At 71.5% G+C, this 111,613-nt stretch carries 107 protein-coding genes, 3 pseudogenes and 1 riboswitch (2 of these 111 cut by a window edge); of the genes and pseudogenes, 45 read left to right on the plus strand and 65 right to left on the minus strand.

Annotation, left to right across the window (positions count from 1 at the left end):
- A protein-coding gene (locus ABD355_RS07040) for a hypothetical protein (RefSeq protein ID WP_344399225.1) crosses the window boundary here: on the minus strand, positions 1–209 show its start. The gene continues 403 nt to the left of window position 1, outside the view; 209 of the gene's 612 nt are visible here — the first part of the coding sequence; it begins with the start codon at positions 207–209; its stop codon lies off the left edge, out of view.
- Between the two features lie 129 nt (positions 210–338).
- Here ABD355_RS07040 and ABD355_RS07045 point away from each other — a divergent pair, with 129 nt between their 5' ends.
- Positions 339–1,103 carry an acyltransferase gene (locus ABD355_RS07045; RefSeq protein ID WP_344399226.1) on the plus strand — a complete coding sequence of 255 codons (765 nt, stop codon included), beginning with the start codon at positions 339–341 and terminating at the stop codon, positions 1,101–1,103.
- A 157-nt stretch (positions 1,104–1,260) separates the two neighbouring features.
- On the opposite strand, the gene ABD355_RS07050 is transcribed toward ABD355_RS07045, so the two are convergent.
- On the minus strand, positions 1,261–2,118 hold the full coding sequence (locus tag ABD355_RS07050; protein WP_344399227.1) for an EamA family transporter: 858 nt from the start codon (positions 2,116–2,118) through the stop codon (positions 1,261–1,263).
- A 115-nt stretch (positions 2,119–2,233) separates the two neighbouring features.
- On the opposite strand from ABD355_RS07050, the gene ABD355_RS07055 reads away from it, so the two are divergent.
- Together ABD355_RS07055 and ABD355_RS07060 are read left to right on the plus strand one after the other, a co-directional pair.
- The gene (locus tag ABD355_RS07055) at positions 2,234–2,806 is read left to right on the plus strand and encodes a helix-turn-helix domain-containing protein (protein ID WP_344399228.1); all 573 of its coding nucleotides are present in this window, start codon (positions 2,234–2,236) and stop codon (positions 2,804–2,806) included.
- 32 nt (positions 2,807–2,838) lie between these two features.
- A complete protein-coding gene (locus ABD355_RS07060) occupies positions 2,839–3,393 on the plus strand; it encodes a YbaK/EbsC family protein (RefSeq protein WP_344399229.1) in 555 nt (184 codons plus the stop codon).
- 141 nt (positions 3,394–3,534) lie between these two features.
- Here the strand turns inward: ABD355_RS07060 and ABD355_RS07065 are convergent, their stop codons facing one another.
- A complete protein-coding gene (locus tag ABD355_RS07065) occupies positions 3,535–4,590 on the minus strand; it encodes a cation diffusion facilitator family transporter (RefSeq protein ID WP_344399230.1) in 1,056 nt (351 codons plus the stop codon).
- A gap of 61 nt (positions 4,591–4,651) precedes the next feature.
- Between ABD355_RS07065 and ABD355_RS07070 the strand changes: the two genes are divergently transcribed.
- Positions 4,652–5,011: a metalloregulator ArsR/SmtB family transcription factor gene (locus tag ABD355_RS07070; RefSeq protein WP_181922852.1), complete on the plus strand. Its 360-nt coding sequence runs from the start codon at positions 4,652–4,654 to the stop codon at positions 5,009–5,011.
- A 12-nt stretch (positions 5,012–5,023) separates the two neighbouring features.
- On the opposite strand, the gene ABD355_RS07075 is transcribed toward ABD355_RS07070, so the two are convergent.
- The 3 genes from ABD355_RS07075 to ABD355_RS07085 form a co-directional block, all read right to left on the minus strand.
- Entirely contained in the window at positions 5,024–6,241 is a 1,218-nt protein-coding gene (locus tag ABD355_RS07075) for a 4-hydroxybenzoate 3-monooxygenase (protein ID WP_344399231.1), read from the minus strand.
- A 79-nt stretch (positions 6,242–6,320) separates the two neighbouring features.
- Positions 6,321–7,958, minus strand: coding sequence for an APC family permease (locus tag ABD355_RS07080; RefSeq protein WP_344399232.1), 1,638 nt, complete (start codon positions 7,956–7,958; stop codon positions 6,321–6,323).
- A 271-nt stretch (positions 7,959–8,229) separates the two neighbouring features.
- Positions 8,230–8,637: a CoA-binding protein gene (locus ABD355_RS07085; protein WP_344399233.1), complete on the minus strand. Its 408-nt coding sequence runs from the start codon at positions 8,635–8,637 to the stop codon at positions 8,230–8,232.
- A gap of 412 nt (positions 8,638–9,049) precedes the next feature.
- Here ABD355_RS07085 and ABD355_RS07090 point away from each other — a divergent pair, with 412 nt between their 5' ends.
- The 5 genes from ABD355_RS07090 to ABD355_RS07110 all read left to right on the plus strand — a co-directional run bounded on the left by ABD355_RS07090 (position 9,050) and on the right by ABD355_RS07110 (position 15,665).
- A complete protein-coding gene (locus tag ABD355_RS07090; RefSeq protein ID WP_344399234.1) occupies positions 9,050–9,814 on the plus strand; it encodes a hypothetical protein in 765 nt (254 codons plus the stop codon).
- On the plus strand, positions 9,811–10,365 hold the full coding sequence (locus tag ABD355_RS07095) for a SixA phosphatase family protein (protein WP_344399235.1): 555 nt from the start codon (positions 9,811–9,813) through the stop codon (positions 10,363–10,365). Before ABD355_RS07090 ends, ABD355_RS07095 begins: the two co-directional genes overlap by 4 nt.
- Positions 10,366–10,447: 82 nt before the next feature.
- Positions 10,448–11,074, plus strand: coding sequence for a YigZ family protein (locus ABD355_RS07100; protein ID WP_344399236.1), 627 nt, complete (start codon positions 10,448–10,450; stop codon positions 11,072–11,074).
- A gap of 107 nt (positions 11,075–11,181) precedes the next feature.
- Positions 11,182–12,345 carry an exonuclease SbcCD subunit D gene (locus ABD355_RS07105; RefSeq protein WP_344399237.1) on the plus strand — a complete coding sequence of 388 codons (1,164 nt, stop codon included), beginning with the start codon at positions 11,182–11,184 and terminating at the stop codon, positions 12,343–12,345.
- Positions 12,342–15,665, plus strand: coding sequence for an AAA family ATPase (locus ABD355_RS07110; RefSeq protein WP_344399238.1), 3,324 nt, complete (start codon positions 12,342–12,344; stop codon positions 15,663–15,665). The genes ABD355_RS07105 and ABD355_RS07110 overlap by 4 nt, the downstream gene beginning before the upstream one ends.
- Here the strand turns inward: ABD355_RS07110 and ABD355_RS07115 are convergent.
- Positions 15,659–16,105: an Lrp/AsnC family transcriptional regulator gene (locus tag ABD355_RS07115; protein ID WP_344399239.1), complete on the minus strand. Its 447-nt coding sequence runs from the start codon at positions 16,103–16,105 to the stop codon at positions 15,659–15,661. The two genes, ABD355_RS07110 and ABD355_RS07115, sit on opposite strands and share 7 nt — an antisense overlap.
- A gap of 127 nt (positions 16,106–16,232) precedes the next feature.
- Between ABD355_RS07115 and ABD355_RS07120 the strand changes: the two genes are divergently transcribed.
- The 3 genes and pseudogenes from ABD355_RS07120 to ABD355_RS07130 all read left to right on the plus strand — a co-directional run bounded on the left by ABD355_RS07120 (position 16,233) and on the right by ABD355_RS07130 (position 18,061).
- Positions 16,233–16,715, plus strand: a complete 483-nt coding sequence (locus ABD355_RS07120; RefSeq protein ID WP_344399240.1) for a rhodanese-like domain-containing protein — start codon at positions 16,233–16,235, stop codon at positions 16,713–16,715.
- A 73-nt stretch (positions 16,716–16,788) separates the two neighbouring features.
- Positions 16,789–17,307 (plus strand): immunity 21 family protein, encoded by a 519-nt coding sequence (locus ABD355_RS07125; protein ID WP_344399241.1) that lies wholly within the window; start codon positions 16,789–16,791, stop codon positions 17,305–17,307.
- A gap of 50 nt (positions 17,308–17,357) precedes the next feature.
- A pseudogene (locus ABD355_RS07130) lies at positions 17,358–18,061 on the plus strand (SDR family oxidoreductase).
- A gap of 12 nt (positions 18,062–18,073) precedes the next feature.
- On the opposite strand, the gene ABD355_RS07135 reads toward ABD355_RS07130, so the two are convergent.
- From ABD355_RS07135 to pdxR, 4 genes are all read right to left on the minus strand, one after another.
- Complete coding sequence (locus tag ABD355_RS07135) at positions 18,074–19,765, minus strand: DUF885 domain-containing protein (RefSeq protein ID WP_344399243.1); 1,692 nt, start codon at positions 19,763–19,765, stop codon at positions 18,074–18,076.
- A gap of 139 nt (positions 19,766–19,904) precedes the next feature.
- A complete protein-coding gene (locus tag ABD355_RS07140; protein ID WP_344399244.1) occupies positions 19,905–21,341 on the minus strand; it encodes a GNAT family N-acetyltransferase in 1,437 nt (478 codons plus the stop codon).
- A gap of 173 nt (positions 21,342–21,514) precedes the next feature.
- The gene (locus ABD355_RS07145; protein WP_344399245.1) at positions 21,515–23,098 is read right to left on the minus strand and encodes an alkaline phosphatase D family protein; all 1,584 of its coding nucleotides are present in this window, start codon (positions 23,096–23,098) and stop codon (positions 21,515–21,517) included.
- Positions 23,099–23,283: 185 nt separating this feature from the next.
- Entirely contained in the window at positions 23,284–24,714 is a 1,431-nt protein-coding gene (gene pdxR, locus ABD355_RS07150; RefSeq protein ID WP_344399246.1) for a MocR-like pyridoxine biosynthesis transcription factor PdxR, read from the minus strand.
- A 47-nt stretch (positions 24,715–24,761) separates the two neighbouring features.
- On the opposite strand from pdxR, the pseudogene ABD355_RS07155 reads away from it, so the two are divergent.
- Positions 24,762–25,550, plus strand: a pseudogene (locus tag ABD355_RS07155) (DMT family transporter); the annotation flags it as partial.
- Positions 25,551–25,613: 63 nt separating this feature from the next.
- Here the strand turns inward: ABD355_RS07155 and ABD355_RS07160 are convergent.
- On the minus strand, positions 25,614–26,474 hold the full coding sequence (locus ABD355_RS07160) for an alpha/beta fold hydrolase (RefSeq protein WP_344399247.1): 861 nt from the start codon (positions 26,472–26,474) through the stop codon (positions 25,614–25,616).
- Positions 26,475–26,583: 109 nt separating this feature from the next.
- The gene (locus tag ABD355_RS07165; RefSeq protein WP_344399248.1) at positions 26,584–27,237 is read right to left on the minus strand and encodes an NADPH-dependent F420 reductase; all 654 of its coding nucleotides are present in this window, start codon (positions 27,235–27,237) and stop codon (positions 26,584–26,586) included.
- A gap of 112 nt (positions 27,238–27,349) precedes the next feature.
- Between ABD355_RS07165 and ABD355_RS07170 the strand changes: the two genes are divergently transcribed.
- Positions 27,350–28,234 (plus strand): RNA polymerase sigma-70 factor, encoded by an 885-nt coding sequence (locus tag ABD355_RS07170; protein WP_344399249.1) that lies wholly within the window; start codon positions 27,350–27,352, stop codon positions 28,232–28,234.
- 190 nt (positions 28,235–28,424) lie between these two features.
- Complete coding sequence (locus ABD355_RS07175; protein WP_344399250.1) at positions 28,425–29,186, plus strand: GntR family transcriptional regulator; 762 nt, start codon at positions 28,425–28,427, stop codon at positions 29,184–29,186.
- A gap of 69 nt (positions 29,187–29,255) precedes the next feature.
- Here ABD355_RS07175 and ABD355_RS07180 read toward each other — a convergent pair whose 3' ends face one another.
- Complete coding sequence (locus ABD355_RS07180; RefSeq protein WP_344399251.1) at positions 29,256–30,413, minus strand: ROK family transcriptional regulator; 1,158 nt, start codon at positions 30,411–30,413, stop codon at positions 29,256–29,258.
- A gap of 260 nt (positions 30,414–30,673) precedes the next feature.
- Between ABD355_RS07180 and ABD355_RS07185 the strand changes: the two genes are divergently transcribed.
- A complete protein-coding gene (locus ABD355_RS07185) occupies positions 30,674–31,087 on the plus strand; it encodes a hypothetical protein (RefSeq protein ID WP_344399252.1) in 414 nt (137 codons plus the stop codon).
- On the opposite strand, the gene mug is transcribed toward ABD355_RS07185, so the two are convergent.
- From mug to ABD355_RS07230, 9 genes are all read right to left on the minus strand, one after another.
- Entirely contained in the window at positions 31,065–31,616 is a 552-nt protein-coding gene (gene mug, locus ABD355_RS07190) for a G/U mismatch-specific DNA glycosylase (RefSeq protein ID WP_344399435.1), read from the minus strand. The genes ABD355_RS07185 and mug overlap by 23 nt on opposite strands.
- Complete coding sequence (purB, locus tag ABD355_RS07195; protein ID WP_344399253.1) at positions 31,613–33,055, minus strand: adenylosuccinate lyase; 1,443 nt, start codon at positions 33,053–33,055, stop codon at positions 31,613–31,615. The genes mug and purB overlap by 4 nt, the downstream gene beginning before the upstream one ends.
- A gap of 205 nt (positions 33,056–33,260) precedes the next feature.
- Complete coding sequence (locus ABD355_RS07200) at positions 33,261–34,043, minus strand: SGNH/GDSL hydrolase family protein (protein ID WP_344399254.1); 783 nt, start codon at positions 34,041–34,043, stop codon at positions 33,261–33,263.
- Between the two features lie 68 nt (positions 34,044–34,111).
- Positions 34,112–35,134, minus strand: coding sequence for a hemolysin family protein (locus ABD355_RS07205; RefSeq protein WP_344399255.1), 1,023 nt, complete (start codon positions 35,132–35,134; stop codon positions 34,112–34,114).
- Positions 35,131–36,477, minus strand: a complete 1,347-nt coding sequence (locus ABD355_RS07210) for a hemolysin family protein (protein ID WP_344399256.1) — start codon at positions 36,475–36,477, stop codon at positions 35,131–35,133. Before ABD355_RS07210 ends, ABD355_RS07205 begins: the two co-directional genes overlap by 4 nt.
- Positions 36,478–36,645: 168 nt before the next feature.
- On the minus strand, positions 36,646–37,071 hold the full coding sequence (locus tag ABD355_RS07215) for a GNAT family N-acetyltransferase (protein ID WP_344399257.1): 426 nt from the start codon (positions 37,069–37,071) through the stop codon (positions 36,646–36,648).
- Between the two features lie 65 nt (positions 37,072–37,136).
- A complete protein-coding gene (locus tag ABD355_RS07220) occupies positions 37,137–38,015 on the minus strand; it encodes an LLM class F420-dependent oxidoreductase (protein ID WP_344399258.1) in 879 nt (292 codons plus the stop codon).
- 46 nt (positions 38,016–38,061) lie between these two features.
- Positions 38,062–40,629, minus strand: a complete 2,568-nt coding sequence (locus ABD355_RS07225; protein WP_344399259.1) for an ABC transporter permease — start codon at positions 40,627–40,629, stop codon at positions 38,062–38,064.
- A gap of 4 nt (positions 40,630–40,633) precedes the next feature.
- Entirely contained in the window at positions 40,634–41,479 is an 846-nt protein-coding gene (locus ABD355_RS07230; RefSeq protein ID WP_344399260.1) for an ABC transporter ATP-binding protein, read from the minus strand.
- 199 nt (positions 41,480–41,678) lie between these two features.
- On the opposite strand from ABD355_RS07230, the gene ABD355_RS07235 reads away from it, so the two are divergent.
- Both ABD355_RS07235 and ABD355_RS07240 read left to right on the plus strand, forming a co-directional pair.
- Complete coding sequence (locus ABD355_RS07235) at positions 41,679–41,918, plus strand: toxin-antitoxin system HicB family antitoxin (protein WP_344399261.1); 240 nt, start codon at positions 41,679–41,681, stop codon at positions 41,916–41,918.
- Between the two features lie 4 nt (positions 41,919–41,922).
- A complete protein-coding gene (locus ABD355_RS07240; protein WP_344399262.1) occupies positions 41,923–42,297 on the plus strand; it encodes a fic family toxin-antitoxin system, toxin component in 375 nt (124 codons plus the stop codon).
- 10 nt (positions 42,298–42,307) lie between these two features.
- Here ABD355_RS07240 and ABD355_RS07245 read toward each other — a convergent pair whose 3' ends face one another.
- Positions 42,308–43,003 carry a class I SAM-dependent methyltransferase gene (locus tag ABD355_RS07245; RefSeq protein ID WP_344399263.1) on the minus strand — a complete coding sequence of 232 codons (696 nt, stop codon included), beginning with the start codon at positions 43,001–43,003 and terminating at the stop codon, positions 42,308–42,310.
- Positions 43,004–43,083: 80 nt separating this feature from the next.
- Entirely contained in the window at positions 43,084–43,770 is a 687-nt protein-coding gene (locus ABD355_RS07250) for an esterase/lipase family protein (protein ID WP_344399264.1), read from the minus strand.
- A 118-nt stretch (positions 43,771–43,888) separates the two neighbouring features.
- Here ABD355_RS07250 and ABD355_RS07255 point away from each other — a divergent pair, with 118 nt between their 5' ends.
- Entirely contained in the window at positions 43,889–46,336 is a 2,448-nt protein-coding gene (locus ABD355_RS07255) for a LuxR C-terminal-related transcriptional regulator (RefSeq protein ID WP_344399436.1), read from the plus strand.
- A gap of 40 nt (positions 46,337–46,376) precedes the next feature.
- On the opposite strand, the gene ABD355_RS07260 is transcribed toward ABD355_RS07255, so the two are convergent.
- Positions 46,377–47,558, minus strand: coding sequence for an alpha/beta hydrolase family protein (locus ABD355_RS07260; protein ID WP_344399265.1), 1,182 nt, complete (start codon positions 47,556–47,558; stop codon positions 46,377–46,379).
- 284 nt (positions 47,559–47,842) lie between these two features.
- On the opposite strand from ABD355_RS07260, the gene ABD355_RS07265 reads away from it, so the two are divergent.
- The 7 genes from ABD355_RS07265 to ABD355_RS07295 are packed head-to-tail and all read left to right on the plus strand — an operon-like array spanning position 47,843 to position 52,743.
- Positions 47,843–48,979, plus strand: coding sequence for a PQQ-dependent sugar dehydrogenase (locus ABD355_RS07265; protein WP_344399266.1), 1,137 nt, complete (start codon positions 47,843–47,845; stop codon positions 48,977–48,979).
- A gap of 46 nt (positions 48,980–49,025) precedes the next feature.
- A complete protein-coding gene (gene pqqA / locus ABD355_RS07270; protein WP_344399267.1) occupies positions 49,026–49,166 on the plus strand; it encodes a pyrroloquinoline quinone precursor peptide PqqA in 141 nt (46 codons plus the stop codon).
- An 8-nt stretch (positions 49,167–49,174) separates the two neighbouring features.
- Positions 49,175–50,074, plus strand: coding sequence for a pyrroloquinoline quinone biosynthesis protein PqqB (gene pqqB, locus ABD355_RS07275; RefSeq protein ID WP_344399268.1), 900 nt, complete (start codon positions 49,175–49,177; stop codon positions 50,072–50,074).
- The gene (gene pqqC, locus ABD355_RS07280; protein WP_344399269.1) at positions 50,071–50,823 is read left to right on the plus strand and encodes a pyrroloquinoline-quinone synthase PqqC; all 753 of its coding nucleotides are present in this window, start codon (positions 50,071–50,073) and stop codon (positions 50,821–50,823) included. The genes pqqB and pqqC overlap by 4 nt, the downstream gene beginning before the upstream one ends.
- Positions 50,820–51,092: a pyrroloquinoline quinone biosynthesis peptide chaperone PqqD gene (pqqD, locus tag ABD355_RS07285; protein ID WP_344399270.1), complete on the plus strand. Its 273-nt coding sequence runs from the start codon at positions 50,820–50,822 to the stop codon at positions 51,090–51,092. The genes pqqC and pqqD overlap by 4 nt, the downstream gene beginning before the upstream one ends.
- Positions 51,089–52,234, plus strand: coding sequence for a pyrroloquinoline quinone biosynthesis protein PqqE (gene pqqE / locus ABD355_RS07290; RefSeq protein ID WP_344399271.1), 1,146 nt, complete (start codon positions 51,089–51,091; stop codon positions 52,232–52,234). The genes pqqD and pqqE overlap by 4 nt, the downstream gene beginning before the upstream one ends.
- 38 nt (positions 52,235–52,272) lie before the next feature.
- A complete protein-coding gene (locus ABD355_RS07295) occupies positions 52,273–52,743 on the plus strand; it encodes an SRPBCC domain-containing protein (RefSeq protein ID WP_344399272.1) in 471 nt (156 codons plus the stop codon).
- A 162-nt stretch (positions 52,744–52,905) separates the two neighbouring features.
- On the opposite strand, the gene bioD is transcribed toward ABD355_RS07295, so the two are convergent.
- The 3 genes from bioD to bioB are packed head-to-tail and all read right to left on the minus strand — an operon-like array spanning position 52,906 to position 56,096.
- On the minus strand, positions 52,906–53,622 hold the full coding sequence (bioD, locus tag ABD355_RS07300; protein ID WP_344399273.1) for a dethiobiotin synthase: 717 nt from the start codon (positions 53,620–53,622) through the stop codon (positions 52,906–52,908).
- 7 nt (positions 53,623–53,629) lie between these two features.
- Positions 53,630–54,910, minus strand: a complete 1,281-nt coding sequence (locus tag ABD355_RS07305) for an adenosylmethionine--8-amino-7-oxononanoate transaminase (protein WP_344399274.1) — start codon at positions 54,908–54,910, stop codon at positions 53,630–53,632.
- Positions 54,903–56,096 (minus strand): biotin synthase BioB, encoded by a 1,194-nt coding sequence (bioB, locus tag ABD355_RS07310; protein WP_344399275.1) that lies wholly within the window; start codon positions 56,094–56,096, stop codon positions 54,903–54,905. Before bioB ends, ABD355_RS07305 begins: the two co-directional genes overlap by 8 nt.
- 147 nt (positions 56,097–56,243) lie before the next feature.
- Between bioB and ABD355_RS07315 the strand changes: the two genes are divergently transcribed.
- Positions 56,244–57,380, plus strand: a complete 1,137-nt coding sequence (locus ABD355_RS07315) for an 8-amino-7-oxononanoate synthase (RefSeq protein ID WP_344399276.1) — start codon at positions 56,244–56,246, stop codon at positions 57,378–57,380.
- A 71-nt stretch (positions 57,381–57,451) separates the two neighbouring features.
- On the opposite strand, the gene ABD355_RS07320 is transcribed toward ABD355_RS07315, so the two are convergent.
- Both ABD355_RS07320 and ABD355_RS07325 read right to left on the minus strand, forming a co-directional pair.
- Positions 57,452–57,679, minus strand: a complete 228-nt coding sequence (locus ABD355_RS07320; RefSeq protein ID WP_344399277.1) for a DUF397 domain-containing protein — start codon at positions 57,677–57,679, stop codon at positions 57,452–57,454.
- A 9-nt stretch (positions 57,680–57,688) separates the two neighbouring features.
- The gene (locus tag ABD355_RS07325; RefSeq protein ID WP_344399278.1) at positions 57,689–58,549 is read right to left on the minus strand and encodes a helix-turn-helix domain-containing protein; all 861 of its coding nucleotides are present in this window, start codon (positions 58,547–58,549) and stop codon (positions 57,689–57,691) included.
- A gap of 213 nt (positions 58,550–58,762) precedes the next feature.
- Between ABD355_RS07325 and ABD355_RS07330 the strand changes: the two genes are divergently transcribed.
- The gene (locus ABD355_RS07330) at positions 58,763–59,221 is read left to right on the plus strand and encodes an ATP-binding protein (RefSeq protein ID WP_344399279.1); all 459 of its coding nucleotides are present in this window, start codon (positions 58,763–58,765) and stop codon (positions 59,219–59,221) included.
- 102 nt (positions 59,222–59,323) lie between these two features.
- Here ABD355_RS07330 and ABD355_RS07335 read toward each other — a convergent pair whose 3' ends face one another.
- The 3 genes from ABD355_RS07335 to ABD355_RS07345 all read right to left on the minus strand — a co-directional run bounded on the left by ABD355_RS07335 (position 59,324) and on the right by ABD355_RS07345 (position 61,302).
- Positions 59,324–59,797 carry a C40 family peptidase gene (locus ABD355_RS07335; RefSeq protein ID WP_344399280.1) on the minus strand — a complete coding sequence of 158 codons (474 nt, stop codon included), beginning with the start codon at positions 59,795–59,797 and terminating at the stop codon, positions 59,324–59,326.
- 3 nt (positions 59,798–59,800) lie between these two features.
- Positions 59,801–59,934: riboswitch (cyclic di-AMP (ydaO/yuaA leader) on the minus strand.
- 416 nt (positions 59,935–60,350) lie between these two features.
- Positions 60,351–60,659 carry a hypothetical protein gene (locus tag ABD355_RS07340; RefSeq protein WP_099927190.1) on the minus strand — a complete coding sequence of 103 codons (309 nt, stop codon included), beginning with the start codon at positions 60,657–60,659 and terminating at the stop codon, positions 60,351–60,353.
- A gap of 7 nt (positions 60,660–60,666) precedes the next feature.
- Positions 60,667–61,302, minus strand: a complete 636-nt coding sequence (locus ABD355_RS07345) for an ATP-dependent Clp protease proteolytic subunit (RefSeq protein WP_344399281.1) — start codon at positions 61,300–61,302, stop codon at positions 60,667–60,669.
- Between the two features lie 63 nt (positions 61,303–61,365).
- Between ABD355_RS07345 and ABD355_RS07350 the strand changes: the two genes are divergently transcribed.
- The 8 genes from ABD355_RS07350 to ABD355_RS07385 all read left to right on the plus strand — a co-directional run bounded on the left by ABD355_RS07350 (position 61,366) and on the right by ABD355_RS07385 (position 68,348).
- Positions 61,366–61,653: a type II toxin-antitoxin system Phd/YefM family antitoxin gene (locus tag ABD355_RS07350; protein ID WP_344399282.1), complete on the plus strand. Its 288-nt coding sequence runs from the start codon at positions 61,366–61,368 to the stop codon at positions 61,651–61,653.
- Positions 61,654–61,972: 319 nt separating this feature from the next.
- Positions 61,973–62,275 (plus strand): urease subunit gamma, encoded by a 303-nt coding sequence (locus ABD355_RS07355; protein WP_010355509.1) that lies wholly within the window; start codon positions 61,973–61,975, stop codon positions 62,273–62,275.
- Between the two features lie 10 nt (positions 62,276–62,285).
- Positions 62,286–62,597, plus strand: coding sequence for an urease subunit beta (locus tag ABD355_RS07360; RefSeq protein WP_344399283.1), 312 nt, complete (start codon positions 62,286–62,288; stop codon positions 62,595–62,597).
- On the plus strand, positions 62,590–64,311 hold the full coding sequence (locus ABD355_RS07365) for an urease subunit alpha (protein WP_344399284.1): 1,722 nt from the start codon (positions 62,590–62,592) through the stop codon (positions 64,309–64,311). The genes ABD355_RS07360 and ABD355_RS07365 overlap by 8 nt, the downstream gene beginning before the upstream one ends.
- Entirely contained in the window at positions 64,311–64,985 is a 675-nt protein-coding gene (locus tag ABD355_RS07370) for an urease accessory protein UreF (protein ID WP_344399285.1), read from the plus strand. Before ABD355_RS07365 ends, ABD355_RS07370 begins: the two co-directional genes overlap by 1 nt.
- Before the next feature lie 194 nt (positions 64,986–65,179).
- The gene (gene ureG, locus ABD355_RS07375) at positions 65,180–65,857 is read left to right on the plus strand and encodes an urease accessory protein UreG (RefSeq protein WP_344399286.1); all 678 of its coding nucleotides are present in this window, start codon (positions 65,180–65,182) and stop codon (positions 65,855–65,857) included.
- Positions 65,845–66,612, plus strand: coding sequence for an urease accessory protein UreD (locus ABD355_RS07380; RefSeq protein WP_344399287.1), 768 nt, complete (start codon positions 65,845–65,847; stop codon positions 66,610–66,612). The genes ureG and ABD355_RS07380 overlap by 13 nt, the downstream gene beginning before the upstream one ends.
- A gap of 140 nt (positions 66,613–66,752) precedes the next feature.
- The gene (locus tag ABD355_RS07385) at positions 66,753–68,348 is read left to right on the plus strand and encodes an alpha/beta hydrolase (protein ID WP_425585707.1); all 1,596 of its coding nucleotides are present in this window, start codon (positions 66,753–66,755) and stop codon (positions 68,346–68,348) included.
- Positions 68,349–68,426: 78 nt separating this feature from the next.
- Here the strand turns inward: ABD355_RS07385 and ABD355_RS07390 are convergent, their stop codons facing one another.
- The 6 genes from ABD355_RS07390 to ABD355_RS07415 all read right to left on the minus strand — a co-directional run bounded on the left by ABD355_RS07390 (position 68,427) and on the right by ABD355_RS07415 (position 75,971).
- Positions 68,427–69,158: a lysophospholipid acyltransferase family protein gene (locus ABD355_RS07390; protein WP_344399289.1), complete on the minus strand. Its 732-nt coding sequence runs from the start codon at positions 69,156–69,158 to the stop codon at positions 68,427–68,429.
- Positions 69,159–69,418: 260 nt separating this feature from the next.
- Positions 69,419–70,648, minus strand: coding sequence for a PP2C family protein-serine/threonine phosphatase (locus ABD355_RS07395; RefSeq protein WP_344399290.1), 1,230 nt, complete (start codon positions 70,646–70,648; stop codon positions 69,419–69,421).
- Positions 70,649–70,717: 69 nt separating this feature from the next.
- Entirely contained in the window at positions 70,718–73,180 is a 2,463-nt protein-coding gene (locus ABD355_RS07400; protein ID WP_344399291.1) for a SpoIIE family protein phosphatase, read from the minus strand.
- 121 nt (positions 73,181–73,301) lie between these two features.
- Complete coding sequence (gene rocD, locus ABD355_RS07405; RefSeq protein WP_344399292.1) at positions 73,302–74,522, minus strand: ornithine--oxo-acid transaminase; 1,221 nt, start codon at positions 74,520–74,522, stop codon at positions 73,302–73,304.
- Positions 74,519–75,331 (minus strand): dimethylargininase, encoded by an 813-nt coding sequence (gene ddaH, locus ABD355_RS07410; protein WP_344399293.1) that lies wholly within the window; start codon positions 75,329–75,331, stop codon positions 74,519–74,521. The genes rocD and ddaH overlap by 4 nt, the downstream gene beginning before the upstream one ends.
- 154 nt (positions 75,332–75,485) lie before the next feature.
- Positions 75,486–75,971 carry an Lrp/AsnC family transcriptional regulator gene (locus tag ABD355_RS07415; RefSeq protein WP_344399294.1) on the minus strand — a complete coding sequence of 162 codons (486 nt, stop codon included), beginning with the start codon at positions 75,969–75,971 and terminating at the stop codon, positions 75,486–75,488.
- 78 nt (positions 75,972–76,049) lie between these two features.
- On the opposite strand from ABD355_RS07415, the gene ABD355_RS07420 reads away from it, so the two are divergent.
- From ABD355_RS07420 to ABD355_RS07435, 4 genes are read left to right on the plus strand one after another with little or no spacing between them, the layout of a single operon-like run.
- A complete protein-coding gene (locus tag ABD355_RS07420) occupies positions 76,050–76,799 on the plus strand; it encodes a LytTR family transcriptional regulator DNA-binding domain-containing protein (RefSeq protein WP_115914108.1) in 750 nt (249 codons plus the stop codon).
- Between the two features lie 2 nt (positions 76,800–76,801).
- Entirely contained in the window at positions 76,802–77,164 is a 363-nt protein-coding gene (locus ABD355_RS07425; RefSeq protein WP_344399295.1) for a hypothetical protein, read from the plus strand.
- 52 nt (positions 77,165–77,216) lie between these two features.
- The gene (locus tag ABD355_RS07430; RefSeq protein WP_344399296.1) at positions 77,217–78,929 is read left to right on the plus strand and encodes a sodium/solute symporter; all 1,713 of its coding nucleotides are present in this window, start codon (positions 77,217–77,219) and stop codon (positions 78,927–78,929) included.
- The gene (locus tag ABD355_RS07435; protein WP_344399297.1) at positions 78,926–80,131 is read left to right on the plus strand and encodes a sensor histidine kinase; all 1,206 of its coding nucleotides are present in this window, start codon (positions 78,926–78,928) and stop codon (positions 80,129–80,131) included. Before ABD355_RS07430 ends, ABD355_RS07435 begins: the two co-directional genes overlap by 4 nt.
- 21 nt (positions 80,132–80,152) lie before the next feature.
- Here ABD355_RS07435 and ABD355_RS07440 read toward each other — a convergent pair whose 3' ends face one another.
- The 7 genes from ABD355_RS07440 to ABD355_RS07470 all read right to left on the minus strand — a co-directional run bounded on the left by ABD355_RS07440 (position 80,153) and on the right by ABD355_RS07470 (position 88,007).
- Positions 80,153–80,290, minus strand: coding sequence for a hypothetical protein (locus tag ABD355_RS07440; protein WP_344399446.1), 138 nt, complete (start codon positions 80,288–80,290; stop codon positions 80,153–80,155).
- Between the two features lie 46 nt (positions 80,291–80,336).
- On the minus strand, positions 80,337–82,175 hold the full coding sequence (locus ABD355_RS07445) for a serine/threonine-protein kinase (protein WP_344399298.1): 1,839 nt from the start codon (positions 82,173–82,175) through the stop codon (positions 80,337–80,339).
- Between the two features lie 28 nt (positions 82,176–82,203).
- The gene (locus tag ABD355_RS07450; protein ID WP_344399299.1) at positions 82,204–83,622 is read right to left on the minus strand and encodes a DUF6777 domain-containing protein; all 1,419 of its coding nucleotides are present in this window, start codon (positions 83,620–83,622) and stop codon (positions 82,204–82,206) included.
- A gap of 67 nt (positions 83,623–83,689) precedes the next feature.
- A complete protein-coding gene (locus tag ABD355_RS07455; RefSeq protein WP_344399300.1) occupies positions 83,690–84,640 on the minus strand; it encodes a cytochrome c oxidase assembly protein in 951 nt (316 codons plus the stop codon).
- A 179-nt stretch (positions 84,641–84,819) separates the two neighbouring features.
- Positions 84,820–85,845 (minus strand): 6-phosphofructokinase, encoded by a 1,026-nt coding sequence (locus ABD355_RS07460; RefSeq protein ID WP_344399301.1) that lies wholly within the window; start codon positions 85,843–85,845, stop codon positions 84,820–84,822.
- Between the two features lie 180 nt (positions 85,846–86,025).
- Positions 86,026–86,754 (minus strand): type 1 glutamine amidotransferase, encoded by a 729-nt coding sequence (locus ABD355_RS07465; protein ID WP_344399302.1) that lies wholly within the window; start codon positions 86,752–86,754, stop codon positions 86,026–86,028.
- A 14-nt stretch (positions 86,755–86,768) separates the two neighbouring features.
- Entirely contained in the window at positions 86,769–88,007 is a 1,239-nt protein-coding gene (locus tag ABD355_RS07470; protein ID WP_344399303.1) for a MurT ligase domain-containing protein, read from the minus strand.
- A 113-nt stretch (positions 88,008–88,120) separates the two neighbouring features.
- Between ABD355_RS07470 and def the strand changes: the two genes are divergently transcribed.
- Positions 88,121–88,720: a peptide deformylase gene (gene def / locus ABD355_RS07475; RefSeq protein ID WP_344399304.1), complete on the plus strand. Its 600-nt coding sequence runs from the start codon at positions 88,121–88,123 to the stop codon at positions 88,718–88,720.
- 10 nt (positions 88,721–88,730) lie between these two features.
- On the opposite strand, the gene ABD355_RS07480 is transcribed toward def, so the two are convergent.
- Entirely contained in the window at positions 88,731–89,375 is a 645-nt protein-coding gene (locus ABD355_RS07480) for a TetR/AcrR family transcriptional regulator (protein WP_344399305.1), read from the minus strand.
- Positions 89,376–89,559: 184 nt separating this feature from the next.
- On the opposite strand from ABD355_RS07480, the gene ABD355_RS07485 reads away from it, so the two are divergent.
- The gene (locus tag ABD355_RS07485) at positions 89,560–90,786 is read left to right on the plus strand and encodes an acyl-CoA dehydrogenase family protein (protein ID WP_344399306.1); all 1,227 of its coding nucleotides are present in this window, start codon (positions 89,560–89,562) and stop codon (positions 90,784–90,786) included.
- Between the two features lie 66 nt (positions 90,787–90,852).
- Here the strand turns inward: ABD355_RS07485 and ABD355_RS07490 are convergent, their stop codons facing one another.
- The 3 genes and pseudogenes from ABD355_RS07490 to ABD355_RS07500 all read right to left on the minus strand — a co-directional run.
- Entirely contained in the window at positions 90,853–91,374 is a 522-nt protein-coding gene (locus ABD355_RS07490) for a cupin domain-containing protein (protein WP_344399307.1), read from the minus strand.
- A gap of 7 nt (positions 91,375–91,381) precedes the next feature.
- A complete protein-coding gene (locus ABD355_RS07495; protein WP_344399308.1) occupies positions 91,382–92,596 on the minus strand; it encodes a cytochrome P450 in 1,215 nt (404 codons plus the stop codon).
- 7 nt (positions 92,597–92,603) lie between these two features.
- Positions 92,604–93,680 (minus strand): annotated as a pseudogene (locus tag ABD355_RS07500) (type III polyketide synthase); the annotation flags it as partial.
- Between the two features lie 171 nt (positions 93,681–93,851).
- Here ABD355_RS07500 and ABD355_RS07505 point away from each other — a divergent pair.
- Positions 93,852–94,517, plus strand: a complete 666-nt coding sequence (locus tag ABD355_RS07505; RefSeq protein ID WP_344399309.1) for a thiaminase II/PqqC family protein — start codon at positions 93,852–93,854, stop codon at positions 94,515–94,517.
- Positions 94,518–94,520: 3 nt separating this feature from the next.
- Here the strand turns inward: ABD355_RS07505 and ABD355_RS07510 are convergent, their stop codons facing one another.
- The 5 genes from ABD355_RS07510 to ABD355_RS07530 all read right to left on the minus strand — a co-directional run bounded on the left by ABD355_RS07510 (position 94,521) and on the right by ABD355_RS07530 (position 99,260).
- Positions 94,521–94,757, minus strand: a complete 237-nt coding sequence (locus tag ABD355_RS07510; RefSeq protein WP_099933991.1) for a DUF6213 family protein — start codon at positions 94,755–94,757, stop codon at positions 94,521–94,523.
- Positions 94,758–94,782: 25 nt separating this feature from the next.
- Positions 94,783–96,177: an NADP-dependent succinic semialdehyde dehydrogenase gene (locus ABD355_RS07515; protein WP_344399310.1), complete on the minus strand. Its 1,395-nt coding sequence runs from the start codon at positions 96,175–96,177 to the stop codon at positions 94,783–94,785.
- A gap of 78 nt (positions 96,178–96,255) precedes the next feature.
- Positions 96,256–96,732: an NUDIX hydrolase gene (locus ABD355_RS07520; RefSeq protein WP_344399311.1), complete on the minus strand. Its 477-nt coding sequence runs from the start codon at positions 96,730–96,732 to the stop codon at positions 96,256–96,258.
- A complete protein-coding gene (locus ABD355_RS07525; protein ID WP_344399312.1) occupies positions 96,729–98,267 on the minus strand; it encodes an ATP-dependent DNA ligase in 1,539 nt (512 codons plus the stop codon). Before ABD355_RS07525 ends, ABD355_RS07520 begins: the two co-directional genes overlap by 4 nt.
- Positions 98,268–98,318: 51 nt before the next feature.
- A complete protein-coding gene (locus ABD355_RS07530; RefSeq protein ID WP_344399313.1) occupies positions 98,319–99,260 on the minus strand; it encodes an NAD(P)/FAD-dependent oxidoreductase in 942 nt (313 codons plus the stop codon).
- Positions 99,261–99,340: 80 nt separating this feature from the next.
- Between ABD355_RS07530 and ABD355_RS07535 the strand changes: the two genes are divergently transcribed.
- Together ABD355_RS07535 and ABD355_RS07540 are read left to right on the plus strand one after the other, a co-directional pair.
- A complete protein-coding gene (locus tag ABD355_RS07535) occupies positions 99,341–99,922 on the plus strand; it encodes a helix-turn-helix domain-containing protein (RefSeq protein WP_344399315.1) in 582 nt (193 codons plus the stop codon).
- A 25-nt stretch (positions 99,923–99,947) separates the two neighbouring features.
- Positions 99,948–100,094 (plus strand): hypothetical protein, encoded by a 147-nt coding sequence (locus ABD355_RS07540; protein ID WP_344399316.1) that lies wholly within the window; start codon positions 99,948–99,950, stop codon positions 100,092–100,094.
- Here ABD355_RS07540 and ABD355_RS07545 read toward each other — a convergent pair.
- The 9 genes from ABD355_RS07545 to ABD355_RS07585 all read right to left on the minus strand — a co-directional run.
- On the minus strand, positions 100,078–101,052 hold the full coding sequence (locus ABD355_RS07545) for a hypothetical protein (protein WP_344399317.1): 975 nt from the start codon (positions 101,050–101,052) through the stop codon (positions 100,078–100,080). The genes ABD355_RS07540 and ABD355_RS07545 overlap by 17 nt on opposite strands.
- 112 nt (positions 101,053–101,164) lie before the next feature.
- Positions 101,165–102,970, minus strand: a complete 1,806-nt coding sequence (locus ABD355_RS07550) for an RICIN domain-containing protein (protein ID WP_344399318.1) — start codon at positions 102,968–102,970, stop codon at positions 101,165–101,167.
- A gap of 19 nt (positions 102,971–102,989) precedes the next feature.
- Positions 102,990–105,140, minus strand: coding sequence for a beta-galactosidase (locus ABD355_RS07555; protein WP_344399319.1), 2,151 nt, complete (start codon positions 105,138–105,140; stop codon positions 102,990–102,992).
- Positions 105,141–105,178: 38 nt separating this feature from the next.
- Positions 105,179–106,111: a carbohydrate ABC transporter permease gene (locus ABD355_RS07560; RefSeq protein WP_425585712.1), complete on the minus strand. Its 933-nt coding sequence runs from the start codon at positions 106,109–106,111 to the stop codon at positions 105,179–105,181.
- On the minus strand, positions 106,111–107,025 hold the full coding sequence (locus ABD355_RS07565; protein WP_425585708.1) for a carbohydrate ABC transporter permease: 915 nt from the start codon (positions 107,023–107,025) through the stop codon (positions 106,111–106,113). The genes ABD355_RS07560 and ABD355_RS07565 overlap by 1 nt, the downstream gene beginning before the upstream one ends.
- A gap of 1 nt (position 107,026) precedes the next feature.
- On the minus strand, positions 107,027–108,418 hold the full coding sequence (locus tag ABD355_RS07570; protein WP_344399320.1) for an ABC transporter substrate-binding protein: 1,392 nt from the start codon (positions 108,416–108,418) through the stop codon (positions 107,027–107,029).
- 371 nt (positions 108,419–108,789) lie between these two features.
- A complete protein-coding gene (locus ABD355_RS07575; RefSeq protein WP_344399321.1) occupies positions 108,790–109,932 on the minus strand; it encodes a LacI family DNA-binding transcriptional regulator in 1,143 nt (380 codons plus the stop codon).
- 147 nt (positions 109,933–110,079) lie between these two features.
- Entirely contained in the window at positions 110,080–110,223 is a 144-nt protein-coding gene (locus ABD355_RS07580) for a hypothetical protein (protein ID WP_344399322.1), read from the minus strand.
- 122 nt (positions 110,224–110,345) lie between these two features.
- Positions 110,346–111,613, minus strand: partial view of a serine/threonine-protein kinase gene (locus ABD355_RS07585; protein ID WP_344399323.1) — the 3' portion only. The gene runs 370 nt beyond the window's last position; the window shows 1,268 of its 1,638 coding nt (coding positions 371–1,638); its start codon lies off the right edge, out of view — the gene reads right to left on this strand; it ends in the stop codon at positions 110,346–110,348.

The following is a 111,613-nucleotide window of genomic DNA, read 5'->3' on the forward strand; positions in this document are numbered from 1 at the left end:
ACCCGCCGCACGACCCGCATCACATCCACCCGGTCGGCGATCCGGTCGACGTCGATACGGCCCGCCAGGCCGTCGAGGTCGAGCCGGTCCACAACGGCAGTTGCACCCACGCGGACCAGTCGGTCGACGACCGGGCCGGCGGTCTCCAGCGCATATCGCGTCAGCCGTCCGGCGACGTCGAAGGGATCCACCAAGCTGCGCCAGCTCATCCCACCATCGCACCACAGCCCAGGCGCCTTCGCCTCGCCCGTCACGGGTGATCCGGGCCCGCCCGGGTGGGGTGAAGATCACAGCTTCCGCAGCGCATCGGCGCCCCGCACGCTGAGTACGGTGACTCCGTGCCGAAGAGCAAGAACACGTTCTCATCCTGGCGGCGAAGCCTCGCGCAGCGCGCCGTCCACACCGGCTGGGCCTGGGTGCAGCGCACGGGCTCGGTGACGGCCGAGCGCCCCGGCCGCTTCCGCTTCGGCTCGATCGGCGAAGCCACCCGGCTGGCCTTCCCGCTCGGCACCGTCTTCGGCGAGGCCTGGATCCACATCGGCTCCCACTGCATCGTCGGCGAGCAGGTCACCCTCACCGCGGGCCTGATGCCCGACCTGGACCTGGGCCCCGACCCGATCCTGCGCATCGGCGACGGTGTGGTGCTGGGCCGCGGCAGCCATGTCATCGCCGACACGACGGTGACCATCGGCAGCGACTGTTACTTCGGGCCGTATGTGTACGTGACGTCCACGAACCACTCGTACGACGATCCGCACGAGCCCATCGGCAAGCAGTGGCCGCGCATGGAGCCCGTGGAGATCGGGCCGGGCTGCTGGATCGGCACCGGTGCGGTGATCCTGCCGGGTGCGCGGATCGGGCGGAACGTGGTGGTGGCCGCCGGTGCCGTGGTCCGCGGTGCCGTGCCCGACCACGCGGTGGTGGCGGGGGCGCCCGCCCGGGTCGTGCGCCGCTGGACGGCCGTCGATGGCTGGCAGCCGCCGCTCAGGACGCCCGCTCCAATCCCGATCCCCGACGGGGTCACGCCCGACCAGCTGCGGGCCCTCGCGGAGCTGGACGAGGAGACGGTGGCGCGGCTGGCCGAACTGGAACCGGAGTCCTAGGCCCGGTGTCCTGAGGCCTGTCGTTTGGATCAGCCCGGCGTCGCGGGGTCTGACACGCGCTCCGGGTCGACGGTGGCCGGCCGCCCCAGGCGCTGCGGCTCCGCTCGAGCGGGGGAAGCGCCGTCAGCTACAGCCGACCTGATCCACACGGCAGGCCCTAGCCCGTCGCCAGGAGCAGGGTGCCCACCAGGGCGAGGCCCGCGCCCGCCGCCTGGATGCCGCGGAGGCGCTCCCTGAGGAAGCCGCGCGCGGCGAGTGCGGTCACCACCGGGTAGAGCGAGGCGAGGACGGCGGCCACGGTGATCGGGCCGTGCTGCGCGGCGACCGAGTACGTGCCGTTCGCCGCCACGTCCGCGAGGCCGACGAAGGCGAGCGCCGGGAGGGACGTCCAGGGGAAGCCGCCGGTCGGGAGGGCCTCGCCGCCCCGCTTCACGGAGGCGTAGAGCGCGATGCCGCCCGCGGCCACGTTCGTCAGGCGCTGGACGAAGAGCGCGAGGAAGAGGCCGGTGACGGTCCTGGACGCCTCGGTGATCAGCGCGAACACCGTGCCGAAGCCGAGGGCCGCGACGAGGGTGAGCAGGATGGCCTGGCGCTGCACCGGGGCGCCCTTGAGCTGGGGTCCGCCTGCGAGGACGACGCCGGTGACGGCGACTGCGATGCCCGCGACCTGCATCAGGCCCGGGCGTTCGCCGAGGAGGAGGCCCACGCCCACTGGGACCGCCACGCTGAGCGTCGCGAGCGGGGAGACGACGCCCATCGGGCCCAGCGCGAGGGCCTTGTAGAAGGAGAACAGGGCGACCGGGCCTATCAGCCCCGCGGCGAAGGCGAACCACAGCCGGGGACCGGCCTCGCCGAAGCCGCCCGTGGCCAGCACGATCGACCCGAGTACGGCCGCGGCTATCCCCTGCGAGACGACGACCACCGTGAGCGCCGGAGTGCGCCGGGTCAGCAGTCCGCCGCCGAAGTCGGCAAGGCCCCACAGCAGGCTGGTGGCCAGGGCGAAGAATGCTGTCACGGGGTCGCCTCGCAGTACAGTTCGGTGAACGATCGGGTGCACACCACCGTAGTTCAGCGCAGTGAACCCTGTCATCCAGAATATTGACCTCGCAGTGCATGGATATGGACGGAACGTGTCGGACCTCGATCTGCTGACCCAGTCCCTGGCCCGCAACGTCAAACGCTGGCGAGCCGAGCGGGGCTTCACCCTGGACGCGCTCGCCGCCCGCGCCGGAGTCAGCCGCGGCATGCTCATCCAGATCGAGCAGGCCCGCACCAACCCGAGCATCGGCACGGTGGTCAAGATCGGCGACGCGCTCGGCGTCAGCGTCACCACCCTGCTCGACTACGAGCAGGGGCCGAAGGCGCGGATCGTCCCGGCCGAACAGGTGGTACGGCTGTGGCACACCGACGCGGGAAGCTACAGCCGCCTGCTCGCCGGCACCGAGGCGCCGGGGCCGCTGGAGATGTGGGACTGGCGGCTGATGCCGGGTGACAGCAGCGCCTCGGACCCGCACCCCGCCGGCACCGTGGAGATCGCCCATGTGACGGCCGGTGAGCTGACCCTCACGGTGGAGGGCGCGGAGTACCGCGTCCCGGCGGGCGCGAGCGTCACCTTCGAGGCGAACGCCCCGCACAGCTACGGCAATCAGGGAGATGTGCCGGTGGAGCTCGTGCTCGCGGTCTCCGTGCCGCCCGTGCACTGAGGCGGCCCGGGACGCCCTGTTACCGTGCGCCCATGCGCCCGCCCATCGGACACTTCGACCTCGCGATCCCCGCCCCCGACGCCCTCGACGAACTGACCCGCCCGGTCGCCGACGCCGTACGTCACTGGAGCGGCAGCGTCCCTGCCGACCAGATCGTCTACGTCGACACCGACCCGCAGTGGGCCGACACCGCGGTCTTCGTGGAGCACTACGGGCAGGAACTGCTCGAGCAGTCGGCGAACTGTGTGGTGGTGGCCGGCAAGCGGGGCGGGGAGACGACACTCGCCGCGTGCCTCGTGCTGTCCACCTCCCGGGTCGACGTCAACGGCGTCGTCCGCCGCCAACTCGGCGCCCGCAAGGCCTCGTTCGCGTCCATGGACATCGCGACGGGGGAGACCGGGATGGAGTACGGCGGCATCACCCCGATCGGCCTCCCGGAGGGCTGGCCGGTGCTGGTGGACTCAGCGGTGGTCGATCTCCCGTACGTCCTGGTCGGCAGCGGCCGTCGCCGGGGCAAGCTGCTGGTGCCGGGGAAGGCCTTTGCGGAACTGCCGGGTGCGGTGGTGCTGGAGGGGCTCGGCGTCTGACCGCGCCGCGCCCCCCGGGATGTGCGGCGACGTGTCGTCTTTCATCTGCGGCGTCGTCGTGCCTGGACGCGCCCACGCGGCGGAGCCGCATGTCGATACGGCCTCGCGCCCCTTTGGGGCGCTGCCGGACCCCGGGACCGACTAGCGCGTCGCGTGGTGCGCCAAAGCCAAGTGGGGGTCCTCCTCGCCCGGTGTCGGTGCCGGATCGGCGTGTACCAGGGCCGCCGTCAGCCTTGGTACGGCGTGCAGCAGGGCATGTTCGGCCTCGACCGCTATTCCGTGCGCCGTGCGCACCGTCGCCTCGCCGTCGACCACCACCGCCACCTCGGCGCGCAGCCGGTGCCCGATCCAACGCAGCCGCAGCTCACCGACCTCCCGCACGCCCGGCACCTCGCGCAGGGCCCGCTCGGCCCGGTCCACCAGCTCCGGGTCGACGGCGTCCATCACCCGCCGGAACACCTCCCGTGCGGCGTCCCGCAGCACCAGCGCGATCGCCGCGGTGATCGCCAGCCCCACGAGCGGGTCGGCGAGTTGCCAGCCCAGGGCCGAACCGCCGGCACCCAGCAGCACGGCCAGTGATGTGAACCCGTCCGTGCGGGCGTGCAGTCCGTCGGCGACCAGCGCGGCCGAGCCGATCTCCCGGCCCACCCGGATCCGGTGGCGGGCCACCCACTCGTTCCCGGCGAAGCCGACCAGCGCGGCCACCGCCACCGCCGGTATGTGCGCCACGGGACGCGGATCGAGCAGTCGCTCCACCGCCGCCCAGGCCGCGAACGCGGCCGACGCGGTGATCGTCAGCACGATCGCGATTCCCGCCAGGTCCTCGGCCCGGCCGTAGCCGTAGGTGAAGCGGCGCGTGGCCGCCCGTCGGCCCAGCACGAACGCGATCCCGAGCGGTACGGCGGTCAGCGCGTCTGCGGCGTTGTGCACCGTGTCGCCGAGCAGGGCCACCGAACCGGACAGGACCACGACCACTGCCTGCGCCGCGGCTGTCACCCCGAGGACGGCCAGCGAGACCCAGAGTGCGCGCATGCCGCGGGCCGAGGACTCCAGTGCGGAGTCGAGCTTGTCCGCGGTCTCGTGGGAGTGCGGGGTGAAGAGATGGCCGAGGCGGTGCCGAAGACCCGTCGGGTGGTGGTGATGCGGGTGCCCGTGGTGGTCATGGTGCTGGCCGTGGTGGTGGTGCCGGTCGCTCACGTGGGGCCCCTTCCGGTGCGCGGTGGTGGACGCGGTACGCCCACGGGACCATTATGTGCGTATGAGCGCACGCATGCACCTATCAACTGCGAAGGATGCGCACCCGCGCACCCCGGGCGAGGAGCAGTTCGCACTCGCCGCCGAACTCCTCGCCCTGCTGGGCGACCGCACGCGCCTCGCGCTGCTGCATGCCCTGACCGGCGGCGAGGCCGACGTCACGACCCTCACGGAGGCGAGCGGGGCGGCCCGGCCCGCGGTCAGCCAGCATCTGGCACGGCTGCGGCTGGCCGGCCTGGTGAACACGCGCAAGGAGGGTCGCAGGGTCGTCTACTCACTGCGGGACGGCCATCTGCGGCGGCTCGTGGACGAGGCGCTGAAGGTGGCGGACCATCGCCTCAGCGACCGGCCGCTGCACGACTGAGGGGCGCGGGGTTCAGGAAGCGGAGCTCTTGCCGAGGTACTGCTCCGCGAACGCCGCCGCGGCAGCGGGGGATTCGAAGAGGCGGCGCAGCCGGGCCTGCGTCGTGCCCGCGCGGTAGGCGTCGCCCGACGACGCGCCGTGGTACACCTCCGACAGCCACTGCGAGAACTCCTGGTAGTCCCACACCCGTCCGAGGCAGGCCGCCGAGTAGCCGTCGAGGCCTCCGGTGTCGCCCTTGGTGAGGTACGCGATGAGCCCGTCGCCGAGCAGGAAGGCGTCGTGCAGGGCGAGGTTCATGCCCTTGGCCGCGATGGGCGCGGTGAGATGGGCCGCGTCCCCGGCCAGGAAGAGGCGGCCGTACACCATGGGTTCGACCACGTAGTTGTGCATGTCGAGGACGCGCTTCTCGATCAGCCGTCCCTCCGTGAGCGGCGGCCGGTCGGCGGCGCCGAGCCGCTCCTGCAGTTCCGCCCAGATTCGGTCCTCCGGCCAGTTCTCGGGATCGTCGCCGGGCGGGCACTCCAGGTAGTAGCGGGTGACCTCGGGACTGCGGGCCATGTGCCCGGCGAAGCCGTTCGGATGGATGCCGAACACCACGCAGTCGCTGGACGGCGGCGCCTGAGCGAGCAGCGCCAGCCAGCCGATGCCGTAGTCGTGCCGGGCGATACGGGCCTGCTGCGGAAGCACGGTCCGGGTCACCCCGCGGGCTCCGTCGCAGCCCGCCACGAAGTCGCAGTGCACGAGCGTGCGTCGGCCGGTCTCGGGGTCGAGGTACGACACCGCCGGCCGGTCCGTGTCCAGGCCGTGCAGTTGCACGTCCCGCACGCCGAAGCGGATGGCGCCGCCGCGCACATCGGCGTACTCGCGCACCAGGTCCGTCACCAGCAACGGCTGCGGGTAGACGAAGTGGTGATGCCCCGTCAGGTCGGTGTACGAGAACCGGTGCCGTTGCCCCTCGACGCGGAACTCGCACTGGGTGTGCAGCTGTGCCCGCGCCAGCAGATGGTCCGCGAGGCCCCGTTCCTGGAGCCCGCGCACGGCCCACTCCTCGAGCACACCGGCCCGTGGCCGCTGCTCGATGAACTCCCGCGTCTCGGCCTCCAGGACCAGGCAGTCGACCGACGCGGCCCGCAGGATGTTCCCGATGGTGAGACCGGCGGGCCCGGCGCCCACGGTCACCACCGGAAAACGGTGCGGGGACGGGGAGTCGGGGTGGGGGGTGGAAGTCACCGGAGCATTATGACGGTGGCCCGTCAGCCACGGCAGGGGAGCCGCGGCCGACGGGCCGGGTCGAGCGAGGGGCGGTCGGTCAGTGCGCGGGGGCGTCGGTGACGACGACTTCGTCGATGCTGCGCTCGATGTCCTCGCGCTTCGAGGAGGTCGCCCGGGCCCAGTAGTAGATCACCAGGGAGAAGGCGGCGATGACCAGGATGTCCCACCACAGTGCGATGTTGCCCGCGCCACCGAAGCCGCCCTCGGCGGAGATCACGCCCATGCCGAGGAGATAGACCGGCAGCCACTGGGCGGCCTTGAAGTCCATCCGGGGCGCGTCGGGCTGGTTGGTGGAGTTGGCCCACCAGGCGTAGCCGCCGAGGAGCAGGTAGCCGAGGACGATCGCCAGTCCGAGCCGCCACAGGGTGTCCCAGCCGGACCAGTAGATGATCAGGTTGGCCACCACGAAGGCCACCGGTGAGATCACCTTGCCACCGGGCAGCCGGTACGGGCGCTCGAGGTGCGGCAGCTTGTCGGCGAACACGCCGTAGGCCAGCGGTGCGCCCGCGTACATCAGGACGCTCGCCGAGGTGATGAAGCCGACCAGCTTGTGCCAGCTGGGGAAGGGCAGGAAGCAGATCACGCCGGTGATGAAGGACATGATGAGGCCGAACCACGGCACACCGCGCGAGTCGGTCTTGGTGAAGATCTTCGGCGCGTAGCCGTTCTTCGCCAGGCCGTAGGAGACGCGTGAGGTGGCGGTGGTGTAGATGAGGCCGGTACCACCGGGGGAGATGATCGCGTCGAGGTAGAGGACGAAGGCGAGCCAGCCGAGACCCGCCAGGGTCGCGACACCGGCCCACGGCCCGGTGTCGCCCTTGAACGCGAGCTGGGCCCAGCCGTGCGCGAAGCTGCTGTGCGGCAGCGCGCCGATGAACACGACCTGGAGGAGGACGTAGATGACGGCGCCGATCGCCACCGAGCCGAGCGTGGCGCGCGGCAGGTCTCGCTTCGGGTTGCGGCTCTCGCCCGCCAGCTGAATGGCCTGCTCGAAGCCGAGCAGCGCGAAGATGATGCCGCTGGTGCTGATCGCCGCGAGCACGCCCTTCGCGCCGAACGGCGCGAAGCCCTCGGAGTGGAAGTTGCCCGGGTGGAAGTGGGTCGCCGCCATGATGAAGATCGCGCCCAGCGGGACGGCGATCTTCCACCAGGTCGCCGCGCTGTTGGTGTGCGCCAGCGCCCGTACGCCGAAGAAGTTCACCCCGACGAAGACGGCCATGAGTACGACCGCCACGGCCAGACCGCTGGCGGTCAGGGTCTTGTCGGCGTGCTGGAGGCCCTGTGCCCAGGACCAGTGACCGGCGTACCCGATCATGGCCTCGACCTCGATCGGGGCGACGGTCGCGGCCTGGAGCCAGGAGAACCAGCCGAACGACATGCCGGCCAGGCCGCCGAACGCGTAGTGCGGATAACGGGCCGTACCGCCCGCCACCGGGAACATGCCGCCCAGCTCGGCGTGGACCAGCGCCAGCAGCACGATCGCGACCGCGCCGATCACCCACGAGATGATCGCCGCCGGGCCGGCCTGGATGACTGCGTCATGGGCTCCGTAGAGCCATCCCGAGCCGATGATGGAACCGACGGAGGCCCACATCAGACCGATCAGTCCGACGTCACGCCTGAGGCCACCGGGACCCCTGGCCTCCTCCACGGAGGTCTGCTCGACGCTCACCATATTTTCAGCGACCTCTCACCAATTGAATACTTGTTTTCAGTGCGTGCGACGTCGCAGATTAGGAAACATCAGGGGGCGAGCAGAAGACCCATGGCGAAGTTTTGACCAACGGCCGGGTGCTTCCTGGACAGCCCTTCAGGGGATCTGTACGCGGTGGAAACCGCTGTCACCCCTGGAACCGCCCACAAAATCCGCAGTGGAGTGGCGGTAGCCCGGGAGCGCTTGCTGTGTGACCGGTGCCATATGTGGAGGCGCGCGGGCCCCGGCTGCCTCAGCCGAGCAGCGGTATCTCGATGGCGGGGCAGCGGTCCATCACCATGTCGAGGCCCGCCGCACGCGTGCGGTCGTACGCCGCCTCGTCGATCACGCCGAGCTGGAACCAGACGGCCCGGGCGCCCTTGGCGACCGCCTCGTCGGCGACCGTTCCGGCGAGGTCGCTGTTGACGAAGACGTCGACGACGTCCACGTCGAAGGGGATGTCGGCGAGGGAGGCGTACCCCTGCTCGCCGTGCACCGTCTCCGCCTTGGGGTGGACGGGCACGATGCGCTTGCCGAAGCGCTGCAGCACCTGGGCGACGCCATAGGCGGCGCGGCCCCGGTTCGACGAGAGGCCCACCACGGCCCAGGTGTCGCCGGACTCGGTGAGGATCCTGCGGATCGTTGCCTCGTCGCCGTACACCGCAGCCTCCCGCACCTCTTGGACATGCCCTTCTGTCCCACAACGGCCGGGAGTTCACGATGATTCCCCGCCTTCCGCCGCACCATGAAGGGTGGTTCGTCCGGCTGTCGGCGCATGACCGGCTGCTGGGCCCGGAGCTCACCCGCGACCTCGGATCGCCGGCGTGATCCAAGGAGCCCCCCGCTTCGGCGCGGTCGACCACTTCCTGCCGCAGGTGGCAGACGTCGTGGGGGAGACGTCGGCGGTGGCGGTACTCGACGGGCACGGAGTTATAGGTCGGCGCCTCGTGGGGGCGGTGAGGGAGGTGCGAGCGAAGGGGATGGCTCTGCACGCGCGCGTACGTCATATCCGCGCGGGGCAGTGGCACGCGCGCGTGGTGGAAATCCGCCGCCGTGGGCGGAATTCGCGCCGGATGCCTGCGCGCGGCCGTCCGCCCGCCTACGCTCAGCCCGTGCTGCGCATCACCGACGCCCGAACCGGCGAGTCCGTCGACGCCGCCCCGGTCCGCCGGGGGCTGACCCGGGTCGAAGCCCATGTGCCGGATTTCCACACCGGCGCCCTGCGGGTGCTGCTGGTCGCCGACCTCCTCGTGCGGGCCCTGGAACTCGGCGGCACCCCGGTGTGGGGCGTGCTGACCGCCGAACGGGGCCAGGCGGAGCTGCGGTCCGGGGCGGCCGCCCTCGGCATCCGGCCCTTCGAGGACCGGCGGGACGTCGGTCCGGGGCTGGGCGAGGCCCAGGTCCTGCACGTCGTGGGGGAGGGCGGCGCGACACCCGACGGCGTCCGGGTCGCCGTCGCCCCCGTCGACTCGGAGGCACCCGGCACCACCGACGGCGCAGACCCGGCCGCCCTGCGCCTGGCCCTGCTCTGCCGGAGCCGGAGCACACCCCTGCGGCTCGACGCGGCCGCCCTGGACGAAGCCCGTGAAACCCTCGCCCGCTGGCGCCGGGCGGTCGCCGCCTGGGCGCGGCAGCCGTCGCGGCCGATTCCCGACGAGGCGCGCGCCCGCCTGCGTACCGCCTGGGAGGACGACCTGGACGTCCCCTCCGTGCTCGACGTGCTGGCCTGGGTGGAGACCGAGTCGGAGCTGCCGGACGGCGCCCGGTTCGAGACGTACGCCTACGCGGACCGGCTGCTCGGCCTGGAGCTCACCCGCGACCTCGGATCGCCGGCATGATCGCGCGCGCGGGAGCCGGCCCGCTGCGCCGCCTGGTGGTGCTGCGGCACGCCAAATCGGCCTGGCCCGAGGGCGTCCCCGACCACGAACGCCCGCTCGCGCCGCGCGGCCGCCGGGACGCACCGGCCGCGGGACGCGCCCTGGCCGAGGCCGACTGCCTGCCGGACCTCGCCCTGTGCTCCACCGCCCTGCGCGCCCGGCAGACCTGGGAACTGGCCTCGGCCCAGTGGGGCACCCCGCCGCCGGTACGCCGTGACCCCCGGCTGTACGCCGCCGATGTGTCCGACCTGCTGACCGCGGTGCACGAGGTGCCCGCCGAGGTCGAGACACTGCTCCTGGTCGGGCACAACCCCGGCCTGGAAGAACTCGTCCTGGAACTGGCGGGCGACAGCCTCGACGACGCCCTGGACGAGGTACGGCTGAAGTTCCCGACCTCGGCGATCGCGGTACTGGCCTGGCACGGACCCGCCTGGGAGGCGCTCGCCCCGGGCACGGCACTGCTGACGAGCATGCTCGTGCCGCGGGGCAGGAAGAAGAACGACGGCAAGTAGGACTGAGCCGACTGCTCCCGGGCAGCCATCGGCCCGCCCTTCCGGCGGGGGCGGGCGCACGCGCGCCGCATAGGCTGGCCGGATGCAGGACGAATACCGCACGGTCGCCCACGCGGGCGTGCACGAGACCGAGGTCAACCGCTCGCGCTTCCTGTGCGCCCTGGCGCCGGCGGCCACCGAGCAGGAGGCCCAGGACTTCATCGCCGCCGTGCGCAAGGAGCACGCGGACGCCACCCACAACTGCTGGGCCTACGTCATCGGCGCCGACGCCTCCGTCCAGAAGGCGAGCGACGACGGTGAACCGGGCGGCACCGCGGGCGTCCCTATGCTGCAGATGCTGCTGCGCCGGGACATGCGGTACGTCGTCGCCGTCGTCACCCGCTACTACGGCGGCGTCAAGCTCGGCGCGGGCGGACTCATCAGGGCGTACGGCGGCGCGGTGGGCGAGGCCCTGGACGTCCTCGGCACCCTCACCCGCCGCAGGTTCCGGCTGGCCACGGTGACCGTCGACCACCAGCGCGCCGGCAAGGTCCAGAACGACCTGCACGCGACGGGCCGCGAGGTGCGCGACGTGCGCTACGGCGAGGAGGTCACCATCGAGATCGGCCTCCCGGACTCCGACGTGGACGCCTTCCGGGCCTGGCTCGCGGACGCGACCGCCGGGACGGCCGGGTTCGAACTGGGCGGGGAGGCCTACGGGGACGCCTGAAGACCGGAACGAAAAGGGCGTAACGGACCGGGACGGGGCGGGTTATGACGGGCTGATACGGGAGTAACCGACCGTGATGTCAGACCCGGCCGTTAGGGTCGGGGATCATGAGGCTGCTGCACACTTCCGACTGGCATCTGGGCCGGGCGTTCCATCGGGTGAACATGCTCGGGGCCCAGGCCGAGTTCATCGGCCACCTCGTCACGACCGTGCGTGAGCGCGGTGTGGACGCGGTGGTCGTGTCGGGGGACGTGTACGACAGGGCGGTGCCGCCGCTGGCCGCGGTCGAGTTGTACGACGACGCGCTGCACCGCCTCGCCGACCTCGGCGTGCCCACGGTGATGATCTCCGGGAACCACGACTCGGCCCGCCGGCTCGGTGTCGGCGCCGGTCTCATCGGGCGGGCCGGCATCCATCTGCGGACCGAGCCGTCGGCGTGCGGAACACCGGTGGTACTGTCCGACGCCCACGGGGACGTGGCCTTCTACGGGCTGCCGTATCTCGAACCGGCCCTGGTCAAGGACGAGTTCGGTGTGGAGAAAGCGGCACACGAGGCGGTGCTCGCCGCCGCCATGGAACGGGTCCGCGCCGACCTCGCCACGCGCGCGCGGGGCACGCGCTCCGTCGTCCTCGCACACGTCTTCGTCACCGGCGGCGAGGTCAGCGACAGCGAGCGGGACATCACAGTCGGTGGGGTCGCCGCCGTGCCCGCCGGGGTCTTCGACGGTGTGGACTACGCAGCCCTCGGCCATCTGCACGGCTGCCAGACGATCACCGAGCGGGTGCGCTACTCCGGCTCCCCGCTGCCGTACTCCTTCTCCGAGGCCGACCACCGCAAGACCATGTGGCTCGTCGACCTCGACGCCGACGGCTCCGTCACCGCCGAGCGCGTCGACTGCCCCGTGCCGCGCGGGCTGGCGAGGATCCGGGGCACCCTGGAGGAACTGCTCGCCGATCCCGGGCTCGCCCCGGTTGAAGAGGCATGGGTCGAGGCCACCCTCACCGACCCGGTCCGCCCGGCCGATCCCATGGCCCGGCTCACCGAGCGCTTCCCGCACACCCTGAGCCTCGTCTTCGACCCCGAGCGGGCACCGGACGACCCGGACGTGTCGTACGCCAGTCGGCTCGCGGGCCGCAGCGACCAGGAGATCGCCGAGGACTTCGTCGCCCATGTGCGCGGCGCCGGACCCGACGAGCGCGAACAGGCCGTACTGAGGGACGCGTTCGACGCGGTGCGTGCCGACGAGGCCGTGCGGGAGGTGGCGCGATGAGGCTGCACCGGCTGGACATCACGGCGTTCGGGCCGTTCGGCGGCTCCCAGACCGTCGACTTCGACGAGTTGTCGGCCGCCGGGCTCTTCCTGCTGCACGGGCCGACGGGAGCGGGCAAGACGTCCGTACTCGACGCGGTCTGCTACGCGCTCTACGGCTCCGTTCCCGGCGCCCGTCAGAGCAGTCAGGGCCTGGCCCTGCGCAGCGATCACGCGGCATCCGGTACGCGCACCGGGGTGACCCTCGAACTGACCGTGGCCGGACGCCGCTTGGAGGTCACCCGGCAGCCGCCCTGGGAGCGCCCCAAGAGGCGCGGCTCGGGCACGACACTGGAGAAGGCCCAGAGCCGGCTGCGCGAGTACGACGCGGCGGCCGGCGCCTGGAAGGACCTCAGCCGCTCGCACCAGGAGATCGGCGAGGAGATCACCCAACTGCTCGGCATGAGCCGCGAGCAGTTCTGCCAGGTCGTGCTGTTGCCCCAGGGCGACTTCGCGCGCTTCCTGCGCGCCGACGCCGAGGCGCGCGGCAAGCTGCTGGGCCGCCTCTTCGACACCCACCGCTTCGCCGAGGTCGAGAAGCGGCTCGCGGAGCGCCGCCGGGCGGCCGAGGCGCAGGTGCGCGAGGGGGACGCGGCACTGCTCGCCGACGCACACCGCATGCAGCAGGCGGCGGACGGTGCGATGGAACTGCCTCAACTGGCGCCGGGGGAGCCGGGCTTGGCGGAGGGCGTCCTCAGCGCCGCGGCCGTCGCCCGCAGCACCGCACGGGAGCAGCTGACCATCGCCCACTGCCGCCTCACGGCCGTGGAATCGGCGCAGGCGGCCGCCGAGCGCGCGCTGGGCGACGTACGCGAAGTGGCCCGGCTGCAGCAGCGTTTCGCCGAGGCGCGCGAGCGCGCCGCACGACTTGAGGAGCGTGCCACCGCCCACCGGGAGGCGCAGGCGCGCATGGAGCGGGCCCGCAAGGCCGAGGCGGTGGCGCCCGCACTGGAGCTCCGGGAGGCCGCGGAGGCGGAACACCGACGCGCCACACAGGCGGAGGCACGCGCGCGGGCACTGCTGCGGGAAGCCCTCGGCGAGGGCGATGCGTCGGGGCTCGCGGGGTGGCGGGACACCGGCGGCGACAGGGGCGCGGGGAACCGCGCGACCAGCCACGACAAGCCCGCACCCAGCACACATCGCGTGCCCCCCTTGGCTCCCGGCGATGCGGCCGAGTGCGCGGGGCCGCGCGATGTGTTCGCGGCCGGCGACGGGTTCGGTTCTGCACTGCCGCGGGATGCTGATGCCGAGGCCGGTGCGACCGGACCCGCAGGGGCGCGGGACGCGGTCGCCGACCGCGGCGCCCGCGACGAGCTGCCGGATGCCCGGGGCGCCACCGCCCCACGCGCGGAGCCGCCCGGTGCTCTCGCCGACGCCGGTGCCGCCGGGCTGGCCGCTGCCGCGCGTCGGAGTGCCGAGGAGCTCGGTGGACTGGAGTCCGCGCGGCGCGCCGAGCAGCGACTGGCCGAACTCGTCGCGGAGCGTGCCGGTCTGGACCGGCAGGAGCGTGCCGACGAGGACGTCCTGCAGGAGGCCGAGGCCTGGCTCGCGGACTGGGAGGCCACCCGCGCAGGCCTTCAGGCCCGTATCGAATCCGCACAGGAGGCCGCGACCAGGGCCGAGCAGCTCGGTGTGCAGCGCGAGCCCGCTCAGCGCAGGCTCGGCGCGGCCCGACAGCGCGATCAGCTCGCCCGCGACACCGACGAGGCCCACGCGCGCGTGCTCGCCGCCCGCGAACGGGCGGGCGAGGCCCGCACCCACTGGCTGGACCTCAAGGAACAGCGCCTGAACGGCATCGCGGCCGAGCTGGCCGCAGGCCTCACCGAGGGCGAGCCGTGCGCCGTCTGCGGAGCCACCGAGCACCCCGCCCCCGCGCGCAAGGTCGCCGGGCACGTCGACCGCGAGGCCGAGGAGCGCGCCCTCGCCGCCTACCAGCGCGCCGACGAACAGCGCGCCGAGGACGAGCGGCGCCTCGGCGTCGTACGAGAGGCGCTCGCCGCCGCGACGGCCGAGGCGGGTGACACGCCCACGGCCCGACTCGCCGAAGAGGTCGAGGAGTTGGAGCGGCTGTACGCGCAGGTGCGCGGTGCCGCCTCCGACCTGCACCCGGCGAGCGAGCAGCTGCGGCGGGCGGAGCAGGAGCACGAGCGGCGGACCGCGGTGCGGCAGGAGGCCGCGGTCAGGGCCGCCTCGCGGGTGGGCCACCGTGAGCGGCTCGACCGCGAACGGAGCGACCTGGAAGGGGAGTTGGCGCAGGCGCGCGGCACGGCTCAGAGCGTGGCCGCACGGGCGGCGCAACTGGAGCGCCAGGTCGCGCTGCTCACCGAGGGCGCCGAGGCCGCGCGGGTGGCCGAGGACACCGCCCAGCGGCTCAAGGAAGCCGACGCCCGGCTCGCCGACGCCGCTTTCCGCGCCGGCTTCGACACCCCGCAGGCCGCGGCCGCCGCACTCCTGGACGACGCCGCCCACCGCGAACTCCAACGCCGTCTGGACGCCTGGCAGTCCGAGGAGGCCGCCGTGCGCGCCGTCCTCGCCGAGGCGGAGACCGCGGCCGCGGCCCAGCAGCCGCCCGCCGACCTCGCCTCGGCGGAACGGGCCGCCGCCGTCGCGGCCCAGCGGCTGCGCGATGCCGCCTCCGCACGGGACGCGGCCGCCCGCCGCTGCACCGAACTCGACCGGCTCTCCGCCCGGTCCGCCGCGGGAGTACGACGGCTTGCCCCGCTGCGCGAGGAGTACGACCGGGTGGCCCGCCTGGCCTCCCTCGCCGCCGGCACCTCCGCGGACAACGAGCGGAAGATGCGCCTGGAGTCGTATGTGCTCGCGGCCCGCCTTGAACAGGTGGCCGCCGCCGCGACGGTGCGGCTGCAGCGCATGTCGTCCGGCCGCTACACGCTCGTCCACTCCGACGACCGGACCGGGCGCGGCCGCAGCGGTCTCGGACTGCACGTCGTCGACGCATGGACCGGACGCGAGCGGGACACGGCGACGCTGTCGGGCGGCGAGACGTTCTTCGCCTCCCTGGCGCTCGCCCTCGGCCTCGCGGACGTCGTCACCGACGAGGCCGGCGGAGTGCGCCTGGACACGCTCTTCATCGACGAGGGCTTCGGCAGCCTCGACGACCAGACCCTCGACGAGGTCCTCGACGTGCTCGACTCGCTGCGCGAGCGCGACCGCAGCGTCGGCATCGTCAGCCATGTCGCCGACCTGAGGCGCCGTATCCACGCACAACTGGAGGTCGTCAAGGGGAGATCGGGCTCGGTGGTCCGGCAGCGAGGTCAGTGACCGAGAGGGCGCCGGGGCAGCGGGGACGAGTAGACGACGCTCGTGGTCACCGAGCCGAGCGTGCCGATCTTGCCCGACACCTCCTCCAGGTGACGCATCGAGCGGGCGGCGACCTTGATGACGAAGCAGTCGTCGCCGGTCACATGGTGGGCCTCGAGGATCTCGGGCGTCACGGCGACCAGGTCGTGGAAGGGCTTGTAGTTGCCGTTCGGATAGCGCAGCCGTACGAACGCGAGGATCGGCAGTCCCAGCCGCTCGGGGTCCACCACGGCCGCGTACCCCTGGATGACGCCCGCCTCCTCCAGGCGGCGCACCCGCTCGGTGACCGCGCTCGGCGACATGGAGACGGCGCGTGCCAGCTCGGCGAAGCTGGCCCGGCCCTCGCGCTGGAGGACGTCGAGGATGCGCCAGTCGGTGGCGTCCGGGGAAAACGCGGTCATGACGCAGAAATAGCAGGGGAATCCACGGCCGGGCAAGGCGCAGGCCGGTGAATGCCCCTTCTGGGAGATCATCGCCGCCCGTAGATTTCTGGCCGTAGCGACAACCACGGAGAAAGCAGGCCAGATCATGAGCAGCACCGCGACCGCCGTCAACCCTGTCCTGCGCGTGGCCCCGGCGGCCCCGGCCGAGGCCGCCGCCTACTTCCGCGCGAGCCTGGTCTTCCACGCCGACGTGTCGGACGTCGCCGCCGCTCTCGCCTCCGGCGGCCACCCCGGGTTCGTCGTCCTGGACTCCCGCTCCACCGAGTCCTGGGACCAGGGCCACATCCCCGGCGCGGTCCACCTGCCGACCGCGCTCATCCCCGAGCAGGCCGAGCAGCTCCTGGACAAGTCGGTGCCGGTGGTCACGTACTGCTGGGGCCCCGGCTGCAACGGCGCCACCCGGGCCGCGCTCGCCCTCGCCGAACTCGGCTACCAGGTCAAGGAGATGCTCGGCGGCTTCGAGTACTGGGCGCGCGAGGGCTTCGAGTACGAGACCTGGGAGGGCCGCGAGCGCCGCCCCGCCGACCCGCTGACGGCTCCCGTGGACGCGGAGGACTGCGGCTGCTGAACCGGATCGTGTACGGGGGCGGGACGGGGGACGGCGGATTCATCGGTTCCGCGGCCGTGTACGGTTCTGCGCCATGGTGCGATACGCGGAACCCGGTGCGCTGGAATGGGTCGAGTCGGGCGGCGGGCCGCTCATTGCGGTGCCCGAGACGGTGCTGCCGTTCTGGTCGGGCGCCGACGGCGAGGAGACCGCCTCCGACTACGACCGGGCCTGCGAGGTCGACGGATTCGTGGGGCTGCTCCCGGTCGGCGACTCGGCCGCCCTGGTCCTGGGCGACGAACCCGCCTCCACCGCCTTCCTGCCCGAGCACGCAGCCTTCATACGGTGGTGGGCGGCGAACTCGGAGGCCGAACTCCTGGCCGGGGTCCCCGCGGCACTCGCCACGGCGGACTGGGGACACGAGGTGCGCTGGGAAGTGCCCGGCACGGTCGTGCTGTTCGACTCGGCCTGGCCAGGATCGGAAACGGAGCGGACCGACTGCCTGCGGGTCGTGCTGGAACCGGGGCGGTACGCCGTGCGCGCGGCCAATGTCCAGCCGGGACCGGAGACCTGGCTCGGCCTCGTCCAGTTGCGGCGCATCGAGCACGGATAATCGCGGGCGTCGGCTCGAAGCGTTGCCCCTCATGGTCGTCCATGCCCTGACTGCCGCATCCCGCTCCCGAAGACCTGCGCCGTGAGCTGCTGCCTCTGCGCGGCCGTACCGCCCTGCCCCATCACGTCCCGCACGACACCGCCATCCCGCGGCCCGGATCGTCGCCGGTCCTGGCCGCCTCGCCGACCCGGCCGCACCCGACGAACTCGTCGCCACGGCCGCCTCGGCGCTGGGCGGACGGCTCGACATCCTCGTCGCCCACCACGCCCTCAGCGGCAGCGACGGCACCCTCGACACCATCGACGCCGATGGGGGAGCTGGACGCGCACTGGGCGGTCGACACCCGCTCGGTGCTGCTCCTCGTCCAGGCCACGCCCGGCACCGCGCCGCACTGCCGCAGCACACCCCGGGCGGACGCGTCGTGATGATGACCTCCGGCCAGGACATCGCGGGCGGCATGCCCGGCGAGATCGCCTACGCCCTCCAGAAGGGCGCCCTCGACTCGATCACCCGCTCGCTGTCGACCACGTTCGCCGAGCAGGCGATCACCGTGAACACCGTCAACCCCGGCCCGGTGGACACGGACTACGCGACCGGGGAGACGTACGAGCCGTCCGCAGCCGCCTCCTGTTTCCCGGCCGGGCGTTGGGGCATGCCCGACGATCCCGCCCGCCTCATCGCGTGGCTCGCCACGGACGAGGCGGACTGGATCACCGGCCAGGTGATCGACTCGGAGGGCGGCTTCCGCCGCTGAGCTGCCCGGCCGTCAGAGCTGGGCGAGCTCGTCCACCAGGTCGTCCAGGCCGAGCGAGCCCTGCGAGAGCGCCGCCATGTGCCAGGCCTTGAGGTCGAACGCGTCGCCGTGCCGCTCGCGCGCCTTCGCCCGGCCCTGCAGCCAGGCCCGCTCGCCGAGCTTGTAGCCGATGGCCTGGCCGGGGATGGTCAGATAGCGGGTCAGCTCGCTCTCCACGAAGTCCGCCGGCCGGCTGCTGTGGGCGCCGAAGAACTCCTGGGCCAGCTCGGGGGTCCAGCGCTCGCCGGGGTGGAAGGGGGAGTCCGCGGGGATCTCCAGCTCCAGGTGCATGCCGATGTCGACGATGACCCGGGCCGCCCGCATCATCTGTGCGTCGAGGTAGCCGAGCCGCTGCTCCGCGTCCGTGAGGTAGCCGAGCTCGTCCATCAGCCGCTCCGCGTACAGCGCCCAGCCCTCGACGTTGGCGCTGACCCCGCCGATGGTGGCCTGGTAGCGGGAGAGGTCGGCGGCGACGTGCGCCCACTGCGCGAGCTGCAGGTGATGGCCGGGGACGCCCTCGTGGTACCAGGTCGAGACGAGGTCGTAGACCGGGAAGCGGGTCTGCCCCATCGTCGGGAGCCAGGTGCGGCCGGGGCGGGAGAAGTCCTCCGTCGGGGGTGTGTAGTACGGGGCTGCCGCGCCGCCGGGCGGGGCGATGCAGGACTCCACCTTCCGTACCCGCTCGGCGAGTTCGAAGTGGGTGCCGTCCAGTTCGTCGATCGCCTGGTCCATCAGGCCCTGCAGCCAGTCGCGGACCTCGTCGACGCCGTCGATGTGCTTGCCGTGCTCGTCGAGGTGCGCGAGCGCCACCCACGGCGTCTCGGCGCCCGGCAGGATCTTCTCGGCCTCCTGCTTCATCTCGCCGAGCAGCCGGTGGAACTCGGCCCAGCCGTACGCGTACGCCTCGTCCAGGTCGAGGTCCGTGCCGTTGAAGTAGCGCGTCCAGCGCCCGTAGCGCTCACGGCCCACGGTGTTCGGCGCGCCCTCGATCGCCGGCGCGTACACGTCGCGCATCCAGTCGCGCAGCTCCACGACGGCCGCGGTCGCCGCGCGGGCCGCCTCGTCCAGCTCCGTGCGCAACGATTCGGGGCCCGCCGAGACGAAGTCCTCGAACCAGCCGCGGCCCTTTCCGTCCGTGTCCGACCATTCGGTGAGCTGCTCGACGAACGTGGCCGTCGGGCGCGGAGCCGCGTACAGCTTGCGCTCCAGACCGAGGGAGAGGGACTCCCGGTAACCGGCGTACGCGGTCGGCACGGCCCGCAGCCGCTCGGCGATCGCCGCCCAGTCCTCCTCGGACTGGTTCGGCGTCACGGTGAACACCTCGCGCACCGAATGCGCGGGCGTGGCCATGTTCCCGACGCGACGCAGCCCCTCCTCGGCCTCGTGCACGGCCAGTTCGGCATTGAGCCGCTCACGCAGCAGCCGTCCGCACCGGCGCTCGATGTCACTGTCCGCGCCGGGTTGCCGCTCGGCCGCGTCGAGCCGCGCCAGGGTCCGCCGTGCCAGTTCCGCGAGGGCCTCCTGGCCCGCGGGCGAGAGGTCGGGCAGCCTGCTCGAACTCTCCTTCACACCGAGGTACGTTCCGGTCACCGGGTCGAGGGCGATGAGCTCGTCGACGTATGCGTCGGCGACCTCGCGGGGCAGCGGGTCAGTGGTCTGTGACATGCCGTCCATCCTCATACGAGTTGCCGCCGCACGTCATCCGGATTGAGCCGAGGGCGTAGGACGTGCTCCGAGGGAACCTCCGTATGCGAAACGGCCCGGCGTTCCCGCCGGGCCGTCTCCGGATGTCCTGTGCCGGGAGCTAGTCCCGTGCGATCGGCTCGCCGACCTGCTCCTGCGCCACCTCGTACGGCAGCCGGGAGCCGGCCCGGCCCTTGGGCAGGCGGGCCGTGATCACCAGGGTGCCCTCCTCGATCTGGTAGTCGAGGGGAAGCCCGAGGCCCCGCATCGCCGCGACCATGCCGGTGTTGGAGGCCTGTGTCACGGCGTAGACGCTCTCGCAGCCCGCCTCGGCCGCCATCGCCACCAGCCGCTCCAGCAGTTCACCGCCGACGCCGCGGCGCTGCCACTTGTCCTCGATGAGCAGCGCGACCTCGGTCTCGTCCCCGTCCCACAGCAGATGGCCGAGGCCGACGAGGCGTCCCGACGCGGTCTGCACCGCGAGGGTGCGGCCGAAGCGCGGGCTGAGCAGATGGCTCAGATAGCGGTCCGCGTCGCCGACCGGCCCGTGGTACCGCATGCCGAGCGTCCGCGCCGAGCACCGCTCGTGCATCGCCTTCGCGGCCTCCAGGTCACGCGTGTCGGCCCGCCGTACGGTGATCTCGTTGCCCTCGGGCAGCGTCAGCACGTGCTGGCTGTGCGGCACCCGTGGCCCGAGCCGGGCGTCCAGCTCCACCAGCGCCCGCGCCCGGGCGAACTCGGTCGGGGTGAACGGCAGATACGGCCGCTCCACGGTGATCACTCCGCCTTCCGGCGCCCTCAGCCGCATCACGGTGTCCTCCAGCGCACCCTCCACGGGCACCTTGGCAGGGCCGCGGCCGCCGCCGACCGGCGTGGCGGGCAGCTGGCGGATGGTGCACCGGCCCAGCAACTGCCTCAGGGCAAGCGGTAGTTCCGCCGCGTCCAGGGCGGTGCGGGCGGCCAGACCCAGGACCCGGGTGGGGGCGTCCACCAGATCGTGGGCGTCGGCCCGCTCGATCCAGGTGTCGGTACCCCCGGCCAGCGAGACCACCTTGGTGAGTTCGGAGGCCATGAGTCCGCCGGGAGCCCGCAGCAGGAACTCGTCCACCGTGCCCTCGGCCAGCGGATGCGTCTGCAGACTCAGGATGTCGACCTGCCGTCCGGCCAGCGCCGTGCACAGCGCGGCCAGCGACCCCGGTTCGTCCTTCACCGTCGTCCGCATCCGCCACAGCGCGCTCTGACCGGGCTCGGTCTCCGGCGTCGCCGACCGCTCGTCGGACGGCCCGGCCTGCTGCCCCTGGGGCAGCGACCGGGCGTCGGTATCGCCGGCCGGAGGTGCATGACCGTGGCGGCGTGTCCACCAGGTGTGGAACCCCGCCGTGGCGGCCAGGGCGACCGCCGAGATCACCAGCAGCGCCGGACCGTCGGGCCCGTGCCCGACCAGGTTCGCCACGCCGTCCGCCACGGCGACGGACGTGAACAGGGCGGCGAGTTCTACGACGTCGCGCCGCCAGTGGTGCACGGGACGGCCGTGCTTCGCACGGGTCACATCAGACATTTCTCGACTCATGCAACCACTGTGAAGGAAAGGTGTTGCGTGATCACGAACGCTTTGTGACTGATCGGTAAAGTGTCGTTATGCTCCATTTGTAGCTACGAACACGCGTACGGAGCGGCACCGCGCACCGGGGGATGACGCCGGTGCGCGGCCCACGGGAAAGCGTACGGGAGTTACTGGCCGACCCGGCCCGGCTGCAGCACCTGCGTGAACAGTACGGTGCCGTCGTATTCACGCAGCCGCACCGTCAACTCGCCGCTGGCCCCGTCGATGTCGACCTCGCCGAAGAACTGGTAGCCCTGGGCCGGCGAGACGTTCGCGGTCGTCGGCGCCTTCACGAACACCCGGTCGGGCCCGAAGGTGCCGTCGAGTGCGTTGGCCGGGAAGGCACCGGCGTTGAGCGGGCCGGACACGAACTCCCAGAACGGCTCGAAGTCCTTGAAGGCGGCCCGCGACGGGTCGTAGTGCTGCGCGGAGGTGTGGTGCACGTCCGCCGTCAGCCACACGGTGCCGGTGATCCGCCGGTGCTTGATGAACCGCAGCAGTTCGGCGATCTGCAGCTCGCGGCCCAGCGGGGCGCCCGGGTCGCCCTGTGCGACGGCCTCGAAGTTGGGCTTGCCCTCGACCGGGTCGGGCACGACCAGTCCGAGCGGCATGTCGTTGGCGATCACCTTCCACACCGCGCGGGACCTGGACAGTTCCCGCTTGAGCCACTCCAGCTGCTCGCGGCCGAGGATGCCCACCGGGTCGGTGGCCTGGTCGTCCGGCGAGTTGGCGTTGCGGTAGGTGCGCATGTCGAGCACGAACACGTCAAGGAGCGGGCCGTGGCTGACCTTGCGGTAGATCCGGCCGTCCGGGCGGCCGCTGATGGTCGAGATCGGGAAGTACTCGGAGAAGGCCTGCCGGGAGCGCAGCGCCAGGTCGTCGAGCCTGGTGCCGGCCGGGTAGGGCGTGCCGGAGCCGATGACCTCGCCCGGGTACCAGTTGTTGCGGACCTCGTGGTCGTCCCACTGGATGATGTTCGGCACCTGGGCGTTGAACCGGCGCAGCGCCCGGTCGAGCAGGTTGTAGCGGAAGTTGCCCCGGTAGTCGTCCAGGGTGGTCGCGACGTGCGACTTCTCCTCGGTGGTGACGTTCCGGTAGATGCTGCCGTCCGGCAGCGTGGCGGTGGCGGAGATCGGGCCGTCGGCGTAGATGTTGTCGCCGCTGCACAGGAAGAAGTCCGGGTCCACCTTCGCCATCGCGTCGAAGATGCGGTAGCCGCCGATCGACTCGTTGATGCCCCAGCCCTGTCCGGCCAGGTCGCCGGACCACACGAACTTCACGCCCTGGCGGCGCTTCGCCGGGGCCGTACGGAAGGTGCCGGTCACCGGCTCGCCGGTGCGGCGCGGGTCGTCCGGATCGGCCAGCAGCACGCGGTAGTGGATCTGCTCGCCGGACGGCAGCCCGCGCAGCCGGGTGGTGCCGGTGAAGTCCGAGTCCGCGCCGAGCAGCGGACCGTGCCATCTGTGCGGGTTGCGGAAGGACTCCGTCGCGGACGTCTCGACGATCATCCGGGCCGGACGGTCGGAGCGCACCCACACCAGCCCCGAGTCGCAGGTCACGTCTCCTGCCTGGACGCCCCAGCCCGCCGTGGGGCGCCCCGAGAGGGCGAACGCCGGTGCCGCGCCGAGCGTGCCGGGCAGGGTCAGGGCCGCCGACGCGGCGAGGGAGCCGCGCAGGACGCTGCGGCGGCCGGGGAACGGACGGTGTGACATGGATGCGCCTCCAGGGACGGGATCCGGCCAGTGTGCGATGCCACAACTACTGGTGCACCGCAGCGCACACGGAAACCCCGGGTGAACAACTGGCCGCAGGGACACGGGAACCGGTCCGCGAAGGAACCGACTGCCGTGACGAAAGGGACGGGCCACCCGTCGCTCCCCGCACAGTCATCCTCCGGTCATACGCCGGCTGCCTGCGCCATCAGCCGTACACCTGCCCTGATCCTGGCGGGCGACAGATGCGCGTACCCCAGCACCAGCCGTATGCCGCCGCCGGCCTCGTGCTCTGCACGCGCGTGCGTGTAGTCCGTCAGCGGGCGTACGGCGACACCGGCCGCGGCCACGCGCGCGAGGAAGCCCTCCTGGGGACCGTAGCGGTGCGGGAGTGCGGCGATGACGTGCAGTCCCGCCGCGATCCCGGCGACCTGTGCGCCCGGGAAGTGCTCCTGCAGCGCGGCCACGAGTGCGTCACGGCGCTCGCGGTACGCGCGCTGGCAGCGGCGGAGCTGCCGGTCGTAGTCGCCGCGCTCCACGAATCGGGCGAACAGCGCCTGGTCGAGGGTGGGATGGCCGAGGTCCATGGTGCGCTTGCGCTCGACGACCTCCTCGGCCAGCGCCTCGGGCACCAGCAGCCAGCCCAGCCGCAGTCGCGGGGCGAGTGACTTGCTGACGGAGCCCGTGTAGGCCACGTGCTCCGGGTCCAGCCCCTGCAGCGCGCCCACGGGGGCACGGTCGTAGCGGAAGTCGCCGTCGTAGTCGTCCTCCACGACGAGCCCGTCCACGGACCGCGCCCAGTCGAGCAGTTCGGTGCGGCGGCGCGCGGAGTAGGCGATCCCGGTGGGGAACTGGTGGGAGGGCGTCGTCACGACGGCCCGCACGCCCGAGTCCCGCAGCGCTCCGACGACGATCCCCTCCGCGTCCAGGGGCACCGGCACGGTCGTGACACCGGCCGAGGCGTACAGCGCGTCGTGCTGGGGGCTGCCGGGATCCTCGACGCCGACCGTGCGCAACCCGCGTGCGTGCAGCGCGAATCCCAGCAGCGTCGTCGCCTGCGCCACCCCGGAGACGACCACGATCCGCTCCGGATCCGCGACCACACCACGCCGGCGCGCCAGCAGTTCCGCCAGGGCCATACGGAGCTGGGGCAGTCCGCGCGGGTCGGGGTAGCCGAGGTCCTGGTGGGGCAGTTCGGCCAGGACCGCGCGCTGCGCCGCGGCCCAGGCGGCGCGCGGGAACAGCGACAGATCCGGCGTGCCGGGCACGAAGTCGGCGCGTGTCCCGGGGGAGCGCGGGGCGAGGTCACGCGCGCGTGGCGGCGCGGCCCGCACCGCGCCTCCCACCCAGGTGCCCGCACCCCGCCCGCTGCGCAGATAGCCCTCCGCCGTCAACTGCTCGTACGCCTCGGTGATCAGCCCCCGCGACACCCCGAGATCGGCGGCGAGATCCCGGCTCGACGGCAGCCGGGTGCCGGGTGACAGCCTCCCCGTGCGCACGGCCTCACGCAGCGCCGCCTGCAGCGAACGTCCACGCGTGCGTGCAGGCGCGGAGGCGGCCGGCAGGAGCAACTCCCAGGCGGGAGTGCCGGCCCGATTGGTCTCCGATGACGTCATGGAAATGGACCTTAAACCGGACCGCGGCGCTGCCTAGCGTCACTGCCATGAACGCCACCACCACCCGAGGAGCCCTCCTCGCCGCCCTCGCCTGTGTGCTCGTGGGCGGGTCCTTCACCGCGAACAGCGTCCTCGGCCACTACCCGTACGCGGGCGGCCAGTTCCTCCGCTACGGCCTCGCCTGTCTGCTGCTTCTGCCCCTGGCCGGCCCGGGAGCGTCGGCGCGGCTGCGGCGGCTCGCGCCCCGCCAGTGGGCCCGCCTCGCCCTGCTCGCCGCCGTCGGCATGGTCGGCTTCAACCTGGCCGTCATCGCGGCCGAGCGCTCCGCGGAACCGGCGGTGCCCGGCGTCTTCGTGGGCTGCGCGCCCGTGGCCGTAGCCGTTGTCGTCCCGCTCCTGGACGGCCGCCGCCCCCACCCCCGTGTCCTGTACGGCGCGTTGCTGGTCGCCGGTGGCGCCTTCACGGTCCAGGGGTGGGGGCGCACGGACGGCACGGGGATCGCCTTCTCGGCCTGCGCGCTGGCCGGGGAGGTCGGCTTCGCCGTGCTCGCCGTGCCCGTTCTGCGGCCCCTGGGCCCCCGGCTGCTGTCCGCCACGGTGTGCGGCCTGGCGGCGGTCGAGTCCGCGGCGGCCGGACTGCTCGCGGACGGCACGGCCTGGCTGCGGCGCCCGGATGCCACCGAGACCGCCGCGCTGCTGTGGCAGGCGGCGGTCGTCACCGTCGTCGGCTTCGTCTGCTGGTACATGGGCATGCAGCGGCTCGGCGCCGAGCGCGCCACGCTGTTCTCCGGCCTCATCCCGGTCGCCGCCGCCTGCACGGCCCCGCTCGTCGGGGCGGGCTCCTACGGGGCCGCGCAGGCCGTCGGCAGTGCGCTGGTCGGCGCAGGAGTCGCCCTCGGATCAGGCGCCTTGAGTCTGAGGCGTGCCGGGTCGGCGACTGCCGTCGAGGATGACGCGGGCGACCAGCGCCGGATCGTCGCTCATCGGGCAGTGCCCGCAGCCGGGCAGCCGCACCAGCCGGGCCCGGGGGACGATCTGCTTGGCGCGCACCCCCTGGCGGCGTACGAGCAGCATGTCCCTGGTGCCCCAGGCCACGGTGACCGGGACGGTGGGGATGTCGTCGGTGAACCGCACGGTGCTGCCGGCTCGCAGGGTCGCGTCGAAGCCCGTCGCCTGCGCCAGGGCCAATGTCTCGGCGACCACGGCCTCGGGTGAGCGGCGGCCCGGACGGGCGTAGATGGTGCTGGTCAGCATGGTGCGGCCGGCCGCCGAGCGGGACAGCCGCTCCACCAGGGGCAGCGGCAGCCGCCGCGAGATGTGCCGCATGGCGAGCAGCACGCCGAAGGCGTAGCGCCGCTCGGCCTCGGACCAGAAGCCGGCCGGGGACAGAGCGGTCACCGACCGCGCGAGCTGCCCGCGGCCGAGTTCCAGGGCGAGCAGACCGCCGAGCGAGTTGCCCGCCACATGCGGACGGTCGAGTCCCAGCGCCTCGCAGAACGCGCCGAAGACGGCCGTCGTCGTGGGCAGGTCGTAGGCGAGCCCGTCCGGCAGGGCGGGGGAGACGCCGAAACCGGGCAGATCCACGGCGATCACATCGCGCTCGGTCGCCAGGATGTCCACCACCGGGTCCCAGGCCTGCCGGTGGTGACCGATGCCGTGCAGCAGGAGCAGCGGTTCGCCGCTGCCCACGCGCGCGTAGGAGACGGTCACGGGCTGCGGGCCCCCTGGAGAGGGGACCTTGAAGGAGACGGTGGCGGACATGGGGTGCTCCTCGTCTGGGCTCGCCGGCGGACGCCGTGTAGACAGCTTGTCAGCAATTGCTACCGACGGGTAGCCCCCGGCGGTGGCCGACCTCCCGGCCCTACCGCCTTCAATGGCCCCTGCGCACCTCCAGGTTGAACTCCGCATGGCCGAGATGCCGGAAGAGATCGAGCCACAGCGGCAGCAGCATCTCCACGCTGCGGGCCGACCGGATGCCGCCCAGGTCGAGCACCCGGTGCGGCGGCCACCCGAACTCCCCGAGCATGCCCTTGACCTGCTCCTTGGCGTCCGTGTCCGCGCCGCACACGAAGACCTGGTGCTCGCCCGGCACCAGGGCGGGCTCCACCATCACCCTGCAGTTGACCGTGTTCAGCGTCTTCACCACGCGCGCGTGCGGGAAGGCCCGCTGGATCTGCTCGCCCACGCTGTCCGACTCCACGGGAGACAGCCGCACCTCCCCGTCCTCGAAGGCCATCGGGTTCGAGACGTCGACGACGACCTTCCCCTCCAGATTCGCCGCCCCGGCCGCCTCCAGTGCGGCGAGCGCCACCCGCCCGCCGACGGCGACCACCACCACCTCGGCGGACGAGGCCGCCTCCGCGAACGTGCCGGCCCGCGCCCCGGCGCCCGCGCTTCGCGCCCACTCCAGGGCCGCGGGATTGTCCTTCGTGCGCGAGCCCAGCGTCACCTCGTGGCCCAGCTCCGCCAGCCTGCCGCCGAGCGTGCGGCCGACGTCGCCCGTGCCCAGAACCGCGTACCGCATCGCCACCTCCGCAACTCCGGCCGTCGACCGCCGGCGGCCCGCGGGTCATTCTGCTCCGGGACACCGCGGATTTCTCCTGGACATGTCCGGATGCGTCGCATGGGATGGGACCGTGACCACCGACACCGAGACCGACGTCTTCGAAGAGCACCGCCCCGTCCTGCTGGGAGTCGCCTACCGCATGCTCGGGCGGGTGGCGGACGCGGAGGACGTGGTCCAGGAGGCCTGGCTGCGCTGGTCCGGCGCCGACCGCACCGAGGTCCGCGAACCGCGTGCCTATCTGGTGCGCATCACCACCCGCCTCGCCATCGACCGGCTGCGCCAGATCAAGGCGCGCAACGAGGCATACGTCGGCCCGTGGCTGCCCGAGCCCTGTGTGACCGACTTCGGGGACACCGTCCCGGACACCGCCGAGCGGGCCGTGCTCGCCGACTCCGTCTCGCTGGCCGTCCTCGTCGTCCTGGAGTCGCTTTCGCCGCTGGAGCGGGCGGTGTTCGTGCTCCGCGAGGCCTTCGGCTACCCGTACGCCGACATCGCCGTGATGCTCGACCGGGGCGAGGCGGCGGTCCGCCAGCTCGCCGGGCGGGCCCGCAAGCACGTCGAGGAGCGGCGGCCGCGCTACGAGGTCGACCCCGCCCGCCGCCGTGAGCTGACCGAACGGTTCCTCGCCGCCGCGGCGGAGGGGGACCTGGAAGGTCTCATGGCGCTGCTGGCGCCCGACGTACGACTGGTGGGTGACAGCGGCGGCAAGTCCAAGGCACCGCTGCGGGTCCTGGAGAGCGCCGACAAGGTGGGCCGCTTCCTCGTCGGGGCCGCCCAGAAGGGCGTGCCGGACCAGTCCTTCCGGTTCATGGAGCTCAACGGCGGCCTCGCGGTCGTCGTGCTGTCCGCGGGCAAGCCGGACAGCGTCTTCCAGGTGGACGTCTTCGAGGGGCGCATCCAGTCGCTGTACATCATCCGCAACCCGGACAAGCTGCTCTCGCTGCCCTCCGCGTAGGCGACGAGGACGGCCCGGTACGAACACCGTGTGAACCCTGCGCGACGAGCGCCCTGTGTCCCGCCCATGGGATCGAGGATTGGTCTTGACCAAGGGTTTGGGCCGCCCTATGGTCGCAGATAAGTGCAACAACCTTTAATAAACAAGGGCGCTAAAACGCCGCCGGACCACGGCGATTGCGGAGGACAGGGTGGGGACCACGCAGTTGGAATCGGTGCCGGAACCGAAGTACTGGCATCTCAAGACCGTGCTCAGCGAGGCATTGGACTCCGAGTTCTCCGTGGGCGAGATCCTGCCCAACGAACGCGACCTGGCGGCCCGCTTCGGCGTCGCGCGCGCCACGCTTCGGCAGGCCCTGGAGCAGCTCGAACTGGAAGGCAGGCTGCAGCGCCGCCGCGGTGTCGGGACGACCGTCGCCCCGCCGCGCGTGGGCGTCGCGGTCGGCACCGAGCAGCAGGCCTGGCCGGGGGCCTCCGGGGACGTCTGGCAGGCCGTCGACTGCACGTCCGCGGCCCCGCCCGCGGCCGTCGCCGCCGCACTGGAGACGGGCCCGGAGGAGACCGTGTACACGGTGCGCCGCTCCCGCGTCTCCCACGGCCAGCCCGTGGCCGCCGAGCTGCTCTACGTCCCGGCGTCCTCGGTGCCGGACCTCTCCGCCATAGATGCGCCGTCCGGACCGGCACGCGCGCGTGCCGTGCTGCGCGAACTGCAGCGCCTTGAGCTGGAGGGCCGCGAGAGCGCCGTCGAGCTCGGCTCCGCACGCGCGGACGACGCCAGGGAACTGGACCGGCTCCCTGGGGCGCCCGTCCTCGTGGTCACCACCCGCTTCCTCGCCGGGGGCCGCACCGCGGCACTCTCCGTCGCCACCTACCGTGCGGACACCTGCCGCCTGACCTTCGGTGACTCGGGCGGCGTGGAGATCCACCAGGGGCCCGAGCGCCAGGCCTCCTGAGCCCCGGCCCCGCCGGACCTGCTGTGCCCCGGAACTGCTCCGGGGCACAGCGCGTTGCGCGCCGCCGGCTCAGCGCCGCGCCGTCACCGTGCCCTCGACCGCGAACAGCTGCTCCTCCACATGGTCCAGGGCGAGCCGCAGTGCGCCCGTCGCCACCGCCGCCTCGCCCAGCAGCGAAAGGGCCACCTTCGGCGGGCGCAGGCAGTAGCGGGCCAATTCTCGGCGCAGGGGCGCAAGGACGCCGTCCAGGCCGGCCGCCCAGCCGCCGATGACGACGAGTTCCGGGTCGAGTGCGAGGACCAGGGCGGCCACGTCGTGCACGAGCCGCTGGATGAAGCGGTCGACGGCCGCGCGGGCCCGCTGGTCGCCCTCGCGGGCCTGCGCGAAGACCTCGGCGACGGCCTGTTCGTCGAGCGGGTGCAGCGGCTCGTCCGTGGTGGACAGCAGCGTCTCGGGAGTCACCTCGCGGCCCAGCAGATGCAGCGCGCCGATCTCGCCGGCCGCCCCGCCGTATCCCCGGTGCAGCTGTCCGCCGATCAGCGAACCGGCGCCAGGGCTCAGCCCGGCGAGCACGAACACCACGTCGTCGGACTCGGTGGCCGCGCCCTTCCAGTGCTCGGCGACGGCCGCGGCGTTGGCGTCGTTCTCGACCAGCACCGGGCACTTGAAGGACCTGCTCAGCCGTTCGCCGAGGCGCAGCCCCGTCCACTCGGGCAGGGCCGCGCACAGCCGCACCGTGCCGTCGGCCTCGACGATGCCGGGGGAGGCGACCCCCACGGCCCGGAGCGAGCCGCGTGCGACCCCGGCGCGGCGCAGCAGTTCGGCCACCGCGGTGCGCAGCCGCTCCAGGCGCTCGTCCGCCGGGGCCGTCTCGTCGACGTCCTTGGCGACCGAGCCGAGCACCCGGCCGTCCAGATCGGCGAGGAGTGCGGCGACCCGGTGGGAGCCGATGTCCAGGCCCAGCAGGTGGCCCGCCTCGGCCCGGAACCGGAAGCGCCGGGCGGGCCGCCCCTGGCGTCGCACCACGCTCTCGTCGGCCGCCTTCTCGACGACGTAACCCGCCTCGATGAGGCCCTCGACGACGCCCTCGACGGTCGGCCGGGACAGCCCGGTCACCCGGGTGATCTCCGTCAGTGTCGCCGCGTCCGTGGCACGCAGCGCGTGCAGGACCACCGCGGAGTTGATCCTTCGCAGCAGCGAGGGATCCCCGCCGGTCAGCCGCCCCAACGTCCCGTCCTCCCAGCTCGTGCGCGTGTTGGCCGGATCGTACCGGGTCGTTCCACTGGGTTGGGCCGCGATGGGTCGTGTTTTGTCTGCCGCGCCGTCGTGGCTGGTCGCGCAGTTCCTCGCGCCCCTGAGGGGGCTGCCGAACCGCCGCCTTGCCGGCCCGGGACTGACGGCCGTGTTGGTGGCGGGGCGTGGAGCGTAGGACGCCGGAACGTCTGACACCTCACCAATTGTCAGTGGTGGCCGCTTTACTGGATCACATGGACATCGCGAAGGACCTGGCCCTGACCGACCTGCTGTGCACCGAGGACTTTCCGACGGCGGACAGCGGGCCGCGCATCGCCGCGGGCGGACCCGGCTACTTCATCACCCCGTTAGGGACGGCCCCCTGGCCGAGTGCGGACGATCTGTACGCCTACGAGGTCGCGCTGACGCAGCGGTACGACGAGAGATGGGGCAAGGCCCTCCGCTGGGGCGGCGTGACGCTCCAGGAGCGGCGCCGCCGGGGCGAGCACATACCGGAACCCTGGGACGTGCTCAGCACCCGGGCGGACGATCTGCGTACCTGGGAGGCGACCGGCACGGGACGCTGGGTCAACCTGGCCGTCGCCGACCGCGACACCGAGCAGGAGCCCGAACTCCTCCTCATGGTCACTGAGATAGACCCGCCCTGACCCGCAGCCTCGCGAACTCCTCGGCCATCGTCTCCACCGTCCAGTGCGCATTCAGCCCGCTCGGATTGGGCAGCACCCACACCCGTGTCTCCCCGAACGTCCGCTCCTGCGGCCCCACTTGGGCCCTGCGGTCGTCGAAGGCCGCCCGGTACGCGGTGACTCCCACCACCGCCAGCCAGCGCGGCCGCAGCCGTGCCACCTTCGCCGCCAGCAGCCGCCCGCCCTCGCGGTACTCCTCCGGACCGAGTTCGTCGGCCCGCGCCGTCGCCCTGGCCACGACGTTCGTGATGCCCAGCCCGTACGAGAGCAACTCGCTCTGCTCCGACGGTTTCAAGAGCCGGGGCGTGAAGCCCGACCGGTGCAGAACCGGCCAGAAGCGGTTGCCGGGGCGGGCGAAGTGATGGCCCGTCGCCGCCGTCATCAAGCCAGGATTAATTCCGCAAAAGAGTACAGAAAGGCCGTCCGCGACCACGTCCGGGACGAGACGGTCGCGGGCGGCCTCCAGTTCCGCCGGGGTGAAGCGGGTCAGAGGATCGCCCCCGGCGTGTAGCCCGCGGCCTCCGGGTGCTGCTTGACGATCTCCTCGATACGGCCGACGACCACGGCGACCTGGTCGGCGGCGGCGCCCGTGAAGGACAGCTTGTCGGCCATCAGCGTCTCCAGCTGGGCTCGGTCGAGCGGGATGCGCTCGTCGGCGGCCAGCTTGTCCAGGAGCTCGTTGCGCTCGGCGCCCTGCTCGCGCATCGCGAGGGCGGAGGCGACGGCGTTCTCCTTGATGGCCTCGTGCGCCAGCTCGCGGCCCACTCCCGCGCGCACCGCACCCATCAGCACCTTGGTCGTGGCCAGGAACGGAAGGTAGCGGTCCAGCTCACGGGCCACGACCGCCGGGAACGCACCGAACTCGTCCAGCACCGTCAGGAACGTCTCCAGCAGACCGTCCAGCGCGAAGAACGCGTCCGGCAGGGCCACCCGGCGCACCACCGAGCAGGACACGTCGCCCTCGTTCCACTGGTCGCCGGCCAGCTCGCCGGTCATCGACGCGTAGCCGCGCAGGATGACCATCAGGCCGTTGACGCGCTCGCAGGAGCGGGTGTTCATCTTGTGCGGCATCGCCGAGGAGCCGACCTGGCCCGGCTTGAAGCCCTCGGTCACCAGCTCGTGCCCGGCCATCAGACGGATCGTCTTCGCGAGCGAGGAGGGGGCCGCCGCCAGCTGTACCAGGGCGGTCACGACCTCGTAGTCCAGCGACCGCGGGTAGACCTGGCCGACCGAGGTGAATGCCTGCGAGAAGCCCAGGTGCCGGGCGATCCGGTTCTCCAGGTCGGCCAGCTTGCCCGCGTCGCCGCCCAGCAGGTCCAGCATGTCCTGCGCCGTACCGACCGGGCCCTTGATGCCGCGCAGCGGGTAGCGGCCCAGGAGCTCCTCGACCCGGCCGTACGCGACGAGCAGCTCGTCGGCGGCGGTCGCGAAGCGCTTGCCGAGGGTGGTGGCCTGCGCCGCCACATTGTGGGAGCGGCCGGCCATGACCAGCTCGCCGTACTCGCCCGCCAGCTTGCCGAGCCGCGCCAGGACCGCCACCGTGCGGTCGCGCATCAGCTCCAGCGAGAGCCGGATCTGCAGCTGCTCCACGTTCTCGGTGAGGTCGCGGGAGGTCATGCCCTTGTGCACCTGCTCGTGCCCCGCGAGGTCGTTGAACTCCTCGATCCGCGCCTTCACGTCGTGCCGGGTGACCTTCTCGCGCTCGGCGATCGAGGCCAGGTCGACGGTGTCGAGGACACGCTCGTAGTCGGCGATCGCCGCGTCCGGCACCTCGATGCCGAGGTCCTTCTGGGCCTTGAGCACGGCGAGCCAGAGCTGCCGCTCCAGCTTCACCTTCTGCTCGGGCGACCAGAGCGTGGCGAGCTCGGCGGAGGCGTAGCGTCCGGCGAGGACGTTCGGGATGCGGGGCTTGGCGGGCGCAGAAGTCACGTGTCCAGATTCTACTGGCGGTTCGTGCAGGCCAGCGCCACGGGTGCCTTCGGCGGAACCTACGAGACCTGCGTCACGCTGGGTGAACCTGGGGGCTCTGCCCCCAGACCCCCTTCGGGCCTGAACGGCCTCGTCCTCAAACGCCGGACGGGCTGAATAGATCAAGCCCCGGCAGGCGGAAAGTCAGCCCCTCCGGCGCTTCTTCCTACGCCGCCGGGCCCTCGTACGGCAGGAGTTCCGGGCGCTTGGCCGGGCGGCCGTCGCCCGAGGAGCGGCCCGTGAGGCGGCGGCCGATCCACGGCAGCAGGTGCTGCCGGGCGAAGCGGACGTCCGCCACCCGTCGCGCGGCCCAGCCCGGTGGCGGGGTCGCCGCCATGGGGGTGTGCCACTCGGCGTCCTCGGGGGCATAGCCGAGCGTCTGCCAGACGGCCTCGGCGACCCGGCGGTGCCCCTCCGCCGTCAGATGCAGCCGGTCGAAGTCCCACATGCGCGGGTCGGAGAGCGAGGAGGCACCGTACAGGTCGACGACCACCGCCCCGTGCTGCGCCGCGAGCTCGTCGACCGTGGCGAACAGTTCCTCCATGCGCGGCCGGAAACGGTCCAGGACCGGCCCCTGGCGGCCCGGGCTGCGCATCAGCACCAGCTGCTCACAGGCCGGGGCCAGCCGCTCCACGGCCTCGGTGAGCAGCCCCCGTACCCGCCCCATGTCGCACTTGGGCCGCAGCGTGTCGTTGAGGCCGCCCACCAGCGTGATCACATCGGGCCGCATGGCGGCCGCCACATCGACCTGCTCGTCGACGATCTGCCCGATCAGCTTGCCGCGCACCGCGAGGTTGGCGTACCGGAAGCCAGGGGTGACGGCCGCCATCCGCCCGGCGAGGAGATCGGCCCAGCCCCGGTAGGAGCCGTCCGGCAGCAGGTCCGACATGCCCTCGGTGAAGGAGTCGCCGACCGCGACCAGGCTGGTGTGTATGGGGTTCTTCTGCATGGCGGAAGAGATGGTATCCCGGTTCCATACCCGTCGGTCGGTCGGCCCTGCTCACTTGGTCGGACGGCTCAGGTCCGCTGGCCGAACAGCTCCTGCAGCACGTCCTCCATGGTCACGAGACCGGCCAGCCGGCCGTCGCCGCCGAGCACGGCCGCCAGGTGTGTGCGGCTGCCGCGCATCGCGGTCAGCACGTCGTCCAGCGGTGTGCCCTCCCGTACGCGCGCGATGGGCCGCATGTCCCGCACCCGGAAGGGCACATCCCGCGGAGAGGCGTCCAGCGCGTCCTTGACGTGCAGATAGCCGACGATACGACGGCCCTCGTCCACCACCGGGAAGCGGGAGAAGCCCGACTGGGCCGACAGCCGCTCCAGCTCCTCCGGGGTGACGCCCACGCGCGCGTAGACGACGCCTTCCAGCGGAAGCACCACGTCGCGCACCGGACGGCGGCCCAGCTCCAGCGCGTCGTGCAGCCGCTCCAGCGCACGGTCGTCGATCAACCCCGCCTCGCCCGAGTCCCGCACGATCCGGGCCAGCTCGGCGTCCGAGAAGGTGGCCGCGACCTCGTCCTTGGTCTCCACCCGCAACAGCTTCAGCAGGGCGTTGGCGAAGGCGTTGATCGCGAAGATCACCGGACGCAGTGCCCGCGCCAGGGCGACCAGCGGCGGCCCGAGCAGCAGCGCGCTGCGCACCGGCTCCGCGAGCGCGATGTTCTTCGGCACCATCTCGCCGAGCAGCATGTGCAGATACGTCGCCAGGGTCAGCGCGATCACGAAGGACACCGCGTGTCCCGCGGACTCGGGCACGCCCACGGCGTGGAACACCGGCTCCAGCAGATGCGCGATGGCCGGTTCCGCGACCACACCCAGGACCAGCGTGCACAGCGTGATGCCGAGCTGCGCGGCCGCCATCAGCGCGGACACGTGCTCCAGGCCCCACAGCACGCTCTTGGCCCGCCGGTCGCCCTCCGTGTCCCCTTCCACGTACTGCTCGATCTGCGAACGCCGTACGGAGATCAGCGCGAACTCGGCGCCGACGAAGAAGGCGTTGACGACGAGGGTCGCAAGGCCGATCAGCAGCTGTACGGCGGTCACTTCGTGGCCTCCCGGTTCGTCGTACCGTCCGCCTCGTCCTCGAAAGGCGCGTGCATCAGCACCCGCGCGGCCCTGCGCCCCGAGGCGTCCACCACGTCGAGCCGCCATCCGGTGACCTCGACGAAGTCACCCACGGCCGGGATGTGGCCGAGCTCCGTCGCCACGAGGCCGGCCAGTGTCTCGTACGGCCCCTCCGGCGCCCTGAGGCCGACGCGCACGAGCTGGTCCACCCGGGCCGAGCCGTCAGCCGAGTAGAGGGCGCGGCCCGCGTCGTCGCTGCCCGCGGGGGCCAGGTCGGGCGTCTCGTGCGGGTCGTGCTCGTCCCGCACCTCGCCGACGACCTCCTCGACGATGTCCTCCAGGGTGGCCACGCCCGCGGTGCCGCCGTACTCGTCGATGACGACGGCCATGGTGCGCTTGCCGGACAGCCGGTCCAGCAGCCGGTCGACGGTGAGGGTCTCGGGGACGAGGAGCGGCTCACGCATCAGCTCGGAGACCCGGGTGTGGGTGCGGCGGTGGGCAGGTATCGCCAGGACGTCCTTGATGTGCGCGGTGCCCACGACCGAGTCGAGGCTGCCGCGGTAGACCGGGAAGCGGGACAGGCCGGTCGCCCGGGTCGCGTTCGCCACGTCCTCGCAGGTCGCCTGGACGTCGAGGGCGATGACCTGGACGCGGGGCGTCATCACGTTCTCCGCGGTCAGGTCGGCCAGGTTCAGGGTCCGTACGAACAGCTCCGCGGTGTCCGCCTCCAGGGCGCCCTCCTTGGCGGAGTGCCGGGCCAGCGCGGCCAGCTCCTTGGGACCGCGCGCCGAGGCCAGCTCCTCGGTGGGCTCCAGGCCCAAGCGGCGCACCGCGTGGTTCGCCGTGTTGTTGAGGTGGCTGATGAAGGGGCGGAAGACCGCACTGAACAGGCGCTGCGCATTGCCCACGCGCTTGGCCACGGCCAGCGGCGAGGAGATCGCCCAGTTCTTGGGCACCAGTTCGCCGACGACCATCAGGAAGACGGTCGACAAAGCCGTACCCAGCACCAGCGCGAGCGAAGTCGACGCCGAGCGTGAGATGCCGAGGGCCTCCAGCGGGCCCGCGATCAGCTTGGCGATGGACGGTTCGGCGAGCATGCCGACGACCAGGTTGGTGACGGTGATGCCGAGCTGCGCGCCGGAGAGCTGGAAGGTCAGGCTGCGGACGGCCTTGAGGGCGCCCGCAGCGCCGCGCTCGCCGCGCTCCACGGCCCGTTCCAGCTCGGCCCGCTCGACCGTGGTCAGCGAGAACTCGGCCGCGACGAAGGCGCCGCAGGCGAGCGAGAGCAGGATCGCCACCAGCAGGAGGAGCACTTCGGTCATCGGGTCACCTCCGTCCCATCGTCGGACAGGGGCGGGAGGAACGCGCGATGTCTTGTACTGCGCGCACTACTGGGAGGCTCGCCCATGGGCGGACGCTCACACCTTTCATCGGAGGGCCGGAAGGGATCCGGATATGGTCCTCCAATAGTAAAGGATCGGCAAAGGTGATCAGGGTGTGAGGTGCTTCACCCACCGCCGCCAGTGCTCCTCGGGCGTGTACCCGGCCGCCCGCCAGGCATGCTGCCCGGTCTCGTTGCGCACCAGCACCATCGCGTCCCCGCGCCGCCCCCCGAGGCGTACGAACCGCTCCTCGGCCGCGGCCAGCAGCGCCGAGCCGACGCCCTGGCGGCGGCGGTCCGGGTGCACCGCGAGGCGGTACAGATGGCAGCGCCAGCCGTCGAAGCCCGCGATCACCGTGCCGACGAGTTCGCCGCCCCGTTCGGCCAGGATCAGTGCCTCGGGATCACGGGTGACCAGCCGCTCCACGCCGTCCCGGTCGTCGCTGATGCTCGTCCCCTCGGCGGCCACTTTCCAGAAGACGAGAACGGTGTCGAGGTCCGCGGCCGTCGCGGGCCGTATACGCAGATCAGTCATACGAAGATCCCAGCACGTACGCCCGCCTCGGTCCCGGATTTCCAGCATCCGGACGGACCGGGCCGTCAGCGCCCGCCCAGCTCCGCGACGACCGGCGCCAACGCCTCCATGTACGGCTCCAGGACCGTCAGATACGTGAAGCCGTACCGCTCCCGCTGGGCCAGCACCTGGGCGACGATCTGGTCCACGGTGCCGACCAGCAGGATCGGCAGCTCCAGCGCCCCCTGCACGGTCGCTCCGGGCACCCGCTCCACGAACGGCCGGACCGCGGCGGCGCGATCGTCGGTCACGATCACATGCTGGATGAGCAGGTTCAGTTCGGCCGGTTCCTTGCGGCCCTCGGCCGGCCGCCGGTAGCGCGCCACGCTCTCCTCGAGTTCCCCGGCAGCGACCGGCAGCAGCTGTCCCGTGGTGCTGCCCGGCACCAGACGCGCACCCGTGAAGGCCGCGATGTCCGCGTGCTCGGCGGTGAGCCTCAGCATCCGGTCGCCGTTGCCGCCGATCATCAGCGGCACCCGTCGCGAGTGGGGCAGTTCCGCCGAGCCGAGCAGCCGGTCCAACTCCTCGATCGTGCGCCGCAGATGGTCCACGCGTTCCCGCGGAGAGCCGAACGGCAGCCCCGCCCGGTCGTGCTCGGCCTGTACGTAGCCGGTGCCGAGCCCCAGTTCCAGGCGGCCGCCGGTCAGGGCGTCCGTCGTGGCGACCTCGCGGGCGAGCAGGGTCGGGTTCCAGAAGGCCGCGTTGAGCACGGCCGTGCCCAGCCGCGGCCGTTCGGTGACCGCGGCCGCGGCGACCAGCGCCGGGAACGGCGCGACCATGCCGAGGTGGTCGGGGACCTGGATCACGTCGTAGCCGAGGTCCTCGGCCCGGCGGCACTTGGCCTGCCACTCCCCGGCGGGCGCGGGGTCGAGCAGGTTGACACCGAAACGGAACGGACGCGGCATGAACTCTCCTCACCGACAGGGGACTTGAGTCTCTGCCGTGACTCCATCACTCGTGCGCGATGGCCGCCAGCACATTCATGCGGGATGCACGCAACGCGGGCAGCAGGGCCGCCACGATGCCCACCACCGCGGAGCCGATCACGACCGCGACGATCGTGGTCCACGGGATCGCGAGCGCCTTCATGCCCTGCAGCGCCAGCACCTGCTGGGTGCACACACCCCACACCAGACCGAGCGCGAGCCCGAGGACCGCGCCGAACACCGCGATCACCACCGACTCCAGCCGGATCATCCGGCGCAGCTGCCGCCGCGCGAGCCCGATGGCCCGCAGCAGCCCGATCTCCCGGGTCCGCTCCACCACCGACAGGGCGAGGGTGTTGACCACGCCGAGCACCGCGATGATGATCGCCAGCCCCAGCAGCGCGTACACGAGGTAGAGCAGCACGGCGATCTGGTCGTGCACCAGCTTCTTGTAGTCGGCCTGGTTGCGGACCTGGACCTGCGGATACGGCTTGAGCGTGTGCTCCAGGTTCTTGCGCAGCTGCTCGGCGCTCGTTCCGGAGGCCTTGTTGACGTACAGCGCGGAGTCCTGCCCGCCGGGCACGTACTTCTCGACCGTCGCGATCCCGAAGAACAGCCCGCCCTGCATGCCGAAGCCCTCGGCCTGGTCCTGGTCGGTGAGGGCGCCGACCTTCAGCTCGGTCCTCCGGCCGGCCGGGAACTCGACGGGGATGGTGCTGCCGATCCTGACGTCGTGCTTCCTCGCGAACTTGACGTCCATGCCGATGCTGCCACCCGCCAGCGCCGCCGCCGTGTTCCCGGCCGCGTAGGTCACGTGTGCGACGTGGTCGACCCCGTCGTCGTAGCCCGCGGCGGTGGTCTCGACGCGCTTGCCGTCCGGGAGGCGTACGGCCACCGGTGCGAACCGCTGCCGTACGACGAGGCCGACGCCCTGCGTGGCGCGGACCTTGTCGGTGACCTCCTTGTTGAAGGGCACGAAGTTGGTGTTCTGGACGATGAAGTCGGCGCCCAGCGTCTTGTCGATCTGCTGGTCGAAGGACTTCGACATGGAGGCGCTGGCCACGGACATGCCGCCGACCAGCGCGAGACCCACCATCAGGGCGGCCGCGGTGGCGCCGGTGCGGCGGGGGTTGCGCAGGGCGTTGCGCTGGCTCATACGGCCGATCGAGCCGAACAGGGCGGGGAAGGCCGCGCCCAGGACCCGGATGACGGGGCGGACCAGCAGGGGGCCCGCAATGACCGTCGCGATCAGGGTCAGGACCACGCCGAGCCCCAGCAGCGAGGCCGACGAGGCGGTCTTCGTCGCCGCGGCGCAGCCGGCCAGGGCCGCCGCGCCGAGCGCTCCCACGACCGAGCCGACGATCGCCCGCGTCCTGAGCGGCTTGCCGATCCCGGCGATCTCGGCGTCCGCGAGCGCGGCCATCGGGGAGACGGTCGCCGCGCGCCGGGCCGGCAGATACGCGGCCACGAAGGTGACGCCTACGCCCACGACGTACGCCGCCACCGGGGTCCCCCACCCGACGACCATCTCCGTCGTCTTGAGGTTCATCCCGAACACGCTCATCAGCTTGATCAGCCCGGCCGCGAGCCCGATGCCCGCCGCCAGGCCCAATGTCGAGCCGACCAGGCCGAGCAGGACCGCCTCGGTGAGAACGGACCGCCGCACCTGCCGCCGGTCGGCGCCGAGGGCCCTCAGCAGGCCCAGCTCCCGGGTGCGCTGGGCGATCAGCATGGAGAAGGTGTTGACGATCAGGAAGATGCCCACCAGGACGGCGATCCCGGCGAAGCCGAGCATCACGTACTTGATGACGTCGAGGAAGCCGCCGAGGTCCGAGGCGGCCGACTTGGCCTGCTCGTCGGCGGTCTTCACGTCGTAGGTTCCGGTGTCGACCACGGCCGCGACACGGCTCTTGAGCTGGGCGTCGCTCACGCCCTTCGCCGCGTCGGCCTGGATGCTGGTGGCCTTGTCCGCCGAGCCGAGCAGCTGGACAGCGGCCGTCTTCGGGTCGAGGAAGACCAGGGCCGCGCCCGGGTTGGTCGTGGTGAAGGTCGCGATCCCGACGACCCTGACCTTGAAGGTGCCGGGCTGGGCGAGCACGGTCAGGGTGTCGCCGATCCTCACATGCTTCTTGTCGGCGGTGTCGGCGTCCAGGAGCGCCTCGCCGCCGCCCTGCGGAGCGTGGCCCGAGGTCAGTTTCACGGGGCTGCGGTCGGTGAGGTACCAGTCGGAGGCGATGGTGGGCGCCCCGGTGGTGGGGCCGACCGACTTGTTCCTGCTGTCGACGACGGTGATGTTCTGGACGCTCACGTCCGCGTGCGAAGAGGCGACCCCGGCCACCTTCGCGACCCGCGCCGCGAGCGAGGCGGGTACCGTCTCGGCCGCGCCCGTCGGCACCCGGGACTTGAGGTCCTGCTTCGGCTCCACGGTCACATCGGCGGAGGTGGAGTGGAAGAGCCGGTCGAAGGTGCGGGTGACCGTGTCGGAGAAGATCAGACTGCCCGCGACGAACGCCACGGACAGGACGATCGCCAGCGCGGAGAGCAGCAGCCGCCCCTTGTGGGCGAGGAAGCTGCGGAGCGTCGCCTTGAGCACGGTGTCAGTCCTCCTCGGCGGGAGCGGCGCTCTCGTCGAACTGGCTGCGGATCACGTCGAATCCGGGGGTCTGGGGGTTTCCCCCAGTAAAGAGGCGCATGCGTTCGAGCACCGCCTCCGCCGTCGGGCGCTCCATCTCGTCGACGATGCGTCCGTCGCCGAGGAAGAGCACCAGGTCGGAGTGGGCGGCGGCGCCCGGGTCGTGGGTGACCATGACGACGGTCTGGCCGAGGCTGTCGACGGCCTCGCGCAGAAAGGCGAGCACCTCCAGCCCGGCGCGCGAGTCGAGGTTGCCGGTCGGCTCGTCCGCGAAGATCAGCTCCGGTCGGGAGGCCAGCGCCCGCGCGCAGGCCACCCGTTGCTGCTGCCCGCCGGACAGCTGGGAGGGCCGGTGCTTGAGCCGATCCCGCAGCCCGAGGGTGTCGATGACCTGGTCCAGCCACTTCTCGTCGGGCTTCTTGCCCGCGATGTCCATGGGCAGGGTGATGTTCTCCGCCGCGTTCAGTGTCGGGATGAGGTTGAAGGACTGGAACATGAATCCGATACGGTCCCGGCGCAGCCGGGTCAGCTCGCGATCCTTCAGCCCCGTGATCTCCGTGTCGCCGAGCCACACCTGGCCGGCCGACACCGAATCGAGCCCCGCCAGACAGTGCATCAGCGTGGACTTCCCGGAGCCCGACGGCCCCATCACCGCGGTGAAGCGGCCGCGCGCGATGTCCACGTCCACCGAGTCCAGGGCCAGCACGGTCGTCTCGCCCGAGCCGTAGGCCTTGGTCAGACCGCGGGCGCGGGCCGCGACCCCGCCGGCCGACGCATGGCCGGGGACGTGCTCCGCAGCTGCTGTGGACAACGCTGCCTCCTCGCTCGCACTGCAGTGTCGATTCCTCCGTCCCGGTCGAGGGTAGTGTGATCCCGCCCACACCGGATATCCGCCGAAGGTCGGGGACGGTCTCCACCGCAGGTCGGGTCCCTGATTCCGGTGTAAGGGACACGCTCCACCCGGGGGAGGAGCTCTTGCCGTGCTAGCACTTCGGCGCTAGCTTCGAAGTATGGCGAAGACCCAGCTGAACGTGAGAGTGGACGAGGGCACGGCCCGTGCCGCCCGCGAGCGCGCTCTGGCCCGCGGTATGAGCGTCAACCGCTACATCGAGGAACTCGTGAGACAGGACACCGGGGCGGTCGGCCAGACGTTCGTCGAGGCCGCCGCCGACTTCATGAAGCAGTACGAGGCGGTCTTCGCCGAGGAGTTCGCCGGCGAGGACGACAGCACGCGCGAAGGTCGCCGCTGATCCCTTGAGCAACCTCAGCATCGATCTCGCCTGGCTTCTCATGCTCGCCGAACAGAAGACGCCCGGAGACCCCCAGGTCACCGACTGGGGTGCCCTCGTCGCGGCCGTCGCGCGCCACGAGGCCGAGATATTCGACGTCCCCGTCTATGACAACCCGCACGCACGCGCCGCGGCGCTGCTCCAACTCCTCATCCACATCCCCGCGCTGGAGCGCTCGAACGCCCTCTTCGCCTCGGCCGTCGCCTACGCCTACCTCGTCGCCAGCGGCCTCAGGGTCACCACTTCGCCGGTGCAGGTGCGCGACCTGGCCCGCCTGGTCAAGCGGGGCAACGCCACGGTGTACGACATCGCGGCGGAGCTGCGCGGCTGGACCATGTGAGCAGGGCGTCTCAGGTGGCCGCCCCGTCGGGCTCAGGCCGCCACGCCGTGCCCAGCGCGCAGTACGAGGTGGGCAGCCTCGGCCCCTTCTCCGGCATCAGCATCCGCCGGTAGGGGCCGAGCTCGAAGCCGGCCTCGCGCAGTGCGGCGACCGGGTCGCGGGCCAGATGGCAGCCGCCGTTGAGAGGGGGCCACAGCGTGCGGTCCAGGGCGCGCTGGGTGAACGTCATCGCCGGTCCGCCGCCGCGGCCGTGCTCGAAGAACCGCACCACGCCGCCGGGCCGCAGCACCCGCCGTATCTCCGCGAGCGCCCGCGGCACGTCCCGCACACTGCACAGCACCAGCGAGAGCACCACCGCGTCGAAGGCCTCGCTCTTGACGGGCAGTGCCTCCGCGGCACCGGGCGCGACATCCACCGGCACCTCGCAGCGGCGGGCGGCGTCGAGGGCCAACTGCCGCAGCCGGCGCTCCGGTTCGATGGCCACGACCTCCGAGACGGTCCTCGGATAATGCGCGAAGTTCAGTCCGTTGCCCGCGCCGATCTCGATCACCCGCCCGGACAGTCCGGACAGGAGCCGGTCGCGGACGCCGCCCATCCCCATCCGGGTCTCGGCGGTCACACTGATACGGGCGTAGTAACGGGCGAACAGCGGATGGTGCACGGGATCCCGCGCCGGCTTGGCGGCGCCGGGGGACCGTAGCGGCATGAGGACCTCCTCGGCAGGACGGGCCTACCGCGATTCTCCCCCGTACGGGACCCGCGCACCCCCGCTGGTTCAGGTGCCGCTCACGAGACGAAGGCACGCACCTGTTCGTACACGCCGTGGTCGTTGTTCATGTCGGTGTGCGAGATGCAGCCGGCGTCGACATTGGTCGCGCCGTTCAGGAGCGCCGAGCTGTTCGGGACGACCGCGGCGTCGCAGTCCGACCAGTAACTCGCGTAGGACACGGCGCCCGGTGTCTCGTCGCCCGAGTTCAGCGCGGTCAGGTACGAGCTGCCGGTCTGCATCTCCTTGCAGGAGGTGTACAGCCACGCGCACCACGAGGCGACGGACGTGCCGTGGTTCACCCCGGCGACCGAGACGAAGTCGTCGACGTACGCCGTTCCGCCGAGGTTCTTCAGGTAGTAACGGGAGCTGAGCACCCCCATCGAGTGGGCGACGATGTCGACCTTGGACGCACCGGTCTTCGCCAGCACGTTCTTGACCTCGGTGGCCAGCTGCTGCGCGGTGGTGGCATTGGACTGCCCCCAGTCGTACGACCACGCGTACAGCTCGGAGGACGAGTAGCCGTCCGCCTCGAAGTCCGCGACCCAGTCGTTCCAGCTGCTTGCGTCACCGCTCAGACCGTGCACGAACACGATCGGGTCGTGGGTCGCCGCCCGAGCGGGGGCGGCGGAGAGGGAGAGGGACAGCAGGAGCGATGCGACCACGGCCGAGAATGCCGTGGCGATACGACGCTTGTGGCGCTGCATGGTGCCTCCTGACAGGGGTGGGGTCGCCAGGAGTGTCGGCTCGGGTCTACGCGCGACGCATCGGTGAAATCGCCGGTCTTTACGGTTCAATTAACTCGCCAGTAACGTCAGTTGAGTGGTGACTCCGGTGAACCCCCCTCCTCTTGACCGCACTTCGCCACCGCAGCGCACGACGTCCGAGCTTGCCGAGGGCGTCCGCGTACGGGTCCTGCACGCCGTCTACGGTGATCCGCGCGCCGCCGCCGAACTCGTACCGCTGCTGACCGACCGCCAGTCGGCGGGCCTCGACCCGCTCCCGACGGAACCGTCCGCACTCGCCCCCGGCCTGCTGCGTTCGCACCGCGCGGAGATCCGGGCCCTCCCGGACGACACCCGTCTGCTCCTGCTGCTCGCGGCCGCGGACCAGTACCCGGTCGCCACCCACGCCTTCCTGCGCGCGGTGGCGGCCGTCCGCCTGGACACCCGTCCGTTGGAAGCCGCGGAGGCGGCCGGGATCGCGCAGACGGGAGCGGGCGGCGTCGTCTTCCGGGACGCCTGGACGAGGATCGCGGCGTACGAGACGGGCTCCCCGGCGGACCGCCGTGACGTCCACCGCCTCCTTGCGCGGGTCCTGCACGGCGCCGGTGAAACACCCCGCCGCTCCTGGCACCGCGGCGCGGGCGCCCTCGGCCCGAGCGCCCGCCTGGCGGCGGAACTGCGCGCCGCGGCCGAGCAGGCCCGCACCGCGGGCCAACTGACCCTTACCCGGGCTCTGTTGGAACGCGCTGCCACCCTCAGCCCCGCCCCGTCCGAACAGTCCCGACTCCGCGCCCGCGCCGCCACGGCCGCCTGGCACTCGGGCGACTCCGACCGGGCCCGCCGACTGGCGGCCACGACGAGACCCGACGACGGGCTGACGGGCCTGTTCGCGCTCCGCGCTGGGAATGCGACGGAGGCCTTCGACGCGCTGCTGACGGCGGTTGTCGAGAGCAGTGACGGGGAGGGCAGCCGGGGGAGTGGGAACGGACTTCCGGACGCGCCGAAGAGGCTGCGGGGCGCCGGACCGGGGGAGGGCGGGCCGGGTGGTGATGTCGGAGGAATACGGGGGCGCGGCGGCGCCGGTGCAGCGGGACGGAGAGAGCAAGGCGGCGCTGCACTGCGTCGGCCTGCGGAAGCGGCGGACGGTGCGGGAGTGCAGGCCGACCGGCGTGCCGTCAGTGCCGGATCAACACCGCACGGGATGGGGGCAGTGCGGGGGCGCGCGGCCTTCGACTCCGCGCCCGGCCCCCATCTCCTCGCCCGCGCCACCGAAGCCGCCATCTACACCGGTGACCTGCGTCGCTGCCGGGAGGCCGCCGTGGTGGCCGGGCGGCTGGGGATCGGGGCGCCCGGGACCCTGGGCGGGCTCGTCGCTGCCTTCGAGGGGCGGTACGAGGATGCGAGAGGGCTGTTTGAGGCGGCGGCCGGGCGGTGTGGGCCGGGAGGGGACCCCACCGTGCTGGTGCACGCCGGTATCGCCGCGCTGATGCTCGGCGACCACACCCGGGCCGCCACCGCCACCGTCCGGGCGGCCGCCTCGGCCCGGGCGCGGGGCGCCGCCGCCACCGTGGCACAGGCGCTGGAGCTCCGTGCCTACGCCGACTTCTGGACCGGACGCCCACAAGCAGGCGCGGCCACCGCCATGGACGCCCTGCGGCAGGCGTACGCCACCGGGCAGGACAACGGCGCCTGCCATCTGCAGGCCGCCCTCGCGATGTTCGCGGCGGTCACCGGCGACGCGGCCACCTGCCGCGAACGCGCCGCAACCGCACGGTCGTACGCCCTCGCCCGCGGCCTCGGCCTGCCCGCCGCGCTCGCCCAGTGGGCGCTCGCCTTCCTCGACCTCGCCGACGGCCGCTTCGCGGGAGCTTCGGCCCGGCTGCGCGCCCTCGCCGGCTTCGGCCCGGGCCACGGCCACCGCGCCATCCGCCACCTGGCCACCCCGCACTACGTCGAGGCCGCCGTACGCACGGGCGACACCCGTGTGGCCCTGGCCGCCCACGCCGACTACCACCGCTGGGCGAGTGCCGTGCGCAGCACCGACGACCTGGCCCTCAGTGCCCGCTGCCGCGCCCTGCTCACGCCCGGCGACCAGGCCGTCGAGCACTACCGCACCGCACTCGACCTGCATGCGCAGGGCGACCGCGACTTCGAACGCGCCCGCACGGAGCTGCTGTTCGGCAGCGCGCTGCGCCGACTGCACCGCCGCACGGAGGCCCGCGACCGGCTGTACAGCGCCCTGGAGGCGTTCGAGTACTTCGGTGCCCCGCACTGCGCGGCACAGGCCCGCGCCGAACTGCGCGCACTGGGAGCTCCCGCCACCCCCGCTCGCGGCCGCACCGACGACCCGGCCACGCGTCTGACGGCCCAGCAGCTCCTGATCGCCCGTATGGCCGCCGACGGCGCCACCAACCGCGAGATCGCCGCCCGCCTCGCCCTCAGCCCCCGCACGATCGACCACCATCTGCGGGGCGTGTTCAGCCGGTTGGGGATCCGCTCGCGGATCGACCTGGTGCGGCTGCTGGCGGACGGCGGGCGCGCGCAATGATGCTCCGCGGCGGAACCGCCGGGGACATCGGTGAGGCTGCTCAACCGGCCACGTAGCGGATTTCCGGGTAGCGCGGTGAAGCGCCCGTCAGTACATGGGATGTGTCGGGGCAGCCGCGCAGGTGGGCGTCGAAGAAGGCGCGCACGGTGGCCCGTACACCCGCCACCGCCCTGTCGGCGGGGATCGTGCCGACCGGCAGGGGCAGCGCTCCTCCCAGCTGCGGGGCGAGCGCCACCAGGTCGGTGAAGGAGAGGTGTTCGGCGTCGGCGAGGCGCAGACAGCGCCGCCAGCCGCGCAGGTTCTCCCAGAAGGCGGACCAGGACGCGTCCTTGTTCAGGCCGTCGTGGACCGCCGTGTCCACCAGCAGGAACGGCCGGTCGAGACCACGCTCGACCACCGGCCCGAACAAGGCACCGTCCAGGTCGGCACCGGCCCGCACGCGCGGGTCCAGGTCCATGACGGCCGCTGCGGCCGCCCCGCCGCGGGAGTGCCCGAAGGCCCCGGTGCGGGTGAGGTCGAGGCTGCCGCGCAGACCGCGCGGCAGGGGCCGCCGCTGTGCGTCGGGGTTGCCGCCCCGGTTGAGCTCGGCCAGGCAGTCCAGCACGAAACGCAGGTCGGCGGCGCGCACCGCGACCGCTCTGCTCCGGGCGTCGTCGTCTCCGTCGGGCCGGGAGAGCACGACCCGGCCGTCGGGGAACTCCACCTCCCCCGAGTCGTAGGGGTGGTCGACCGTGACCACGACATAGCCCCACGACACGAGATCCTCGACGACGAGGGTGTTGAACGTGCGGTCCGCGGCGTAACCCGGCGAGTAGAGGAGAACCGGGCGGCGGCCGCCCCGGGCCGGTGCCGAGTCCGCCGTATGCGTCACGGGCAGCGTGAAGGCGTCCAGGGCGCCCCCGTAACGCGCCTTCAGCGCACGCTCCGCGCCCTCCGGCAACCACGGCAGCATCGTGCGGCCGTACACCTCGGCCGCCGGACAGGCCACGGTCACCATCAGCTCCCGCGACTGCCCCGAATCCGACCACGGATCGGTTCTCGACGGGTCGATCAGGTGCAGTTCCACCGCACCCACCGGCGCGGGCCCGGTGGGCCCGGCGAGGTGGAGCGGAAGGGAAGCGGCCGTCGGCGAAGCGGCGGCAGGGGACACTGCGGCTCCGGCGACGACGGCTCCCAGGCCACCGGCGAGCAGAGCACGGCGAGTTGGGCGAAGGGGAGGCATTGCGCTCCTTCCAGGTCATCGTCAAGTCCCCTGGACTGTAGGCCACTTGCCGGGCCCGCCCGCCCGTGGGGCCGCTCCGTGGCAGTCGGCCCGTCCCGCGGCCGTTGCCCTCCGCCGCACCCGCGGCCCGCGTGTCGACGGCTCACCCGAACGGCGTACATGATGCCAATTGTCATGATTTCAATACAGGCTGTAGCCATGTCCGCGAAATACGCTGCCCTTCGCGAGCGTGTGGACACGCCGCGTGACGACGGTTCACTCGAGGAACGACGAAGGGCGTCGACATGACAGACCCAGGCCGCTCGGTGCGGCGTCCATCCCGGATCGTTCTGGGCTCGCTCGCCGCTGCGGCCGCCCTGCTCGCGGCCGGTCTGCCGCAGTCGGCTCCCGCCGCCGCGGCGCCGTCCACCTCCGCGCTCACGGCTGCCGCCGCGGACGGCGGTGCTCCGACGGACGACGTCAGCACGCTCTCCACGGGATGGCAGACACCCTGGGAGATCAAGTTCATGCCGGACGGAAGCTCCGCGCTGGTGACCGAGCGGCTCACCGCCCAGGTCTACCGCCTCGACCGGGAGGGGCGTAAGACACGGGTCGGCGAAGTGCCGAACACCGTCCCCGAACCCTATGACGACGGCCCCGGCGGCCTGCTGGGCGTCGCCCCGTCCCCGACCTGGAACGGCACGACCGACAAGCAGGTGTTCTTCGTGCACACCACGAGGACCCGGACCCAGGTCGTCAGCATGGACTACGACGGCAGCTCGCTCTCGAACTACAAGGTGGTGCTCGGCGGAATCAAGCGGGTCGGCAACCACAACGGCGGCCAGATCGCCTTCGGCCCCGACGGCTACCTCTACGTCACCACCGGCGACGCCTACCAGCCGAAGCTCGCGCAGGACAAGAAGTCGCTCAACGGAAAGATCCTCCGCATCACCAGGACCGGCGCGGCGGCCCCCGGCAACCCGTTCGGCACCCGCGTCTACAGCTACGGCCACCGCAACCCGGAGGGCCTGGCCTGGGACCGCAGCGGCCGCCTGTGGGAGACGGAGGTCGGCGACCAGACCTGGGACGAGATCAACCTGATCAAACCGGGCGCCAACTACGGCTTCCCCGCCTGTGAGGGTGCCTGCGACGTCAAGGGCATGACCACCCCGAGGGTCGTGTTCCACCCGGAGTGGGGCGTGCCCGCCCAGCTCGTCGTCGTGGACAACGTGATCTACGTGACGTCACTGCGCGGCAAGCGGCTGTGGCGCATCCCGATCGACGGGGACAGCGAGTTCACCGGCACGCCGGTCGACTTCTACCCCGGCCGGTTCGGTCGCCTGCGGGCCATTGCCAAGGTGCCCGGCGCGGACGAACTGTGGGTGGGCACCAGCGACCTCGGATACGGCAAGGACAAAATCCTCCGCGTCTCCCTCAAGTGACCCTCCCTGCACCCCCAGAAATCCCACCGGAGAGGACGTATCACCCATGAACGAAGCCACGGAGCAGCTCAAGCCGGTCGAGCAGATCGCCTCGCAGGACACGGACGGCGCCATCTGGCAGACGCCCGCCTACGAGGTCGTCGACACCGCGCTCGAGGTCACCGCCTACTCCCTCAGCTCCCGCTAGCCGGCGCCATGCTGCTGCTGGTACTCGGCACGGCCGCCGGCGGCGGCATCCCCCAGTGGAACTGCGCGTGCTCCGGATGCTCCGGGGCACGCGCCCACCCGGGCCGACGCCGCCGTCATGCCTCCCTCGCCGTACGGACCGACGACGACCGCTGGTACATCGTCAACGCGACCCCTGACATCGGCGACCAGCTCGAAGCCCGGCCCGAACTCCACCCGGGGCCGGGCCCCCGGCAGACGCCGCTCGCCGGACTGGTCCTCACCGACGCCGAACTCGACCACACCCTGGGCATCGCACGGCTGCGCGAGGCGGACGCCCTCCAGGTGATCTCCACGGCCCCGGTCCGGCGAGCGCTCCTGGACCGCCTGCGCCTCGGCGACGTACTGGCTCCGTACACCTCCCTCACCTGGCGGGAGCTGCCGCCCCGCGGCGCCGAACCGCTGGACCGCGGCGCCTCGGGCCTGCAGATCAGCGGCATCCCGGTGGCGGGCAAGCGCCCGCGGTACGCCGCCGACGCCCCGGACGACGACGCATGGGTGGTGGCGCTGCGCCTGTACGACCCGGCCTCCGGCGCCACCGCGCTCTACGCACCGGCCCTCGCCGCCTGGCCGGACCGCTTCCAGCAGGCCGCCGCCGAGGCCGACTGCGTCATCGTGGACGGCACCTTCTGGGACGACGAGGAGCCCCGCCGCACCGGAATCTCCGAACGCACCGCCACCGGCATGGGCCATCTGCCCATCGAGGGACCGGACGGAACCGCCGAAAGCCTGGCAGGCCTCTCCGCCCGGTGCCTCTACACCCACCTCAACAACACCAACCCCCTCGTCGACCCGGCCGCGCCCCAGCACAAGCGGCTCGCACGGCTGGGCCTCGAGGTGGCGTACGACGGGATGGTGATCGACCTATGAGCACGACAGCACTGAATACGACCGCACGGAACGCGGCACCCGACCCGCTCGCGGAGCCCTGGCGCCCCGCCGAGTTCGAGGCACGACTGCGCGCGGTGGGGGAGGAGCGGTACCACGACAGCCACCCCTTCAACCTCCGTATGCACAGCGGTGATCTCAGCCAGGACGAGCTGCGCCGCTGGATCGTCAACCGCTTCCACTACCAGCGCCACATCCCCGTCAAGGACGCCCTGATCACGGCCAAGCTGGACACCCCGGTACTGCGCCGGATGTGGCTGCGCCGCATCCAGGACCACGACGGGCAGCAGGACCGCGAGGGCGGCCTCGACCGGTGGCTGCGGCTCGGTGAGGCGGCCGGCCTGCCCCGTGAGACGCTGCTCGCCGGAGACGGCGTGCTGCCGGGCGTACGACTGGCGGTCGACGGATACGTCAACTTCTGCCGGCTGCGCACGCCCCTCGAAGCCGTCGCCGCGTCGCTGACCGAACTGTCCGCCCCGGATCTGATGCGCACCCGCATCGAGGCCTTCCAACGCCACTACCGGTGGATCGAACCCCAAGGCCTCGCCTACTTCCGCACCCGGGTCTCCCAGGGCCGCCGCGACAGCCGTGAGGCACTCGACCTGGTGCTGGGCTGGGCCCGCAGCCGCGAGGACCAGGAACGGGCCTTGGCAGCGTTGCGTTTCAAGTGCGACGTCCTGTGGTCGCTGCTGGACGCCGTGGACCTGGCGGGCCGCCGGGAGCAGGGGTGAGTGCGACGTCGGTGACCGACTGGCGGCCCGCGCCGGCACCCGCCGTTCTCCTGCGGCACGACCACACCCGGGACACGGACCTGCTGCTCCTGCCCGAACGTGTCGTCGTCCTGCAGGGCGGGGCCGGCGCGGTCGTCGCCCTGTGCGACGGCGCCCGGAGCGTGCGCGACATCGTCGAAGAACTGTCCGAACGCTTCCCGGGCGCCCCCGTGGCCACCGACGTCCCTCCCTTCCTGGAACGGCTGCGCAAGGAGGGCTGGCTGCGATGACCCTCACCGATCCGACCGCCCCCGCCCCTGCGGCGCCCGCGCCCGCCCGGCCCTGGGCGTTGCTGGCCGAACTCACCCATGCCTGCCCGCTGCACTGCGGGTACTGCTCCAACCCGCTGGAGCTGACCCGGCGTTCCCGCGAGCTGACCGCCGGGCAGTGGGCGGACGTGATGCGCCAGGCGGGCGAGTTCGGTGTGGTCCACACCCATCTCTCGGGCGGTGAGCCGCTGCTGCGCCGGGACCTGGAGCAGATCGTCGCCGCGGCCGAGGCCGCCGGGATCTACACGCAGCTGGTCACCAGCGGTGTGGGCCTGGACCGGGAGCGGCTCGGCGCGCTCACCGCGGGCGGGCTGCGCAGCGTCCAGCTGTCCGTGCAGCACGCCGACCCGCGCGCCTCGGACCGGATCGCCGGACGCCGTTCCTTCGGCGAGAAGGAACGGGCCGCCGCACTCGTACGGGCCGCGGGCCTGCCGCTGGGCCTCAACGTCGTCCTGCACCACGAGAACCTCGACGCGATCGACGCCGTCGTCGAACTGGGCGTGTCCTGGGGCGTGGACCGCATCGAACTGGCCAACGCACAGTTCTACGGCTGGGGCCTGCTCAACCGCGCCGCCCTGCTCGCCACGCGCGAGCAGCTCGCCCGGGCCCGGGACGCCGTCGAGCGGTGGCGGGAGCGGCTCACGCCGGACGGCCCCGAGCTGGTCTGGGTCGTCCCCGACTACTTCGACGGTGCGGCCAAGCCGTGCATGGGCGGCTGGGGGGCGGTCTCGCTCACCGTCACCCCGGACGGCACCGTCCTGCCCTGCCCGGCCGCGGCCTCGTTGCCGGACCTGGACCCGCCGAACGTCCGGGACCATCCGCTGGCCTGGATCTGGGACCACTCCCCGGCCTTCAGCCGCTACCGCGGCACCGACTGGATGGCCGACCCCTGCCGCAGCTGTCCCCGCCGGGAGGAGGACCACGGCGGCTGCCGCTGCCAGGCGTACGCCCTCACGGGCGACGCAGCCCGCACGGACCCCGCCTGCCGGCTCTCCCCCGACCACGCACTGATCCTTGCCCTGACCGACGACCGCACGCAAGGGCGACCGGCGATCAGACGGCGGGCGCCGGTCCGACCCGGGATCGCGCGGCAGCTGCCCTGATCGAGGCGTGAGCACGGGCGGACGACTAGGTTGACTCCATGTACTCGGCGCAGGTCTCACGGCACGTGCAAGCCCCGCCCTCGGCGGTCTACCGGGCTCTGCTGGACGCGGACGCGCTCGCCCAGTGGCGCGTGCCGGACGGCATGAGCAGCCACGTCCATGAATTCGATGCGCGCGAGGGCGGCCGGTTCCGCGTCTCGCTCACCTACGACGCACCGCTGGGCACCGGCAAGTCGGCCGCGCACACCGACACCTACCACGGCCACTTCGCCAAGCTCGTACCGGACGAGCAGGTCGTCGAGGTACTGGAGTTCGAGACCGCTGACCCCGCGCTGCGGGGCACGATGACGATGACCACCACGCTCACCGCCGCGGACGGCGGCACCGACGTCCTCGTCGTGCACGAGGGGATCCCCGACGCCGTGCCGGCCGCCGACAACGAGACCGGCACGCGCATGGCCCTGACGAACCTCGCGCGGCTCGTGGAGGCGGACGAGCGCTCCGGCTGAATCAGGCGAGGGCGGGTATACGGCGCCGCGCGCCCACGTCCGGCAGGTCCGCCACGTTGCAGCGGGAGGCGGGGTCGGGGGAGTCGGGCCGGCTGCCGATCACGATTCGCGCGGCTCGTGGAGGCGGACGGGTGCTTGGGCTGAGTCGTCCGGACTGCGGGTCTACGGCGCCGCGCGCCCCCGGAACGCCTCCGCGTCCCAGGTTCCGTTCAGCCGTGGTGCCAGCCAACTCGGTGCGTTCGTGCGGAAGTCGGAGGGTGGCAGTGAGCCGGCTCCGGCGGGGAGGGCGCCCAGCAGGGGTGTGCCGGCCACCTCGGGCAGGTCCGCCACGTTGCAGCGGGAGGCGAGGTCGGGGGAGTCGGGCCAGCTGCCGATCACGATCCCGGCCAGGTCGAGTCGGCGGGAACGGAGTTCACGTGCCGTCAGCTCCGTCGTGTTCAGTGTGCCCAGGCCGGCCGACGCCACCACCAGCACCGGCGCCTTCAGCAGCTCCGCCGCGTCCGCGAGCGTCCCGCCCGCCGGGTCGAAGCGGACGAGCAGCCCACCCGCTCCCTCGACCAGCACCAGGTCGTGCTCGGCGGCCAGCTTGGCGGCGGCCTCGGCGACGTCCTGCGGGCGCACCGGGGGCAGCCCCGCCCGCCGGGCCGCCGTCTGCGGCGCCAACGGCTCGGGGTAGCGGGCGATTTCGGCCGCCGTCACGCCACCCGCCAGCCGGGCGACCTCGGCGGCGTCCCCGGGCTCGTCCGGCCCCACGCCCGTCTGCGCGGCCTTCAGCACGGCCACCGACCGGCCGGCCGCGAGGGCGCAGGCGGCGACCGCGGCGGTCGTGACCGTCTTGCCGACCTCCGTGCCGGTGCCCGTGATCACCAGGATCGTCATGCTGTGCTCATCCCTCCCGCGCCGCCGCGCACACCGCGCGCGCGATCCGTGCCACGTCGGCGTCCCCGGTGACGTACGGCGGCATCGTGTAGATCAGATCGCGGAACGGCCGCAGCCACACGCCCTCGCGGACGGCCGCGTCCGTCGCCGCCTTCATGTCGACGGCGTGGTCCAGCTGCACGACCCCGATGGCGCCGAGAACGCGTACGTCCTGCACGCCCGGCAGTTCGAGAGCCGGTGCCAGTCCCTCCCGCAGTCCCGTCTCGATCCGCTTGACCTCGCCGAGCCAGTCCTGGCCGAGCAGCAGCTCGATCGAGGCGCAGGCCACGGACGCGGCCAGGGGATTGCCCATGAAGGTCGGGCCGTGGGCCAGGACCGGCACCTCGCCCTGTGAGATGCCGTCGGCCACGCGCGACGTGCACAGCGTCGCTGCCATCGTCATATAGCCGCCGGTCAGCGCCTTGCCCACGCACATCACGTCCGGCGTCACGGCCGCGTGGTCGGCCGCGAACAGGGCGCCCGTGCGGCCGAACCCGGTCGCGATCTCGTCGAACACCAGCAGTACGTCATGCGCGTCGCACGCCTCGCGCAGCACCCGCAGATACGCGGGGGAGTGGAAGCGCATCCCGCCCGCGCCCTGCACCACCGGCTCGACGATCACCGCGGCCAGTTCGCCGGCGTGCCGCTCGACCGCCGAGCGCAACTGCTCCGCGTACGGCTCCTCGTACTCGGCCGGGGGCGCGTCCACGAACACCTGGCGCGGCAGCACCCCGCTCCACAGCTCGTGCATCCCGCCCTCGGGGTCGCACACCGACATGGGCTGCCAGGTGTCGCCGTGATAGCCGCCCCGCCAGGTCAGCAGCCGCTGTTTGCCGGGGCGGCCCAGCGAACGCCAGTACTGCAGGCACATCTTGGCCGCCACCTCGACCGACACCGACCCGGAGTCGGCGAGGAAGACATGCTCCAGACCGTCGGGCGACATGTCGACAAGGTGCTTCGCCAGCCGGACGGCGGGCTCGTGGGTGAGCCCGCCGAACATCACATGGCTCATCCGGCCGAGCTGCTCGCGCGCGGCCTCGTTGAGCACCGGGTGGTTGTAGCCGTGGATGGCCGACCACCAGGACGACATGCCGTCGACCAGCTCGCCCGAGCCGTCCGCGAGCCGCAGCCGCACCCCGCTCGCCGACTCGACGACGAGCGGTTCGACCCGGCCGGGCATGGGCCCGTACGGATGCCAGACATGCCGCCGGTCGAGCTCGATCAACTCGGAGACGGGCAGGTCAGGCATTGGGCGCGAGGTCCGTGCCGACGCCGCGGTGGCGCATGGCGACCAGGTCGGTGCGAGGCTCGGCCGAGGGCGCCGGGGCAGCCGTACCGCAGACACCGCCGTCCGCGTGCGACCCGCACCCGCCGTCCTGGTGGGACCCGCAGCCCGCCCCGGCGTGCGAACCACACCCGCCGCCCGACGTGACCCGGTGCTCCGGCAGCGTCACCTCGCCGGCGCCCTCCACCTCGAAGCCGGCGTCCGCGATCATCTCCAGGTCGGCCTTGCCGGCCTGGCCCTCACTGGTCAGGTAGTCGCCGAGGAAGATCGAGTTGGCCAGGTTCAGGGCCAGGGGCTGCATGGTGCGCAGATGCACCTCACGGCCGCCGGCGATGCGCACCTCGACGTCCGGGCACACGAACCGCACCATCGCCAGGATCCGCAGACAGCGCTGCGGGGTGAGGTGCCACTCCTTGGCGAGCGGGGTGCCCTCCATCGGGATCAGGAAGTTCACCGGCACCGAGTCCGGGTCCAGCTCGCGCAGCGAGAAGACCACGTCCACCAGGTCCTCGTCGCTCTCGCCCATGCCCGCGATCAGACCGGAGCAGGCGGACAGACCGGCCGCGTGCGCCTTGGTCACGGTGTCCACCCGGTCGGCGTACGTGTGCGTGGTCGTGATGTCCCCGTACGTCGCCTCGGACGTGTTCAGGTTGTGGTTGTAGGCGTCCGCGCCCGCCTCGCGCAGCCGCTCCGCCTGGCCGTCGGAGAGCAGACCGAGACAGGCGCACACCTCGACGCCCTCGTTCTGCTCCTTGATCGCCTTGATGGTGCCCGCGACCCGGTCCACGTCCCGGTCGGTCGGCCCGCGCCCGGACGCCACCAGGCACACCCGCTTGGCGCCCCCCGCAAGACCGGCCGCCGCGGCCTGCGAGGCCTCGTCCGGCTTGATCCAGGTGTACTTCAGGATGTCGGCCTTGGAACCGAGCCGCTGGGAGCAGTACGAGCAGTCCTCCGGACACAGTCCGGACTTCAAGTTGACGAGGTAGTTGAGTTTCACCCGTCGGCCGAACCAGTGCCGGCGCACCTTTCCGGCCGCGGCCACCACATCGAGCACGTCGTCGTCGGAAGTGGCGAGGACGGCCAGAGCTTCCTCGCGGGTCGGCAGCTCGCGCCGAAGCCCCTTGTCCACCAGCGTGTTCAGCAGGTCCATGAGAGCCGATCCTGTCTTACGGAAGCGCTCCCGGCCAAGGAGAGAATGAACAACAGGGACACTTCGTCGTGTGTGTATTGCCACATCATGGGGTGCGGCCGGTCCGGCTAGTGTCTGTCCATTGCCTACAAAAGCCCCGGAGGAGCCATGGCGTTCGGCTGGATCGACGAACAGGCGCGGCTGCGCCGCCGCGCCGGACTCGTACGGACCCTGCGCCCGCGCCCGGCCGACTCCCCGCTGCTGGACCTCGCGAGCAACGACTACCTGGGGCTGGCCCACCATCCGGCCGTCGCCGAGGGCGCCGCGGTGGCCGCGCGGACCTGGGGCGGCGGCTCGACCGGTTCCCGACTGGTCACCGGTACGACGGAACTCCACACCGAGCTGGAGCACGAGCTGGCCGGCTTCTGCGGCTTCGAGGCGGCACTCGTCTTCTCCTCGGGCTACGCGGCCAACCTCGCAGCGGTCACCGCGCTCGCCCCGCACGGCTCGCTGATCGTCTCGGACGCGGGCAACCACGCCTCCCTCATCGACGGCTGCCGGCTGGCCCGGGGCACCACCCAGGTCGTCGGACACGCCGACCCGGAGGCGGTGCGCAAGGCGCTGCAGACACACGAGGACAGCGCGGCGACCGCGGTCGTCGTCTCCGACACGGTCTTCTCGGTCGACGGCGACGCGGCCCCGCTGGCCGAACTGGCCGCCGCCTGCCGGGAGCACGGCGCGGGACTGCTGGTCGACGACGCGCACGGCCTCGGCGTCCTCGGTGACGGCGGCCGCGGCGCCCCCTACGCAGCGGGCCTCGCGGGCGCCGCCGACGTCGTCGTGACCGCCACCCTGTCCAAGTCGCTCGGCAGCCAGGGCGGAGTCGTCCTCGGCCCCGCCCGGGTCATCGACCACCTCGTCAACGCGGCCCGCACCTTCATCTTCGACACGGGCCTCGCCCCCGCCGCGGCGGGCGCGGCCCTGGCGGCGCTACGACTGCTGCGCCGCGAGCCGGAGCGCGCGGCACGGGCGCGTGCGGTCGCCGCCGAACTGCACGCACGCCTGACCGCCGCGGGTCACGAGGCGGTACGACCGGACGCCGCGGTGGTCTCCGTGCGTGCTCCGTCCCCGGAGAAGGCCGTGCAGTGGGCGGCCGACTGCCGTACCGCAGGCCTCGCCGTGGGCTGCTTCCGTCCTCCTTCCGTGCCCGACGGCATCTCAAGGCTGAGGCTGACCGCCCGTGCGGACCTCTCCGAGGCGCAGATCGAACGCGCTGTACGTGTGATCGGCGAGACGCGACCATGAGTCGGCGTGACACGGCCGTGTGCCGCACGATGCGGAACTGATCGGAACTGATCAGGGCCGATCGGGACTGATCAGGACCTGAAGGCGGCCGTGAAGTCCGTCCAGCTCTCGGGGGAGAGGAGCAGGGCGGGCCCGGCCGGGTCCTTGGAGTCGCGCACGGCGAGCAGCCCGGCCCAGGGGCCGGAGCGCGGCCGTGCCGTCTCGACGCAGTTGTTCGCACCCGTGCTGTAGCTGCTGCGCAGCCACTGCACGCCGTGCAGATCGGTACTGGAAGATACGTTCCGAGGCAGAGCGGACATGGTGCCTCCTTACGCGCCGTCACCTATCCCGGCGATGTAATCCAACGAGTCCTCGGGCGAAAGGGCGTGGATCTGAAGAGCGTTGAAGGCCTCGGTGTAGGCCCGGAGGTCTTCTTTCCGTTCGAGGTAGAGGCTACTCGTCAAGTGGTCGAGAACAACCACGTCCAGATCAGAAGTGCTCGAAAATGAGAAGATTACGAAAGGTCCGGTGACGCCGACATGCGCCCCGGCGGCGAACGGCAGTACCTGAAGCCGTACTTGAGGCAGCCGCGCCGCCTCCAGGAGCCGCTCGAGCTGCTGCTTCATGACATCGGGGCCGCCGATCTCCCGGCGCAGCACCGCCTCGTCCAGCACCGCGCTCAACTTCAGCGGCGGATCCGAACGCAGCACGTCCTGCCTGGCCAGCCGCACCTCGACCAGGGCGTCCAGCCGCTCGTCGTCCAGCCCGCCGACGGCCGCCCGGGTCACCGCACGTGCATAGGCGGGCGTCTGCAGCAGGCCGGGCACGACGGACGTCTCCAGCGTGCTCATCGCGCTCGCCTGGGACTCCAGACTGATGAAATCGCGGTAGGTCGGCGGCAGTACCCCACGATAGGCGTGCCACCAGTGATGCCGGCCGCCTCCCTCGTCGGAGCCCGCCAACACCAGCAGCAATTCACGGAGTTGGGCGTCCGCCACGGCGTAGGCGTCCAGGAGTAACCGCACATCGGCCGGTTTCACCCCGCTGGCGCCGGTCTCGATCCGGCTCACCTTCGACTGGTGCCAGCCCACGAGCCGGGCGGCCTCACCACTGGTGAGCCCCGCGCTCGTGCGCAACGCACGCAGTTCGGCGCCCAGTTTCCGGCGGCGCACCGCGGGACCGTGTTGCATGCGCTTCTCCTTACTCCTTCCGTGCCACCCAAATACGGTCTCCCGTGGCAGAGTTCACCGCTTTGAGCGACAGATATATGCATATCTTGGTGGATCGCCACCCGTGACGGGCGCGGTAATGGCAGTCTGGCGACGAAGCACCAGTCCGGGACCGTACTCGAACCATCCGCTCCGTGTCGGACTCCGGTCCCGTGGGAAAGGGACGACCGCGCCATGGCAGACCATTTGGAAGCATCCGTCACTCTGCCGAGCGATCCCGCCTCGGTCTCCGCGGCCCGCGGCTTCGTGGTCGGCACGCTGGCCGAGTGGGGACTGCCGGCGGACACGGAAGCCGCCGAGACCATCCGCCTCATCGTCTCCGAACTCGCCACCAACTCGGTACAGCACACCTTCGGTCAGTCACCCACCTTCACGGTGGACATCGAACTCCACCGTGACGAGCAGCTCCGCATCGGTGTCACCGACAGCCACCCCCGCTTCCCCAAGCGCCTGCCCGCCGCCGTGCAGCAGGACAACGGCCGGGGCATGGTGATCATCCGCTGGCTGGCCGCCGAATGCGGTGGCCGACTGCATGTCCGCCCCACCCGCGAGGGCGGCAAGACGGTCACCATCGAACTCCCGTGGACCGTGCCGGCCCAGCCAGTGACGGCAGCGGGGCAGCAGGAGCCGTAGTCGCTCAACCGTGCCCAGCAGCTGCGCGCGGGGCGCTCTGGTGCCGCGTAGTGCCCCGCGGGGGCGGCGGCGTGTCAGGTTGCCGTCGCCCCCGCGGGAGAGTCAGCTGACCCGGCCGTACCAGACGCTGGACGTCCAGATCCTCTGCAGCTTTACGACGTCCCCGGTCTTCGGGGCGTGCCAGATCTTCCCCTTCCCGGCGTAGATGCCGACGTGGTAGACGTTGGAGCCCGAGTGGAAGAACACCAGGTCTCCGGCCTTCCGGCTCTTCGCGGAGATGTGCTCGGTCTTGTTGTACTGCTGGGCCGCCGTACGGGGCAGGGTCTTGCCCGCCTTCTTGAACGAGTACAGCGTGAGCCCTGAGCAGTCGAACCGGCGCGGTCCCGAGGCGCCCCACTTGTACGGGGAACCCTTTTTGGAAGCCGCGATCTGGAGTGCCTTCGTCGCCATCGTGGCTGCCGAGGCGTCGGAGGCGACACCCGGGACCACGATGGAGCCGCCCACTGCGGCGATGGTGAGGGCCGAGGCCGTACCGGCCCGGACCATGAGCGACGGGACACGATTGAGCGCAGTCATGCGCAACCCTTCGTCAGCCGCCTGTGAAGGATGACCTGTCGGATTCGGGCTGGCGAAGTTGCCCGGCCGCGGCTGCGGCTTCACCCCAAGGGCTGCTCGACCCGGTCATGGCGTGACCGTTCCGGCGACCCGTCTTGCTTGGGTCCTCCACTCCTGCCGATCCACTCCTGTCGACCGGTCATCCGGGCGGCGGCAGGACTCGGCGTCCGCCCGGATCGCCCCGCCGCTGCGGCGGGGGCTTGTCGTCAGACAGGGATCTTGACCCATACAAGTCCGAAAATCCCAACGGAACCGGGGGTTTGTGTCGTTACTCACCACTCACCCGTTCGGGTGGACACCCCTGTGTTCGAGGGAGCGTTGAGGCCCCCGAGGAGGCTCGGACCAGCACCGGAGCACCGGAAACCGCGCTCGAGGCAGGCGCGTTGCGCAACTCTGACGGTCGCGAAAAAGGAGCCGCGACTACGCCGAATGGGGGTACCCCATTTGGTCCGTTTGAACTCCGGTCCGGACGCTCCGCCGACAGGACGGAAGGTCCGGACCGGTCGTACGTGCGTCAACTGTCGGACTGCGGCGGCACCGTGACCCGGGCGGTGCGCCGCTCGCCGTCGAGCACCCGCAGGGCGCGCCCCAGCGTCGGGGCGTGCAGTTCGGTCTCCCCCCGCTGGTGCATCAGCGCGAGGGCGTCGCGCAGCTGGGCCGCCTTGCTCACCAGCGCCTGCGCGGCCCGCAGCCCGCGATACGTGTCGCCGTGCTGCGCCGGGTTGATGCGGCCGAGCAGGTCGACCACGTCGAGGTAGCGGTCGATCAACTCGCCCTCGGCGCGGGTGAGGGCGGGCAGCGGCGGAAGTTCGGGTGGGAGCACCGGCCGCTCACCGCCCGGTGGGCGGGGCGAGAGTGGCCTTGCGGCTGGGGATGATCCGGTCCACCAGGCCGTATTCCACGGCTTCTTGGGCGTTCAGGATCTTGTCCCGCTCGATGTCCGCCGTGACTTGCTCCGGGCTGCGTCCCGTGTGCCGTACGAGCATCTCCTCCAGCCGGACCCGCATCCGGCCCAACTCCGCGGCCTGGATGGCCAGATCGCTGGTCTGTCCCTCGATGGGCTCGGCCAGCAGCGGCTGATGGATCACCATGCGCGCGCCCGGCAGCGCGAACCGCTTGCCCGGCGTGCCCGCCCCGAGCAGCACCGCGGCGGACGAGCCGGCCTGCCCCAGGCAGATCGTCTCCACGTCGCAGCCGACGTACTGCATCGTGTCGTAGATCGCCGACATGGCGGTGAACGAGCCGCCGGGGGAGTTGATGTAGAGCGAGATGTCCTGGTCCGGGGCCTGGTACTCGAGGTGCATGAACTGGGCCATCACATCGTTCGCCGAGGTGTCGTCGATCGGCGTGCCGAGAAAGACGATCCGCTCCTCCAGCAGCTTGGAGTACGGATCCATCGTCTTGGTGCCGGAGCTGGTGCGCTCGGTGAACTCGGGCAGGACGTAGCGGGCGGACGGTCGGGTCATCGGTACCCCTCCTTCGGCGTCTGTAAAAAATGTACAGGACGTACATGACGTTATGATGGGGGTATGGCCTACGAGATTCCGGTGACGCAAGCCAGGGCTGAGCTCGCCGATCTGATCAACCGGGTGGTGTACGGCGGTGAGCGCGTCGTCGTGACACGGCACGGAAAGCCCCTCGTCGCCCTGGTCTCCGCCGCTGACCTGGAGCGGCTCGAGGGGCTGCAGGAAGTCCCGGAGCCCGCCGAGGAGCAGGTGATCAGCTCCGTCTCCACCGTCCGCGAGGTGGCGTCCGCTCCCCGCGAACAGCAGCGCTTCGGCATCGCGGCGCACCACCGCGGGACAGGCGCCTCGTAGGAAACGCAAAGACCGTGCACCCCCGTCCGCTACAGCGGGGGCGCGGATCGTCGCGGAAGTGCTCGGGGAGGTCCACAAGGGCTTCGAGCGCGAGGAAGCCCATCGCGGCGGCCATCATCAGCAGGCGCTGTTCGGGCCCGCTTCGAGCGATGTCCTGCGAGACGGTCTACGGGCGTTGATGAGCGTGCGGGATCACAGTGCGGTTAACTTGCTTGAAACTCGTTCCAACTAGCCTGCCGATCCACGCCACCAGGCACTTTGCGCCGTGGCTGCGGCAACCGGACCCCGCACGGTCCGGGTGAGGACTGTGAGGTGGGACGTGCAACTGACCCCGCACGAGCAAGAGAGGCTGCTCATCCATGTGGCGGCCGACGTCGCCGAGAAGCGCCGGGCCCGCGGGCTCAAGCTCAACCACCCCGAGGCGGTCGCTCTCATCACCTCGCACATCCTCGAAGGCGCCCGTGACGGCCGCACCGTCGCCGAGCTCATGGCCTCCGGGCGCAAGCTCCTGACCAGGGACGACGTCATGGAGGGCATTCCCGAGATGATCCACGACGTCCAGGTCGAGGCGACCTTCCCGGACGGCACCAAGCTCGTCACCGTCCACGACCCGATCGTCTGAGGGGGCCTCGATGATTCCCGGTGAGATCCTGTTCGCGGACGAGCCCGTTGTGTACAACGAGGGCCGCGAGGCCACCCGGCTGACCGTGCTCAACGCCGCCGACCGGCCCGTCCAGGTCGGCTCCCACTACCACTTCGCCGAGGCCAACCCCGGCCTGGACTTCGACCGCGCGGCCGCCCGCGGCAAGCGGCTCAACATCGCCGCGGGTACGGCCGTGCGCTTCGAGCCCGGGATCCCCGTCGACGTCGAACTCGTCCCGCTGGCCGGCGCCCGTGTGGTGCCCGGGCTGCGCGGGGAGACCGGAGGTGCCCTCGATGCCTGAGATCTCGCGTGCCGCGTACGCCGACCTGTTCGGCCCCACCACCGGCGACCGCATCCGGCTCGCCGACACCGATCTGATCGTCGAGATCGAGGAGGATCGTTCCGGCGGACCCGGACTCGCCGGTGACGAGGCCATGTTCGGCGGCGGCAAGGTCATCCGGGAGTCCATGGGCCAGTCGCGTGCCACGCGCGCGGAGGGCACCCCGGACACCGTCATCACGGGTGCGGTGATCATCGACCACTGGGGCATCGTCAAGGCCGACGTCGGCATCCGCGACGGCCGGATCACCGGGATCGGCAAGGCCGGCAACCCCGACACCATGGACGGCGTCCACCCCGACCTGGTCATCGGCCCCGAGACCGAGGTCATCGCGGGCAACGGGCGGATCCTGACCGCCGGCGCCATCGACGCGCACGTCCACTTCATCTGTCCGCAGATCGCCGACGAGGCGCTGTCCGCCGGCATCACCACGCTGGTGGGCGGCGGCACCGGACCGGCCGAGGGCTCCAAGGCGACCACGGTCACGCCCGGCCCCTGGCACCTCGCGCGGATGCTGGAGGCGATGGAGCAGTACCCGCTCAACATCGGCTTCCTCGGCAAGGGCAACACCGTCTCACACGAGGCGATGCTGTCGCAGATCCGCGGCGGGGCGCTGGGCCTCAAACTGCACGAGGACTGGGGCTCCACGCCCGCCGTCATCGACGCCTCCCTGACCGTTGCGGACCGGACGGGCATCCAGGTCGCCATTCACACGGACACACTCAACGAGGCCGGGTTCGTGGGCGACACGCTCGCCGCGATCGGCGGGCGCGGCATCCACGCGTACCACACCGAGGGCGCGGGAGGCGGGCACGCGCCCGACATCATGACCGTGGTCTCCGAGCCGCATGTGCTGCCGAGTTCGACGAACCCGACGCGGCCGTTCACCGTGAACACCGCCGAGGAACACCTCGACATGCTGATGGTGTGCCACCACCTCAACCCCGCGGTGCCGGAGGACCTGGCGTTCGCCGAGTCGCGGATCCGGCCCTCCACCATCGGCGCGGAGGACATCCTGCACGACCTCGGCGCCATCTCCATCATCTCCTCCGACTCCCAGGCCATGGGACGCGTCGGCGAGGTCGTCATGCGGACCTGGCAGACGGCGCATGTGATGAAGCGGCGGCGGGGAGCGCTGCCGGGTGACGGGCGCGCGGACAACCGGCGGGTGCGGCGGTACGTGGCCAAGTACACGATCAATCCCGCGCTCGCCCAGGGACTTGCCCGGGAGGTCGGCTCGGTGGAGACCGGAAAGCTCGCCGACCTCGTGCTGTGGGAGCCCGCGTTCTTCGGGGTGAAGCCGCACCTGGTCGTCAAGGGCGGGCAGATCGCCTACGCGCAGATGGGCGACGCCAACGCGTCCATCCCGACGCCGCAGCCGATCCTGCCGCGGCCGATGTACGGGGCGATCGGGCGGGCACCTGCCTCGAACTCCTTCAACTTCGTGGCGCCGCTCGCCATCGAGGACGGGCTGCCGGAGCGGCTCTCGCTCGGGAAGCGGTTCGTCGCGATCGACTCGACGCGTGGGGTCACCAAGGCCGACATGCGGGAGAACGACGCGCGGCCCCGGGTGCAGATCGATCCCGACAGCTTCGCCGTGCACATCGACGGGGAGCTCGTCGAGGCGACGCCCGCTGCTGAACTGCCCATGGCCCAGCGGTACTTCCTGTTCTGATGACCAGGGCAGCTCTTCTCGTTCTGGCCGACGGGCGCTTCCCCGCCGGAGGGCATGCGCACTCCGGCGGGGCCGAGGCGGCCGTGAAGGCCGGGCGGATCACTGGGGCAGCGAGCCTGGAGTCCTTCTGCCGGGGTCGGTTGCACACGGCGGGGCTGGTCGCGGCCTCGCTGGCGGCCGCCGCCGTGCTCGGCGTGGATCCTGTGGCCCTGGATGCGGCCGCGGATGCGCGGACGCCGTCACCCGCGTTGCGGGTCGCCGGGCGGAAGCTGGGGCGGCAGCTGATGCGGGCCGCTCGGGCTGCCTGGCCCTCGGGTGAACTCGACGCTCTGGCACGGGAGTTCCCCAAGGGGGCGCATCAGGCGGTGGTGCTCGGGGTGGCCGCTCGGGCGGCGGGCCTGGAGGCCGTGGATGCGGCCTACTGCGCGGCGTACGAGAGCGTCAGTGGGCCGGCCAGTGCGACGGTGCGGTTGTTGAGCCTTGATCCGTTCGATGCGACGGGGGTGCTGGCTCGGCTGGCGCCGGAAGTGGATCGTGTTGCGGATCGGGCGGTGGAGGCGGCGCGGGTGGTTGTCGACGAGGGAGTCGATGAGGTGCCTGCGGCTTCCGCGCCGTTGCTGGAGATCTCTGCGGAGGTGCATGCCGCCTGGGCCGTGCGGTTGTTCGCCTCGTAGTCCCGCGGCGGAGCCGCTGATGGATGCAGCGCCCCCGCCGCCCCTTCCCATTCCCGAACCCGGGGGCTTTGCCCCCAGACCCCCGTATCGGCCTGAACGGCCTCGTCCTCAAACGCCGGACGGGCTGAGAGTGCCTGACCGGCGCTGAGATTGCACCGCAGAAAGCCAGGCAGAAAGACAGTAGGAGCCGCCCTATGCACCTCGACCACACCCACGACGGCCCCGCCGCCGTCAGCGCCGACTCCCGGCGTCCCGACGGATCGCGGCGCGCGCTGCGGATCGGGCTCGGTGGGCCCGTCGGGTCGGGCAAGACCGCCACCGTTGCGGCGCTGTGCCGGGCGCTGCGTGACGAGTTTTCCCTCGCCGTCGTGACCAACGACATCTACACCCGCGAGGACGCCGAATTCCTGCTCCGGGAAGCCGTGCTGCCGCCCGAGCGGATCACTGCCGTGGAGACGGGGGCCTGTCCGCACACCGCGATCCGGGACGACATCTCCGCCAATCTGGAGGCGGTGGAGGATCTGGAGGACGAGGTCGGGCCGCTGGATCTGATCCTGGTCGAGTCCGGTGGGGACAATCTCACCGCTACCTTCTCCAAGGGGCTCGTCGACGCCCAGATCTTCGTCATCGATGTGGCCGGTGGTGACGACATTCCGCGGAAGGGCGGGCCGGGGGTGACCACGGCCGATCTGCTCGTCGTCAACAAGACCGACCTCGCGCCGTACGTCGGCTCCGACCTCGAGCGGATGGCCGCCGATGCCAAGGCACAGCGGGCCGAACTGCCCGTGGTCTTCCAGTCGCTCAGGAGCGAGGCCGGGGTGACCGACGTCGCCGGGTGGGTGCGGGCGCAGCTCGCCGCGTGGACGGCGTGACCGTGAGCGGAGTGCGGGCCACCGCCCGGATCGTCGCCCGGGAGGACGGCAGGGGCGGTACGGCCCTGCCGGTGCTCCAGGGAGAGGGGCCGCTCGCGCTGCGGCGGACGCGGGGCAGTGGTGCCGAGGCGCGGGTCATGCTCGTCGGGGCGATGAGCGGACCGCTCGGCGGGGACGAGTTCGCCGTCGAGGCCGAGGTGGGGAGCGGGGCACGGCTGCGGGTCGGGTCGGCCGCCGCCACCATCGCGCTGCCCGGTCAGGCCAAGGGCGAGGCACGCTACGACGTACGGCTCCACGTCGCCGACGGCGGTGAACTGGAGTGGCTGCCCGAGCAGTTGATCTCCGCGCACGGGAGCGACCTGTACGTCAGGACGCGGGTCGAGCTCGGCGACGCCGCCCGGCTCGTGCTGCGGGAGGAACAGGTGCTCGGGAGGGCCGCCGAGCAACCCGGGCGGCTGACCAGTCGTCTTACGGTGTGTGTCGAGGGGCGGGTGATCCTCGACCAGGAGCTGGCCTGCGGGCCTGGAGCGCCGGGCGGGTGGGACGGTCCGGCCGTGCTGGGCGGGCACCGGGCCGTGGGGCAACTGGTGGTCGTACGGCCCGAGTTCGGGGTGGAGCCCGTGGCGGCCCGGGTGCTGGGGGAGGGCGCCGTGGTGATGCCGCTCGCCGGGCCCGCCGTGCTCGTCGGCGCCGTGGCGGCCGATGCCCTGCGGCTGCGGCGGGTACTCGACGAGGCGCTGGCCGCCCTCACGTGAGGTTCCGCTGAGCGGGACAAGGATCACCGTTTATCGGATTGGTAAAGAAGGTCAACGACCCCTGTTCTCGGCATGTTCGCAGCCGAAAGGATCGCCCCTGACAATCGCAATGACGTTGGGGGAGGTCCCACTTGAGGGATATGAGACGAAAGAAGCGGGCCACCGCGCTCGGCTCGGCCGGTGTGCTCGCCGCGGCGACGCTCATAGCCGGCGCCGTCGCGGCGCCGAGTGCCAGCGCGACCGCAGGCTCGCGGCCCGGGCAGGACCGCGAGGCCCGCGGCGCCGCCATCGCGGCCGAGCGGGCCGCGAAGGCCGGGATCGACTGGCAGGACTGCCCCGCCGACTGGGGTCTTGAGAAGCCCATCCAGTGCGGGTACGTCAGCGTCCCGGTCGACTACGCGCATCCGTACGGCAAGCAGATCAAGCTGGCCGTCGACCGCATCGGCAACACGGGGACGAAGGAGGAGCGCCAGGGTGCGCTCGTCTACAACCCGGGCGGCCCCGGCGGCTCCGGCCTGCGCTTCCCGCGCCGGGTCACGACCAAGAACCCGGTGTGGGCGAACGTGGCCAAGGCGTACGACTTCGTGGGCTTCGACCCGCGCGGTGTCGGCCACTCCGCGCCGATCTCCTGCATCGACCCGCAGGAGTTCGTGAAGGCGCCCAAGGCCGACCCGGTGCCGGACTCCGAGGCCGACAAGCTGGCCCAGCGCAAGCTGGCCGCCGAGTACGCCAAGGGCTGCGCCGAGCGCACCGGCAAGGCGATGCTCTCGCAGATGACCACGCCCAACACGGTGCGCGACCTGGACGTCATCCGTGCCGCGCTCGGCGAGAAGAAGCTCAACTACCTGGGCGTCTCCTACGGCACCTACATCGGCGCCGTCTACGGCACCATGTTCCCGGGCCATCTGCGCCGCATGATCGTGGACAGCGTCGTCAACCCGTCGCGGGAGAAGATCTGGTACCAGGCCAACCTGGACCAGGACGTCGCCTTCGAGGGCCGCTGGAAGGACTGGGAGGACTGGGTCGCCGCCAACGACGTCGCCTTCCACCTCGGCACCACGCGCGACGCGGTCCAGGCGAAGTGGCTCGAGCTGCGCGCCACCGCCAAGAAGAGCCCGCTCGGCGGGGTCGTCGGCCCGGCCGAGCTGATCTCCTTCTTCCAGAGCGCCCCGTACTACGACTCCTCGTGGGTGCCCGTCGCCACGGCGTTCAGCAAGTACTTCGCCGGCGACACCAAGGCGCTGGTCGACGCGGCCGCCCCGGACATGTCCAACACGGCGGGCAACATCACCGCGGAGAACGGCAACGCCGTCTACACGGCCGTCGAGTGCACCGACGCCAAGTGGCCCACCAGCTGGAAGAAGTGGGACAAGGACAACACCGAGCTCAACAAGAACTACCCGTTCATGACGTGGGCCAACGCCTGGATGAACCTGCCGTGCGCCACCTGGCCGGTCAAGCAGCAGACCCCGGTGAACGTCAAGACCCACAAGGGTCTGCCGCCGGTCATGATCGTGCAGTCCACGCGTGACGCCGCCACCCCGTACGACGGCGCCGTCGAGCTGCACAACCGCTTCCAGGGCTCCCGCCTGATCACCGAGAAGGACGCGGGCTCGCACGGTGTGACCGGCCTGGTCAACCCGTGCATCAACCAGAAGGTGGACGACTACCTCCTGAGCGGCAAGCTGGACGCCGCGGACGTGACCTGCACCCCGCACGCCACGCCCAAGCCGTAACCGGCAGCGGTACGAAGCGAGGGGCGGCCGGAACACTCCGGCCGCCCCTTCCTCGTGCTCACCTTGCCTCAGGCCTGTCTAGCCCAGCGGCATCCGCGGGAAGCGGCGCTCCTTCTCAGCGGCGCCGGCCGCCTCGGCCTGCTGTGCCTTGACGACGGCCGCGTACTCGTCGACGTACTCCTGCTCGGACAGCTTCAGAATCGCGTACATGATCTCGTCGGTGATGGCGCGCAGGATGGCCTTCTCGTTCTCCATGCCGGCATAGCGGGAGAAGTCGAGGGGCTTGCCGAAACGGATGACGACGGGGTGGATGTTGGGGATGACCTTGCCCGGCGGCTGCGCCTCGAAGGTGCCGATCATCGCGCACGGGATGACGGGCACCTGGGCGCGCAGCGCCATCACCGCCACCCCGACCTTGCCCTTGTACAGGCGGCCGTCGTGCGAGCGGGTGCCCTCCGGGTAGATGCCGAGCAACTCGTTCTTGCTCAGCACGCCGAGGCCCTCGCGGATGGCGGCCTGGCCCGCCTCCTTGCCGGTGCGGTCGACCGGGATCTGCCCGGCGCTGCGGAAGAAGGCCGCGGTGAGGCGGCCCTTGACACCGGGACCGGTGAAGTACTCCTTCTTCGCGAGGAAGGTGATGCGGCGCTTGAGGATGGCCGGCATCAGGAAGTGGTCCGAGAAGGACAGATGGTTGCCGGCGACGATCGCCGGGCCTTCGGCCGGTACGTGTTCAAGGCCTTCGATGCGAGGCCGGAAGACCAGTCTCAGCAGAGGTCCCAACAACACGTATTTGAGCACGTAGTAGAACAAAGGGTCGCTCCTCACTCCGGCGGATCGCCTGTGCCGCCGCGTTCCAGCAGGTCAACCGGCGTGTCGTGGGATCGCCAGTCTATGTGCAGGCGCAGTTCGCCGGAACACGGCGGACGCCGCGTCACGCGCGTGGGGACAACTGCCGCACCAGCCTCCAGTTACCGACTGGTAGACAGCAACCTGATGACACATCATGGCGCGATCGCGCTCAACTGCTGGCGGACGCCCGGCCCTTGCGGCGTGCCGCGCCGTCTGCTCGCTCACAACCGCACGATGACCAGGGCGGTGTCGTCGGTCGCACCTCCCGGCGGCAGCAGCTCCAGCAGGACCGAGTCGGCCAGCTGTTCGGGGTCCTCGGTGCGGTGGCGGGCGAGGGAGTCGGCGAGGCGGGCCAGTCCGGTGTCGATGTCCTCCCGTCTTCGTTCGATCAGGCCGTCGGTGTACAGGACGAGGGTGGCGCCCTCGGAGTACCGCGTGCAGGCCTCGGGCCTGGGGATCGGGTCGGGGTGGGCGTCGAGCGGCGGGTCGGTGGCCTGGTCGAGGAACTCGACACGGCCGTCGGCGTGGACGAGGACCGGCGGGGGGTGCCCGGCGCTGCTGTAGGTGATGGTGTGCTCGTCGAAGTCGATGAACGTCGTGACGGCGGTGGCGGACTCGGCGCCGTCGACCACGTGCGCATAGCGGCCCAGGACGTTCAGCGCCTCGGCCGGGCCCCCGGCGACCCGGGAGGCGGCGCTCAGCGCGCTGCGCAGCTGGCCCATGACCCCGGCGGCCGCGAGCCCGTGCCCCACCACGTCGCCCACCGCCACCCCGATGCGCCGACCGCCCACCAGGTCGACGAGGTCGTACCAGTCCCCGCATACGTTGAGCGAGCCGACGGCGGGCCGGTAGCGCACGGCGGCGTGCTGGTGGCCGGCCTGCCGGCGGGCGGGCAGCATCGCCTCCTGCAGTGCGATGGCCACCTCGCGCTCGCGGGCGTGGGCCTGCCGCAGCCGCTCGTTGAGGTCCTGCAGTTCGCGGGCGCGGGTGTACAGCTCGGCCTCCAGCACCCGGGCCCGGCTGCTCCGCGGACTGCCCCTGGCCTTGATCAGCTCGGTGACCTCCTCGACGCGGTGCACCAGCAGCAGCACTTTGCCGTCCGGTCCGAGCACCGGCGCGTTGACCGGGCTCCAGTAGCGCTCCTCCCACTCACCCGGCCGGTCCGGGTTCTCGACGTCGTAGCGCTGCAGGGCCATGGCGTCGCGCTCGCCGGTCTCCAGCACCCGCTGCAGCGAGGCCGCCAGATTGCGCATGCCGGAGGCGGTGGAGTCGTTCGGGTTGTCGGGGAAGACGTCGAACAGATAGCGGCCGACCACCTGCTCACGGGTGCGCCCGGCATTGCGCAGGAACTCCTCGTTGGCGTCGGCGTACACCAGCTCGGGCGTCAGCAGCGCCACCATTCCCGGCAGGCACTGGAACACTGCCGCGTAGTCGATCGCCCCATCGTTCATGGCTGCCGCCTCACCGCCGGGTTCACGTAATTTTCCCACGTGATGCGGCGTATGTACGGTATTGGCGTGTCAGGCCGGGGGATCCGTCAGGGACTGCTCGGCCCAGATGACCTTGCCCTCGGGGACGAAGCGGGTGCCCCACCGCTGGGTGAACTGGGAGACCAGCAGCAGCCCGCGCCCGCCCTCGTCGGTGGTGCGCGGATGGCGCAGATGGGGAGCGGTGGCGCCGCCGTCGGAGACCTCGCAGATCAGGGCGCGTTCCCTGATCAGACGGAGCCGGATGGGGCCTTCGGCGTGCCGGATGGCGTTGGTGACCAGCTCGCTGACCACGAGTTCCGTGGTGAAGGCCAGCTCCTCCAGGCCCCACTCGGTCAGCTGCCGGGCGGCTTCCTTGCGGGCGTCGGCGACGACGGCCGGGTCGGCGGGCAGGTCCCAGTCGGCTACCTGGTCGGCACCCAGCAGCCTGGTGCGGGCCATCAGCAGGGCCACGTCGTCGTCCGGGCGGTCCGGGATCAGTGCGTCGACCACGGTCCGGCAGCGCAGGTCGAGGGAGGGTGCGAGCCGCTCCAGGGCCCGGCGCAGCCGCTCGCGGTCCGCGTCGACCGGCCGGTCGTCGTCCTCGCGGGCCAGCAGCCCGTCGGTGTGCAGGGCGAGCGTGCTGCCCTCGGCGAGGGCCAGCTCCACCGCCTCGAAGGGCCGCCCGCCCACACCGAGCGGAGGCCCCTGCGGCAGGTCCACGAAGCTGACGGTGCCGTCGGGCAGGACGACGGCGGGCGCGGGGTGGCCCGCGGCGGCCATCGTGCACTGTCCGTCGACGGGGTCGTAGATGACGTAGACGCAGCCAGACCCCGCGACCTGTACGTCGATGCCCTCCGGGGAGCCCGGTTCGCCGCCCTCCTCACGGCCGGACCGCGCGACCAGGTCGTCCAGGTGCGCGAGCACCTCCTCGGGCGGAAGATCCAGCGCCGCCAGGGTGCGTACGGCGGTCCGCAGGCGCCCCATGGCCGCGGCCGCGTCGATGCCGTGCCCCGGCACCTCACCCACGACGAGGGCGACGCGGGCGCCCGACAGCGGGATGAGGTCGTACCAGTCGCCGCCGAGGCCGGTCAGCTCGTCGGCCGGCCGGTAGCAGGCGGCCACCTCCACGGCGTCCTGTTCGGACAGCCGGCGGGGGAGCAGGCTGCGCTGCAGCACCAGCGCCGCATTGCGTTCGCGGGCGTAGCGGCGGGCGTTGTCCACGCAGACCGCGGCCCGTGAGACCAGGTCCTCGGCCAGGCTGAGGTCGTCCTCGTCGAAGGGCTCCTGACGCCGGCGCCGGAAGAACGTGGTGACGCCGAGGGTGACGCCCCGGGCGCGGATCGGCACGACCATCACGGTGTGCAGCCCCAGCTCCAGGAACGTGGCCGTCCGGTCGCCGGGCAGGTCGGTGGCCCACTCCCGGGCCAGCGGGTCGAGCCGCTCCTCTCGCCAGGACAGGCCGGTGGCCAGGCAGCGGATCGGGGGCGACCCGGGCAGATAGCTGGCCACCGCGCCGATCTCGACGACGGCTTCGGGGACGCCAGGGTTCACCGACTGGTGCCCGGCCCGCCGCAGGGGCACCGCCTCCGTGGGGCTGAGCGGTCCGGCCGGGGGCTCCGCACCGCGCAGCACCCACTCCAGCAGGTCGACGCAGACGAAGTCGGCGCAGCCCGGCACGGCCACGTCGGCCAGCTCCTGAGCGGTCCGCACGATGTCCAGGCTGCGGCCGATCTGTTCGCCGGCCCGGTCGAGCAGGGCCAGCCGCTGCCGGGCGCGGTGCCGCTCGGTGATGTCGACGACCGTGTAGTAGACGCCCATCGGGTGGCCGTGGTCGTCCTCGAGGCGGGTGAACGACATCATGTGCGCCGTCTCCCGAAGCGGTGCGGAGCGCACATGGCCGACGTGCTCGTAGCCGACCACCGGCTGCCCGGTCTCCAGCACACGCCGCATCTGCGTCTCGATGCCCTCGGAGTCGATGCCCGGCTGGATCTCCGCCAGCCGCCGCCCCAGCCGCTCCCCGGGGGAGCCGCCGCCGAACCGCTCCAGGGCCGCGTTCGACCAGACGCACCGCAGATTCGCGTCCACGACCGCTATGCCGACGGGCGAGCCGGTCACCATCTGCTCCAGCACCGCACGGCTCATGTCCCAGCCGCGTGCCCCCGCCATGTCGGAGAGCAGCACCAGCCAGTGCGCCCCGCCGCCCGGCCCCACCGCCGGAGTGATCCGGACCATCACCCGGACCTGATGCCCGTCCTTGTGCCGGGCGGTCAGCAGCCCCGCCCAGCCGCCGTCCCGACGGCACCGCTCGGCCACCTCGGGCACCCGTGCGGCGTCCTCCGTGGCCAGCAGGCCGGTCACCGGGGTGCCGACCACCTCGGAGGCGGTGTAGTCCAGCAGCCGCCGGGCGTCCCGGGTCCAGCTGGTCACCAGGCCCTGGGCGTCGAGCAGCAGAGGCGCGGCATCGGCCACGTCGAACCGCTGCCGGGCAAGGTCCTGCTCCTCGTCAGTGCCCACGGCCGACCTCTCTGTCGCTGAGAGTGGTCTACCACCTCTTGTCCCCATCTTCACCCTCCGGGCAACCGGTGAGGGCGCAGAGAAAAAGTGGGGGGCGGGGTCCGGCCGCCCCCCACTCCGGTCAGGAACCCAGGACCTTCTCCAGTGCCCCGAGCGCGGACTCCAGCTCCTCGCCGGTGATCGTCAGCGGCGGCGCCAGCCGAATGGTGGAGCCGTGGGTGTCCTTGACCAGGACCCCCTCGCGCTGGAGGCGTTCGCTGATCTCGCGGCCGGTGCCGATGGCCGGGTCGACGTCGACACCCGCCCACAGGCCCCGGGCGCGGAACCCGGCGACGCCCTTGCCGACCAGGGCGGCCAGACCACCGCGCAGGACCACGCCCAGCTCGGCGGCCCGGCGCTGGTACTCGCCCGTCTCCAGCAGCTCCACGACGGCCGTGCCGACCGCGGCCGCGAGGGGGTTGCCACCGAACGTCGAACCGTGCTCACCCGGACGCAGCACGCCGAGCACGTCCCGGCGGGCGACCACCGCGGACACCGGGACGATGCCGCCGCCCAGCGCCTTGCCCAGCAGCAGGACGTCCGGGACGACGCCCTCGTGCTCGACGGCGAGGGTGCGTCCGGTGCGGCCGAGACCCGACTGGATCTCGTCCGCGATGAACAGGCAGCCCTTGCGGCGGGTCAGCTCGCGCACGCCGGTGAGGTAACCGTCGTCCGGGATGATCACGCCGGCCTCGCCCTGGATGGGCTCGATCAGCACGGCCGCCGTGGTCTCGTCGACCGCCGCCTCCAGCGCCGCCAGGTCGTTGTACGGCACGATCCGGAAGCCCGGCGTGAAGGGGCCGAAGCCCGCCCGTGCGGTCTCGTCCGTGGAGAAGCTGACGATCGTCGTCGTACGGCCGTGGAAGTTCTCCGCCGCGACCACGATCGTCGCCCGGTCGGCGGGGACGCCCTTGACCTCGTACGCCCACTTGCGGGCCACCTTGATGCCGGACTCGACCGCCTCGGCGCCCGTGTTCATGGGCAGCACCATGTCCAGGCCGGTCAGCCCGGCCAGCCGCTCGGCGAACTCGGCGAGCCTGTCGTTGTGGAAGGCGCGCGAGGTCAGGGTGAGGCGGTCCAGCTGGTCGTGGGCCGCCTGGACGAGCGCCGGGTGGCGGTGGCCGAAGTTGAGGGCCGAGTAGCCGGCCAGCATGTCGAGGTAGCGGCGGCCCTCGACGTCCTCCACCCAGGTGCCCTCGGCGCGGGCGACGACCACGGGCAGCGGGTGGTAGTTGTGCGCCAGGACCGGTTCCTCGGCGCGGATCAGCTCGGCGGACGAACGCGTGGTCACGGGAGCGGTCATGAACGGATCTCCTGAGTGCAGCACTTGATGCCGCCGCCTGCCTTGCGGAACTCGGACAGGTCGACGGGCACGGGGACATAGCCGCGGTCGGCGAGAGCGGTGGCGAGGGACTCGGCCTGGGGCGCGATGAAGACGTTGCGGCCGTCGGAGACGGAGTTCAGGCCGAAGGCCAGCGCGTCGTCCAGGGTGGCGAGCACCGCGTCCGGATACAGCCGGGCCAGCACCTCGCGGCTGCCCGGGGAGAACGCCTCCGGGTAGTAGGAGATGTTGTCGTCGTCCAGGACGAACAGCGCGGTGTCCAGGTGGTAGAAGCGCGGGTCCACCAGCGTCAGGCTGATCACCGGGTGGCCGAAGAACTCCTGCACCTCGCGGTGCGCCTCGCGGGTCGTACGGAACCCGGTGCCGGCCAGGACGTAGCGGCCCGTCCAGACCAGGTCGCCCTCGCCCTCGCAGACGGCCTCGGGACGGTGGACGTCGAAGCCGGCCGCCTTGAACCAGGTGTCGTAGTGCGTGGACTCCGGGCGCCGTTCGGGCGCGTGGAAGAGGGAGCCGAAGACGCGGCCGTCGACGACGACCGCCGAGTTCGCGGCGAAGACCATGTCCGGGAGGCCGGGGGCCGGCTCCAGGGTGTCGACGGTGTGGCCATGGGCCCGGTAGGCGCCGATCAGCGCCTGCCACTGCTCCTGGGCCAGATCCACGTCGACGCGGACATCAGGGTGCATCCAGGGGTTGATCGCGTACTGCACGGCGAAATGTCTGGGTTCGCAGACGAGGAAGCGCCGCCGGCGCGGCACACGGGAATCGGACACAGAGGGGTTCCTCCGCTTCCTGCGGTGTCGAGGGTGGGTTGACACCAAGGTAGGAAGTGACCGACTAGGGCGACAAGGAACGAGAATTGCGTGTCCGCGCAGGAATGCTGCGTCTTGGGCCCCTTCCACGCAGCGCCGCTGCGTGTTCGGACGTTTATTCGGGAGCCGGTTGGGTGGCGCCTGCCTCCGGGCTCTCCGGGAGCAGATGGGACAGCACCATCACGCTGATCGTCTTGCGGATGAAGGGCTCCACGCGGATGCGTTCCAGCACCTCCTCGAAGTGCTCCACGTCCCGCGCCCGTACGTGCAGCAGCGCGTCCGCGCCGCCGGTCACCGTCATCGCGGCGGTGATCTCGGGATGGTTGCGCACCACCTCCGCGAGCCGCCGGGGCGGGGCCGCGCCCTCGCAGTACACCTCGACGTACGCCTCCGTGCGCCAGCCGAGCGCGGCCGGCTGCACCGTGGCCGTGAACCCGGTGATCACGCCGGTGTCGCGCAGACGGTCCACCCGCCGCTTGACCGCCGTGGACGACAGCCCGACGGCCGCACCGATCTCGGCGAAGCTGGTCCTGGCGTTCGCCATCAACGCGGTGATGATCTTCCGGTCGAGCTCGTCGAAGGGGGCCGGCCTGCTGTTCATGTCGGCACTGTATCCAGCACGAACGTCCACACCACCGCACATGTCCACAGGTGCGGATTCCACCTACACTCCGGGTTCATGCTGCGCGCCCTCGCCGTCGACGACGAACGCCCCTCGCTGGAGGAACTGCTGTATCTGCTGAACGCGGACCCGCGCATCGGCAGCGCGGAGGGCGCAGGCGACGCGACCGAGGCGCTGCGCCGCATCAACCGGGCGCTCCAGTCCGGTCCGGGCGGTCCCGAGGCGATCGACGTCGTCTTCCTGGACATCCACATGCCCGGCCTCGACGGACTCGACCTGGCCCGCCTGCTGACCGGGTTCGCGAAGCCGCCGCTGGTCGTGTTCGTCACCGCCCACGAGGACTTCGCCGTACAGGCCTTCGACCTCAAGGCCGTCGACTACGTCCTCAAGCCGGTCCGCAAGGAACGCCTCGCGGAGGCCGTGCGCCGGGCCGCCGAACTCACCGGCAACACCCCGCGCATTCCGGTGCACGAGCCCGACCCCGACCAGATTCCGGTCGAACTCGGCGGCGTGACCCGCTTCGTCGCCGTCGACGACATCACCCACGTCGAGGCCCAGGGCGACTACGCCCGTCTGCACACCGACAGGGGCAGCCACCTCGTACGGATACCGCTGTCCACCCTGGAGGAGCGCTGGCGCTCCCGCGGCTTCGTGCGCATCCACCGCCGCCACCTGGTCGCCCTGCGGCACGTCGGCGAACTGCGCCTGGACGCGGGCACGGTGAGCGTCCTGGTCGGCGCCGAGGAGCTGCAGGTCAGCCGCCGCCATGCACGCGAACTGCGGGACCTGCTGATGAGGAGGCCCTGACCGTGCCCAACCAGGATCCCGCCGAGCGTCGCGTCCTCGTCACCGGCCCGCCCCGCCGTACCCGCCGCGCCTCCGGTTATTACCGTCCGCGCACCGAGATCGACGAGCAGACCACCCTCGGCCACACCTACGTCCGCTCCCTCATGCGCACCCAACTGCGCGCCGCCCTCGCGGTGTTCGCGTTCCTCGGCCTGCTGATCGGCCCGCTGCCCCTGGTCTTCGCCGCCACACCGGACGCCCGCCGCCTGCAGTGGGTGATCCTCGGCTTCTGCCTCTACGCCCCGATGGTCCTGCTCGCCCTCTGGTACGTCCGGCGCGCCGAGCGCAACGAACGGGACTTCGTGCGCCTCGTCGAAGACAGATGACCGAAGACAGATGACCCAAGACGGATGAACGAGGACCGATGAACGAGGACCGATGAACTCCAGTTATGCCGTCCCCGCCGTCGCCCTCGTCGTCGTGGCGACCGTCCTGGTCGGCGCCTTCGGCCTGCGCATCTCCCGTACCACCTCCGACTTCTACGTCGCCTCCCGCACCGTCGGCCCCCGCCTCAACGCGGCCGCCATCAGCGGCGAGTACCTCTCCGCCGCCTCCTTCCTGGGCATCGCGGGCCTGGTCCTGGTCCAGGGCCCCGACATGCTCTGGTACCCGGTCGGCTACACCGCGGGCTATCTGGTCCTGCTGCTCTTCGTCGCCGCCCCGCTGCGCCGCTCCGGCGCCTACACCCTGCCCGACTTCGCCGAGGCCAGACTGGCCTCGCAGGCGGTGCGGCGGCTGGCCGGGGCGTTCGTCGTCGGCGTCGGCTGGCTGTATCTGTTGCCCCAACTCCAGGGCGCCGGGCTGACATTGACGGTACTGACCGGGGCGCCCGGCTCGCTGGGCGGGGTGATCGTGGCCGTCGTCGTGGTCGCCACCGTCGCCGCCGGCGGAATGCGCAGCATCACCTTCGTCCAGGCCTTCCAGTACTGGCTCAAGCTCACCGCCCTGCTGGTGCCCGTGCTGTTCCTGGTCCTCGCCTGGCAGGGCGACGGCGCGCCCCGCCACGCCTTCGAGGAGCCGGCGACCTTCCGCGAGCAGCGCGTCGTACGCATCGAGGACAGCCTCGACCTGAAACTGGACCGACCGCTGACCGTCACCGTGACCGGCACGGTCGACGGCCGCCCCCACGACGGCGGACGGATCCAACTGCCTCCGGGCACCCACCACATCGAGCGGGGCACCCGGCTGACCTTCGCCAAGGGCACCACCGTCCCGACCGCCGACCGCGGCACCAACGGCGGCATGTCCACCTCGCTGGCCTCCAGCCGCGAGGAACGCCCGCTGTACGCCACATACGGGCTGATCCTCGCCACCTTCCTCGGCACCATGGGCCTGCCGCATGTCGTCGTCCGCTTCTACACCAGCCCGCACGGCGTCGCCGCCCGCCGCACCACCGTCGCCGTGCTCGGACTGATCGGCGCCTTCTACCTCCTGCCGCCCCTGTACGGCGCCCTCGGCCGGCTCTACACCCCCGAACTCACCCTCACCGGTGACGCGGACGCCGCCGTCCTGCTGCTGCCCGACCGCATGATCGGCGGCGTCGGCGGCGACCTGCTGGGTGCGCTGGTGGCGGGCGGCGCCTTCGCCGCGTTCCTCTCCACGGCGTCCGGCCTGACCGTGGCCGTGGCCGGAGTGCTCACCCAGGACGTCCTGCCGACGCGCGGCGTACGGCACTTCAGGCTCGGCACCGTGCTCTCCATGGCGGTGCCGCTCGCCGCCAGCGTCATCGTCGGCGGGCTTCCCGTCGCCGACGCCGTCGGGCTGGCCTTCGCCGTGTCCGCGTCGTCGTTCTGCCCGCTGCTCGTCCTCGGCATCTGGTGGCGCAGGCTGACCCCGCCGGGCGCGGCCGCCGGGATGCTGATCGGCGGCGGTTCGGCGTTCCTCGCCGTGGCCGCGACGATGGCCGGCTTCCCCGGCACGGGCTCGCTGCACGCCTTACTGGCCTGGCCCGCCCTCTGGTCGGTGCCGCTGGGCTTCCTCACCATGGTGCTGGTGTCCTTGGCCACCCCGGGCCGCGTGCCGGGCGGGACCGAGGCGATCCTGGCGCGGTTCCATCTGCCGGAGGAACTGCGTGCGGAGGCGAAGGCATGAGCGGATTCCTCGCCGGGCTGTGCGTGGCCGTCCTGCCGCTGCTGGCCGCCGGGTTCTGGCTCGGCCGACGCACCGCACGCCCCGAGAGCCTCGGCGGACTCGGCACCCCCGTCGAGCACGCCACCTTCCAGACCCTGCACACCGCCTCCCTGGCCGCACCCCCGCTGCGGGCCGGGCTGACGGAGGAGACCGCCCGCAAGTCCGCCCGCCGGCTGCGCACCCTCCTCGGTACGGACGCCCTGTGTCTGACGGACCAGAAGGAGGTCCTGGTCTGGGACGGCGTCGGCGGCCACCACCGCGGCGAGATCATGGAACGCCTCGCCGGACCGCTGGAGACCGGCCGCGGGGAGGCCTTCCGCCTCAAGTGCCCCGACCCGGACTGCCGGGTGCGCTGGGCGGTCGTCGCCCCGCTCACCGTCGACGACCGTGTGCACGGCGCCCTGGTCGCCTGCGCGCCCCGCGAGTCCGCCGTCCTGGTCCGCGCCGCCGGGGAGGTCGCCCGCTGGGTGAGCGTCCAGCTGGAGCTGGCCGATCTCGACCAGTCCCGCACTCGTCTGATCGAGGCCGAGATCAAGGCACTGCGCGCCCAGATCTCCCCGCACTTCATCTTCAACTCGCTCGCGGTGATCGCCAGCTTCGTCCGCACCGACCCCGAGCGCGCCCGCGAACTCCTCCTGGAATTCGCCGACTTCACCCGCTACTCGTTCCGCAGGCACGGCGACTTCACCACCCTCGCCGACGAACTGCACGCCATCGACCACTACTTGGCGCTGGTGCGGGCACGCTTCGGCGACCGCCTCTCCGTCACCCTGCAGATCGCCCCCGAGGTCCTCCCGGTCGCCCTGCCCTTCCTGTGCCTGCAGCCGCTCGTCGAGAACGCCGTCAAACATGGCCTGGAGGGGAAGACCGACAAGAGCCACATCAGCATCACCGCGCAGGACGCCGGCGCCGAGGCCCTGGTCGTCATCGAGGACGACGGCGCCGGAATGGACCCCGACCTGCTGCGCCGCATCCTCGCCGGCGAGGTCAGCCCCTCGGGCGGCATCGGACTGTCCAACGTCGACGACCGCCTGCGCCAGGTCTACGGCGACGACTACGGGCTCGTCATCGAGACCGCCGTGGGAGCGGGCATGAAGATCACCGCCCGGCTGCCGAAATACCAGCCGGGGGTGCACTCGGCCGGGCGGCTGAGCGAGGAATGAACGGCACGCGCCGCGGATGCGTCACGTGCTGCGGGAGGCGACCATCCCGAGGGTGAGCAGACCCAGCACGACCCAGCCGAACCACAGCCAGCCGTTGGAGCCCAGGGCCACCGTGTAGGCGGTCACCACGACCAGGCCACCGACCGTGATCGCCCCCATCGCCTTCGTAGAACCGTCCGTAGAACCGGGCATCGCAACACCCTCCTCAGGATTCGTCCCCCTCCATGGTGCCCCCGTTCTGCTTCCGTACCGTGCAGACGACGAAATGCGTGCCCGACCTCCAGGCGCCCTGGCTGCTCCAGGAACCGGAGGTGTACACCGACGGGTCGAAGCCGTAGTCCCGCGGCGGCACGTCCTTCGCACAGGCCGCATCCGACTGCGTACGGGCCTCGGTGAGCGTGACGTCCCTGCCCAGCCGGGTGAAACCGAGCACCTGCTCGTCGTGCGGGCCGCTGCAGGACACCAGCCGGGCGTCCCGGTCGGAGTGGGTCTGCAGACAGTCACGGCGCTGCATGTTCGCCGTGTCGGTGAAGTCCGAGCCGACCTTGCGCCGATCGCCCAGCGGCCCGTACACCGGCCCGTGGGCGCCCAGCACCAGACAGGCGGTGCGCCGTCCCACGGCCTCGAACCCGGCCCCGGTCGGCACGACGGCGAGGCTGCGGACGTCCGCCAGCCGCTCCCGGATCTCCTGCGTCCGCTCCTCGCACCGGGCCGGCCCCAGCTTGCGCGCCTCGTCCGCGGACGCGGCCGACACGAACGCCATCACCTGCCCGTCGGGGGCCTGGTCCCGGCAGGACGGATCGGGCGTCAGCCGCGGCACCCCCTGGAAACGGTCGCCCGGCCAGTCCGCGAGCACACATTCCCCGCCCTGGAGCGCCGCGGAAAGCCCCACGGCCGAACCGTACGGCGAAGCCGCGCCGTCGCCGCCGCTCTTCTGGTGCGCCATGGCGTACCAGACCCCGCCCAGGGCCAGCACCAGACCGAGCGAGACGGCCAGGACCGCCCGCAGCGCCCGCGGCAGCTCACGGCGACGGTGGGCGGGACCGGACACGGACGCGACGACCGGCTGCCCGAAGCCGTCCGTGCCTGGCCCGGGCGGAGCGGGAGCGGCTGCGGACCCGGCCCAGGGCGGCTGCGAACCCGGGTCGGTCTGCACACGGGCGTACCCCTCGGCCTGCGGTGTGACGATCCGCGACAGCGCCGCCTCGGCCTCAGGGGCGGACGGCCGCCGCCCCGGATCCTTCACCAGCAGCGCCTGCAGTACGGGGCCCAGCGCACCGGCGCGCACGGCAGGACGCGGCTCCTCCATGACCACCGCGGTGACCTCGGCGAGATGCGACTCGCGTTCGAAGGGGCCGTGGCCCTCGACGCCGTGGTAGAGCGTGCAGCCCAGCGAGAAAAGGTCGGCGGCCGGGGTCGGCGGCCCGCCCGTCGCCCGTTCCGGCGCCAGATAGCCCGACGTCCCCACCAGCACGGACGCCAGCGTGTACCGCGTCTCGCCGGCGTCGGGCTGCACCGATATGCCGTAGTCGGTGAGCAGGATGCGCCCGTACGGCGCTCCGGAGCGGTCCGGAGCGAGCAGGATGTTCGCCGGTTTCACGTCCCGGTGCATGACGCCCCGCTCGTGCCCGGCGGTCAGCGCGTCCAGTACGGCCAGCCCGATGCGGGCGCACTCCGCGGGCGCGAGGGGGCCGCGCGTCTCGACCAGCTCCTTGAGGTCGACGGCGCCCGCCACGTACTCCATGACGATCCAGGGCAGCCCCTCGTGCTCCAGCACGTCGTGCACCGTCACCACATGCGGATGGCCGCGCAGCCCCGCCGCGTGCCGGGCCTCCGCGCGCGCCCGCGCCACCCGGGCCTCCCGCTCGTCGCCGGTCGGGTCGGGGTCACGGAACACGATCTCCTTGAGCGCGACCTCGCAGGCGAGTCTCTGGTCGTGGGCGAGCCACACATGGCCCATGCCACCGCTGCCGAGCCGGTGCAGCAGCAGATAGCGGCCGGCGATGACCCGGCCCACTCCCGACGTAGGTGATCCTGAATGCATCCGGTGACTCCCGGGTTCTGCGGAGGCGCTACGTGATCGCGGTCGAGGCGGGCCCGGAGCTCGCGGGCTCACTCGTGGCAGGTGCACTGCTCACCGGCCCGCGGGTGACCGGAGCGCTCGTGGTCCCGGGCGGCGGGGCGCTCTTGGTGACCGGTTTGCCGGGCGGGGGCGCGCTGCTGGTCACCGGTTTGCCGGGCGGTGGGGCACTGCTGGTGACCGGGGCGCTGGTCGCCGCGGGCGAACCGGTCTTCGCCGGCGGCGAACTGGGCGGTGCGCTCGACGGGGGCGCCTTGGAACCGGGCGGCGCACTCGACGAGGGTGCGGAGGACGACGCCCCTGGGCCGCTGCCCGACGACGACGGTGATGCTGGTGACGTTCGGGACGACGACGGTGAGGACGGCGGCACCGTGGACGGCCCGGACGGCCCGGACGGCCCGGACGGCCCGTACGTCGAGGGCGGCGGGGGAGCGGTCGCCTCGTGGGAGGTGCCCCCGGACACGCTCAGCGTCACGTACGCCCCGAACCCCAACCTGCTCCCCGCCGGCGGGTCCGACGCCGTCACCCGCGCGTCGTCGGGCGGTCGCGCCGTCCCGTCGTACCCGACCGCGAGCCCCGCGTCGGCCAGCCGTCGGCTCGCGTCCCCGAACGTCGTCCCGGTGAGCCGGGGCACCGCACGTTCCTTGCGTGTGTCGAAGGTCTTGTCGTGCGCTCCCGTCGTGCCGACCGGCCGGTCGATGCCCAGGGCGGGATCGCCGACGTCGACCAGAACGAGCCGTGGCATTTTCCGGGGCGCCGGTTGCACGGCCACCACGGAGGAACGCTGATATCCCCGCCACTTCTTGTTCCCGTCCCCGAACTTGACCGAAATCCTGTTCGTGTCACCCGTGAAGGGACGCAGTGGATTTCCGCACGAGCACTTCACAGCCGGAAGTCCCTGTTCATCGACGAGTACGGCGATTCCCGCCTGCAGCAGGGAGTCGAAGGGAACAGCCTTTCCCTTCCTGTAGTCGTGATTCTGCATGAGCGTGTCGTGACGCAGGAGAACTGGAGTGAGCCGGTCCAGGTATCCCGGAATCTCATCCGTGGTGATGTCCAGCGCTGTCGCCCATGCCTGCGCCTTCTGATGATTACCGGGGTCCGTGAGGAATTCCTTGAGCTGCTTGATGTCGCAGATGGTCGGCTTCCTCGTGCCCCCGTACAGGCCGGGCGTGTCACCCTGCTGCAGACTCCCCTGCACCGTCTGCGGCCTGAGGGCGGCGTCGTGACCCAGCCCGCTGCCCTCGTCGAAGAAAGGCGCGAGAGAGGGAACTCCCGCGGCCACCGCCTTCACGACGAGCAGTGGTGTACTTCGATCACAACCGCTGAGCGCCAGTACGAAAACGAGCAGGACGGCGAGCTTGCGAATCGCCGATTTCCCGGCCCCTTGCATAAATGCGCGAAGTGTCATCACCGCTCCCCCCGGCGGTTCCCCCAATGCACTTCATGCTACTGAATACTTCCGGACGGCGAGGCCCTCAATGCCCGCGTGCGTTCAATGAGGCCAAATAGGCGTTGTATGCCTCGAGTTCCTTGTCGCCGTCACGGTCGGCGGCCCGGTCCTTGCGCCGGGCCTGCCGCTGCTCGGAGCCGTACCACTGGAACAGCAGGGCGAGCAGCACCAGCACGGAGGGGATCTCGCTGAATGCCCAGGCGATACCGCCGGCCGCGGTCTGGTCGGAGAGCGCCTCGATGCCGAGCGAGGCGGGCGGGTTCTTGAACGTCTTCACCATCGGCGTGGACGCCATCATCAGGGCGATGCCGAAGAACGCGTGGAACGGCATGCCCGCGAACAGCTCAAGCATCCGCATCAGATAACCCGGTCGCTGCGGGCCGGGGTCCACCCCGATGATCGGCCAGAAGAACACGACGCCCACGGCGAGGAAGTGCACCATCATCGCGATGTGCCCCGCCTTGGAGCCCATCAGGAAGTCGAAGATCGGTGTGAAGTACAGCGCGTACAGGCTCGCGATGAACAGCGGAATGGTGAACGCGGGATGCGTGATGATCCGCATGTACCGGCTGTGCAGCAGCATCAGCAGCAGCTCGCGCGGCCCCCTGCGGCCGTTGCCCGCGGTCGGCAGTGCGCGCAGGGCGAGCGTGACGGGCGCGCCGAGCAGGATCAGGATCGGCGACAGCATGCTGATGACCATGTGCTGCACCATGTGCACGCTGAACATGACCATGCCGTAGTCGTTGAGCTTCGTGCACATCACGAGCCCGATGGTCAGCACACCGAGCACGAACGACACCGTCCGCGCCGCCGACCACTTGTCCCCGCGCCGCCGCAGCCGCACCACGCCGTACGCGTACAGTCCGAGCCCCACCACGCAGGCCACGAGGAAGAACGGGTCCGCCGACCACTGAAGACCCCGCCCCAGCGTGAACGGCGGCAGATGCATGGTCATGCCGTGCCCGCTGTGATCCATTACGCCGGCTCCTGATTCGTGGGGGGTTGTGCAATGTGTCCGCCCCACAGACTAGAACCGCCCCCGGCGCACATCGTCACCGGGGGCAGCTGCAGCGCCCCGTCAGGGGCGCGGGGAACTGCGCGATCCACCGCACACGACCCTCAGACTGCATCGCTCCAGCAGCCCCGCGGCGATAGTCAGAGCACGCACTCCGCTTCGTCGTACCGCTCCGAGGGCACGGTCTTCAACGTCTCCACGGCGGCAGCCAACGGCACCATCACGATGTCCGTCCCCCGCAGAGCGGTCATCTTGCCGAACTCACCCCGGTGCACCGCCTCCACCGCGTGCCAGCCGAAGCGGGTGGCGAGCACACGGTCGTACGCCGTCGGTGTGCCGCCCCGCTGGACGTGACCCAGGATGACCGGACGGGCTTCCTTGCCGAGGCGCTCCTCCAGCTCGATGGAGAGCTGGCGGGCGATCCCGGCGAAGCGCTCGTGACCGTAGATGTCCTTGCCGCCCTCGTCGAACTCCATGGATCCGGCCTTGGGCTTGGCGCCCTCCGCCGCCACGACGATCGCGAAGCGCTTGCCCGCCTCGAACCGCTCGCCGACCCGCCTGGCCAATTCCTCGATGTCGAAGGGCCGTTCCGGGACGACGATGGCGTGCGCGCCGGCCGCCATGCCGGAGTGCAGCGCGATCCAGCCGGTGTGCCGGCCCATGACCTCCACGACCAGGACGCGCTGGTGGGACTCGGCGGTGGTCTTGAGCCGGTCCAGGGCCTCGGTCGCAACGCCGACGGCCGTGTCGAAGCCGAAGGTGACGTCCGTGACCGCGATGTCGTTGTCGATGGTCTTCGGGACGCCGACGATCGGCAGCCCGCTGTCGTACATCAGCCGGGCCGCCTTCAGCGTGCCCTCGCCGCCGATGGGGATGATCGCGTCGAGGCCGAGTTCCTCGACATGGCCCTTGGCCCGCTCCACACCGTCGCGCAGATGCGAGGGCTGGACGCGGGAGGAGCCGAGGATGGTGCCGCCGCGGGCCAGGATGCCGCCCACCGCGTCGAGGTCGAGCTTGAGGTAGTCGCACTCCAGGAGGCCTTTCCAGCCGTCCCGGAAGCCGATGACCTCGTCGCCGTGGTCGACGACGGCGCGGTGCACGACGGACCGGATGACGGCGTTCAGGCCGGGGCAGTCGCCGCCGGACGTGAGGACACCAATGCGCATAGCCCGAAAGAACCTTCTCAACGTGGGCCGGGGCCGGACCACGTCGTCCGGCACGAACCCCGCCACCCTAGCGGCAGAAGGGGGCGGGATCGCACCGTGCGTCCGCCTGCTGGACGGCCCCGCTCACCTGTGCGGACGGGGCGTCAGACGGGCTGGTGGAGCGGACCTTGCCGCCGGGGGTCAGGCGGGCTGCTGGGCTGCTGCGATGCGCTCGTTGCGCAGGGCCTCGTACCAGCGGTCGTCGGTCGGGGGCAGCGCGTTCACGTCGAGCGCCAGCTTCAGCAGCAGGTCGGCGATCAGCGGGTTCCTGGCCAGCACGGGCCCGTGCATGTAGGTACCGAAGACGGTGTCGTTGAACGCGCCCTCCGTGCCGTCACCCGTGCCGTTGCCGTTGCCGAACTTGACCTTGGCGAACGGGCGGGCCGTCGGGCCGAGGTGGGTGACGCCCTGGTGGTTCTCGAAGCCGGTCAGCGGGGGCAGGCCGAGGCGCGGGTCGATGTCGGCGAGCACGTCACCGACGCAGCGGTCGCCCTCGCCCCGTACCGAGACCACGTCGAGCAGCCCGAGGCCGGGCTCGCGCTGGCCGAGGTCGTTGATGAACTCGTGGCCGAGGATCTGGTAGCCGGCGCAGACCGAGAAGACGATCGCGCCGTTCTCCACGGCCCGGTGCAGTCCGCCGTCCCGGCGCAGCCGCTCGGCCGCGAGCCGCTGCGGACGGTCCTCGCCGCCGCCGATCAGGTAGATGTCGCCGGAGGTCGGGATCGCCTGGTCGCTGCGCACGTCGAGGCGTGCCACGTCGAGGCCGCGCTGCCGGGCGCGGCGCTCCACGACGAGGACGTTGCCCTGGTCGCCGTACGTGCTGAGCAGGTCGGGGTAGATCCAGACGATCCGCAGTTGGTTGTCGCTCACGAAAGTCCCCTGTGTCAGTTGCCGACGCGGCGGCGCAGGTCCTGGAAGGCGGTGTAGTTGGCGATGACCTCGATCCGCCCCGGCGGGCTCATCTGCACCGCCTGGTCGAGGTCGTCGCAGACCTGGAAGTGCTGGTTCGCGACCTCCAGACGCACCGCGAGGTCCAGCTTGCGGTCGCCGATCACACAGATCGGGTGGCCGGACAGACGCGTGTAGTCGACGTCCCACAGCCAGGAGGTGTCGGTGCCGTCGGCGCTGCGCGCGTTCACCGAGAGGATCACCGGGGTGGGCGGAGGATCGATCAGGCTGAACGTTTCGAGCCAGCCCGCCGGGTTCTTCGCGAGCAGCAGCCTCAGGTCGCGCTGCTGGAACTGCACCACGTCGTAGCGTCCGGCGACGGCCTGCACCTGGTACATGCGTTCCAGGGCGACCTGCGGCGGCACCCCGAAGACGGCGGCCACGGCGGCGGAGCTGGCCGCGTTCGCCTTGTTGGCGCGCCCGGGCAGCTGCAGATGGATCGGCCAGGCGGACCCGTGCGGGTCCAGGACGTGGTCCCCGGAGAGCGCCCAGCTCGGCGTGGGCCGGCGGAAACCGCACTCACCGCAGAACCAGTCGTCGCCCGGGCGCTGCATCACACCACCGCAGGAGGGGCAGGACCAGGCGTCGTCCTTCCACATCTGCCCGGCGGCGACCCAGATCACATTGGGGGAGGAGGACGCGGCCCACACGACCAGAGGGTCGTCGGCGTTGGCGACGATGACGGCCTTGGACCCGGCCAACCCCTCTCGCCAGTTCTCCGCGAGCATGCGGGTCTCCGCGGCGCGGTCGAGCTGGTCGCGGGAGAGGTTCAGCAGCGCGATGCACTTCGGGTCGGTGTCCCGGGCGACCCCGGCGAGGTACTTCTCGTCGACCTCGATGACCCCGAACCGGGCGTCCGAGCTGCCCGCGAGGGCCGAGGTGATGCCGGCCGGCATGTTGGCGCCGAGCGCGTTGGAGACGACCGGGCCCGCGGCGCGCAGCGCCTCGGCGATCAACCGGGTGGTGGTGGTCTTGCCGTTGGTCGCCGAGACCAGGGTGACGTCCAGGTTCTGGGCGAGCCGCGCGAGGAGGTCGGGGTCGAGCTTGAGCGCCACCCGGCCACCGATCACCGAACCGCTCCCGCGCCCCGCGGCGCGCGATGCCGCCGCGACCGCCTTACCCGCGGTCACGGCCAGCTTGGCCCGCGGCGTGAGCGGGTCCGAGTTGCCTGCCATGAGTTCTCGATCCTCCTTGCGTACGCGCCGCGCCTCTGCCTGACGGCAACGTGGTGTGGACCTCAGCCTATCGAGATCCATTCACAGTCCCGAACCGCCGTACCCTGACGGCCATGCGAAACAGCTCCATTCCGGGCGCCCGAGGGCGCGTCCGGCCCCTCATCCTGCTCGGGGACCCGGTCCTGCACACCCCGTGCGAGGAGGTCACCGACTTCGGCCCCGGACTCGCCGCTCTCGTGGAGAACCTGTTCGCGACGATGTACGCGGCGCAGGGCGTCGGTCTGGCAGCGAACCAGATCGGTGAACCTCTGCGCGTCTTCGTGTACGACTGCCCCGACGACGAGGACGTCCGCCATGTCGGCCATGTGGTGAACCCCCGACTCGTCGAGAAGGACGGCGTGGTGATCCGCGGCCCGGAGGGCTGCCTCTCCCTACCGGGCCTGGAGGCAGGGACGGAGCGCTACGACCATGCGGTGGTGGAGGGCTTCACGGCGACGGGCGAGCCGATCATGGTCCACGGGACGGGCTTCTTCGCCCGCTGCCTGCAGCATGAGTGCGACCACTTGGAGGGCAGGATCTACGCGGACCACTTGACGGGCTGGCGCCACCGCCGCCTGATGCGACAAGTGACGCGCGCCTCGTGGTGCCGGACGGGCGCACGTACCCAGGGGCGCGGGGAACTGCGCGACAAGCCCCCACCGACCCGCGGATAAGACACGAGCCTCAGAACCCAGGACTGCCTATCCTGTCGCCGGCCGCAGCCAGCCGCCCCCACAGCAGGTCCGCCAGGCTCCGCACCAACTCAGCCCGCGAACAAGGCCGTTCCCCCAACCACCAGTCCCCGGCGGCATGCATCATGCCGACTATCCCGTGCCCCCACACCCGAGCCAGCTGCTGCCCCCCGGGCCCGAGATCCAGCCGGTCCTCGATGACCTGCGCCAACTCCTCGCCCATACGCCGCAGCAGCGGAATCGAATGCTTGCCGACGTCGAAGCCCTGCTCCCCACCGGGGCTGCCCTCCGCCGGATGCATCAGGAACCGGTACACCTGCGGACGTGCCTCGATCGCCGCGAGATAGGTGTCGAGGGTCGCCTCGACCCGCTCCCGCCGGTCCGCGGGGGCGTCCAGCGCCGCACGGAGCGAGTTCAGCAGCGCGTCGGTGTGCCGCTTGGCCAGCGCGGCGTACAGTCCGCTCTTGTCGCCGAAGTGCCGGTACAGAATCGGCTTGGTGATGCCGGCCTCCGCGGCGATGGCGTTCATCGAGGCCTGCGGTCCGTCGCGCAGCACCACTCTGTCCGCGGCCTCCAGCAGCTCGCGCCGACGTCGGTCGGCGGACCGCTGCTGCTCGGTCCGCTGCGTGGTGTCCATGAGCTCTCCCCACCCGTGCTTATTCGGTGACGCCTGCGCAAACTAACACTCAACATGGCCCCTGCATCGAACGGGCTGCCGACCCGTCCCGACCGTCATCAGGAGTTGACTTTTCCTACCCGCGAGTAACACACTGGCGTTACCGCTAGTAACACGCAAGAGCACCACCGCCGCTGGAGGGGTCATGGCCGAGTTCACCATGGAGCTCAACGACGAACAGAAGGAGGTCCGGGACTGGCTGCACGGCTTCGCCGCCGATGTCATCCGTCCTGCGGCCGCCGAATGGGACGAGCGTGAGGAGACTCCCTGGCCGGTCATCCAGGAGGCCGCGAAGGTAGGCATCTACTCCCTCGACTTCTACGCCCAGCAGTACTTCGACCCCACCGGCCTGGGCATTCCGATGGCCATGGAGGAGCTGTTCTGGGGCGACGCGGGCATCGCCCTGTCGATCGTAGGCACCGGGCTCGCCGCCGTGGGCGTTCTTGCCAACGGAACCGAGGAACAGATCGGCACCTGGATCCCGCAGATGTACGGCGATGCGAACGACGTCAAGGTCGCCGCGTTCTGCTCCTCCGAGCCCGACGCCGGTTCCGACGTGGCCTCCATGCGTACGCGTGCCGTGTACGACGAGGCCAAGGACGAGTGGGTGCTCAACGGCACCAAGACCTGGGCGACCAACGGCGGTATCGCCAACGTCCACGTCGTGGTCGCGGTCGTCGACCCGGAGCTCGGCTCCAAGGGGCATGCGTCCTTCATCGTCCCGCCGAACACGCCGGGCCTGTCCCAGGGCCAGAAGTTCAAGAAGCACGGCATCCGCGCCTCGCACACCGCCGAGGTCGTCCTGGAGGACGTCCGGGTGCCCGGCTCCTGCCTGCTCGGCGGCAAGGAGAAGCTCGACGAGCGCCTCGCCCGTGCCCGGGAGCGGGCGAAGGCGGGCGGCGAGCGCGTGAAGAACGCGGCGATGGCCACGTTCGAGGCGTCCCGACCGGCCGTCGGCGCCATGGCGGTCGGTACCGCCCGCGCCGCGTACGAGGTCGCCCTCGACTACGCGAAGACGCGGGAGCAGTTCGGCCGCCCCATCATCGACAACCAGGGCGTGGCCTTCCAGCTCGCGGACATGCGCACCTCCATCGACGCCGCTCGGCTGCTGGTGTGGCGTGCCTCGTGGATGGCGGTCAACGGCAAGCAGTTCACGGCCGCCGAGGGGTCCATGTCGAAGCTGTTCGCGAGCGAGACCGCGAAGAAGGTGACCGCCCAGGCGGTGCAGATTCTTGGGGGTAACGGGTATACGCGGGAGTACCCGGTGGAGCGGATGCATCGCGATGCCGCGATTTACACGATCTTTGAGGGTACGAGTGAGATTCAGCGGCTGGTGATCGCGAGGACGCTCTCGGGGATGTCCATTCGGTAGTACGCGGGCTGCGGGCATGCAGGGGCTTGTCGCGCAGTTCCCCGCGCCCCCGAAGGGGCGCTCCCGTCACCGGTGTTTCAGAGGCGTCAGTTGCTCGATGTCGTAGCGGCGTCTCAGGTCCTCGATCGCCTGGTGGTCCGGTGGGCCGCCGCTGCCCAGGATCTCCAGCAGTTCTTCGAAGTAGCGTTCATGGTCCGGGGGCGGGCTCGCCTGGAAGAACATCTTCGCGGGTTCGTCCGTCGGGTTCGCGAACGCGTGAGGGCACCCCGGTGGTACGACGATCACCGTTCCCGGTGTCGCGCGGACCACTCGGGTGCCAGAACACGACTCCCACTCACGCCAGTTGTCGGGGGTCCGTACCCGTGGCTCGAAGGCGAGGACGTCCAGTTCGCCTTCGAGTACGTAGAACAGCTCCTCGCTGCGGGTGTGCACATGGGCGCCGACGTCGAAGCCGGGCGGTACCTCCACCTCGAAGGTGGACGCCGTGCGCGAGTGCGTGCCGGTCACCTTGAACGTCACGCGCTGGGCCGGCGTCTCCACGACCCGGCCGTGGCCCGGCGGTACCAGCAGACCCTCCGTCGCCGTCACCGGCTGCTCACCAGGTGACCGGCAGTGCTTCGGGCCCGCGGATCAACGCCCCCTTCTTGAAGGGGACTTGGCCGGGCGGTACGGCGAGCCTCAGGCCCGGAACGCGGTCCAGCAGCGCGTCGACGAGCAGCTGCGACTCCAGCCGGGCCAGCATGCCGCCCGGGCAGTAGTGCGGGCCGAAGCCGAACGACACATGGGGGTTCGGGGCGCGGGTGAAGTCGATCGTCTCCGGGTCCGCGAAGACGTCCGGGTCGCGGTTGGCGGCCAGGTAGGAGACGTAGATCGGGTCGCCCGCGCGGATCCGTACACCTCTGATCTCCACGTCCTCCCTCGCGATGCGCGAGAGCCCGACCGCGTTGCGGTGCGGGATGTAGCGCAGCAGCTCGTCGATGGCCTGGGGACGGATCCTGGGCTCGGCACGCAGCCGTTCGGCCAGGTCCGGGCGGGTCAGCAGGAGGTAGAACATCTGGCCGCTGTTGTTGGTGACCGCCTCGCCGCCGATCTGCAGGAGCACGGCAAGACCCACGGCCTCCTCCAGGGTGATCTCCTCGCGGCCGACGGCGGCACCGAGCAGGGACGTCACGTCCTCGCCGGAGCTGCCCTCCCGGAGCCCGATGAGGTCGGCGAAGTAGGCGCCCATCTCGTTCTTGGCCTTCTCGCTGACCTTCGCGCCGTGCGAGGAGGACAGGATCAGCTGGGTCCAGGTGTGCATGCCGTGCCGGTCGGCGGCCGGGACGCCCATCAGCTCGCAGATCACCGCGATGGGGAAGGGGCTCAGGACGGTCGCGGTGAGATCCGCCGGCGGGCCGTCCTGCAGCAGCTCGTCGACCAGTTCGTCCAGCAGCCGCCGGGACCGCTCGCGCACCCGTTCCACGCCCTTCGCAGTGAACGCGGCGGCCACCGAGCGGCGCAGCCGGGTGTGGTCCGGCGGGTCGAGGAAACCGACCGCGCCGCGCTGCGGGATGAAGTGCGGGGCGAGTCGGGTGACCGGCTGGTCCATCACCGCCTCACGGCTGAAGCGGGGGTCGTTGGTCACCATGCGCACGTCGTCGTAGCGCGTGACCAGCCAGGCCCAGCCCTCGCCGTTGGGCAGCTGGATGCGGGTGACGGGCCCCTCACGCATCAGCTCGGCCAGCACCGGGTCGAAGTCGACGCCGGTCAGGTCGAGGGCCGGCCAGTGCCGGATCGGGGGGAGGGTCTCGGTGAGGGTTTCTTCAGTCATGCCGTACTCATGCCGTCCTGTCGTCGGGGCTGTGCCAGTGGCCCAGTGCCATCTCCGCGGTGATGCCGGGCCCGAAACCGGCCAGCAGCCCGCGCGCCCGGTGCTTCGCTCCGCCCTCGTCGAACATCCGGCGCAGCGCGTCGAGGACCACGGCGCTGGCGATGTTGCCGTACTCGGTGAGCGTGGCCCGGCTGAACCGGAACGCGTGCGGATCGACCTGCAGAAACTTGCTGAGGTCGTCGAGAATGCGCGGGCCGCCGGCGTGAATGATGTAGAAGTCCAGGTCGGAGGCGTCCCAGCCGTGTTGGCCTGCCAGCTCCTGCAGGGCCGGCGCGAGCGGCTCCATCGTGCCCGGCACCCGTTTGTCCAGCAGGAAGTGGAATCCGGTGGCCCGGACGTCGTACATGATCCACTCCTCGGTCTTCGGGATCAGGTACGAGCCGTTGCGCACCAGTTCGATGCCCTCCCCGCCCTGTCCGCGCACCACGGCGGCGGCGATCCCGTCGCCGAACAGGCCGTTGGAGAGCAGGGATCCGACGCCCAGGTCGGTGGGCTGGTAGCAGAGCGAGCAGAACTCGCAGGCAACGATCAGCGCATTGGCGTCGGGGTAGGCGGAGCAGAAGTCGTGCGCCCGGTTGATCGCGGCTCCGCCGGCCGCACAACCGAGCTGGGCTATGGGTATCTGGCGGGTGGTGCTGTCGAAGCCCATCTCGTTGATCAGCCAGGCCGTGAGCGAGGGCATCATGAAGCCCGTGCACGACACGTAGATGATCACGTCGATGTCCTTGGTGAGGAGCTCCGCGTCGTCGAGCGCCCGCTGTATGACGGCGGGGACCCGGGCCTTCGCCTCGGCCTGGTAGACCTTGTTGCGCTCCTCGAAACCGGGGTGCTTCAGCGTCTCTTCGATGGGCTGCACGATGTGCCGCGTGCGAACGCCGGTGTTCTCGATCAGCCGGAGGGCCAGCGGCAGTTGTGGATGGTCGGCGTGGCGGGAGCGAGCGAGCTCCAGCGTCTCCTCCATCGTGATCACGTGCTCTGGGACGGACACCGAGGGTCTGCACAAAGTCGCCATGAACCGTCCTGCTTTCGCCGTCCGGAAGGCTTTCGGCCCCCGGGTCGAAAAGGGTTCACCTCTGGGGGTGGTTCACCCACGATCACCCGACGAGGCGACGATCTCGCGCCGGACTACTCCGTATCGGGGACCCCGTGCCAAGGTCGAAGCAGGAGCCCCACATCCGATCCCAGGGAGGACGCAATGACGCGTACGGCCACGGAACTGCTGGAGACGACCACCGCGAAGCTCGCCCCGGACCCGCAGGCCAACCCGCTCGTCCCCCTCATCGCCCGGGGCGAGGCCTCCCGCGACACACTCGCCACACTGGCTCTGGAACAGCACTGGGTGATCCCGGCGGACCGCCGCGCGTTCCTCCATCTGGCCCAACGCGCCACGGAGGAGCCGGAGGCCGCCGCGTTCTTCGAGATGCTCGCCGACGGCGAGGCGCTGGCAGCCGAACGGCTGCAGCCGTTCGCGCGGTCATGCGGCATCGACGAGGCGAGGACACTCGCCTATGAGCCGCTTCCGGGCTGCCAGGCCTATCCGTCCTACGTCGCCTGGCTCGCCCTCAACGCCTCCCCGACCGACGCGGTCCTGGCCATCACCGCCAACTTCTCCGCGTGGGGCGGCTATTGCGCCGGCATCGCCGAGTCCCTGCGCGTCCACTACGACTTCCCGGACGAGTCCTGCGCGTTCTTCGACTTCTTCGCCCAACCGGCCCCGGAGCTGGACCGGCGGGCCACAGCGGCAGTTCAGGCGGGCTTGGACGCCGGGTTCCTGAATGTGGGGCTCGCACACGGCTACGGCCGCCTGCTCCAAAGCTACGAGTCACTGTTCTGGTCAACGTTGCTGCAGCTGGCCTCTTAGGCCCTACGGCGCACTCCCGCTGCTGTGAGCAATACACGCCACATCAATCCGGTCGGCGAGCTTCGCCAGCTCAATGGTCAACGCAGCGACCGTGTCCTCGTCGAGCCCGTCCTCCCCGGTCTCGACCAGGTGCAGCCACCTCCCACCCACCGTCCGCAGAAGCTTGCTCACATCGGCCGCAGCCACCTGCAAGACACCGCGGTCATCGACGATCAGAGGCAGAGTCACTTCGCGGTTCACAACCGGGATGTTAGCCGCGCAGCACTCACGCACCGTGCCAAACCGTCGTGATGTTGCAGAACTCCCGGATTCCGTGCCCGGACAGCTCACGCCCGTAACCGGACCGCTTGACCCCGCCGAACGGGAACGCCGGGTGGGAGGCGGTCATCCCGTTGACGTACACCGCGCCCGCCTCCAGGTCCCGTACGAAACGGTCCACCTCCGCCTCGTCCCGCGTCCATACGTTCGAACTCAGCCCGAACGGTGAATCGTTGGCGATGAGTACGGCCTCGTCGAGGTCGGACGCGCGATACAGCGTGGCGACGGGGCCGAAGGCCTCCTCGCGGTGGATGCGCATCTCACGGGTGATCCCGGTGAGCACGGTCGGCGGGTAGTACCAGCCGGGCAGCTCGGGCCGGCGCAGCCGATGGCCGCCGCACAGCACCTCGGCCCCGCTCCGCCGCGCGTCCTCGACCAGCTCCTCCAGGTCGTCGCGCCCCTGCTCGCTCGAGAGCGGCCCGACGTCCGTGTCCTCCTCCATCGGGTCGCCGACCTTCAGCGCCTTCATGCCCTCGACGAAGCGTTCGGCGAAGGCGTCGTAGACGTCCGTGTGCACGATGAACCGTTTGGCGGCGATACACGACTGCCCGTTGTTCTGCACGCGTGCGGTGACCGCGATCTGCGCGGCCCGGTCGAGGTCGGCGGACGGCATGACGACGTACGGGTCGCTGCCGCCCAGCTCGAGGACCGTCTTCTTGACCATGTCCCCGGCGGTGGACGCGACCGCCCGCCCGGCGGGTTCGCTGCCGGTGAGGGTGGCCGCCTTGACGCGCTCGTCGCGCAGGATGTCGTCGACGGCGCCGGAGCCGATCAGCAGGGTCTGGAAGCAGCCCTCCGGGTAGCCCGCCTGGTGGAACAGGTCCTCCAGGAAGAGGGCGGTCTGCGGGACGTTCGAGGCGTGCTTGAGCAGGCCCACGTTGCCCGCCATCAGCGCGGGCGCCGCGAACCGGATGACCTGCCACAACGGGAAGTTCCACGGCATCACCGCGAGGACGGGGCCGAGCGGCCGGTAGCGGACCCGGACCCGGGAGGCGCCCGAGTCCTTGACGTCGAACTCGGACGGTTCCTCGTCGGCGAGGAGTTCCTCGGCGTGGTCGGCGTACCAGCGCATCGCCTTGGCGCACTTGGCGGCCTCCGCGCGCGCCTGCTTGATCGGCTTGCCCATCTCGGTGGTCATGACGCGGCCGATGTCCTGCTGGATGTCGTCGAGGAGAGCGGCGGCCCTGTGCATGAGGCGGGCGCGTTCGGCGAAGGGCGTCGTCCGGTACGTGCGGAACGTCGCCTCCGCGAGCTGGAGCCGGCGCTCGAGCTCCTCCTCGCCCATGGCCTCGTATGTCTTGAGCGTCTCGCCGTTCGCCGGGTTCACCGTCGCGATGGGCATGGCTGACCTCCTGGGGGCGGGCTTGATTCGACCTTCCCGCGCGCTGCCGGTGACCGCAACGCGTGGGCGGCTGTGCGGTTACTCCGATTCCTGCGAGTGCTCCGCCAGCCGGTCGAGAAACGCGGACTGCGCCTTCACGATCACATCCCGGGCGCGGTCGAGCCCGAACCACTCCACGCGGTCCAGCTCGGGGAACTCCTGCGTCTGCCCGGACCTCGGCGGCCACTCCATCCGGAAGGTGCCGGGGGCGATCGTCGCCGGGTCCAGGTCGGCCTCCACGGCCCAGGCCGTGACGGTCTTGCCGCCCGTCTGCCGGACCTCGCCCAGCGCCACGGCCTCCCCGTAGGGCGGCTCAAGACCCAGCTCCTCCTGGAACTCGCGCCGGGCCGCCTCCCAGGCGGTCTCCTCCTCGGGCGCGTACTCGCCCTTCGGCACGGTCCACGCCCCCGCGTCCCGCTTGGCGAAGAACGGCCCGCCCATGTGGCCGAGCAGGACCTCCAGACCGCCACCGGTGTGCCGGAACAACAGCAGGCCGGCGCTGTGCCTGCCGCTCATGGCGTCACCTCCGGGTGCGCCGCGAGCAGCGTCTCGACCGTGTCCGCCTCCTCCGGGCGCTTGTCCTCGCGGTAGCGGACCACGCGGGCGAAGCGGAGGGTGACGCCGGCCGGGTAGCGGGTGGACCTCTGCAGGCCGTCGTAGGCGATCTCCACGACGAGTTCGGGGCGTACGGTCACCACATAGCCGTTGGTGCCCGTGGCGAGCTCCTGGAGGCGTTCGGTCTGCCAGGTGAGCATCGCGTCGGTCATGCCCTTGAAGGTCTTGCCGAGCATGGCGAAGGAGCCGTCGGGGTTGCGGGCTCCGAGGTGGAGGTTGGAGAGCTTGCCGGTGCGCCGGCCGTGGCCCCACTCGGCGGCGAGCACCACCAGGTCGAGGGTGTGGACGGGCTTGACCTTCAGCCAGGACGCGCCGCGCCGGCCCGCGCTGTAGGCGGCGTCGAGGGCCTTCACGACGACCCCCTCGTGGCCGCGCTCCAGGGTCTCGGCGAGGAAGCCCTCGGCCGCGCTCACGTCCTGCGGCCCGGAGACCAGGGCGCGCCGTACCCGCATCGGCTCGGGGACCAGCCGGGCCAGTTCGGCGTGCCGCTCGGCGAAGGGCAGGTCGAGCAGGTCGCGGTCGTCCACGGACAGTGCGTCGAAGAAGACGGGGGAGACGGGGACGGTCTCGGCGGCCGTCGCCACGTCCACACGCGACCCGACCCGCCCGGCCGTCTCCTGGAAGGACCGGGGCCGACCGTCCTGACCGAAGGAGATCACCTCGCCGTCCAGGATGAACCGGCGCCCCTTCAACTCCAGTGCGGCGAAGGTGAGTTCGGGCAGACGGTCGGTGATGTCGTCGAGGGTGCGGGTGTAGATCCGTACGCTGTCGCCGTCCCGGTGGACCTGCACCCGGATGCCGTCCAGCTTCTCCTCGACCGCGCATGCGCCGAGCTTGTCGACCGCCTCGGCCACGGAGGAGGCGCTGTGCGCCAGCATCGGCAGGACCGGGCGGCCGACGGTGAGCCGGAAGCGGTCCAGGGCCGCCGGTCCGTCGGCGAGCAGCGCCTGGGCCACCGTCTGCAGGGAGCCCGCGAGCATCACCGCCCGGCGTACGTCCGCGGGCGGCGCCTCGGTGGCCTGCGCCAGGCCCTCCACGGCGACGGCGTCCAGGGCACCCTGCCGTACCTCACCGGTGAGCAGCCCGAGCAGGAAGCGCTGCTCGTCCTCGGTGGCCGCCCCCATCAACTCCCCGACCAGCCGGGTCCGTTCGGCCTGCGAGCCGGTGCCCGAGACCTTGCCCAGCTCGCCGAGGAGGGCGTCCACCTCCCGCACGGTGAGCGTGGGTTCGGCGGCCGGGGCGACAGGGCGACCGAGCACCTTCCAGCCGACGCCGAGCCGCCCCTGCGGCAGCCGTCCCGCCAGATACGGGATCACGATCGGCACGTCGTCCGCCTCCGCGTCCCGGAACAGCTCGGCGAGCAGAGCGATCTTCCGGGACCGCGCCGAGGTGGCGGCGACGTCCTGGGAGACTTGGGCCAGGCGGGCGAGCAGCATGCAGCCATCCTCCAACGGAGGCGGGCGCTCCACACCCGGACGGCGCTGGTCCTATGCCGGTACGGCCGAGTCGAGGTCGGTCATCAACAGCTCCCCGTTGATGAATGCCCCCGCCCGGTAACCTCCCGCCGCCGCGTTCACGACCTGCTCGGCGAAGCCCATCGCGTTGCCGACCGCCCAGACGCCAGGCACAGAGGTGAGCCCGGTCGGGTCGACCACGGGGTACGCGCCGAAGGGGGTCTCCTGGAGTTCGGCTCCCAGCCGCTCCAGCAGACCGGTCTGCGGGACCGGGCGGGGCGCGGTGAAGACGACCTCGCGGGCATGCGTCGTACCGTCCGTCAGACGTACGCCGGTGAGCCGGTCGTCCTCCACCACCAGCTCCGCGACCTCGCCGGGCACCACCTTCACCCCTGCCGCCGCGAGCCTGCGCAGGTCGTCGTCCGACAGTTCCTCTTCGGCGACGCTGTGCAGGAAGAGCGTCACGTCCTTCGACCACTGGGACACCATCAGGGCCTGGTGGACGCTCAGTGGGGTCGTGGCCAGTACGCCGAAGGCCCGGTCGCGGACCTCCCAGCCGTGGCAGTACGGGCAGTGCAGCACATCCCGGCCGAAGCGCTCGGCCACGCCGGGGACCGCCGGCAGCTCGTCCCGCAGGCCCGTGGCGATCACCAGCCGCCGTGCGCGCACGGTCCGGCCGCTCGCGAGGGCGACCGCGAATTCCTCGCCCCTCGTGACGTCCACGGCCCGGTCGCGGACCAGGTCCACGCCGTACCGTGCGATCTCCTCCCGGCCGATCGCCAGGAACTCGGCGGGTGGCATGCCGTCCCGCGACAGATAGCCGTGCATATGGGCGGCGGGCGCGTTGCGCGGTTCGCCCGCGTCGACGACGAGCGTGCGGCGCCGGGCCCGGCCCAGGACCAGGGCGGCGGAGAGCCCGGCCGCGCCCCCTCCGACGACGATCACTTCGTACTGCTCGTTGTGCTGCTCGGTCATGGAAGACCACCTCCACGCCCGACGGTCGCCCCACCGCTGCCGCATTGACAAACCTGTTTGCCGAAATTGCAATGTCGTCCATGAATGACGACGACACGGACGAGGTCCTCGCGGAGGTCGGGCCCCGGCTGCGCCGGATCCGCAAGGAGCGGGGTGCCACGCTCGCCGGGCTGTCGGCGGCGACCGGGATCTCGGTCAGCACGCTGTCCCGGCTGGAGTCCGGGCTGCGCAGGCCCAGCCTGGAGCTGCTGCTGCCGATCGCGCGGGCACACCAGGTGCCGCTGGACGAACTGGTCGGCGCGCCACCGGCGGGGGACCCGCGGGTACGTGGCAAGGCCCTCGTACGACACGGTCGCACCTTCTGGCCCCTCACCCGGCAGCCCGGCGGCCTCCAGGCCTTCAAGGTGCTGGTACCGCAGGGCACGGAGGAGCCCGAACCGCGCACCCATGAGGGCTACGAGTGGCTGTACGTGCTGTCCGGGCGGCTGCGGGTGGTGCTGGGCGAGCACGACGTCGTCATGGCGGCGGGCGAGGCGGCCGAGTTCGACACCCGGGTGCCGCACTGGTTCGGGTCGACGGGGGAGGGGCCGGTGGAGTTCCTGAGCCTGTTCGGGCCGCAGGGGGAGCGGATGCATGTGCGGGCGCGGCCGAAGCGGTCCTGATGCTCAACTGCGGACTGTCGGCGGGTTGTTGGCCGCATCGGCCGCGCTGCTCGCGATACCCCCCACCGCCTCCGCCGCCCTCGCCCCGCACAAGACCTTCTTCAAGGAGAACTTCGACCGGGCGGGTCGGCGGGTGCGGGTCATGACCGACCGGCTCACGGCAGTCCGATGAGCGCGATGCTCTCCTCCTGTGCGACGGCGAGCCGGGTGCCGTCGGGGTGCAGGGCGGCGACGGGGGTGGGCACACGGCGGCCGCCGAAGCAGGTGGGCTTGGCCGGGACGCGGACCTCGGGCCACTCCGCGACGATGCGCCCCGTCGCCGTGTCGAGCAGTCGCGGGTGGCCGTGCAGAGACACGACCTGATCGCCCCGGGACAGGAGCAGGACACCGGGGTCGGCCTCGGGGACGGGGCTGCGGTGCAGCCAGTGACCCTGGGACACCGACCACACGCCGAGGTGGCGCGCCGGCAGCGCAAGCTTCTCCTCCTCCTCGTCGTACCACTCCTCCGTTCCCGTCGCCAGGACCAGTCGGTCGGCGTCGAGCCAGCAACCGGCCGTCACCTCTCCGCCCATGACGGCCATGGCCGGCAGCACGCCCTCGCCGTCCAGGATGTTCGGGTCGGTGAGTGCGAGCGCTGTGTCGAAGACGACGGCGAACCCGAAGGGCTGCCAGATCCAGCCGACCGAGAGCAGGTGGCGGCCGTCCGGGCTCAGGCCCAGTCTGGAATGGAAGAAGTCCTCCGGCTCGCGGCTTCCGGCGGTCAGGCGCTCGCCGCTGGCCGCGTCCTCGATCTGGAGCACGTTGTACTTCTCGGGGCAGTGCACGACGACCTCCCGTCCGTCGCCCAACCTGCCGAGGGCGAGCGGGTAGTCGTAGTTCGGAGCGCGGTAGTAGCTGCGGTTCAGCTCTCGAACGACCCGCTCCCCTTCGAGCAACACCCCCTTGGTGCCACGCTCCTGGTACACCGCGGAATACGGCCCCGAGGCCGAACTGGTCCCGGCATCGAACGGAAAGCTCCACGCGAAGGGCGACCTGTGTTCCACCCCGTCGCGATCCCACCGCCGTCCGCCGCCGGTCCACGAGACCAGTTCGTCCCCCTGCCAGACCATCGACTTCGGCGCCGAAGTCACCGCTATCGACTCCACGGTCACCCCTGACCACCCCCCACTCCGCGCACCCTGATCAGGCCTTCAGCCGGAATCTACGGGAGTCCGTCGGCGGGGCAGCCGCCGAAGGTCCGCCTCACTTCACGAGCATCCAGTCCTGCGAGCCGTCTCCGGCCGCCTTCTGCAAGGTCAGCGGGGCCCCGTCGGACGCGCCCGTCAGGTACAGGCCGGTGTCCTTCACCGACTGCAGCTTGTAGTAGCCGTCGGCGGTCCTGACGAGGTTCCAGCTGCCCGTCGGGCTGTTGTCGACCCACTGGCCGATGCGCCGGCCGACCGTCGCGTTGCCGGTCCAGACGGCCGCCGCACGGCCGCCCGACTTGTTCAGCAGGGTCACGCCACCCTTGGGCTCGGTCACCACATGCCAGTACTGGGTGTCCGGGTCCGCCGCCGAACCGGCGTCTTCCAGGGCGATGTCGGGGACGTCGCCGTTGCCGAGGTTCGCGTCGTTGGTCTTGTTCCCCGTGCCGATCACCTGGCCGGTCCTGCGGTTGACGAGCTGGTAGTAGGCGCCGTTCGAGTGGCCGAGGTCGACCTCGGCGTAGGCGAGCGTCGAGGTGCCCTGGTTGTTGAGGATCACGATGCGGCCGGTGCCCTGGACGTACTGCAGGTTGCGGCTGTAGGCGGCCGGAGAGGTCGTCTGGTACTCCTTCCACACGCCGTCGCTGCGCCCGGTCTCATTGACCCAGACGTCGCCGCTGCCGGCGGCGTTGTACACCAGGCGTCCGTCCGGCAGCGCGATGACGACGGGGCTGCCGCCGGTAGCGAGCGGCCGCGAACCCGCCACGACCGGCAGGGAGTCGATCCCCATACCGGTGGCGGAACCGCGGAAGAACTTCAGCGGGTCGTCCGCGATCCTGTATCTGACGTCGGCCCCGCCACCCCAGTACTCGAAGGTCAGCAGCCATCTGCCGTCCGTCGTACGGACCACGTTCGTCATTCCGGGCCGACCGCCGCCGATCTCCGACTTGCCGCCCCCCATGTCCTGGGTCAGACCGGCGACGTCGACGACGGGGGCGCTCCATCTCTCGCTGCTCCCGTCCCACGTCTTGTGGACGAGGATCTGGCCGTGCGAGTCCGTGGCGGTGTCGTTCGCCGGGTCGAGGGCCGGGACACCGGTGGTCGGGTCGAAACCGGTGTAGTCGTTCTCGTCGGAGTAGTAGCAGACGAGTTTGCCCTTGTAGACCATCAGGTACGGCTCCCACAGGGGATCCACCTGCTTGTACGTGTTCGCGGCAGCGACGTTCTGCCCGATCGCGCCCGCGCTGCCGCCCTGCCGACCACCGGTCGCGACGACATCGGCGACCCTCCATGTCACGCCTTCGTCGGTGCTGGAGTACAGGGCGATCGCCAGGTCACTGCGGTCCCCGTCGTTGGACGGCGTCCAGTTCGGGTCGGCCGCCCTGTGCTCCTTGTAGTACTGGTCGTCGCCCGAGACCACGCTCGCCAGGAGCAGCGTGCCCGCCTTCAGCTTGCCGACGCGCTGCGGAAGCACGTACGGATACGGGTTCGTCCAGTTGCTGGTGTACTTCGCGTACCGGGGGTCCTTGGACAGGTACGCCGGGGCCCTGACCTCCGACAGCGGCTGCCACGTCGTGCCGTGGTCGTCGCTCTTGTAGACCGGGACGGTCTGCCCGTCGGCGCTACCCGTCGTCGGCACGACGGTGGACTTCTCGAACGCCGCGACCAGCCGTCCGCTCGGCAGCTGCGCCGACTTGGGGTAGATGGCACAGTTGCCCCGGCCCTTCAGACACGGGGCGTTGCCCAACTGGTACAGGATCCCGCCCGTCGGGTCGTACGCCTGCGCGCTCGTCATGGGGATCGCGAGCAGCGCGGACGCGGCGGTGAGGGTGCCCAGTGCTCTGGCGGCTCTTCTTCTCTGCATGACTTCTCCTACGGGGTGCTCACGAACGGGTGGGGTCGGTGTCGGTGGAGACGAGGACCCGTACGTCCCAGGGGCCGAGCTCAAGTGCCTTGCCCGCAGGGACGGTTGTGCCGTCGAGGGCGTCCGAGAGGTTCACCGGCGCAGACACCCTCGCGGGCTCCCAGCTCCAGTTGTGGACGATGTGGACATGGCGTCCGTCCGGTGAGGTGCCGGTCGTCGCGGTGACCGAGGCCGGCAGGTCCCGCCGGCCGTGGCGGGGCGACGGCGCCAGCCACTCGGCCAGCGCCCGGGCGAGGTCCCGGCCGGGCACCGTGCCGACATGGGTGACCCGGCCGGCGCCGTGACGGCGGGTGGTGACCGTGGGCCAGCGGCCGAAGTGCGGGTGGTCGTAGGTGACGAGTACGTCGGCGTCGGCGACGGTCAGGCCGTCCGCCCACTTCGTCGCCGTAGCGCCCTCGGGAAGGTGGAGGGGGCTGTCCGGTGCGGACCGCACGGGTATGTCCCGTGCCAGGTTGCTGAATTCGTCGTAGCTGACGCCCGCGGCGCCGGTGAGACGCCCGGGGGCCGCTTCGGTGCGGGCGCGCGCCTCGTGGTCGGCGTAGCCGGTGCGCGGACCGAGGACCAGGTGGCCGCCCGCGCGGGCGTAGTCCGCGAGCCAGTCGAGCGTCTCGTCGTGGGCGAGATAGAGCGCAGGGACCACGAGGACGGGGTGACGTTGGACGGCCGCCGGCGGAGTCACGCCCTCCCGCTCTCCGCTCGGGTCGTGCAGCTGGCGGGCGTGGACGATGCGGACCTGGCGGCCGGCGTCGAAGGCGCCGCGGTAGAAGGGGTCGAAGATGCGGTGGTAGGCGGCCGGGTCCGGTTCGCCGTCGGGCCCGGCCAGCGGCGGGTACTTCTGCATCAGCCACTTGCTCGGCGTCGAGTACACCATGGTGATGTCGGCGTCCGGTTCGAGCCCGGCGACGAGCGCCCCCGCGGTCTCGAACTCACCGCCCAGACGGGCGAGTTCGGCGTACGTCCGGCCGGGCCGGCCGGTGTGCGGGAGGATGCCGCCCCAGTAGGTCTCCGCGCCGAAGTGCAGGGTGTGCCAGTGCCAGTACTCGATCATGCGGGCGCCGCGCGCGACGAGTGCCCAGGCGGCCTGGCGCCACTGACCGTCGTAGGCGGGCCGGTTGTCCCAGGGGAAACCGATGGAGCCGGCGTCGGTCTCGGTGACCAGGAACGGCTCCTGCCGGGAGGAGAACATCCAGTCGGCGGTCTGGTACAGCGCCCACACGCCGGTGGTCTTCCAGTTCTGCTCATGGCCCTCTGGCGTGGGGTCGGGCAGCAGCAGGCCGTCCTGCATGTCGTAGTACGGGTTGCCGGAGGCGATGTCGAGACGGTCGGTCAGCTCGTCGTCCTCCACCGCCGGGCGGGTGTAGGAGATGCAGGTGGTGACGAAGTGGTCGGGGCGGGCGTATTCGCGGACGATGTCGGCCTGCCAGCCGATGAACTCGGTGACCTGGCGGGCCTGGAACGCGCGCCAGGCCACGTCGTACTGCGGCTGCGCGTTGCCGTCCGGGGTCCACAGGTCCGCCCAGGTGGACAGCCGGTGCGACCAGTACACCAGGCCCCACTCGCGGTTGAGGGTCTCCACGTCGCCGTAGGTCTCGCGCAGATGGTCGACGAAGCGCTGGAAGACGCCGTGGTTGTGGAAGAGCTCCAGGCCCGGCTCGTTGTCGACCTGGAAGCCGATCACCGCCGGGTGGTCGGCGTAGCGGGCGACGATACGGCGGATCACGCGCTCGGCGTGGAAGCGGAAGGCCGGGTGGGTGAAGTCCACCTCCTGCCGGGCGCCCCAGCCGATACGTTCGCCGGTGTGCCGCTCGCCGGTGATCTCCGGGTACTGGCGGGCCAGCCACGGCGGTACCGCGTAGGTCGGGGTGCCGAGGACGACGGAGATACCGCGGTCGTGGGCGCCGTCCAGCACCGGTTGCAGCCAGTCGAGGTCGAAGCGGCCGTTGTCCGGCTCCCAGGTCGACCAGACCGACTCGCCGACGCGGATGACGCTGACATGGGCGTCGGCCATCAGGTCGAGGTCGGTCTTGAGGCGTTCGGCGGGGCGCTCGTACGGCTGGTACTCGTGGTAGTACGCGGCACCGAACAGGACGCGGGCAGGCAGAGCCGCCATGAAGGGAAACCTCCGGGGGAAGGGAAGAGGGGGGAGGGCTACTGCTTGACGCCACCGGTGGCCAGGCCGCTCTGCCAGTACCGCTGGAGCATCAGGAAGGCCACGACGAGCGGGATGATCGAGAGCAGCGAGCCGGTCACGACGAGCGCGAGCATGTCGCTGCTGGCGCCCGCCCCGCCGTTCTGGGCCTGCGCGGCCCAGGAGGCGAGGCCCACCGTGATCGGGTACAGCTTCGGGTCGTTGAGCATGATCAGCGGCAGGAAGTAGTTGTTCCAGGTCGCCACCAGGGTGAACAGCAGCACCGTCACCAGGCCCGGCCCCAGCAGCCGCAGCGCGATCCGGAAGAAGATCCGTGCCTCGCCCGCGCCGTCGATGCGGGCGGCCTCCAGGATGCTGTCCGGGACGGCGTCGGCCGCGTAGATGCGCATCAGATAGAGGCCGAAGGGGTTGACCAGGGACGGCAGGATGATCGCCCACGGGGTGTTGACCAGGCCCGCCTTCGCGAAGAGCAGATACGTCGGGATGGCCAGCGCGGTGGTCGGGACCATGACGGCGCCCAGGACCAGGTTGAAGGCGAGACGGTCGCCGCGGAAGCGGAACTTGGCGAACCCGTAGCCGCCGGCGGCGGCGAGCAGTGCGGCGCCGAGCGCGCTGACCACGGCGTACATCACCGTGTTGAGCAGCCAGTCCACGAAGACGCCGTCGTCCTGGGTGAACGTCGCCTTGATGTTCGCCGGCAGCTGCGGAGCGTGCGAGAACCACAGGCCGAAGGTGTTGAAGAGGTCCTGGGTGTTCTTCGTCGAGGCGATGAGCAGCCAGAACAGGGGCAGGAGGAAGTAGGCGAGGGCGGCCAGCATGGCGATGGTCAGGGGAGTGCTGCGCCGGGCCCCCCGGTCGCGCTTCTTCGACCTCACGGGGGGAGGCGGTGCGGCCGCCGTCACGACGGTGTCCGGGGGAGTGGTGGTCGTGATCACGGGGTCCTCCTGCGGTTCGCGGTGAGCAGGACGGCGTAGGAGGCGATCACGATGACGAGGCCGAGGAGGAAGGACACCGTGGCCGCGTAGTTGACCTGCTGGCCGGTGAAGGCGAGGGAGTAGGCGTAGAGGTTGGCGGTGTAGGAGCTGGAGATGACGTCGGGGGCGATGCTCATCAGCAGCTTCGGCTCGTTGAACAGCTGGAAGCTGCCGATGACGGAGAACAGCAGGGCGAGCAGCAACGCGGGCCGCAGCGCGGGCAGTTTGACGGACCAGGCGATGCGCCAGGCACCCGCTCCGTCCGTCGCGGCCGCCTCGTACAGCTCCTGCGGGATCGTCCGCAGGGCGGCGTACAGGATGATCATGTTGTAGCCGACGAACTCCCAGGTCACGATGTTCGCCAGGCTGCCGAGCATCCAGCCGTCGCTCAGGAAGTGCGGGGCGGGCAGGCTCAGATTCCGGCTCAGCTGGGCGAACGGCCCGAAGTCCGGCCCGTACAGATACCCCCACATCAGCGCGGCGACCACGCTCGGGACGGCGTACGGGACGAAGATGCCCAGCCGGATCACGCGCGCCAGCCGCAGCAGTCCGCTGTCCAGTGCGAGCGCGAACACCAGCGCCAGCAGCAGCATCACGGGCACCTGGACGAGGAAGAACAGGGCGACGCGACCCACGCCGTGCAGCAGTTGGGGGTCGCCCAGGGCCTGGACGTAGTTGTCCAGGCCCACGAAGACCGTCCCGCCGATGAGGCGCTGCTGGAACAGGCTGAGATAGGCGGCGTAGCCGAGCGGAGCGAGGAAGAGCAGCAGGAACAGCATCATGAACGGGGCGACGAACAGCGGCCCCGAAAACCGGTGCGCCGAACGGGACGTGCGTGCTGCCTTGCGGGGGACGGCGGTCGTGGCGCTCATATCAGCCTCCCTTGACCGTGAAGCCCTGGTCCTTGGCGTACGTGGTCAGCCGGGTCTGCCAGCTGCCGAGGGCACGGACGGTGTCGGTGTGGTCCGCGAGGGACTTGCCGACCGTCTCGGTCCAGTCGGTCGCCGCCTGGTCGAGGAACGGCGGCCACTGGAAGGAGGAGTTGACCGTGGTGCTGATGTCGGCGAAGACCTGGTTGACCTTCTGGCCGCCGTAGAAGGACGGCGCGTCCGACACGAACGACTGGTCCCTGAGCAGGGACTTGGTGGCGGGGAAGAAGAACTGCTCGGTGGCGAACATCCTCGCGCTGGCCGGGTCGCTGTTGAGGAACTTGGCGAACTCGGCCGCGGCGATCGGGTTCTTGGTCGATCGGATGACGGCGGTGGTCGAGCCGCCCCAGTTGCCCGAACTGGGCTTGGCGGCGTCCCACTGCGGCAGCGGGGCCGCCCGCCACTTGCCCGCAGTGGCCTTGGCGGAGCCGGAGAGGAACACCGGGCCCCAGGCGGCCGTGATCCAGGTGGCGTACTTGCCCTTGTTGAGGGCGGCGTACCAGGAGTCGGTGAAGTCGGGCTCGACGCCGATGACCCCTTCCTTCGCCAGGCCGCCCCAGTACGCGCCGAGCTTCTTGGAGACGGCGTCGTCGACGCTGATGGTGATGTCGCCCTTGCCGGCGGTCACATAGGGCTTGGCGCCCGCCTGCCAGAGCAGACCGTGCCAGGCGGCGACCTGGTTGGCGGCGAGGTTGGTCAGACAGACGTTCGGGTCCGCCTTGTGCAGCTTGCGCGCGGCGGCCGCGAACTCGTCCCAGGTCCCCGGCACGTCGATGCCGTGCTTGTCGAAGATGTCCTGCCGGTACAGCATGCCCATCGGACCGGTGTCCTGCGGTATCGCCCAGACCTCCCCCTTCGGCCCGCTGACCTGGCCCCAGGTCCAGTCCACGAACGTGGACTTGAGGGCGGAGGCGCCGTACGGCCGCAGGTCCAGCAGACTGTCGGTGATCGTGAAGGTGGGGATGGCCTGGTACTCGATCTGCACCATGTCCGGGGCTCCGCTGCCCGCCTTCAGGGCCGTACGCAGCTTGGTGTACTGGGGTGTTCCCTGGCCGGCGTTGACGATCTTGACCTTGATGGCCGGATACTTCTTCTCGAAGAGTGCGACCTCCTTCGCGATGTTCGGGACCCAGGTCCAGAACGTCAGCTGGGTCGGGGTCTTCATGGCCTTGTCGATGTCGGCCTGGCTGACCGGCTTGGCGGACGCGGAGGAGCTGCCGGAGTCGCTGCCGCCACAGGCGGTGAGGGCGGCACCGAGCGACAGGGCGCCCGTGGCGGTCAGGAACAGCCGACGGCTCATGGCGGACGTGCTGGGTACGGACGTGTTTCTGGGCATGGTGAACTCCCGCCGGTGGCGAAGGTGACGGCACGCCTGGCGAGGGCGTGCGGGGTGTGGTGGTCGAGGGGCGTGCGCGCCGACGGGCTGGAACGCCGAGACGGTCGAGTGTGCGCGTCCTCGTGGAGAGCGACCTGTGAGCGCTCCACCACCTGAAGGTGGAGGCCGGGGTCGGAAGCGAGAAGCGAGAAGCGGGGTGGAGGTGGAGCGGCGACCGGCACGCGGCCTGACGTGGGCCCGTCGGGGTCAGGGGCGGCTCTGCGGCGCCGGTCCGACGGGGGTGCTCGTGGCGCGGTGCGCGATCAGTACAGCGGCTCGTTCGGGGATCGCGTGCCGTTCAACGGCTGTGGTCGGCTTGGCTTGCGAAGGGGTCAGTGGCGGGTGGACAGGCCTCCGTTCGCAAGCGGCGGACTGGATGCCCTGGCGGCACGGGAGCCGGTGCGCCGTCCGCGGGCCGGGGTCTTCCGGCTCGGCGGTGGCGGTGCGGTCGAGGCACGGACGACGAGGTCGACCGGTGGGCCACTCGGCGTCAAGGGCTCTGCCTTCGGGTTCTCGATGGCATGCACCAGGCGCTTGAGCCCTTCCTGGGCCACGGCGTCGAACGGTTGCCGCACCGTGGTCAGGGGAGGAGTCACATAGGCGGCGACCGGGATGTCGTCGAAGCCGACGACGCTGACGTCCTCCGGCACCCGCCGGCCGGCCTCCGTCAGCGCGCGGATCAGTCCGATCGCCATGTCGTCGTTGGCTGCGAAGACAGCGGTGACGCCGCCGTCCTCGGCCAGCTCCCGTCCCGCCCGGTAACCGGAGGCGGCCGACCAGTCGCCCGAGACGACCGCGGGCACCTCCCGGTCCTGCGCGGTGAGGGCCGCCTGCCATCCCTCCAGCCGGTCCCGGGCGGCGTACCACCGCTGCGGACCCGCGAGGTGATGGACCGTCATATGGCCGAGGTCCAGCAGGTGTTCGGTGGCGGTCCGGGCCATCAGGTCGGCGCCGTGGCCCGCGGTCAGCACCGTGGGCGCCTTGACGGGCGGCGGTGCGCCGATGACGAGGACCGGGACATCGAGGCGGAGGGCGGGTGCTCCGCCGTCGGTCTGCTCGTCGATCGGTTCGGAGATGACGATGCCGTCCACGCCCTGATCGAGGAGCGAGTCCATGGCACCCGCGACGCCCGCCGGGTCGCCCTCCATCGTGTTGACCACGCGAAGGGCGTAACCGGTGTCCCGGACGACCCGCTCGACACCCATGAGCAGCGAGGCGGGTCCGTAAAGCGCCGTGCCCAGCGTCACCACGCCGATCGAGCGGGTGCGCCCGGAGGCCAGCGCGCGGGCGGCGTTGTTGAGCCGGTAGCCGAGCTGCTCGGCGGCGTCGAGCACCCGCCGGCGTACGTCGGCCGAGACATACGGCTCGTCGTTGAAGACCCGCGAGACCGTCTTCTGCGAGACCCCCGCGAGCCGGGCGACGTCCACGCTGCGCGGCGCGGCGGAGCCTGCGCCCCGCCCTGTCCCTCGCGTCATGGTGCCTCCCGGCGGCCGTTCGATCGAGCCCCATCATGCCATTCGCAGGTCGACCGACCCTGCGGCTGACTGCGCTGTCATGTCTACGCAGTCATGTCTACGCAGTCATAGGGGCGGCGTCAAGGGTCCGGAACGCATCCGTGACCTCTACAGAATCCCGATGTTGGTGAGCGGGATGTTCCAGTCGTTGCTCTCGACGTCGCCACGGCCGTCCTGAGCTGTGGCTGGTACCGCGCAAAGCATCAGCCCCGCGAGGGCGATGGCCAGGACGGCGGCGACACGACGCTTCACGGTTCCTCCTCCGTTACGGCAGTGCGGCCCACCCTGCTCCGAGCCGGCAGCCCCGCCGGCCCGGACACGCCGCGCGGCCCGAGGAATCAGCCGCTCGGTGGCGGTACCGCTCTTGCCGGCCGTCAGCTTCCCGACAGCTCGGTGGCGGTGAAGCGCTCGAATCCCGCGTGGAAGGCCGTGCCCTGCGGGTCAGTCGCGCTGTAATGGAAGGCGGCCACCCCGCAGCCCCGCGCGTCGAAGGCGGCTCCGGTGTACGAGGCGACCCGGGTGCCGTCCACGCCGAGTTCGACCCTGATCCGGCCCGCACCGGCCGGGGAACAGGTCATCGACATGTCGACCTGCTGCCGGCTCGCCACCTTCAGGCCCGCATCCGCGAGGTCGACCTCGACGACCCGGTCATGCTGGAAAGCCCCTTTGAATCGGAACTCCCGCACAATCAGGGCTTCCTGACCTGTTGTCAGGTAGGTCGCCCAGCGGGAGCCCTTCCGGTAGTCCCCCGAGCCGTTGCACCACAGCCCAACCCCGCCCTCGCCGCCGTACCACTCCGTCTGGGTGTTCAGCCGTACCGCGAACGAGGACGGCTCGAAGGGTGCCTGCGGCCACACCTCCAGCTCGGTCCTCGGATCGACCAGCATGGTTCCGCCCTGGTGCGTGATCCTCGCCAGGGCCGGGTCCTTGTGCGTCCAGTCGCCCGAATCGGTCAGATCGTCGGTGTACGAGAGGGGTTGGGAGCCTGCGGAGCTGTTCGGCCTGCCGGACGAGGACGGGGAGGCCGAGCCATGGGTTCCGCCCGAGGAGGTGGTGCTCAGCACGACGGCAAGCAGCACCGCCGCCGCGGCACTGCCGGCCGCGAACCCCCACAGCCGCAGCTGCCTGGCGCCCGTGCCGAGGCGGGCGACGCCCTTCCCGCGTCCGGACGGTGGCGGCGGCTGAGGTGTCCCTGACTGCGACTGCGTGCCCTCCGCGGCCCCCGCGAGCCGGGTGACGAGCTGGGAGGCGGTGGGCCGCTCCGCCGGGTCCTTGCGCAGACAGTCGGCGACGACCGAACGGACCGGCTCCGGCACCGCCGCGAGATCCGCGTCCCGCTCGCACACCGCGACGAGCACCTCGTAGCCGCTCTCCCCCTCGAAGGGATGGCGCCCCGTGGCGGCGAAGTACAGCGTGCCGCCCAGGGAGAACACATCGGAGGCGCCGCTGACCCGCATCGACTTGACCTGCTCCGGCGACATGTACGCGGGCGAGCCGAGCACACTGCCCGGGGTGGTGAGCGCCGACTCGAGCAGCCGGTCGTCGCGGGCGATACCGAAGTCGATGATCCGCGGTCCGTCCGGGGAGAGCAGGATGTTGGACGGTTTGATGTCCCGGTGCACCACACCCACCCGGTGCACCT

Origin of the sequence: Streptomyces longisporus (genome assembly GCF_039532765.1) — a bacterium.
GTDB lineage: Bacteria > Actinomycetota > Actinomycetes > Streptomycetales > Streptomycetaceae > Streptomyces > Streptomyces longisporus.

What these genes read in the sequence shown, in the direction of transcription:
- ABD355_RS07460 (WP_344399301.1), bottom strand. Translation starts at nt 85,845, where the DNA reads ATGCGCATTGGTGTCCTCACGTCCGGCGGCGACTGCCCCGGCCTGAAC.
- ABD355_RS07320 (WP_344399277.1), bottom strand. Translation starts at nt 57,679, where the DNA reads ATGTCCGCTCTGCCTCGGAACGTATCTTCCAGTACCGATCTGCACGGC.
- ABD355_RS07525 (WP_344399312.1), bottom strand. Translation starts at nt 98,267, where the DNA reads ATGCTGCTCGCCCGCCTGGCCCAAGTCTCCCAGGACGTCGCCGCCACC.
- ABD355_RS07505 (WP_344399309.1), top strand. Translation starts at nt 93,852, where the DNA reads ATGACGCGTACGGCCACGGAACTGCTGGAGACGACCACCGCGAAGCTC.
- ABD355_RS07220 (WP_344399258.1), bottom strand. Translation starts at nt 38,015, where the DNA reads ATGCCGCGTCCGTTCCGTTTCGGTGTCAACCTGCTCGACCCCGCGCCC.
- ABD355_RS07365 (WP_344399284.1), top strand. Translation starts at nt 62,590, where the DNA reads ATGCCTGAGATCTCGCGTGCCGCGTACGCCGACCTGTTCGGCCCCACC.
- ABD355_RS07430 (WP_344399296.1), top strand. Translation starts at nt 77,217, where the DNA reads ATGAACTCCAGTTATGCCGTCCCCGCCGTCGCCCTCGTCGTCGTGGCG.
- ABD355_RS07165 (WP_344399248.1), bottom strand. Translation starts at nt 27,237, where the DNA reads ATGCGGTACGCGGTTCTGGGCACGGGCGACGTCGGCCGCACGCTCGGC.
- ABD355_RS07160 (WP_344399247.1), bottom strand. Translation starts at nt 26,474, where the DNA reads ATGTCCGCCACCGTCTCCTTCAAGGTCCCCTCTCCAGGGGGCCCGCAG.
- ABD355_RS07095 (WP_344399235.1), top strand. Translation starts at nt 9,811, where the DNA reads ATGATCGCGCGCGCGGGAGCCGGCCCGCTGCGCCGCCTGGTGGTGCTG.
- ABD355_RS07145 (WP_344399245.1), bottom strand. Translation starts at nt 23,098, where the DNA reads ATGTCACACCGTCCGTTCCCCGGCCGCCGCAGCGTCCTGCGCGGCTCC.
- ABD355_RS07440 (WP_344399446.1), bottom strand. Translation starts at nt 80,290, where the DNA reads ATGGGGGCGATCACGGTCGGTGGCCTGGTCGTGGTGACCGCCTACACG.
- ABD355_RS07315 (WP_344399276.1), top strand. Translation starts at nt 56,244, where the DNA reads ATGGCGTTCGGCTGGATCGACGAACAGGCGCGGCTGCGCCGCCGCGCC.
- ABD355_RS07445 (WP_344399298.1), bottom strand. Translation starts at nt 82,175, where the DNA reads ATGCATTCAGGATCACCTACGTCGGGAGTGGGCCGGGTCATCGCCGGC.
- ABD355_RS07450 (WP_344399299.1), bottom strand. Translation starts at nt 83,622, where the DNA reads ATGACACTTCGCGCATTTATGCAAGGGGCCGGGAAATCGGCGATTCGC.
- ABD355_RS07455 (WP_344399300.1), bottom strand. Translation starts at nt 84,640, where the DNA reads ATGGATCACAGCGGGCACGGCATGACCATGCATCTGCCGCCGTTCACG.
- ABD355_RS07295 (WP_344399272.1), top strand. Translation starts at nt 52,273, where the DNA reads ATGTACTCGGCGCAGGTCTCACGGCACGTGCAAGCCCCGCCCTCGGCG.
- ABD355_RS07360 (WP_344399283.1), top strand. Translation starts at nt 62,286, where the DNA reads ATGATTCCCGGTGAGATCCTGTTCGCGGACGAGCCCGTTGTGTACAAC.
- ABD355_RS07060 (WP_344399229.1), top strand. Translation starts at nt 2,839, where the DNA reads ATGCGCCCGCCCATCGGACACTTCGACCTCGCGATCCCCGCCCCCGAC.
- ABD355_RS07090 (WP_344399234.1), top strand. Translation starts at nt 9,050, where the DNA reads ATGCCTGCGCGCGGCCGTCCGCCCGCCTACGCTCAGCCCGTGCTGCGC.
- bioB (WP_344399275.1), bottom strand. Translation starts at nt 56,096, where the DNA reads ATGGACCTGCTGAACACGCTGGTGGACAAGGGGCTTCGGCGCGAGCTG.
- pqqA (WP_344399267.1), top strand. Translation starts at nt 49,026, where the DNA reads ATGAACGAAGCCACGGAGCAGCTCAAGCCGGTCGAGCAGATCGCCTCG.
- ABD355_RS07555 (WP_344399319.1), bottom strand. Translation starts at nt 105,140, where the DNA reads ATGGCGGCTCTGCCTGCCCGCGTCCTGTTCGGTGCCGCGTACTACCAC.
- ABD355_RS07345 (WP_344399281.1), bottom strand. Translation starts at nt 61,302, where the DNA reads ATGACCCGACCGTCCGCCCGCTACGTCCTGCCCGAGTTCACCGAGCGC.
- ABD355_RS07565 (WP_425585708.1), bottom strand. Translation starts at nt 107,025, where the DNA reads ATGAGCGCCACGACCGCCGTCCCCCGCAAGGCAGCACGCACGTCCCGT.
- ABD355_RS07115 (WP_344399239.1), bottom strand. Translation starts at nt 16,105, where the DNA reads ATGACCGCGTTTTCCCCGGACGCCACCGACTGGCGCATCCTCGACGTC.
- ABD355_RS07570 (WP_344399320.1), bottom strand. Translation starts at nt 108,418, where the DNA reads ATGCCCAGAAACACGTCCGTACCCAGCACGTCCGCCATGAGCCGTCGG.
- ABD355_RS07575 (WP_344399321.1), bottom strand. Translation starts at nt 109,932, where the DNA reads ATGACGCGAGGGACAGGGCGGGGCGCAGGCTCCGCCGCGCCGCGCAGC.
- ABD355_RS07260 (WP_344399265.1), bottom strand. Translation starts at nt 47,558, where the DNA reads ATGCCTCCCCTTCGCCCAACTCGCCGTGCTCTGCTCGCCGGTGGCCTG.
- ABD355_RS07070 (WP_181922852.1), top strand. Translation starts at nt 4,652, where the DNA reads ATGAGCGCACGCATGCACCTATCAACTGCGAAGGATGCGCACCCGCGC.
- ABD355_RS07200 (WP_344399254.1), bottom strand. Translation starts at nt 34,043, where the DNA reads ATGCAGAAGAACCCCATACACACCAGCCTGGTCGCGGTCGGCGACTCC.
- pqqE (WP_344399271.1), top strand. Translation starts at nt 51,089, where the DNA reads ATGACCCTCACCGATCCGACCGCCCCCGCCCCTGCGGCGCCCGCGCCC.
- ABD355_RS07215 (WP_344399257.1), bottom strand. Translation starts at nt 37,071, where the DNA reads ATGACTGATCTGCGTATACGGCCCGCGACGGCCGCGGACCTCGACACC.
- ABD355_RS07535 (WP_344399315.1), top strand. Translation starts at nt 99,341, where the DNA reads ATGAATGACGACGACACGGACGAGGTCCTCGCGGAGGTCGGGCCCCGG.
- ABD355_RS07480 (WP_344399305.1), bottom strand. Translation starts at nt 89,375, where the DNA reads ATGGACACCACGCAGCGGACCGAGCAGCAGCGGTCCGCCGACCGACGT.
- bioD (WP_344399273.1), bottom strand. Translation starts at nt 53,622, where the DNA reads ATGACGATCCTGGTGATCACGGGCACCGGCACGGAGGTCGGCAAGACG.
- ureG (WP_344399286.1), top strand. Translation starts at nt 65,180, where the DNA reads ATGCACCTCGACCACACCCACGACGGCCCCGCCGCCGTCAGCGCCGAC.
- ABD355_RS07485 (WP_344399306.1), top strand. Translation starts at nt 89,560, where the DNA reads ATGGCCGAGTTCACCATGGAGCTCAACGACGAACAGAAGGAGGTCCGG.
- ABD355_RS07105 (WP_344399237.1), top strand. Translation starts at nt 11,182, where the DNA reads ATGAGGCTGCTGCACACTTCCGACTGGCATCTGGGCCGGGCGTTCCAT.
- ABD355_RS07120 (WP_344399240.1), top strand. Translation starts at nt 16,233, where the DNA reads ATGAGCAGCACCGCGACCGCCGTCAACCCTGTCCTGCGCGTGGCCCCG.
- ABD355_RS07245 (WP_344399263.1), bottom strand. Translation starts at nt 43,003, where the DNA reads ATGCCGCTACGGTCCCCCGGCGCCGCCAAGCCGGCGCGGGATCCCGTG.
- ABD355_RS07305 (WP_344399274.1), bottom strand. Translation starts at nt 54,910, where the DNA reads ATGCCTGACCTGCCCGTCTCCGAGTTGATCGAGCTCGACCGGCGGCAT.
- ABD355_RS07100 (WP_344399236.1), top strand. Translation starts at nt 10,448, where the DNA reads ATGCAGGACGAATACCGCACGGTCGCCCACGCGGGCGTGCACGAGACC.
- ABD355_RS07080 (WP_344399232.1), bottom strand. Translation starts at nt 7,958, where the DNA reads ATGGTGAGCGTCGAGCAGACCTCCGTGGAGGAGGCCAGGGGTCCCGGT.
- ABD355_RS07330 (WP_344399279.1), top strand. Translation starts at nt 58,763, where the DNA reads ATGGCAGACCATTTGGAAGCATCCGTCACTCTGCCGAGCGATCCCGCC.
- pqqC (WP_344399269.1), top strand. Translation starts at nt 50,071, where the DNA reads ATGAGCACGACAGCACTGAATACGACCGCACGGAACGCGGCACCCGAC.
- ABD355_RS07495 (WP_344399308.1), bottom strand. Translation starts at nt 92,596, where the DNA reads ATGACTGAAGAAACCCTCACCGAGACCCTCCCCCCGATCCGGCACTGG.
- pqqB (WP_344399268.1), top strand. Translation starts at nt 49,175, where the DNA reads ATGCTGCTGCTGGTACTCGGCACGGCCGCCGGCGGCGGCATCCCCCAG.
- rocD (WP_344399292.1), bottom strand. Translation starts at nt 74,522, where the DNA reads ATGACCGCTCCCGTGACCACGCGTTCGTCCGCCGAGCTGATCCGCGCC.
- ABD355_RS07550 (WP_344399318.1), bottom strand. Translation starts at nt 102,970, where the DNA reads ATGCAGAGAAGAAGAGCCGCCAGAGCACTGGGCACCCTCACCGCCGCG.
- ABD355_RS07435 (WP_344399297.1), top strand. Translation starts at nt 78,926, where the DNA reads ATGAGCGGATTCCTCGCCGGGCTGTGCGTGGCCGTCCTGCCGCTGCTG.
- ABD355_RS07350 (WP_344399282.1), top strand. Translation starts at nt 61,366, where the DNA reads ATGGCCTACGAGATTCCGGTGACGCAAGCCAGGGCTGAGCTCGCCGAT.
- ABD355_RS07515 (WP_344399310.1), bottom strand. Translation starts at nt 96,177, where the DNA reads ATGCCCATCGCGACGGTGAACCCGGCGAACGGCGAGACGCTCAAGACA.
- ABD355_RS07110 (WP_344399238.1), top strand. Translation starts at nt 12,342, where the DNA reads ATGAGGCTGCACCGGCTGGACATCACGGCGTTCGGGCCGTTCGGCGGC.
- ABD355_RS07325 (WP_344399278.1), bottom strand. Translation starts at nt 58,549, where the DNA reads ATGCAACACGGTCCCGCGGTGCGCCGCCGGAAACTGGGCGCCGAACTG.
- ABD355_RS07395 (WP_344399290.1), bottom strand. Translation starts at nt 70,648, where the DNA reads ATGAACGATGGGGCGATCGACTACGCGGCAGTGTTCCAGTGCCTGCCG.
- def (WP_344399304.1), top strand. Translation starts at nt 88,121, where the DNA reads ATGCGAAACAGCTCCATTCCGGGCGCCCGAGGGCGCGTCCGGCCCCTC.
- ABD355_RS07470 (WP_344399303.1), bottom strand. Translation starts at nt 88,007, where the DNA reads ATGGCAGGCAACTCGGACCCGCTCACGCCGCGGGCCAAGCTGGCCGTG.
- ABD355_RS07520 (WP_344399311.1), bottom strand. Translation starts at nt 96,732, where the DNA reads ATGAGCGGCAGGCACAGCGCCGGCCTGCTGTTGTTCCGGCACACCGGT.
- ABD355_RS07235 (WP_344399261.1), top strand. Translation starts at nt 41,679, where the DNA reads ATGGCGAAGACCCAGCTGAACGTGAGAGTGGACGAGGGCACGGCCCGT.
- ABD355_RS07210 (WP_344399256.1), bottom strand. Translation starts at nt 36,477, where the DNA reads ATGACCGAAGTGCTCCTCCTGCTGGTGGCGATCCTGCTCTCGCTCGCC.
- ABD355_RS07370 (WP_344399285.1), top strand. Translation starts at nt 64,311, where the DNA reads ATGACCAGGGCAGCTCTTCTCGTTCTGGCCGACGGGCGCTTCCCCGCC.
- ABD355_RS07420 (WP_115914108.1), top strand. Translation starts at nt 76,050, where the DNA reads ATGCTGCGCGCCCTCGCCGTCGACGACGAACGCCCCTCGCTGGAGGAA.
- ABD355_RS07530 (WP_344399313.1), bottom strand. Translation starts at nt 99,260, where the DNA reads ATGACCGAGCAGCACAACGAGCAGTACGAAGTGATCGTCGTCGGAGGG.
- ABD355_RS07415 (WP_344399294.1), bottom strand. Translation starts at nt 75,971, where the DNA reads ATGAACAGCAGGCCGGCCCCCTTCGACGAGCTCGACCGGAAGATCATC.
- ABD355_RS07385 (WP_425585707.1), top strand. Translation starts at nt 66,753, where the DNA reads ATGAGACGAAAGAAGCGGGCCACCGCGCTCGGCTCGGCCGGTGTGCTC.
- ABD355_RS07185 (WP_344399252.1), top strand. Translation starts at nt 30,674, where the DNA reads ATGGACATCGCGAAGGACCTGGCCCTGACCGACCTGCTGTGCACCGAG.
- pdxR (WP_344399246.1), bottom strand. Translation starts at nt 24,714, where the DNA reads ATGACGTCATCGGAGACCAATCGGGCCGGCACTCCCGCCTGGGAGTTG.
- ABD355_RS07250 (WP_344399264.1), bottom strand. Translation starts at nt 43,770, where the DNA reads ATGCAGCGCCACAAGCGTCGTATCGCCACGGCATTCTCGGCCGTGGTC.
- ABD355_RS07140 (WP_344399244.1), bottom strand. Translation starts at nt 21,341, where the DNA reads ATGTCTGATGTGACCCGTGCGAAGCACGGCCGTCCCGTGCACCACTGG.
- ABD355_RS07135 (WP_344399243.1), bottom strand. Translation starts at nt 19,765, where the DNA reads ATGTCACAGACCACTGACCCGCTGCCCCGCGAGGTCGCCGACGCATAC.
- ABD355_RS07265 (WP_344399266.1), top strand. Translation starts at nt 47,843, where the DNA reads ATGACAGACCCAGGCCGCTCGGTGCGGCGTCCATCCCGGATCGTTCTG.
- ABD355_RS07335 (WP_344399280.1), bottom strand. Translation starts at nt 59,797, where the DNA reads ATGACTGCGCTCAATCGTGTCCCGTCGCTCATGGTCCGGGCCGGTACG.
- ABD355_RS07125 (WP_344399241.1), top strand. Translation starts at nt 16,789, where the DNA reads ATGGTGCGATACGCGGAACCCGGTGCGCTGGAATGGGTCGAGTCGGGC.